A 93718-nucleotide genomic window follows, 5' to 3' on the forward strand; every position below is an offset into this window, starting at 1 on the left:
AGTCACCAAGCGCGCACGCGCACGTGAGGCAACAAACCACCCTTCGCGCGCATCTTGACGTGAGGCAACAAGCCGACACAAACTTTTTGGGCCGGCCGCGCCGCACGTCGCGAGGTGCTAGGCTGTCGGGCAGTCGACATCCTTTAACGATCCGTCCGGAGAGGCGGAGAAGGAGGTCAAGGTTTCGCATGAGTGCCGCGGGTGATTCCGCAACCGGTCGCGAATTGATGTCGGCGGCCGACGTCGGTCGAACCATTTCCCGTATCGCGCACCAGATCATCGAAAAAACCGCGCTCGACGGTGGCCCCGACGCGCCCCGGGTGGTGCTGCTGGGCATCCCGACCCGCGGCGTGATCCTGGCCTCCCGACTCGCCACCCACATCGGTGAATTCAGCGGCGTCCAGGTCGGCTATGGGGCACTCGACATCACCTTGTACCGCGACGACCTGAACATCAAACCGCCCCGCCCGCTGGAAGCCACGTCGATTCCCGCCGGCGGCATCGACGACGCGCTGGTGATCCTGGTCGACGACGTGCTGTATTCGGGCCGCTCGGTGCGATCCGCGCTGGACGCCCTGCGCGACGTGGGCCGTCCGCGGGCCGTGCAACTGGCCGTCCTCGTCGACCGTGGCCACCGTGAACTGCCGGTGCGCGCCGACTACGTCGGCAAGAACGTGCCGACCTCCCGCACCGAGAGCGTGCACGTCCTGCTGCGCGAGCACGACGACCGCGACGGAGTCGTCCTCGCACGGGATGGGGACTGATGACCAGACACCTGTTGACCGCCGCGGACCTCAGCCGTGACGACGCCACGGCGATTCTCGACGATGCCGACCGGTTCGCGCAGGCCCTGGTCGGCCGCGAGATCAAGAAGCTGCCCACGCTGCGCGGGCGCACCGTGGTCACGATGTTCTACGAGAACTCCACGCGCACCCGGGTGTCGTTCGAGGTGGCCGCGAAGTGGATGAGTGCCGACGTGGTGAACGTCAACGCCTCGGGATCCTCGGTGGGCAAGGGGGAGTCGCTGCGCGACACCGCGCTGACGCTGCACGCCGCCGGCGCCGACGCGCTGGTCATCCGGCACCCGGCCTCCGGCGCCGCGCATCTGCTGGCCGACTGGACCCGCGATGACGAGGCCGGCCCGTCGGTGATCAACGCCGGCGACGGAACCCATGAGCACCCGACCCAGGCGCTGCTGGACGCCCTGACCATCCGGCAGCGGCTCGGCGGCATCGAGGGCCGCCGCATCGTGATCGTCGGCGACATCCTGCACAGCCGGGTCGCCCGCTCCAACGTCACGCTGCTGGCCACCCTGGGCGCCGAGGTGGTGCTGGTGGCGCCACCGACGCTGTTGCCGGTCGGCGTGGACGGCTGGCCTGCCACCGTTTCCTATGACTTCGACGCCGAACTGCCCGCCGCCGACGCCGTGCTGATGCTGCGGGTGCAGGCCGAGCGGATGAACGGCGGCTTCTTTCCTTCGGTACGCGAATACTCGGTGCGCTACGGGCTGTCCGACCGCCGCCAGGCGCTACTGCCGGGACATGCCGTGGTGCTGCACCCGGGCCCGATGGTGCGGGGCATGGAAATTGCGTCGTCGGTGGCGGATTCCTCGCAATCCGCGGTGCTGCAACAGGTTTCCAACGGTGTGCACGTGCGGATGGCCGTGCTGTTCCACGTCCTGGTCGGAACGGACCCGGACGGGGCGGATGGAAAAGAGGGGGCCTCGTGACGGTGCTGCTTCGCGGCGTTCGGTTGTACGGCGAAGGCGAGCGGGTGGACGTCCGCATCGATGACGGGCAGATCGCCGAGATCGGCACCGGGCTGCGGCCACCTGACACCGCCGACGTCATCGACGCGACCGGTCAGGTGCTGTTGCCGGGGTTCGTCGACCTGCACACCCACCTGCGCGAACCTGGCCGCGAATACGCCGAGGACATCGAAACCGGTTCGGCCGCAGCCGCTTTGGGCGGGTTTACCGCTGTGTTCGCGATGGCCAACACCACGCCGGTGGCCGACAGTCCGGTAGTCACCGATCACGTCTGGCACCGCGGTCAGCAGGTCGGCCTGGTGGATGTGCATCCGGTCGGCGCGGTCACCGTCGGGCTGGCCGGCACCGAGCTCACCGAGATGGGCATGATGGCGGCCGGCGCCGCGCAGGTGCGCATGTTCTCCGACGACGGCACCTGCGTGCACGACCCGCTGATCATGCGCCGGGCCCTGGAGTACGCCACCGGGCTGGGCGTGCTGATCGCCCAGCACGCCGAGGAGCCGAGGCTGACCGTCGGCGCGGTGGCGCACGAGGGGCCGACGGCCTCCCGGCTGGGGCTTGCGGGCTGGCCGCGGGCCGCCGAGGAATCGATCGTCGCCCGCGACGCGCTCTTGGCCCGGGATGCCGGCGCCCGCGTGCACATCTGTCACGCCTCCACCGCGGGGACCGTCGAACTGCTGAAATGGGCTAAGGGCCAAGGCATTTCGATCACCGCCGAGGTGACACCGCACCATCTGTTGCTCGACGACACCAGGCTGGTCGACTACGACGGGGTCAACCGCGTCAACCCGCCGCTACGCGAAGCCGCCGACGCGGTTGCACTGCGCCGGGCGCTGGCCGACGGAATCATCGACTGTGTGGCCACCGATCACGCTCCGCATGCCGAGCACGAGAAATGCTGCGAATTCTCCGCCGCCCGGCCCGGCATGCTCGGGTTGCAGACGGCGCTGTCGGTGGTCGTGCAGACGATGGTCACACCCGGCCTGTTGACCTGGCGGGACGTCGCGCGAGTGATGAGCGAAAACCCCGCGCGTATCGTCGGATTGCCGGACCAGGGCCGTCCGCTCGAGGTGGGGGAGCCGGCCAACCTGACGGTCATCGACCCCGACGCGAGTTGGACGGTCACCGGGCCGGACCTGGCCAGCCGGTCGTCCAACACGCCGTTCGAGTCGATGACGTTGCCCGCCGTGGTGACCGCCACACTGCTGCGCGGGAAGATCACCGCCCGCGACGGGAAGAGTCCGGCATGAATTCGGGAACGCTGGTGGGGTCGTTGATTTTCGCGGCCGTGCTGGTGGTGGCGATCGCAGTGGTGATTCAGGTGATGATGCTCGGCTGGCGCCGCCGGGCGCAGCGCCAGCAGGAGCTGATCGGCACCCTGCCCCCGGTGCCCGACGAGGTCGGCACGGCGACCACCACGCTGCGCGGGGTGTATGTCGGCTCGACGATGGCGCCGGAACGCAACGAGCGCGTGACGGCCGGCGACCTCGGCTATCGCAGCAAGGCCGTGCTGAGCCGGTATCCCGAAGGGATTCTGCTGGAACGCGTCCGCGCCAACCCGATCTGGATCCCGCAAAGCGCGATCATCGAGGTGCGAACCGAACGCGTCATGGCCGGCAAGGTCGCGGCCCGCAGTGGGATACTGGCCATCCGCTGGCGACTCCCGTCCGGCGTCGAGATCGACACCGGATTCCGGGCAGGCAACCGCGACAACTACGACGGCTGGCTGGAGGACGCCGCGTGACGGGGACCACCGAGGCTCTGCTGGTACTCGAAGACGGGCGCGTCTTCACGGGCCGGCCATTCGGCAAGATCGGCGAAACCCTCGGGGAGGCAGTGTTCTCCACCGGGATGTCCGGCTACCAGGAGACGCTGACCGACCCCAGCTATCACCGCCAGATCGTGATCGCCACCGCCCCGCAGATCGGCAACACCGGCTGGAACGCCGAGGACGCCGAAAGCCGCGGCGACAAGATCTGGGTGGCCGGTTACGCCATCCGCGACCCCTCGCCGCGGCCCTCCAACTGGCGTGCCACGTCGACGCTCGAGGACGAGCTGATCCGTCAGGGCATCGTCGGGATCGCCGGTATCGACACCCGCGCCGTGGTGCGGCACCTGCGCAGCCGCGGCTCGATGAAGGCCGGCGTGTTCTCCGGTGCGGCGCTCGCCGAGCCCGCCGAACTGGTGGAGCGGGTGCGCAACCAGCAGTCGATGCTCGGCGCCGATCTCGCCGGCGAAGTCAGCACCCCCGAAACCTATATTGTGGAACCCGAAGGATCTCAACGGTTTACGGTCGCCGCACTCGACCTGGGCATCAAGACGAACACGCCGCGTAATTTTGCCCGTCGCGGCGTCCGCAGCCACGTGCTGCCGGCGTCGGCGTCCTTCGAGCAGATCGCCGAGATTCAACCGGACGGCGTGTTCTTGTCCAACGGGCCCGGAGACCCGGCGACCGCGGACCACACCGTCGCGCTGACCCGTCAGGTGCTCGACGCCGGAATCCCGTTGTTCGGCATCTGCTTCGGCAATCAGATCCTGGGCCGGGCGCTGGGCCTGTCCACCTACAAGATGGTGTTCGGACACCGCGGCATCAACATCCCGGTGATGGACCACGCCACCGGCCGGGTCGCCGTGACCGCCCAGAACCACGGCTTCGCGCTGGAGGGGGAGGCCGGTCAACGGTTCGACACCCCGTTCGGCGAGGCGATCGTCAGCCACACCTGCGCCAACGACGGGGTGGTCGAGGGCGTCAAACTCACCAGCGGGCGGGCGTTTTCGGTGCAGTACCATCCGGAGGCCGCCGCCGGCCCGCACGATGCGGAGTATCTGTTCGACCAGTTCATCGACCTGATGGCTGCCCAACAAAGCGCAAGGGGCCGCTAGTGCCACGCCGCACCGACCTCAACCACGTGCTGGTGATCGGATCCGGGCCGATCCTGATCGGGCAGGCCGCGGAGTTCGACTACTCCGGCACCCAGGCGTGCCGCGTGCTGCGCGCCGAGGGTCTGCAGGTCAGTCTGATCAACTCCAACCCGGCCACCATCATGACCGACCCCGAGTACGCCGACCATACCTACCTCGAGCCGATCACCCCGGCGTTCGTCGAGAAGGTGATCGCCCAGCAGGCCGAGCGCGGCAACAAGATCGACGCGGTGCTGGCCACCCTGGGCGGACAGACCGCGCTCAACACCGCGGTCGCACTGTACGAAAACGGCACCCTGCAGCGCTACGGCGTCGAAATGATCGGCGCCGACTTCGACGCCATCCAGCGCGGCGAGGACCGGCAGATGTTCAAGGACATCGTCGCCAAGGTCGGCGGTGAATCCGCGCGCAGCCGAGTGTGTTTCACCATGGACGAAGTCCGGGAGACGGTCGAGGAGGTCGGCCTGCCGGTGGTGGTGCGGCCCAGCTTCACGATGGGCGGGCTGGGCTCGGGCATGGCACGGTCCGTCGAGGAGGTCGACCGGATGGCCGGCGCCGGGCTGGCCGCCAGCCCGAGCGCCAACGTGCTGATCGAGGAATCCATCTACGGCTGGAAGGAATTCGAGCTCGAGCTGATGCGCGACCATCACGACAACGTGGTGGTGGTGTGCTCGATCGAGAACCTGGACCCGATGGGCGTGCACACCGGCGACTCCGTCACCGTCGCCCCCGCCATGACGCTCACCGACCGGGAATACCAGCGGATGCGCGATCTGGGCATCGCGATCCTGCGCGAGGTCGGCGTCGACACCGGCGGCTGCAACATCCAGTTCGCGATCAACCCGGCCGACGGCCGGCTGATCGTCATCGAGATGAATCCGCGCGTGTCCCGGTCCAGTGCACTGGCTTCCAAAGCCACCGGATTCCCGATCGCCAAAATCGCCGCCAAACTCGCCATCGGCTACACCCTCGACGAGATCGTCAACGACATCACCAAAGAGACACCGGCCTGCTTCGAGCCCACCCTGGATTACGTCGTGGTCAAGGCGCCGCGGTTCGCGTTCGAGAAATTCCCCGGCGCCGATCCCACCCTGACCACCACGATGAAATCCGTTGGCGAGGCGATGTCGTTGGGCCGCAACTTCATCGAGTCACTGGGCAAGGTAATGCGTTCGCTGGAGACCGACCGGGCCGGTTTCTGGACCGGGCCCGAACCCGACGGCGACCTCGAGGAGGTGCTGACCCGGCTGCAGACGCCGACCGACGGACGTCTCTACGACATCGAGTTCGCGCTGCGGCTGGGTGCGTCGGTGGAACAGGTCGCCCGGGCCAGCGGGGTGGACCCGTGGTTCGTCGCCCAGATCGGCGAGCTGGTGGCACTGCGCGCGGAGCTGACCGCGGCCCCCGTGCTCGACGCCGAACTGCTGCGCCGCGGCAAGCACAGCGGACTGTCCGACCGCCAGATCGCGGCGCTGCGACCGGAGTTGGCCGGCGAGGCCGGGGTCCGTTCGCTTCGGGCGCGCCTCGGCGTGCACCCGGTGTTCAAGACGGTGGACACCTGCGCGGCCGAGTTCGAAGCCAAGACGCCCTACCACTACAGCAGTTACGAACTAGATCCCGCCGCGGAGAGCGAGGTCGCGCCGCAGACCGAGAAGCCCAAGGTACTGATCCTGGGGTCCGGACCCAACCGGATCGGGCAGGGGATCGAGTTCGACTACAGCTGCGTGCACGCGGCAACCACTTTGAGCCAGGCCGGTTTTGAGACGGTGATGGTCAACTGCAACCCCGAGACGGTGTCCACCGACTACGACACCGCCGACCGGCTCTACTTCGAGCCCCTGACGTTCGAGGACGTCCTCGAGGTCTACCGGGCCGAGGCGCAATCGGCCGAGGGCGGGCCGGGGGTGGTCGGGGTCATCGTCCAGCTCGGCGGTCAGACCCCGCTGGGGCTGGCCCAGCGCCTCGCCGACGCCGGTGTTCCGATCGTCGGCACCCCGCCCGAGGCCATCGACCTGGCCGAGGACCGCGGCTCGTTCGGCGATGTGCTGACCACCGCGGGGCTGCCCGCGCCGAAGTACGGCACCGCAACGACTTTCGCGCAGGCACGGCGGATCGCCGACGAGATCGGCTACCCGGTGCTGGTCCGCCCTTCCTACGTGCTGGGCGGTCGCGGCATGGAGATCGTGTACGACGAGGAGACGCTGAAGAGCTACATCACCCGCGCCACCCAGCTCTCGCCGGAGCACCCGGTGCTGGTCGACCGGTTCCTCGAGGACGCCGTCGAGATCGATGTCGACGCGTTGTGTGACGGCTCCGAGGTTTACATCGGCGGCATCATGGAGCACATCGAGGAGGCCGGCATCCACTCCGGGGACTCGGCATGCGCGCTGCCGCCGGTGACGTTGGGCCGCAGCGACGTCGAGAAGGTGCGGCGCGCAACGGAGGCCATCGCGCACGGTATCGGTGTGGTGGGGCTGCTCAACGTGCAGTACGCCCTCAAGGACGACGTGCTCTACGTGCTGGAAGCCAACCCGCGGGCCAGCCGCACCGTCCCGTTCGTCTCCAAGGCCACCGCCGTCCCGCTCGCCAAGGCGTGCGCCCGGATCATGTTGGGCGCCGCCATTTCTGGGCTGCGCGACGAGGGCATGCTGGCTGCCTCCGGGGACGGGGCCCACGCGCCGCCGCACGCTCCGATCGCGGTCAAGGAGGCGGTGCTGCCGTTCCACCGGTTCCGGCGCGCCGACGGAGCGGCCATCGATTCGCTGCTCGGTCCGGAGATGAAATCCACCGGCGAGGTGATGGGCATCGATCGCGACTTCGGCACCGCCTTCGCCAAGAGCCAAACCGCCGCCTACGGTTCGCTGCCGGCCGAGGGCACCGTGTTCGTCTCGGTCGCCAACCGGGACAAACGATCGCTGGTATTCCCGGTCAAGCGGCTGGCCGATCTGGGCTTCCGCGTACTCGCCACCGAGGGGACCGCGGAAATGTTGCGCCGCAACGGAATCCCGTGTGACGAAGTTCGCAAGCATTTCGAGGCGCCGCAGCCCGGCCGTCCCGAGATATCCGCGGTCGAGGCGATCCGGGCCGGTGACGTCGACATGGTGATCAACACCCCGTACGGCAACTCCGGCCCCCGCATCGACGGCTACGAAATCCGTTCGGTCGCGGTGTCGGTCAACATCCCCTGCGTCACCACCGTGCAGGGCGCATCGGCCGCCGTGCAGGGCATCGAGGCCGGTATTCGCGGCGACATCGGGGTGCGGTCGCTGCAGGAGCTGCACAGCCTGATCGGGCCGGGCAGCAATCCGGAACGGGACCCGGCGTGACCGGGTTCGGGATCCGGCTGGCCGAAGCGAAGGCGAACCGCGGGCCGTTGTGCCTGGGCATCGACCCGCATCCGGAACTACTGCGGTCATGGCAGCTACCGGCCACCGCGGACGGGCTGGCCAAGTTCTGCGACATCTGCGTCGAGGCGTTCGCCGGCTTCGCCGTCGTCAAACCGCAGGTGGCGTTCTTCGAGTCCTATGGCGCCGCCGGTTTCGCGGTGCTGGAACACACCATCGCGGCGCTGCGCGACGTCGGTGTGCTGGTGCTGGCCGACGCCAAGCGCGGCGACATCGGGACGACGATGGCGGCCTACGCGCAGGCCTGGGCCGGCGACTCGCCGCTGGCCGCCGACGCGGTGACCGCCTCGCCCTATCTGGGCTTCGGTTCGTTGCGGCCGCTGCTGGAAACCGCCGTCGCACACGACCGGGGGGTATTCGTGCTGGCCGCGACCTCCAATCCGGAGGGCGGGACCGTGCAGCGCGCCACCTTCGACGGGCGCACTGTCGCCCAACTGGTCGTGGACCAGGCCGCGGTGGTCAACCGGTCCGCCCACCCGCCAGGGCCGGGCTACGTCGGGGTGGTGCTGGGCGCGACGGTCTTCGAGGCGCCCGACGTGAGCGCGCTGGGGGGACCGGTGCTGGTCCCGGGGGTGGGAGCGCAGGGCGGGCGTCCCGAGGCGCTTGGCGGGCTCGGTGGGGCCGCGCCGGACCAGCTGCTGCCCGCGGTGGCTCGCGAGGTGTTGCGGGCCGGCCCGAACGTGTCGGATCTGCGCGCCGCGGGCGAGCGGATGCGCGACGCCGTCTCCTACCTCGCCACCCGATAAGCCACGCGATGAGACACGCGATTGGCGCCCGATCACGGCGGCCGACGGTTGCCCGGTTAACCACACGCGCAGACACTTCCACCCGCATCGACGCGTAGACCTGCGCTTTGTCCGCGGCGCGACACGCGCGACACGCCGCGGCAAATCGTGATCCGGCGCACCGGCCTGCACGGCTACCTCCGAGAGGCTTGCGCCGGGCTTCGAGAGCCGCCGTCGCCTGCCCGGCAAACCGCCCTAAAAGTGCAGGTAGAAGCCGGATTGTCGGGCCGTTCGCGGGGGACGCCGCGACCGGGCGAGCACGGGATACAGCCGGTGCCAGCGATGCCCAGGCCCACCCCGGCCCGCACCCGGAGGCCGGGCACAAGCTGGGCATTTGACCTCATAACCTGGGGGTCGGGTTAGATTTCGTCAGGGACCGTGAGTACGGTCGTCTCCGCTGGGCTCAAGCGCCCGGCAGAGACAAAAGATTGATCAGATACGGAGGAATCGTGGCCCTTCCCCAGTTGACCGACGAGCAGCGCGCGGCCGCGTTGGAGAAGGCGGCTGCCGCACGTCGAGCCAGAGCAGAGCTGAAAGACCGCCTCAAGCGGGGCGGCACCAACCTCACCCAGGTTCTCAAGGACGCCGAGAGCGACGAGGTCCTGGGCAAGATGAAGGTGTCCGCGCTGCTGGAGGCGTTGCCGAAGGTGGGCAAGGTCAAGGCGCAGGAGATCATGACCGAGCTCGAGATCGCCCCGACCCGCCGCCTGCGTGGCCTCGGTGATCGCCAGCGCAAGGCCCTGCTGGAAAAGTTCGGCTCCGCCTAGCTTGCCGACAATGCAGGCCGCAGGGCCTGTGGGCGCGCCCGTCGAGGCGCGCCAGTGAGCGCCGATGGGGGACCGGACGTCGAGCATGTCGCGCGTCCTGAGCCAGCTGGCCAGGGTCGTGTGGTTGTGCTGTCCGGTCCCTCGGCGGTCGGCAAGTCGACCGTGGTTCGGTGCTTACGCGAGCGCATACCGAACCTGCATTTCAGCGTCTCGGCCACGACGCGGGCACCGCGTCCGGGAGAGGTCGACGGAGTCGATTACCACTTCGTGAGCCCCGCCCGCTTCCAAGAACTCATCGACGAGGGCGCTCTGCTGGAGTGGGCCGAAATCCACGGCGGACTGCAGCGGTCGGGCACCTTGGCTGCGCCGGTGCTGGCGGCGACCCGCGCGGGATTACCGGTACTCATCGAGGTGGATCTGGCCGGCGCCCGGGCGATCAAGAAGGCCATGCCCGAGGTCATCACCGTGTTCTTGGCCCCGCCGAGCTGGGAAGACTTGCAGGCCAGGCTCGCCGGGCGAGGCACCGAGACGCCGGAGGCGATGGCGCGCCGGTTGGAAACCGCTCGGGTGGAACTGGCCGCCCAGGATGACTTCGACCAGGTGGTGGTCAACAGGCAATTGGAGTCTGCCTGCGCAGAATTGGTATCCTTGCTGGTGGGCAACGCGCCTGGCCCGGCATGAGCCGACCGGCCAGGCGCGATCGAGAATCAAAGTTTTCGCTGTTTCAACCGCTCTTGAACAGATCAAGCGCCAGGAGAAAGTCTTCGTGAGCATGCCGCAGTCCGACACATCGCTGTCCGCCGTGGATCATTTCGATCCGTCCTCCGGCGTCCAGCACGCCTACGACACCCCGTTGGGCATCACCAATCCGCCCATCGACGAGTTGCTGGACCGCGTCTCGAGCAAGTACGCGCTGGTCATCTACGCCGCCAAGCGCGCCCGTCAGATCAACGACTACTACAACCAGCTCGGCGAGGGCATCCTCGAGTACGTCGGACCGCTGGTCGAGCCGGGACTGCAGGAAAAGCCGCTCTCGATCGCGATGCGCGAGATCCACGGCGACCTGCTTGAACACACCGAAGGCGAATAGCGGGTCGGGGCCGGGCGCGCCGTGATCGTCATGGGGAGCCGCTCCAGCGAGGAAGGGCCGGCATAGGTGGATCGCAAGCGGGTCATAGTCGGCGTCTCCGGGGGGATCGCCGCGTACAAGGCGTGCACGGTCGTGCGACAGCTCGCCGAGGCCGGCCATGAGGTCCGCGTCATCCCCACCGAATCCGCGTTGCGCTTCGTCGGGGCCGCCACCTTCGAGGCGCTCTCCGGCCAGCCGGTGCACACCGGCGTGTTCTCCGACGTGCCCGAGGTGCCGCACGTCCGGTTGGGGCAGCAGGCCGACCTGGTGGTGGTCGCCCCCGCCACGGCCGACCTGTTGGCCCGCGCCGTCCACGGCCGCGCCGATGACCTGCTGACCGCCACACTGCTCACGGCTCGCTGCCCGGTGCTGTTGGCGCCCGCCATGCACACCGAGATGTGGCTGCACCCGGCCACCGTCGACAACGTCGCCACGCTGCGCCGCCGCGGCGCCGTGGTGCTGGAACCGGCCTTCGGGCGGCTCACCGGCAGCGACAGCGGCAAGGGCAGACTGCCCGAGGCCGAGGAGATCACCACCCTGGCCCAGCTGCTGCTGGAACGTCCCGAGGCGCTGCCGTACGACCTCGCCGGGCGCAAGTTGCTGGTGACCGCCGGCGGCACCCGCGAGGCGATCGATCCGGTCCGCTTCATCGGCAACCGCAGCTCGGGCAAGCAGGGCTACGCCGTCGCTCGCGTCGCCGCCCAGCGTGGCGCCGAGGTCACGCTCATCGCCGGGCACACCGTCGGGCTGGTCGATCCGGCGGGCGTCGAGGTGGTGCACATCAGCTCGGCACAGCAGCTGGCCGACGCGGTGTCCAAGCACGCGCCCGCTGCCGACGTGCTGGTGATGGCCGCCGCGGTCGCCGACTTCCGGCCCGCGCAGGTTGCCGCCGCGAAGATCAAAAAGGGCCCGAACGACAAAGACGAACCGCCGACGATTCGGCTGGTGCGCAACGACGACGTGCTGGCTGGCGCGGTGCGTGCCCGGGCCCACGGCGAGTTGCCCAACATGCGGGCGATCGTGGGCTTCGCCGCCGAGACCGGCGACGCCAACGGCGACGTGTTGTTCCATGCTCGGGCGAAGTTGCGCCGCAAGGGATGTGACCTGTTGGTCGTCAATGCCGTCGGCGATGGCAGGGCATTCGAGGTGGACAACAACGACGGCTGGCTGCTGGCGTCCGACGGCACCGAATCGGCGCTGCAGCACGGGTCGAAGACGCTGATGGCCAGTCGCATCGTCGACGCGATCGTGACGTTTTTGCATGGGGACAGCGGATAGCGCTCGGTTGCAATCGCCCGGCTGAGCCGGTTGAGTTAAGGGCGCCTAAAATAATTTGCCTAACTAACATTAGTCAGTACGGAAGGATGACGCAGTGAGCGAAAAGGGTCGGCTGTTTACCAGTGAGTCGGTGACCGAGGGGCACCCCGACAAGATCTGCGACGCGATCAGCGACTCGGTCCTCGACGCCCTTCTGGCGCAGGACCCCCGCTCACGTGTCGCGGTGGAGACGCTGGTGACCACCGGGCAGGTGCACGTCGTCGGTGAGGTCACCACGACGGCCAAGGAGGCCTTCGCCGACATCACCAACACGGTGCGCGCGCGAATTCTGGACATCGGCTACGACTCGTCGGAGAAGGGCTTCGACGGCGCGTCCTGCGGGGTGAACATCGGCATCGGCGCGCAGTCGCCCGACATCGCCCAGGGCGTCGACACCGCCCACGAGGCCCGCGTCGAGGGCGCGGCCGACCCGCTGGACTCCCAGGGCGCCGGCGATCAGGGCCTGATGTTCGGCTACGCGATCGCCGACACCCCGGAGCTGATGCCGCTGCCGATCGCGCTGGCCCACCGGCTGTCCCGGAAGCTGACCGAGGTCCGCAAGGACGGGACGCTGGCGTATCTGCGCCCGGACGGCAAGACCCAGGTCACCATCGCTTACGAGGACGACGTCCCGGTCCGGCTGGACACCGTGGTGGTCTCCACCCAGCACGCCGACGGCATCGACCTGGAAAAGCAGCTCGACCCCGACATCCGCGAGCACGTGCTCAAGACCGTGCTCGACGAGCTGGCCCACGAAACCCTGGACTCGACGTCGACGCGGGTGCTGGTCAACCCGACCGGCAAGTTCGTGCTGGGTGGTCCGATGGGCGACGCCGGCCTGACCGGCCGCAAGATCATCGTCGACACCTACGGCGGCTGGGCGCGGCACGGCGGCGGTGCCTTCTCCGGCAAGGACCCGTCCAAGGTGGACCGGTCGGCGGCCTACGCGATGCGCTGGGTGGCCAAGAACATCGTCGCCGCCGGGCTCGCCGAGCGGGTCGAGGTGCAGGTGGCCTACGCGATCGGCAAGGCCGCCCCGGTGGGGCTGTTCATCGAGACGTTCGGCACCGCCACGGTTGACCCGGTCAAGATCGAGAAGATCGTGCCCGAGGTGTTCGATCTGCGGCCCGGCGCGATCATCCGCGACCTGGACCTGCTGCGCCCGATCTACGCGCAGACCGCCGCGTACGGTCACTTCGGCCGTACCGATGTCGACCTGCCGTGGGAGCAGTTGAACAAGGTCGACGACCTCAAGCGCGCCATCTAGCCCGGCAGCGGGTGATCCGGATCCAGCGCGGGTAGCCCGTCGATGCTGTGCTGGTTGCGCTTGACGGCTCGCACGTAGGTGTGCTCGTCCGCCTTGGCGTGATAGGTGTCGAGCACCGGCCGCTCGTCGACGAGTTCGTAGTAGGGCACCGCGAATCCGCACGCGTCGGCGATGCGTTCCACGTCGACGACGATCGCGGCGCGGACTCCGGCGTGCTGGCCGCCGAAATGCGCCAGCAGACCGGAGAATTCGGCATCGTCCGGGCGCACCACCCGCCCGGTACCGAACAGCCGCAGGATCCGCGAGTTGCGGCTGAACGAGCAGAACATCAGCGTGATCCGGCCGTTGTCGCGCAGATGGGCGATCGTCTCCACCCCGCTACCGAACAGGTCCAGGTAGGCGACGGTGTGGTCGTCGAGGACTGCGAAGGTGTCCCGATATCCCTTGGGGGACAGGTTGATTCGGCCGCCTTCGGTGGGTGCGGTGGCGACGAAGAACATGGCCTGGCCGTCGATGAAGTCGCGCAGCGATTCGTCCAGACGCGCAAATTCCTTGGCCATGCCTGCAGCTTAACGTCTGGTGAAACGGTAGTCGTCGAGGTCGAAACGGCGGCTGCGCCAATGCGCTTCGAGCGTGGTCGACGGACGGAGCGGGACGTCACCGTTCTTGTCGAAGTAGTAGCTGTTGGCCAGTTTGCAACTGTCCTGCCAGAAGATCTGCCGGTGCCGCTTGCGCATCATCTCGGCGAAATAGCGGTCGTTGGCCTGCCGGGTGATCTCGACGCGCGACGCGCCGAGCCGGCGGGCCCGCTTGATGCACCGCACCATGTGGTGGGTCTGCGTCTCGATCAGCGCGAAATACGACGAACCGACGTAGCCGTACGGCCCCATCACGCTGAACATGTTCGGAAAGCCCGGAACGCTGACACCCTCGTAGGCCTGCAGCCGGTGCCGGCTCCAGAATTCGGCGAGAGTCACACCGCCGGTCCCGGTGATCGCGAAGGTCGGCATGCTGTCGGGATCCATCACGTGGAAACCGGTGGCCAGGATCAGCACGTCGATCTCGTGATGCTCGCCGTCGGTGGTGGCCACCGATGCCGGGGTGAGCTTGTCGATCGGTTCGGTGACCAGCCGCACGTTGTCGCGGTTGTAGGTGGCCAGGTATTGGTTGTGGAAACCGGGCCGCTTGCAGCCCACCGCGTACTGCGGGGTGAGCCGCTCGCGCACGTCCGGATCGTCAACCTGCTGGGCCAGGTAGCGGCGACCGGCCTCGCCCATCCGTTTGGCCAGCGGGAACACCGTGAAATACTGCGCGGCGATGGTGAAGGTCAATTCGACGAAGGCCTGACTGAGCAGCCGCTGCACGGCCTGGCCGCCAGGAATCCGCATCGCCCAGCGCGCCGCCGCCGGCAGCGCAACGTCGAACTTGGGGAAGCACCAGATCGGCGTGCGCTGAAATACGGTCAGCCGGTTGGCAATCGGCGCGATCTGCGGGATCACCTGCACGGCCGACGCCCCGGTGCCGATGATGCCGACCCGCTTGCCGGTCAGATCCTGGCCGTGATCCCAGCGGGCGGTGTGCATGGTGACGCCCTCGAACGAGTCCACGCCGGCGATGTCTGGCATTTTCGGCACGGTGAGCACGCCGCTGGCCGAGATCAGAAATCGCGCCGTGATCTGTCCGCCCGGGTCGGTTTCCACGCGCCACAGCGCGAGTTCGTCGTCGAACTCGGCAGCAACGACCTTGGTGCTCAACCGGATTCGCGACCGCAGGCCGTACTTGTCGACGCAGTGTTCGGCGTAAGCCTTCAGCTCTCGGCCCGGCGCGTAGGTGCGTGACCAATGCCGGCTCTGCTCGAAGGAGAACTGGTAGGAAAACGACGGAATATCCACGGCGATACCGGGATAGGTGTTCCAATGCCAGGTGCCGCCGACTCCGTCGCCGGCTTCGATCACCAGGTAGTCATGCAGCCCGGCCTTATCGAGGTTGATCCCGGCGCCGATGCCGGAGAACCCGGCGCCCACGATCACTGTCTCGTAGTCGGGTTTCGACTGCGGGCTCATCGACGGCTCCGTTTCCCTAGGGGTGCAACGCCTTTCGTAGCGCCGTAAGGCCGCGTTCGGTTGCCGCGGCCGCGCTGGGAACCACGGGCGCGAAGCTGACATAGCCGTGCACCAGCGTCGGTTCGTTGCTCAGTTCGGCGGAAACGCCTGCAGCGGCCAGCATCTCGGCATAACGTGCCCCGTCGTCGCGCAGCGGGTCGTGCCCGGCCGTGCCGATGAAGGCCGGCGCCAGACCCGCCAGGCTGGCAGCGTTGGCCGGGGCGAGGGTGATCGGCAGCACCGTGGGGTCGCTGAAGTCGATCTCGGGTGGCAGATACCAGGACAGGAAGGCATCGATGACCTCCCGGTCCAGAATCGGCGCGAAGGCGTTCTCGGTGTGCGACGGCAGCGACAGATCACCCGTTGCGACGGGATACCACAGCAGCTGGAATGCCAGCTGCGGGCCGCCGTGGTCGCGGGCCAGCACCGCCATGACCGCGGCGAGGTTGGCGCCCGCGGAATCGCCGGCGACCGCGATCCGACTCGGGTCACCGCCCAGATCGGCCGCGTGCGCACCGACCCATTGCAGGGCGGCCCAGCAGTCGTTGACTCCGGCGGGATACCGGTGCTCCGGGGCGAGCCGATAGTCCACCGAGACCACGATCGCCTCGGCGCCGACGGCGTGGGCGCGCGCGACGTGGTCGTGGGTGTCCAGGTCGCCCAGACAGAAGCCGCCGCCGTGGTAAAACACCACGACGGGCGAACGGTCGGCGGCGGTGGGCGGCCAGTAGATGCGGGCCGGGATGTCGGTGAGGTCGCCGTGGCCGATCGTGTGCTGCTGGATTCGCAGATCCGGCAGCATCTCCGGCGGCACCTTGAGCAGCTTGAGCCGCTCGCGGGCGAGCTCGACACCGTCGTCGGCGCTGAAGGTCATCGGGAACGCGTCGAGCAACGCCTTGAACGTCGGATCGATCTCCGGTCGGGCGAGGGGGGACTCACTCATCAGTCCACGGTACAACCGGCGATGCTCGGTACAGCGCAGCGCGCAGCGCGCTCAGCCCGCGGTCCAATTCGGCGGTGGCGGCGGGCACCACACCGGCGTAACCGAGATATCCGTGCACCAGGGTTTCGGCGTTGTGCACCTCGGTGGGCACGCCGGCGGCGGCGAGCAGCTGACCGTACCGCAGGCCGTCGTCGCGCAGCGGGTCGTAGCCGGCGACCCCGATATAGGCCGGTGGCAGCCCGGCCAGGTGCGCCGCGCGCCCCGGCGCCATCCCCGCCGGCGGGTGGGACAGGTCCGCATCGCCGGCGTACCAGCGGGAGAACTGCGCGATCGCCTTCGTGTCGAGGATCGGCGCGTCGGCGTTTTCGGTGAACGAGGGCAGCGTCGCGTCCCAGGTCACCGACGGATACCACAGCAGCTGGAAGACCAGCGCCGGGCCGCCTTCGTCGCGGGCCTGCTGTGCGACCGCCGCGGCGATGGTTCCGCCCGCCGAGTCCCCGGCGACGGCGATGCGGGCGGGATCGGCACCGAGTTCGGCACCGTGCGCGGCCACCCACCGCGTCGCGGCCCACGCGTCCTGCACCGCAGCGGGATACGGGTGCTCGGGTGCCAGCCGGTACTCCACCGACACCACGACGGCCCCGGCGCCCACCGCGTGCTGGCGGGCGGTGCCGTCATGGGTGTCCAGGTCGCCGATGACGAACCCGCCGCCGTGGAAGTACACCACGATGGGCAGCGCCGCACCCTCGAGATCGGTTGGCGGCCAATAGATCCGGATGTTGAGGGGACTTGCTGGGCCCTCGATGGTGCGATCCTCGACGCGCAGTTCGGGATGCACCCGCCGGCGCGGCAGGTCGCGAAACCGCTGTCGTGCAGCGTCGATGCCGTCGTCGGTGGATAGCCGGAACGGAACCGCGTCGAGTACCTTCAGCAAGATGGGGTCGATAGGAGGTTTCTCGTCGGCTTTGTCGAAGCGGGGCATGGAGGTACCGTACGCACCCCGGGTGCTGGCGGGCGGCTGGGTGGCGGCCTGTTGGGCGGGCATCGCCTACGGCGTCTACCTGACCGTGGTCGCGGTGCAGTCCGCGCCGGGCACGGCGCTCACCGGACAGTGGGTTCTGCAGCCGCCGTTCAAGGCCTCGATGGCGTTGCTGCTGACGGTGGCCGCGTTCGCCCACCCCATCGTCAGCGAACGGCGCTGGCTGATGCCGGCGCTGTTGCTGTCGGCCACCGGTGACTGGCTGCTGGCCATCCCGTGGTGGACCATGTCGTTCGTGTTGGGGCTGGCGGCGTTCCTGTGCGCGCACCTGTGCTTCATCGGCGCGCTGTCGCCGCTGGTGGTCAGAGGCGTACTGTCGCGGGCCCGCATCGCGGTGATGGTGTTGCTGTCCGTGAGCGCGGTCGGGCTGCTGGTGTGGTTCTGGCCGCATCTGGGTCAGGATCATTTGACGCTTCCGGTGACGGTCTACGTCGTGGTGCTGACCGTGATGGCATGCACGGCGCTGGCGGCGCGGCTGCCGACGATCTGGGTGCCGGTGGGGGCGGTGTGCTTCATGGCATCCGACGCGATGATCGCGATCAGCCGGTTCATCCTGGGCCACGAAGCGTTGGCGGTGCCGATTTGGTGGCTGTACGCGGCGGCCCTGGTCTTGATCACCGCCGGGTTCTTCTTCGGCCGCGACGAGGCCCCCGCAGCGGCCACGACCCCCGCGCCGGCCGAGCGGCCCGCCTCCGGCGATGACGCCAAGCCGGTCGACGGCTGACCCGAGGGCGGCGTGAGCGCGCGTACACCCGTCGAGGTGGAGCCGATCGCCCGCGTGCTGCCGATGCTGTCGGTCCCGCACCTGGATCGCGAATTCGACTACCTGGTTTCGGCCGAGCAGTCCGACGACGCCCAGCCCGGCGTGCGGGTGCGGGTCCGGTTTCACGGCCGGCTGGTCGACGGGTTCGTGCTGGAACGCCGCAACCACACCGACCACGTCGGCCAGTTGGGCTGGTTGGACCGCGTTGTCTCGGCCGAGCCGGTGCTCACCCCGGAGATCCGCCGGCTCGTCGACGCGGTGGCCGCCCGCTACGCCGGCACCCGCCCGGATGTGCTGCGGCTGGCGATCCCGGCGCGGCACGCCAGGGTCGAGCGCGAGGTCGCCCCGGTTCGGTCCGCCGCGCCCGTCGGGCCCGTCGACCCGTGCGGTTGGGAGGCCTATGGCCGCGGTGGGCAGTTCCTGGCCGCGCTGGCCCAATCGCGCGCCGCGCGTGCCGTGTGGCAGGCACTGCCGGGGGAGCAGTGGGCGGACCGGTTCGCCGAGGCCGCCGCGGAAACCGTCCGCGCCGGCCGCGCCGTGCTGGCGATCGTGCCCGATCAGCGCGATCTGGACGCCCTGTGGCTGGCCGCGACCGCCCGGATCGACGCCGACAGCGTGGCGGCGTTGTCGGCGGGGCTGGGCCCGGCCGCCCGGTATCGGCGCTGGTTGTCGGCGCTACGCGGAACGGCGCGGATGGTGATCGGCACCCGCAGCGCGGTTTTCGCGCCGCTGACCGACCTCGGCCTGGTGATGGTGTGGTCGGATGCCGACGACAGCCTGGCCGAGCCGCGCGCGCCGTACCCGCACGCCCGCGAGGTGGCGATGCTGCGCGCGCACCAGGCCCGGTGCGCGGCGCTGATCGGCGGCTACGCCCGCACCGCCGAGGCGCACGCGCTGGTGCGCAGCGGTTGGGCGCACGACATCGTCGCCACCCGGCCGGTGGTGCGCGCCTGCACGCCGCGGGTGGTCGCGCTCGACGACACCGGGTACGCCGACGAACGCGACCCGGCCGCCCGGTCCGCTCGGATTCCGTCGATCGCGCTGCGCGCGGCCCGGTCCGCGCTGCAGGCCGGTGCGCCGGTGCTGGTGCAGGTGCCGCGCCGCGGTTACATCCCCTCGCTGGCATGCGCGCGCTGCCGGACGATCGCCCGCTGCCGGCACTGCACCGGGCCCCTCTCACTGGCCGAGTCGCAGCGGGACGGCGGACCGGGCGCCGTGTGCCGGTGGTGTGGCCGCGGCGAGCCGGTGCTGCGCTGCGCGCGATGCGGGTCGGAGGCGGTGCGCGCGGTGGTCGTGGGGGCCCGGCGCACCGCCGAAGAGCTGGGTCGTGCCTTCGCCGGGACACCCGTCGTCACCTCGGCCGGCGACGCGATCGTGGCCGAGGTCGCCGCCCGGCCCGCCCTGGTGGTCGCCACCCCGGGCGCCGAGCCCCGCGCCGACGGTGGCTACGGGGCGGCGCTGTTGCTGGACACCTGGGCGCTGCTGGGCCGCCAGGACCTGCGGGCCGCCGAGGACACGCTGTGGCGCTGGATGAGCGCCGCGGCGCTGGTGCGTGCCCGCGGTGACGGCGGGGTGGTGACGGTGATCGCCGACTCGGTCATCCCGACCGTGCAGTCGCTGATCCGGTGGGATCCGGTCGGTCACGCCGAGGCGGAGTTGACGGCGCGGGCCGAGGTCGGCCTGCCGCCCGCGGTGCACATGGCCACCATCGACGGGTCGGCCGGCGCGGTGGCCGCCCTGCTCGACGAGGCCCGGCTGCCGACCGGAGCCCAATTGCTCGGCCCCGTCGACCTGCCGCCGGGGGTGCGCCGCCCGCCCGGCACCCCGACCGGGGTGCCGGTGACCCGGATGCTGGTGCGGGTGCCCCGCGAGCAGGGCCTGGAATTGGCGACGAGCCTGCGCCGCGGCGTCGGCGTGGTGAGTGCCCGGCAGACGAATGAACCGGTTCGGGTGCAGATCGACCCGCTACAAATTGGTTAGCGGACCGGCAGTGGACAATCTGCCCCTTGGCCGCGCGGCCGGGCCGGTGCGGCGATAGTATGCATGAGAAATAGTCCCTCCCTACGTCATTCGTGGGCGGTGCACTTTGAACAGTTCAGCCCGTTGCGGGCACGGGAAAGGAACGCTGAATGACCACGGAGAACGCGACGGAAGTCGCCGACTCGCTGGATGTCATCACCGATGCGCTGCTCACCGCCTCCCGGCTGCTGGTCGGCATCTCCGCGCGATCGATTGCCCAGGTCGACGACACCATCACGATGGCGCAGTTTCGCACCCTGGTGATCCTGTCTCATCGGGGCCCAGTGAACCTGGCGACGCTGGCCAATCTGCTGGGGGTGCAGCCGTCGGCCACCGGGCGGATGGTCGATCGGCTGGTCGCCGCCGGCCTGATCGATCGCCTGCCTCACCCGACCTCACGGCGCGAGCTGATCGCCGCCCTGACCAAGCGGGGCCGCGAGGTGGTCCGTCGGGTCACCGCGTACCGGCGGGCCGAGATCGCCGCGATCGTGGAGAAGATGCCGGCGGCTGAGCGTCAGGGCCTGGTGCGGGCCCTGACGGCGTTCACCGCGGCCGGCGGAGAACCCGACGCCTCGATCGACATTGACCTTTAGGGACCTTTAGGGGATTCACCGCCGTTGCGCGGTGACCAACAGGTACTCCCAGCCCATGGTGCCGTCGGCGAGGTATTCCTCGGCGAGTTCGACGAGTTGGGCGTCGAGTTCGGCGGCCAGCACCGTGTCGTGGCCGATGTTTGCGTAGGCCTCGATCGTCGGTCCGTAGTGATTCTTGAAGTACTCGTGAACCGCTGTGGCGCAATCGAATCGGTCGACATTCAGGGTGCCGCGCACCGTCACGATGCTGTGCACCCGCTCGCCCAGCAGCCCGGCGACGTAGCGTTCGCGCCCCCACAGCGCCGCCGGCGGCACGGCCGGCGACAGGCTCGGCCGGTACGGCCGGATGGTGGCCAGCATCCGACCGAAGAATCCTTCCGGGGTCCAGCTGATCAGGCCGATCGTCCCGCCGGACCGGCAGACCCGCACCAGCTCGTCGGCCGCACGTCGGTGGTTCGGGGCAAATTGCACGCCGATCGCCGACATCACCACGTCGAAGGATCCATCGCCGAACGGCAGGGCGTGCGCGTTGGCCTCTCGATAGTCCAGCGTCAGATTCCGCCCGGCGGCCCGCGCCCGGGAGCGCTCCAGCAGCTCCGGTGTGAGGTCGGTGGAGACCACGGCGGCACCGCTCGCGGCCGCGGGCAGCGAGATGTTGCCCGAACCGGCGGCGACGTCGAGCACCCGGACGCCGGGCCCAATTCCGCTGGCGGACAGCAGGATCGGGCCCAATGGTGCCATCACTTCCTCGGCCATCAGGGCGTAGTCGCCCAGTGCCCACAGCGCCCGATGCATGGGTGCGAGCTCCTCGTGCGTGGTGGTGTCGAGCGTCATCAGACCTCCTGATTCGGGGGAGAGGGCACCGGCCAAACCGACCAACTATGCCCTTTAGAAATAGTATGTATCGACAACAATATATGTGGGTAACATTGGCGTGCGCTGATTGCCGGTTGAAAGCCCGCTGGGAACGCGGGCGCTGCGACAAATGATCGGCACTCGCGATGGATCTCATCGCCGTTTGCCCCTTTATCCAGTCGCCGTCCTGGCGCACCCTTGCTGTCGTCAAGCGGATCCCGCCAGGATCCCGCCAGGATCCCGCCAGAATCCCAGGAAGGATGCCAACCGATGAACGAGTCCCGCCCGCCGTTCCCGCCGTACGGCCTATCGACGGCGCTGGCAAAGGTGCAGGCTGCCGAGGATGCATGGAATACCTGCGATCCCCACCGGGTCAGTCTGGCCTACACTCCGGACAGCGTGTGGCGCAACCGCGATCAATTCATTGTCGGTCGGGATCAGATCGTCGACTTTCTCACCGGCAAGTGGAAAAGAGAACTCGACTACGCCCTGCGAAAGAGCTTGTGGGACTTCCGCGGCAACCGGATCGCGGTGCGTTTCCAATACGAGTGCCGCGACGCCGCCGGGCAGTGGTGGCGCAGTTACGGCAACGAGCTGTGGGAGTTCGACGAGAACGGGCTGATGCGCCGGCGCGAGGCGAGCATCAACGACGTAGCCATCGACGAATCCGAGCGCCGGTTTTTCGGACCGCGGCCCGACTGCGACCGTGACTTGAACTACGACATCCCGCTGTGGTGAAGCTGGCCCGGCAAAGGAGTAAGTTTGCCCGACAAGACGACGCGTCTTTACCGGCGAGATCGTGGCGGCAATGAAATCGCGGCGTAGGCAACACAATTCGAGGAGAGTGACGACATGACATCGCTGCAGCTGCCGGCCGGTGAGACAGCGGATTTCACCGAGGGCGACGTCTACTTCATCGGCAACGCCACCACCCTGATCCGCTTTGGCGGGCTGACGATTCTGACCGACCCGGCATTCCTGCACAAGGGCGAGCATGTGTACCTGGGGCACGGTATCTGGGCACGGCGCGAAGTCGAGCCCGCCTGTCAAATCGCTGACCTGCCGCCGATCGACCTGATTGTCCTATCGCACTACCACGGCGATCATTTCGACGACGTCGCTGCCCGGGAGCTCGACAACACGCTGCCCATCGTCTCGACGGCCGACGCGGTGGACAAGCTGAAGGTGCTCGGTTTCGACCGGGGTCATCCTCTCGACACCTGGGAGTCCTTGCAGGTGCATAAGGGCGAAATGACGCTGACCATCACGGCGATGCCGGCCAAGCATGCCGCCGAGGATGCGGTCGAGGAACTCCTCATGCCGGTCAACGGCCACCTGCTCGACTTCAGCAGGGACGGTGAGCTGTTGTACCGGCTGTACATCACGGGCGACACCATGCTCGTCGACAGCCTGGCGGACATCCCTCGCCGCTACCCCGACATCGACCTTGGCCTCATTCATACCGGCGGCACAACCTTTCTCGTCACGGTCGTCACGATGACGGGGGAGCAGGCGGTACGGGCGGTCGAGATTACCAAGCCCCGTACCGCGATCCCGATCCACTACAACGACTTCTCGGTGTTCTTGTCGGGGCTCGACGACTTCCAGAGGGCGGCCGAGGCATCCAGTGCCACAACCGATTTCGTTTACCTAGCGCACGGCGACAGTTACACGTTCAGGCCCTGCGGGTAAGCGCTACCCGTCCTGCAGCGTTGCGGTCAGCACTGGTGGCGCAGGTGGTCGGCCAGTGTCACCCAGCCCTCGGGCACGGCGGTCGTCAGCGCCAGGTGCACGAAACGGCCCACCGCCGCGTTGGCGGCTCGGCTGGGATTCCACTGCAACGTGTAGGGGATGACTTGGGCGGGACACACCGGACGCGTCGGAGTGGTCAATCCGATCGCGGCCATCGACGCGGTGGTCAGGATCCAATCGACCTCGCGCTGCGCCGGCCAGCACCGGGCGAACAAGTCGGTGTCCGCGAGCTCAACCATCGGCGGCGACACCCCCGCTGCTCGCAGGGCCTGCTGATGCGCCCGCGCCCACGCCGGAAAAAGCGCCGCACTGTGGATGCCGAGGCGTTCATCGGCGAGTTCGTCCAGCGCTACCGCATCCCGTCGTGCGTGGGGGTGATCGGGCCTCAGCGCCACCAGCAACGGTTCACCGCAGAACATCTCCCCGACGATCTCCCCCGCGATCTCCCCGAGCATGCCGGGCGGTTCCTCGAACGACCCGCAGGTTAATGCGACATCAACCGAACCATCGGCGATGGCCCGCGCGAGATCCGGTAGCCACAAACGTCGAGTGACCAGGTGCACGTCCGGCGCGGCCCGCTCCAGCGCGGTTGCGAGGTGGGGCGCCAACATGGGCGCCACCGGGGGAGTGATACCCAGGCGGACCGTACCGGCCTGACCGGCGGAGACGCGGTGCACCGCCGCGCAGGCCGATCCCACCTCGTCGAGAATGACCTTCGCCCGACCCAAGAGTTCGCTCCCGGCGCTGGTCAACGTCACCCGCCGGGTGGTACGGGTCATCAGCTGCGCGCCCACCTCGCGCTCCAACCGCCGAACCAGGTCGCTCACCGTCGGCTGGCCCATGTGCAGCTTGCGGGCGGCGCGCCCGAAGTGCAGCTCCGTCGCGACCGCCACGAAGGCTTCCAGCTGGCGCAGCTCCACGGCGATCCACCGTTCTCGTCGGCTCTACCTATCGATAGATAGCTACCCTGATTTACGGCCCGGCGCTAGGGTTGTCAAAACTTATCTACCGGTAGGGAGGGTGATGAAGGACACTGCCGACCGTTTGATGGATCTGGCCGAGGGGCACATCAGCAACGCCGGCTACAATGGCTACAGCTTCCGCGACTTGGCGGCCGAAGCCGGCATCAAAAGCTCCAGTGTTCACCACCACTTCCCCACGAAGGCGGCGCTGACGGTCGCGGTGATGCACCGGTACACCGACAATGTCCTCGCGGCAGTAGCCGCGGCAACGGACGAAGGGGCCGATGTCGTCTCGGCCTACCTTTCGGTGTTCCGAAACGTGTTGCGGACAACCGGACGGATGTGCATGGGCGGGGCGCTCGGCGCCGAAGCCGGCGGTCTCCCGCCGGAGGTTGCACAAGCATCACGCGACTTTTTCAAACGCGTGACCGATGACATCGCGGAACGGCTCACGGGATCGGACCGAAGCTCGCGGGCTTTTCAAATCGTCGCAACCTTGGAAGGTGCGATGATCCTTGTGCGCGCCCTTGGCGATGTCGACGTCTTCGACCAGGCGACCGCGTCGTTGGCTTGATGTCACGCCGGCAAGTCTTGCCCGCGTGACAATTCCAAGTCAACGGTCGCATTGATTCCATCCCTCGATGACAGCGATTGCGCATTGCTGCTTTTTCGCTTCTTGCGCAGACCGCAATATGTAGGCACGCGACCGACGCCTATCCGTGAGGGAACCATGACCGAATTCAGCACCCGCTATCACACTGTGTCCATCGACGGCCTCGACGTCTTCTATCGCGAAGCCGGCGACAGGTCTAAGCCCACATTGCTTCTGCTGCACGGCTTTCCGTCCAGCTCGCACATGTTCCGCAACCTGATCGACTCGCTCGCCGACGCTTTCCACCTGGTTGCGCCCGACCACATCGGTTTCGGTCGTTCCGCGATGCCCTCGGTCAACCAATTCACCTACAGCTTCGACCGGCTGACCGAGATCACCGAAAAGCTGATCACGCACCTGGGACTGGAACGCTTCGCCATCTACATCCATGACTACGGCGCACCGATCGGACTGCGTATCGCAAGCGCACACCCGCAACGCATCACCGCAATCATCACCCAGAGCGGCAACGCCTATATGGAAGGGTTCACGCCCTTTTGGGACAGGCTCTTCGCCCACGCCAAAGACCCTGCGGCCAACGAGGACTCGGTCCGCGAATACTTCACGCTCCACACGACGCACTGGCAATACACCCACGGCGTGCCGGCCGACCGGCTCGACCGCATCGCCCCGGAGACTTGGCTGCTCGACCAGGCGGGCCTGGACCGAAAAGGCGATGACGCCATCCAGTTACAGCTGTTCTGGGACTACCAGTTCAACCTCGACGGTTACCCCAAGTTCCAGGAGTACTTCCGCACTCACCAACCACCGCTGCTGGTGACGTGGGGCAAGAACGACGAAATATTCGGTGCCGCTGGGGCGGAAGCGTTCCGCCGTGACCTGCCCAACGGCGAATTCCACCTGCTCGGCGCCGGGCATTTCGCACTCGAGACCCACGGGGAAGAGATCAGCGGCTACATCCGCGACTTCCTCGGTCGGTTGTAGCTTCATGCACCGACTTTCGCGGGTGGACGGTGTGAGCCGACCACCGGCGAAAGCGGGGAAGTGTCTGCAATGGATTTTGCGGCGTTACCGCCGGAAGTCAACTCTGCCCGCATCTATTCCGGTCCCGGTGCAGGACCGATGCTTTCCGCTGTGACGGCCTGGGATGTGATTGCTGGCGAATTGTATTCCGCGGCAACTGATTACACGTCCGTCGTGACGAGTCTGACGGCGGGTCCGTGGCGCGGGCCGGCCGCGCAGTCGATGGCCGCCGCCGTCACGATCCACATCACGTGGCTCATCGCGACCGCCGGGCGCGCCGAGCGGACCGCGGGCCAAGCACGGGCAGCGGCAACGGCCTTCGGCACGGTTTTCGCGATGACGGTGCCGCCGCAGGTCGTTGCGGCCAACCGCAGTTTGTGGGTGTCCCTGGTCGCCGGCAATGTGCTCGGCCAAAATACGCCGGCGATCGCAACCACCGACGCGGAGTACGCCGAGATGTGGGCGCAGGATGTCACCGCAATGTACGAATATGCCGCGGCATCGGCGCGGGCAGCGACGTTGACACCGTTCGCGCGCTCGAACCGCCTGCCCGGAGATATCACCGCTACGCATTTCATCGGCTGAGCAGGAACCAAGGCGCGCTACCGGACACTGATGTCAGCAAGTGACCCACCCGATCAGCCCGACCGCTTCCAGTCGGGCTGGTATCGACGGCGGCGATCGCCGGACCCCTTTGGTCCGAGCGTGCCTGCTGAAGGGAGCGTTATTCTTCAGAAGGATTGCAGCATGGCGAAGCTGGTCTCGGTGAACGTGGCCAAGCCGAAGACGTTTCTTAGCAGGGACGCACGGTCCACACGGGGATCTGCAAGGCCCCGGTGGCCGGACCGCGCATGGTCCGCCGGCTCAACATCGACGGCGACGGCCAGGGTGACTTAGACGGCCATGGCGGAGAGAACCGCGCCGTGCTGGTGTATCAAGTCGCCTCCTACGACCACTGGGCTGCCGAACTCGGTCGCGACGACCTGAAACCGGGCGCGTTCGGGGAGAACTTCCCCGTCGACGGATTGCCCGACGACGAGGTGTGCATCGGGGATCGTTACCGCATCGGCGACGTGGTCGTCGAAGTCACCCAACCGCGGGTGACGTGTTATCGCGTCGGCATCCGGATCGGTGAACCCCGGATGCCGTCGCTGCTGGTTTCGCATCGGCGCCCCGGGTTCTATTGCCGCGTGCTCACCGAAGGCGAAGTCGAGGCCGGGCAGACCATCGAGAAGATCGCCGCGGGGCCCGAAGGGGTGACGGTCGCCGAAATCGATGCGCTGCTTTACCTGCCGGGCCATCCGCGCGACGCGCTGCAGCGCGCGCAGCGCATCCCGGCGCTGAGTCCCGGATGGAAGTGGTCGTTGCAGCAGCTGCCCGACCAGGGCCCGGGCACGGCCAATTCGACCGGCAACAGCGGCCTGACCGGCAGCAGCGCGCCGCCGCCGGCCTGGCCGGGCTTCCGGCCACTGCGGGTAACCGCCACGCACGACGAAAGCGCCAGCGTGCGCTCGGTGTCGCTGGGTGACACCGAAGGCGAGCCGCTACCGCAATGGTTGCCCGGCCAGTCGATCACGGTGCGCATCCCGGCCGGACCCGATGGGGGGCAACGTCCTGCTGTGCGTGTCCACGCCGGCAGAAAATGTTGTTCTCGATCTCTGAAAAACACAACGAGCGGGACGCGTATTCGTCGTCGACGGCGATCACAGTCATCGGAGATTGCCGCTTGTTCCGCGAGCGGATGTGGGTCAGTGCGGTGGCGACAGGGTACGCGGAAATCTCATTGCCATAAGGCGATTCGTGTAAGGCCGGGTGAGCCATAGGCCGCCGCCGACGGAGGAAGCGAGCAGCACATGCAACGCCGCGATCTAGACCGGTTCGTCTACTCGCAGACTCCCGGATATGTGGAGAGCGACGTGCGGAGGGCTTTCCACGATGCCGTGCCCTTGCGGACGGTGGTCACTTACTGTTACGACCCCCGTGCCGCCGAAATTCCGTTCCGCCTCGCGAAGTTCCTGACCGGCGAGGTCTATCCGGGGGAAGTGATCTACGACCGCGACGGCAAGAAGGCCGGTTCGACCTCGACGACTTTCCCGGTCGTGGTGGCGGGAGGCGGCGCCGTCGACGCCTTGAGATCCATCACCATCGCCCACCACTTGTTCGGCCTGGAGCGGGTGGTGGTCGTGCATCACACCAACTGCGGCACAAGCAGTTTCACCAGTCAGGGACTGCTGGATGCCTATCGGCAGGAGCAGGGTATTGACATCACCGGCGTGTACGAGACACAAAGCCTGGCCATCGATCACCTGATCTGCACGCTGCGCCATGACGTTCAGATCGTGCGGGACTCACCGGCCGTCCCGGCGTCGGTCGACGTGGTCGGCTACGTCTACGACATCGACGCCGACGCATTCGTCGGTGACGTTGCCGTCACGGCCGCAGGGGCGTGAGCGATCCGCTGTCGGGGCGCGCGACACCGTCCGGGCGTCGGAAGCCAGACGTTGCCGACACCGACGATCTCGTCCTTCCTAGACTGTCTGGGTGCGTCTAGTCTTCGCCGGAACCCCCGAGCCGGCGCTGCCCGCGTTGCGCCGCCTCATCGACTCGCCCCGCCACGACGTGGCTGCCGTGCTGACCCGGCCGGATGCCGCCTCCGGGCGGCGCGGCAAGCCCGAGCCGTCGCCGGTGGCCCGCGAGGCGCTCGACCGCGGCATCCCGGTGCTGCGGCCATCGCGGCCGAACTCGCCGGAGTTCGTCGCCGAGCTGGCCGAGTTCGCGCCGGACTGCTGCCCGGTGGTGGCCTACGGTGCGCTGCTGCGCGATGGGTTGCTCGCGGTGCCGCCGCACGGTTGGATCAACTTGCATTTCTCGCTGTTGCCGGCGTGGCGGGGGGCGGCGCCGGTCCAGGCCGCCATCGCCGCGGGCGACGCGATCACCGGGGCGACGACGTTTCGGATCGAGCCCAGCCTCGACTCCGGACCGGTCTACGGCGTCGTCACCGAGACCATCCAGGCCACCGACACCGCCGGCGATCTGCTTGAGCGACTTGCCGTTTCGGGCGCCGCACTGCTGTCGGCCACGCTGGATGGCATCGAGGACGGCACCCTGACGCCGCAACCGCAACCGGCCGACGGTGTCAGCATCGCGCCGAAGATCACCGTCGAGGAAGCCCGGGTGCGCTGGGACCTGCCGGCGCCGGCGGTGGAGCGGCGGATCCGCGCGGTCACCCCCAATCCCGGAGCGTGGACGATGATCGGGGAGCTGCGGGTCAAGGTGGGGCCGGTGCACATCGACACCGAGGCCCCGGAGTCGTTGCCACCCGGCGTCATTCAGGTCGATCGCAACTGCGTGCGCATCGGCACCGGGTCGGAACCGGTGCGGCTGAACAAGATTCAGCCGCCCGGCAAGAAACTCATGGACGCTGTCGACTGGGCGCGTGGGGCGCGCCTGGACGCAGACGCACGGGCATCATGAGCCCGGCTCCCAACCAGCGCCGGCCCGCCCGGCCGCGGCGGCGCAAGCCGCTGGATCCGGCCAGGGCCGCCACGTTCGAGGTGCTGCGCGCCGTCAGCGAGCGGGACGCGTACGCGAACCTCGCGCTGCCGGCGCTGCTGCGCGAGCGCGGCATCAGCGGGCGCGACGCGGCCTTCGCCACCGAGCTGACCTACGGCACCTGCCGTACCCGGGGGCTGCTCGACGCGGTCATCGGCGCTGCCGCCGGGCGGCCGCCGGAGTCGATCAACCCGGTGCTGCTCGACCTGCTCCGGATGGGGACCTACCAACTGCTGCGCACCCGCGTCGACGCGCACGCCGCGGTGTCCACCACCGTGGAACAGGCCGGGCTCGAATTCGATTCGGCGCGCGCGGGTTTCGTGAACGGCGTGCTGCGCACCATCGCCGGGCGGGACGAGAAATCCTGGTTGGACGAGCTGGCCCCCGACCCGGCGCGCGACCCGATCGGGCACGCCGCGTTCGTGCATGCCCACCCCCGCTGGATCGCCCAGGCCTTCGCCGACGCGCTGGGCGCGGACGCCGCCGACCTCGACGCCGTGCTGGCCAGCGACGACGAGCGGCCGCAGGTGCACCTGGCGGCCCGCCCGGGCGTGCTGAGTGCGGTGGGGCTCGCCGAGGCCGTCGGGGGCACCATCGGCCGCTACTCGCCGTACGCCGTGTACCTGCCGGGCGGTGATCCCGGCCGGCTGGCGCCCGTGCGCGACGGCCAGGCGTTGGTGCAGGACGAGGGCAGCCAGTTGGTGGCCCGCGCGCTCACCCTGGCGCCGGTCGACGGCGACACCGGGCGCTGGCTCGATTTGTGCGCCGGGCCGGGCGGGAAGACCGCGCTGCTGGCCGCGGTGGCCGCCGAGCGCGGTGCGCGGGTTACCGCGGTCGAACCGTCGCAGGGCCGCGCGGACCTGGTGACCGCGAACACCCGCGGGCTGGACGTCGACGTGCGCCGGGTCGACGGGCGGGCCAGCGGTCTCGAGCCCGGTTTCGACCGGGTGCTGGTCGACGTGCCGTGCACCGGGCTGGGGGCGCTGCGCCGGCGACCCGAGGCGCGCTGGCGCCGTCAGCCCTCCGACGTGCCGGCGTTGGCGAAGCTGCAGCGCGAGCTGCTGGCCGCCGCGATCGCGCTGACCCGGCCCGGCGGTGTGGTGCTGTATTCGACGTGCTCGCCGCATCTGGCGGAGACCATAGGGGTGGTGGCCGACGCGCAGCGCCGCCATCCGGTGTCCGCGTTGGATGCCCGGCCGCTCTTCGAGCCGGCGGAGTCCGGTGACGGGCCCCACGTGCAGCTGTGGCCTCACCGGCACGGCACCGATGCGATGTTCGGAGCGGCGCTGCGCCGTCTCGACGACCCTCAGTAGTCTGGCGCACATGGCTGGCAGCACCGGAGGACCCCTGATAGCGCCGTCGATCCTGGCCGCCGATTTCGCTCGGCTCGCCGACGAGGCGGCCGCCGTGCGGGGCGCCGATTGGCTGCACGTCGACGTCATGGACGGGCACTTCGTGCCCAATCTGACCATCGGTCTGCCGGTGGTGCAGGCCCTGCTGGCCGCCACGCGCATTCCGATGGACTGCCACTTGATGATCGACAACCCCGACCGCTGGGCGCCGCCCTACGCCGAGGCGGGCGCCTACAACGTCACGTTCCACGCCGAGGCAACCGACAACCCGGTCGGGGTGGCCCGCGACATCCGCGCTGCCGGCGCCAAGGCGGGCATCAGCGTCAAGCCGGGCACCCCGCTGGAGCCGTACCTGGAAATCCTGCCGCACTTCGACACCCTGCTGATCATGTCGGTCGAGCCCGGCTTCGGCGGCCAGAGTTTCATCCCGGAGGTGCTCAGCAAGGTCCGCACCGCCCGCAAGCTGGTCGACGCCGGGGAGTTGACCATCCTGGTCGAGATCGACGGCGGCATCAACGCGGACACCATCGAGCAGGCGGCCGAGGCCGGCGTCGACTGCTTCGTCGCGGGTTCCGCGGTCTACGGCGCCGAGAACCCCGAGGCGGCGGTGCAGGCACTCCGGCGCCAGGCCCGCGCCGCGTCGCCGCACCTGCGCCGGTGAGCGGTCAACCCGTCGAAAGTCTCGACGCCGCAATGCGTTTGGCGATCGAGCAGTCCAACTTGGTCAAGGGTCACACCTATCCGAACCCGCCGGTCGGGGCGGTGATCCTCGACGCCGGCGGCCAGGTCGTGGGCGTCGGCGGCACCGAGCCCGCCGGGGGAGACCACGCCGAGGTGCTGGCGCTGCGCCGCGCGGGAAGCCTGGCGGCCGGTGGGACCGCGGTGGTCACCCTCGAGCCGTGCAACCACTACGGCAAAACGCCGCCCTGTGTGGACGCGCTGCTCGCGGCCGGCGTCGCGACCGTCGTCTATGCCGTCACCGATCCGAACGAGATCGCGGCCGGCGGCGCGGCCCGGCTCGCCGCGGCGGGGGTGACCGTGCAGCCCGGCGTGCTGGCCGACGACGTCGCCGGCGGCCCGTTGCGGGAATGGCTGCACAAACAACGAACCGGCTCGCCGCACGTCACCTGGAAGTACGCCAGCAGCCTCGACGGCCGCAGCGCCGCCGCCGACGGCACCAGCCAGTGGATCTCCAGCGAGGCCTCCCGGCACGACCTGCACCGCCGCCGTGCCGCCGCCGACGCGATTATCGTCGGCACCGGCACCGTGCTGACCGACGATCCCGCGTTGACCGCCCGACTGCCCGACGGATCCCTGGCGGACAAGCAGCCACTGCGCGTAGTGGTCGGCACCCGTGAAATACCGCCCGAGGCAAAGGTTCTCAACGACGATTCGCGCACCATGGTGATCCGCACCCGCGACCCGATGGAGGTGCTCAAGGCGTTGTCGGACCGCACCGACATCCTGCTGGAGGGCGGTCCGACGCTGGCCAGTGCGTTCCTGCGGGAGGGCGCCATCGATCGGATCCTGACCTACGTCGCACCGATCCTGGTGGGCGGGCCCGTCACCGCCGTCGACGACGTCGGCGTGCCGACGATCGCGCGGGCACTGCGGTGGCGCTTCGACGGCGCCGACCGGATCGGCCCGGATCTGTTGCTGAGCCTGGTGCCGCAGAGCGGCTGACTATCGCTCGCCCAGCGCGACGGTCTCCTGCTCGGGCAAAGCGGGTTCCTCGGCGTGATGCTTGCGGCTGCCGAGCAGCAGGCCCAGCAGCGCGCCCACCACGCAGATCACGACGGTGGCCGCGAAGATGTCACCGTACATCATGGCGAACGCCTTCAGATACAGCGTGGCCTGGGCCGCGACCCGCTCGAACAGGGTGGCATCCGGCGAGATCTTCGCCGTCAGCCCCGCGATGATCTGGTTGAAGCGGTACAAGCCCCAGGCACTTAGCGCCGCAACACCGATCAGCATGCCCGTCATCCGGGCCACTACCACCGCCGCGGACGCGATGCCATGCTGAGCCGACGGAACCACCCGCAGGGCGGCCGAGGTCAGCGGCCCGATCACCAGGCCGAGTCCCAGGCCCGCCACCAGCAGATCGGTGTGGACCAGGGGCAGGCTGACGCCGAAAATGTCGTGATGCTGGCTCATCACGTCCATGCGCCAGTAGTGGATCAGCCAATAGCCGTATGCCGCGATCAGCAGCCCGATGAACGTCATCGCGCGGTCGCCGATGCGGGTCGCGATGAACCCGCCCAGCACCGCCCCGATCGGCAGCGCGATCAAAAACCACAGCAGCAACCCGGCCGCGGCCGTCTGGTCCATCTGCAGCACGCCCTGACCGAACAGCTCGACGTTGACCAGCGTCACCATCAGCGCCGCGCCCGCGCACACCGAGGCGCCCAGCGCAGACAAAAACGGCCGGAAGTGCACGCCGGTGGGGTCGATGAGCCGGGTGCGGGCGAAGCGCTCCCACAGGATGAACACCACGCCCACCACGACGGCACCGATCACCAGCGGCAGTCCGTAGCTCGGCAGGATCGTCTTGCCGTCGGGCTGCGGGTTGTACAGCCCGATGACCGCCAGCCCCAAAGCGATGGCCAGCAGCACGCCGCCGACGACGTCGACCCGTTCGGGTTCGTCGACCTGCTGGTGTGACGGCAGGCTGAACTGGATCGCCACCATGGCGATCAACGTCAGCGGAACGTTGATCCAGAACACGTACTGCCATTCGTGGAAAACCCAGACGATGAAAATTCCGTACAACGGACCCAGCACGCTGCCGAGCTCCTGGGCGGCACCGATGCCACCCAGCACGCTGGCGCGGTTGCGCTGCGCCCACAAGTCCGCGCCCAACGCCAACGTCACCGGCAGCAGTGCCCCGCTGGCGATGCCCTGCACGGTGCGCCCGGCGATCAGCAGATGGAAGTCGCCCCAATGTCCGGCCAGCGCGGTGATCACCGAGCCGATGATGAACAGCGCCAGGCTGACCTGCAGCACCAGTTTGCGGCCGAAGCGGTCGGACGCCCGGCCCAGCAGCGGCATCGCGGCGATGTAGCCCAGCAGGTACATCGTGATGATCCAGGTGATGCGCTGCAGCTGATTGATCGGGATGTGAACGTCGCTCATGATGTCGCGCATGATCGTCACGACGACATAAGCGTCCAGGGCGCCCAGCAGCACGGCGAGGCTGCCGGCGCTGATCGCGATTCCGCGTCCTGCTCGCATGCTCATCAGCTCACCGGGGGCTTGGTGACGGTGACCGGCTTGCCCCAGTCAGACAGCGTCACCTGAACCGAATTGCCTTGGCTCTTCTGCAGGTTGGCCTGGACCAGCTGGTGGTCACCGGTCTCTTGAATCCAGACCGTGGCGGGCAGGGGCTGCGTCGCGTTGAGCGACGGGATGATCTTGTTCACCGCGTCCGGGGCGACGTTCCCGCTGATCTTGATCGTGGTCTGGCCGTTGATCGTCTCGCGGTCCTCGGCCTTGGCGTTGGTGAAGTTCGCCAACACATTGGCCAGGCCGTTGTCGGGGCTCAGCAGCACGGACACGTCGTAGACGTCGGACGCCTTGCCGAAGTCGCTCCACTTGTTGGGCGTCAGCGTGGCGTACAGCACCGAGTCGTAGACGACGAAGTTGGCGTCGATGTCCGAACCCGCCATCGACAGCTGCGCGTTGCCCGAGGCGGCGGTGCTGGGCGTGGTGGTCAGGTCGCCGGTCAGCTTCTTGATCGGCAGCCCGGGAATCTTGCCCTCGGTCGACAGCACCAGATGCACGCTCTTGACGGTCTTGGTGGTGTCGGCGGATTGCTTGACCAGAGCCGTGGCGTCGGGCAAGGGGCCGCCGCTGTTCTTCGAACCCGACGAGCAACCGGCGATCAAAGCGGTGACAACGGTCAGGGAAGCGAGGACGGCCGTAAGTCGGCGGCGTGTCTGCATACCGTGCATCGTAGAGGGTCTTGTTGACCGGCCTCCGAAACGCCAGGGCTCGCCGGCCCCTCGCGGCGGCCCTCGGGTCGCGTAATCGTGGCCGCTCACCAGGCAAAGCGCCGGCGAATTAGCCTGGTGGAATGTTCACCGGAATTGTCGAGGAACTCGGAGAGGTGACCGGCCGGGATGTCCTCACCGATGCAGCGCGCCTGACCATCCGCGGGCCCGTCGTCACCGCCGACGCCGGCCATGGCGATTCGATCGCCGTCAACGGGGTGTGCCTGACGGTCGTCGAGCTACTCGCCGACGGCCAGTTCACCGCCGACGTGATGGCCGAAACCCTGGACCGGTCCAACTTGGGCGCGCTGGACGTCGGGAAGCGGGTCAACCTGGAGCGTGCCGCCGCGGTCAACAGCCGGCTCGGCGGCCACATCGTGCAGGGGCACGTGGACGGCACCGGGCACGTGGTGTCCCGTACCCCGTCGGAGCACTGGGAGGTGGTGCGCATCGAGATTCCGTCGTCGATCGCCCGCTATGTCGTCGAGAAGGGGTCGATCACGGTCGACGGGATTTCGCTGACGATCTCCGGCCTGGGCACCGAACCCCGGGACTGGTTCGAGGTCTCCCTGATCCCGACCACTCGGGAAGTGACCACGCTGGGGCACGCCCCGGTCGGTACCCGGGTGAACCTCGAAGTCGACGTGATCGCCAAATATGTCGAACGGCTGATGACCGCGCGGGGCCAATGAGGGTCACCGCGGTGCTCGTGGCCGGCGCCCTGACGGGGATCGCGGCGCTGGCCGGCTTCCTTTTCGTGGGTATCGCGGCCGCCGACGCCACCGAAGAGAAGGAAGCCTGCCAGCTGATGGACGATCCGGCGGGTCACGACGCGGGCTATCAACCCGCCGAGTACGCGTTCATGGTGCTGCGCGCAAAGATGTCGGCCGCCGACGCACGCAACGTGATCTCCCTGGCGGCGCAGGACTTTTGCCCGAATCACATCATCGATCTGCCGGCTAGCTGGCGGTAGCGGCCCCGAATCTCGCCCCGCGACCACCGCGCGCAAGATCACAGTTTCATAACGATAGTCACAATCGCACTACACCATGGCGACACGCCTGTTCTAAATCCCCACGCAGCCCTTCGCAGGTCCATACTCGATCCCAGAGGCCGGCCGCACCATTTCAGCGAAGGAGCAGCAGAAATGTCCGTCGAAAGGTTGGCCGAGGCTGTCTATGAAGACCTCGCATTCGAAGCGGTGGCGACACTTGCCGGCCGGAAGGCTGAAGCGCAATCACGGGCAGTGTGGAGCAAAGAAGTCAACGACACCACGCTGACGATCGTCGAGCACAGCGTGCGGGATCACACCAGTTACGAGTTGGTCGGCGAGGACGGCCGCGACGTATCGCTGGGGCGGTTTTCCTCATACCCCGCCGTCGCCGCCGCCGTCAGCCGGTGGACGCACTACATCGAGGCCGGCGGTTCGGTCGGCCGCTGGCTGGCCCACTATGCGGTCGACTGCGCGGGCGGGCAAGTCATCCCAATGCCGGTGCGCCGCATCGTCTGAGCATTTCCGACCACCCGTTCGGGTCAACGTCGTCGCGTCGCCGGACGGCCGCCTGAACTCAGACTCGCTGGTAACACTCGTCACAACTGCGCAGCGCTCGCCGAGCCGGCGGCGAACCCCTCCGCCATGATCAAAGGCCCTGGTGGCGGCGCACGATCAGCCCCCGATCGGCTCAGGTAGAGTCCCCGCCGCTACCCGGATCGACCCGGACAACGGGCGCTGCCATGAACGTCGCACCAATCGGCGACGTCGTCATCGACGTGGTGCCGAAAGCCGCGGCAATAACACCGCGCCCCGCGTGGTTCATACTTGATGCAATACGCGGGCTTCGCGTGTTGCACGGTACGACAGCAAGGCAGCGCAGATGACGAGGTTGGACTCCGTCGAGAGGGCTGTTGCCGACATTGCGGCCGGAAAGGCCGTGGTCGTCATCGATGACGAGGAACGAGAGAACGAGGGCGATCTCATCTTCGCCGCCGAGAAGGCGACGCCGGAGATGGTGGCCTTCATGGTGCGCTACACCTCCGGCTACCTCTGCGTTCCCCTCGACGGCGCGATCTGCGACCGGCTCGGCCTGCTGCCCATGTACGCGCTCAACCAGGACAAGCACGGGACCGCTTACACGGTCACCGTGGACGCGCGGCTCGGCGTGGGCACCGGGATCTCGGCCTCCGATCGCGCCACCACGATGCGGCTGTTGGCCGATCCGGCCAGCATCGCCACTGACTTCACCCGGCCCGGCCACGTGGTCCCGTTGCGCGCCAAAGACGGCGGGGTGCTGCGCCGCCCCGGTCACACCGAGGCCGCCGTCGACCTGGCCAGGATGGCCGGCCTGCAGCCCGCGGGCGCGATCTGCGAGATCGTCAGCCAAAAGGACGAGGGCGCGATGGCTCAGACCGACGAGCTGCGGGTGTTCGCCGACGAGCACGACCTCGCGTTGATCACCATCGCCGACATCATCGAATGGCGGCGCAAGCACGAAAAGCACATCGAGCGCATCGCCGAAGCGCGGATCCCGACCCGGCACGGCGAATTCCGGGCTATCGGCTACGCGAGCATTTACGAAGACGTCGAACACGTCGCGCTGGTTCGCGGCGACATCGCCGGACCGAACGGCGAAGGTGACGACGTGCTGGTGCGGGTGCACTCCGAATGCCTGACCGGAGACGTGTTCGGCTCACGGCGATGCGATTGCGGACCGCAGCTCGATGCGGCAATGGCGATGGTCGCCCGCGAGGGTCGCGGCGTGGTGCTCTACATGCGCGGCCACGAGGGCCGCGGGATCGGCTTGATGCACAAGCTGCAGGCCTACCAGCTGCAAGATGCCGGCGCGGACACGGTGGATGCCAACCTCAAGCTCGGATTACCTGCCGACGCAAGGGATTACGGGATCGGCGCCCAGATTCTGGTGGACCTGGGTGTGCGCTCGATGCGGCTGCTGACCAACAATCCCGCCAAGCGGGTGGGGTTGGACGGCTACGGGCTGCACATCATCGAGCGCGTGTCCCTGCCGGTGCGCGCCAATGCGGAGAACATCCGTTACCTGATGACCAAGCGGGATAGGATGGGGCACGATCTGGCCGGCCTGGATGATTTTCACGAATCTGTCCATTTGCCAGGCGAATTCGGTGGCGCTTTGTGATTGTGTCGCGCCGCGACGATGCAGAACGGCAAGTGATGAGGAGAAGCGGCGCAAGATGTCGCGCCGCGACGATGCAGAACGACAAGTGATGAGGAGAAGCGGCGCAAGATGACGCGCCGCGACGATGCAGAACGACAAGTGATGAGGAGACGCGGCGCAAGATGAGTGGCACCGGCATACCCGACCTGGGGCATCTCGACGCGTCCGGTTTGCGGCTCGGCATCGTCGCCAGCACCTGGCACAGCACGATCTGTGACGCGCTGCTGGCCGGTGCCCAGCGGGTGGTCGCGCGGTCGGGGATCGACAACCCCACCGTGGTGCGGGTGCACGGCGCGATCGAGATCCCGGTGGTAGCCCAGGAGCTCGCCCGCAATCACGACGCCGTCATCGCTTTGGGGGTCGTAATCCGTGGTGGGACACCGCATTTCGAGTATGTGTGTGACGCGGTGACGCAGGGTTTGACCCGGGTTTCGCTGGACGCCTCGACGCCGGTCGCCAATGGTGTGCTGACGACCAACACCGAAGAGCAGGCACTGGATCGAGCGGGGCTTCCGACGTCCGCGGAAGACAAGGGCGCGCAGGCCGCCGGCGCCGCGCTGACCGCCGCGCTGGCCCTGCGTGACCTGCGCGCCCGGTCGTGAGCCGGCCGTCGGCCGGTGCGGACTGGGATGCCGAATTGCGTCCGCATTGGACGCCGATATTCGCCTACGGGGCAGCACTTCTGATTGCGGGGGCGCACATCGCCGTCGGGGTGGTGCTCAAGATCAGCTCCAGCGGGGTGGTCTTCCAAACGGCGGATCAGGTGGCGATCGCCGTCCTGGGCCTGGTCATCGCTGGGGTGGTGCTGTTGTTCGCCCGCCCGCGGCTGCGCGTCGGCAAGCCTGGCCTTTCGGTTCGAAACCTGTTGGGGGACAAACTGATCCCTTGGTCGGAGATCGTCGGCGTATCGTTTCCCGCCGGCAGTCGCTGGGCGCACATCGACCTGCCCGACGACGAGTACATTCCGGTGATGGCGATTCAGGCCGTCGACAAGGACCGCGCCGTGGCCGCGATGGACACCGTCCGGTCGCTGTTTGCCCGCTATCGCCCCGACCTGGAATCGCGCTGACGCCGCGCGCGACGGCAGTGTCGTAGGATCGCCCGATGGCACGGCATTTGCGGGGGATGGCGGCATCGGTCTTGGTCCTGGCGGCGCTGTGCGGATGTACGACATCGGTGAGTGGCCGGGCCGTCCGCGCGCCCGGGCAATCCCCGCCCGGAAACCTCAGATCCGCTTCGCCGGTCTTCGCCCCGATTCCGGCGCGGGATTTGCTGCTGCAGAATGGGGACACCACGCCGCTCGGCCCGGCCACGGCCATGCCGGTCGGCGCCACGTACTTCACCAGTGTCACACCACCGGAGTGCGCGGCGGCACTGTTGTTCAAAGGGTCGCCGCTGCCGCCGCCCCGCGCCGCCGATCACGCCGAGTCGTCCTACCAGGTCGCCGGGCCCGCCCTGTACGCGGAATCCATCGACAATTACGACAAGAAGCTCAACCCGCACGATGTGGTGTGGAAGAGCTTTGGCGTGGTGTCGAAATGCCGCGGCGACGCCGTGGGCCACAGCCCGCAGGGCGACTTCCAACCGATGCGCCTGAGCCACTTCACCATCGCCTCCGACGGTGTGCTGGTGTGGACGATGACCCGTCCGGACTGGACGTGCGACTACGGGCTGGTGGTGCTGGCGCGGACGGTCTTGCTGGCCTCGGTGTGCGACGCCAAAAGCGGGTTCCCGATGAGCGAGTGGGCCGCCAAGCGGCGCGCCCAACTCGACAGCCGAACTACCTGAAGCGTGCTCAGTAGTTCTTGCAGCTGATCATCATCTGGCGAAATATCGGGAAGGCCTGGTCGGCGCCCGGGTTGTTCTGAATCGCCTTCAGCAGATTCAGCCGCTCATCCGGCGTCGAGGCCATGAACGTCCGCAGGAATTGCAGGTTGGGCGGCGACTGGTCGAGGTACTGCGCGGCCATCGGATTTTCCGCGTGCACGGCGCGCATCGCCTGGTCGTAGGTGCAGGTGGTGTTCACCATCGGGCCGACGTCGGGGGTTGCCGACGCTACCCCGGTACCGACGCTCAACGACAACGCCAAACAACCAACCCCCACGGCCAGCCCGGCCAACGGTCGTTTGTTCATGTGAAAGCTCCCTCCAGCTGTTGCACCCACTCTAGCGCCACAGCTAACACGGCTTAGCCCGAACCGACGCCTCCCAAACGGTGCGACGCGTTCGCGCGGAGTGAAAAGCGGCCGATTTCCGCCACGCGATCCCGGTTCGCCGGCGCCGGTTTTCCGGCTACTAGCCTGGATACGTGCCAGATCCCGCCACGTATCGTCCCGCTCCTGGATCCATTCCGGTCGAGCCCGGCGTCTACCGATTTCGGGATGCGCACGGCCGGGTGATCTACGTCGGAAAGGCCAAGAGCCTACGCAGCCGGCTCACGTCCTACTTCGCCGATGTCGCGAATCTGCATCCGCGCACCCGGCAGATGGTGACCACAGCGGCCAAGGTCGAGTGGACGGTGGTCAACACCGAAGTCGAGGCCTTGCAGCTGGAATACAACTGGATCAAGGAGTTCGACCCGCGGTTCAACGTCCGCTACCGCGACGACAAGTCCTACCCGGTGCTGGCCGTCACCCTCAACGAGGAGTTCCCCCGGCTGATGGTCTACCGAGGCCCGCGCCGCAAAGGTGTGCGGTATTTCGGTCCCTACTCGCACGCGTGGGCGATCCGGGAAACTTTGGACCTGCTCACCCGGGTATTCCCCGCGCGGACCTGCTCGCAGGGAGTGTTCAAGCGGCACAAGCAGATCGACCGGCCGTGTCTACTCGGCTACATCGACAAGTGCTCGGCGCCGTGTATCGGCCGGGTCAGCCCCGAGCAACATCGCCAGATCGTCGACGATTTCTGCGACTTCCTGTCCGGAAAGACCGATCGATTTGCCCGCGACCTGGAGCAGCAGATGCGTGCGGCGTCCGACGAGCTCGATTTCGAACGGGCCGCGCGCCTTCGCGACGACATCGGCGCGCTGAAGCGGGCGATGGAAAAGCAAGCGGTGGTGTTCGGCGACGGCACCGACGCCGACGTGGTGGCCTTTGCCGACGACGAACTCGAGGCCGCGGTGCAAGTGTTCCACGTCCGCGGTGGCCGAGTCCGTGGCCAGCGCGGCTGGATCGTCGAAAAGTCGGCCGATGCAGGCGATTCCGGTGAGGAGCAGCTGGTCGAGCAGTTCCTGACGCAGTTCTACGGCGACCAGGCCGAACTAGGTGGAGCGGCCGACGAGGCGGCTAATCCGGTGCCCCGCGAGGTGCTGGTGCCGTGCCTGCCGTCCAACGCCGACGAGTTGTCCAGCTGGCTGTCCGGTCTGCGCGGATCGCGGGTCGTGTTGCGGGTGCCGCGCCGCGGTGACAAGCGGGCGCTCGCCGAAACCGTACAGCGCAACGCGAAAGAGGCGCTGCAGCAACACAAGCTGAAACGCGCCGGCGACTTCAACGCCAGATCCGCTGCGCTGCAGAACATTCAGGACGCGCTCGGGCTGGCCGAGGCGCCGCTGCGGATCGAGTGCGTGGACATCAGCCACGTGCAGGGCACCGATGTGGTGGGATCGCTGGTGGTCTTCGAGGACGGTCTGCCGCGCAAGTCGGACTATCGGCACTTCGGGATCAAGGAAGCCGCCGGGCAGGGCCGCTCCGACGATGTCGCCTCCATCGCCGAGGTGACCCGCCGCCGCTTCGCGCGCCACCTCAGTGAGCAGAACGACCCCAATATGCTTTCCCCGGAAGGCAAATCACGCCGGTTCGCCTACCCGCCCAATCTGTACGTCGTCGACGGCGGGGCGCCGCAAGTCAACGCGGCCAGCGCCGTACTCGAGGAGCTGGGCATCACCGACGTCGCGGTGATCGGCCTGGCCAAACGGCTGGAAGAGGTCTGGGTGCCCGCCGAGCCGGATCCCGTCATCCTGCCGCGCAACAGCGAGGGGCTATACCTGCTGCAGCGCGTGCGTGACGAGGCGCACCGGTTCGCGATCACCTACCATCGCAGCAAGCGATCCAAGCGAATGACCGCCTCAGCGCTGGATGCGGTGCCAGGATTGGGAGAACACCGCCGCAAGGCGCTGGTCACCCACTTCGGATCGATAGCCCGCCTCAAGGAGGCCACCGTCGACCAGATCACCGCCGTTCCGGGTATCGGCGTGGCAACGGCCACGGCCGTCCTCGAGGCGCTGCGGCCCCAACCGGCCGAACAGCCCGAGTCGCCCGGGCACGCCCAACAATCCGGAACCCCGGCATGACGAGCCGGGTCGGGGACAGCGACCAGCGGCCGGGGCCGGTGGCGGGGATCGACGTCGTCCTGGTCACCGGGTTGTCGGGGGCCGGACGCGGGACGGCGGCCAAGGTGCTCGAGGACCTCGGCTGGTATGTCGCCGACAACCTGCCGCCCCAACTCATCACCCGGATGGTGGATTTCGGACTGGCCGCCGGGTCGCGGATCACCCAACTCGCCGTGGTCATGGACGTCCGGTCCCGCGGCTTCACCGGCGATCTCGACGAGGTGCGCAACGAACTGGCCACCCGCAACATCAACCCGCGCGTGGTGTTCATGGAAGCCTCCGACGACATGTTGGTCCGCCGCTACGAACAGAACCGGCGCAGCCACCCGCTGCAGGGCCGACAGACGCTGGCCGAGGGCATCGCCGCCGAACGCCGGATGCTGGCGCCGGTGCGCGCCACCGCCGACCTGATCATCGACACGTCCACGCTGTCGGTGCGGGGCCTGCGGGAAAGCATCGAGCGGGCGTTCGGTGGCGACACGGATCTGTCCACCAGCGTCACGGTCGAGTCGTTCGGCTTCAAGTACGGGCTGCCGATGGACGCCGACATGGTGATGGACGTGCGCTTCCTGCCGAACCCGCACTGGGTCGACGAGTTGCGCCCGCTCACCGGGCAAGACCCGGCGGTCGCCGATTACGTGCTCAGGCAACCCGGCGCGGCGGAATTCCTCGACGCTTACCATCGGTTGCTGGCCCTTGTTGTCGAGGGCTATCGCAGGGAGGGCAAGCGCTACATGACGATCGCGATCGGCTGCACCGGCGGCAAACACCGCAGCGTGGCGATCGCGGAGGCGCTGATGCGCCGGCTGCAGGCCCAGCAAACCGAGGCCCGACTGTCGGTGCGGGTGCTGCACCGGGATCTGGGCCGCGAATGAGCCCACCACACAGCGAGGGCATCGTCGCACTCGGCGGGGGACACGGCTTGTACGCGACGCTGTCGGCCGCTCGCCGGCTGACCCCCTACGTGACCGCGGTGGTGACCGTCGCCGACGACGGCGGTTCGTCGGGCCGGCTGCGCAGCGAACTGGATGTGGTGCCGCCCGGTGATCTGCGGATGGCGTTGGCGGCGTTGGCATCTGATAGCCCTTACGGTCAGTTGTGGGCAACCATCCTGCAGCACCGATTCGGTGGCAGCGGGGCGCTGGCCGGGCATCCGATCGGCAACCTGCTGCTGGCCGGCCTGTCCGAGGTGCTGGCCGACCCGGTCGCCGCCCTCGACGAGCTGGGCCGCATCCTCGGCGTCAAGGGGCGGGTGCTGCCGATGTGCCCCATCGCGTTGCAGATCGAGGCCGACGTGTCCGGGCTGGAGGCCGATCCCCGGATCTTCCGGTCCATCCGCGGCCAGGTCGCCATCGCGACCACGCCGGGCAAGGTGCGCCGGGTGCGGCTGCTGCCGCCGGATCCGCCGGCGACCCGGCAGGCCGTCGACGCGATCATGGCCGCGGACCTGGTGGTGCTGGGGCCCGGCTCGTGGTTCACCAGCGTGATCCCGCACGTGCTGGTCCCCGAGTTGGCCGCGGCGCTGCGGGCCACCGCGGCGCGCCGGGCGCTGGTGCTCAACCTGGTCGCCGAGCCGGGGGAGACGGCGGGGTTCTCGGTGGAACGGCACCTGCACGTGCTGGTCCAGCATGCGCCCGGGTTCACCGTGCACGACATCATCATCGACGCCGATCGGGTGCCCAGCGAGCGTGAGCGCGACCAACTGCGCCGCACCGCGACCCTGCTCAGGGCCGAGGTCCACTTCGCCGACGTGGCCCGACCTGGTACACCTTTACATGACCCGGGCAAGCTCGCGGCGGCCCTGGACGGGGTCCGCACGGGCCGCGCGGGTCCGGCAGCGCCTTCGGCGAAGGCCACCGCCGAGATTCGGGTCGACGGTGAGACTTCACCGACGGCCGTGAACGGACCGGCCGGCAGCGGACCAAGGGGTGACGACGCGTGGCGATGACGACCGAAGTCAAGGACGAGCTGAGCCGTCTGGTAGTGAAGTCGGTCAGTGCGCGCCGAGCGGAGGTCACCTCCCTGCTGCGGTTCGCTGGAGGCCTGCACATCGTGGGCGGCCGCGTGGTCGTCGAGGCCGAGGTGGACCTGGGCAACATCGCGCGCCGGCTGCGCAAGGACATTTTCGACCTGTACGGCTACAACGCCGTCGTGCATGTGTTGTCGGCCAGCGGTATTCGCAAAAGCACCCGCTATGTGCTGCGGGTGGCCAACGACGGCGAGGCGCTGGCCCGTCAGACCGGGTTGCTGGACATGCGCGGGCGGCCGGTGCGCGGCCTGCCGGCGCAGGTCGTCGGAGGCAGCATCGCCGACGCCGAAGCCGCCTGGCGCGGGGCTTTTTTGGCGCACGGGTCGCTGACCGAGCCGGGACGCTCCTCCGCGCTGGAAGTCAGCTGCCCCGGACCCGAGGCGGCCCTGGCGCTGGTCGGTGCCGCACGCCGGCTCGGGGTGAGCGCCAAGGCCCGCGAGGTGCGCGGCGCCGACCGCGTGGTGGTCCGCGACGGCGAGGCGATCGGTGCGCTGCTGACCCGGATGGGCGCCCAGGACACCCGGCTCATCTGGGAGGAACGCCGGATGCGTCGCGAAGTGCGGGCGACCGCCAACCGGCTGGCCAACTTCGACGACGCCAACCTGCGCCGCTCGGCCCGGGCCGCGGTGGCCGCGGCCGCCCGGGTGGAACGGGCGCTGGAAATCCTGGGCGACAGCGTTCCCGACCATCTGGCATCGGCCGGCAAGCTCCGCGTCGAGCACCGCCAGGCTTCGCTCGAGGAGCTGGGCCGGCTCGCCGACCCGCCGATGACGAAAGACGCTGTGGCGGGGCGTATCCGGCGTCTGCTGTCGATGGCCGACCGCAAGGCCAAGGTCGACGGCATTCCCGACACCGAATCCGCGGTGACGCCGGATTTGCTCGAAGACGCCTGAGGATTGTCGCAATCCCTCGACGCGGTTTGCTGACGGGGGCTACGGTCGTCGCATGAAGCGGCTTTCGAGTGTCGACGCGGCGTTTTGGTCTGCCGAGACCGCGGGTTGGCACATGCACGTGGGCGCGCTGGCGATCTGCGACCCCTCCGACGCGCCCGAGTACAGCTTTGCGCGGCTCCGCCAACTGCTGATCGAGCGCCTGCCCGAACTGCCGCAGTTGCGCTGGCGGGTCACCGGATCACCACTCGGGCTGGATCGGCCCTGGTTCGTCGAGGACGAGGACCTCGACGTCGACTTCCACATTCGTCGCATCGGCGTCCCCGCCCCGGGCGGGCGGCGCGAGGTCGACGAGCTCGTCGGCCGGTTGATGTCCTGCAAGCTGGACCGGTCCCGACCGCTGTGGGAGCTGTGGGTGATCGAGGGCGTCAAGGGCGGCCGCGTCGCCACTCTGACCAAAATGCACCACGCCATCGTCGACGGCGTCTCGGGCGCCGGGCTGGGCGAAATCCTGCTGGACGTCACGCCCGAGCCCCGGCCGGCGCAGCGGGAGACGGTCGGCTCGCTGGTGGGTCTCAAGCTGCCCGGCCTGCAGCGGCGGGCGATCGGGGCGCTGATCAACGTCGGGGTGATGACGCCGTTCCGCGTCGCACGGCTGGTGGAGCAGACGCTGCGCCAGCAGGTCGCCGCGCTGGGCGTCCGCAGCAGGCCGCCGCGCTATTTCGAGGCGCCCAAGACCCGGTTCAACGCCCCGGTCTCACCGCATCGCCGGATCACCGGCACCCGCGTGGAGTTGGCCCGCGCCAAGGCCGTCAAGGACGCATTCGGGGTCAAGCTCAACGATGTGGTGCTGGCTTTGGTCGCCGGGGCGGCCCGGGAGTATCTGCACAAGAGGGGCGAACTGCCGGCCAAGCCGCTGATCGCGCAGATCCCCGTGTCGACCCGCACCGACGGCTCGCAGTCCGACGTCGGCAACCAGATCAGCTCGATGACGGCCTCGCTGGCCACCGACATCGAGGACCCCGCCGAGCGACTGCTGGCGATCTACGAAAGTACGCAGAGCGCAAAGGAAATGGCCAAGGCGCTGTCGGCGCATCAGATCATGGGTCTGACCGAGACGACGCCGCCGGGGCTGTTGCAGCTGGCTGCCCGGGCCTACACGGCCACCGGTCTGTCGCGGAACCTGGCCCCGATCAACATGGTCGTGTCCAACGTTCCCGGGCCGGCCATGCCGCTGTACATGGCCGGTGCCAAAGTGGAATCGCTTGTGCCGCTTGGGCCTCCGGTGATGGACGTGGCCCTGAACATCACCTGCTTCTCCTACACCGAGTTCCTGGACTTCGGTTTCGTGACGACACCCGAGGTCGCCAACGACATCGAAGATATGGCCAAGGCCGTCGAACCTGCGCTGGTCGAGCTGGAAAAGGCCGCGGCCGAAGGCTGAGTCGTCAGTCGCGGCGCAGGTAGCTGGTCGCGTACACCCAGGACAAAAACCGCGCCACCGCCTCGGCCGACCGATGCGCCCGCGGGGAGCTGAAAATGTCGAATGCATGCTGGGCGCTGGGTAGTTCGGCATACGCGACGGGCGACTTGGACACCGCACGCAGTTCTTCGACGAACTCGCGGGCCTCGCCGACCGGGATGAGCGAATCGTCGTGGCCGTGCAGCACGAAGAACGGCGGCGCGTCGGCCCGCAGCCGCCGGATCGGTGAGGCATCGACGTAGACGTCGCGGTCGGTCGCGAATTCCCGTTTGACGACGAACTTTTCGAGCAATTCGACGAACTCGCGGCGACCGTCGCCCTCGGTGGAAAACCAGTCGTAGCGGCCGTACACGGGGACGGCGGCGACCACGGAGGTGTCGGCGTCTTCGAAGCCCGGCTGGAAGGCGGGGTCGTTCGGGGTCAGCGCGGCCAGCGAGGACAAGTGCCCCCCGGCCGATCCGCCGGTGATGGCGACGAAGTCCGGATCACCGCCGTACTGCGCGATGTTCTGCTTGACCCAGGCCAGCGCCCGCTTCACGTCGACGATGTGATCGGGCCAGGTGTGCACCGGCGAGACCCGATAGCCGATGGACACGCAGATCCAGCCGCGGGCCGCGAGATGACTCATCAGCGGGTAGGCCTGCGGCCGGCGCATCCCGATCACCCAGGCGCCGCCCGGGATCTGCACCAACACGGGCGCCTTGCCATCGCGGGGCAGGTCGCGGCGACGCCAGATGTCGGCGCGGTTGGCGCGGTGCGGCCCGTAGCTGACGACGTTGGTTTTGGCCACGTAACGGCGCCGGGCCACGGTGTTGCCCAGCGGCAGGTTGCGCCGGCCGCGCCGCCGCGGTGTGGTGGCTGGCAGATCGGCCAGGGCCTCGGCGTAATCGGGCCCCAGTTGTTCGCGCAACCCCGCCTCGAGTACCGGTCCCGGCGTGGTGACGCCGCGATAGCGGATCACCGCGAGGATCAGCCACGACGCGGCGGTCAGCGTCAGCGCCGCCTTGCCGCGGCGCCCGGCGAAGTCGCCGCGCCGGGCGCGGCGCAGCACGTCGAGCGCCGAAACGGAGAAGTACACGCCGGGAACTTCCGAGGTCGGCCAGCCGAACGCGAACACCAGAACGGTGCGGTAGCCCTTGCGCGCCAGGGGGCGTAAACCGTTGGCGGCGTTGAGGAATTCCGCGGCGGCGCGCAGCAGCGGCCTGGGCTTGGGTCGGCGCATCAGCCGCCCACCCGGGATTGCAGTTCGTTGCGCAGGATTTTGCCGGTGCTGCCGCGGGGAAGCTCGTCGACGATCGAAATCTCGCGTGGCACTTTGTAATTGGCTAAGTTGTCGCGGATGTGCTGGCGGAGTGTCTCGACGGTCGCGGTAGCCGCGGGGGTGAGCACCACGAACGCCGCCAGCCGCTGGCCGTACTGTTCGTCGGGCACGCCGATCACCGCGGCCTCGGCGACCTCGGGGTGCCCGGCAAGGGTGTTTTCCACCTCGATCGGATAGATGTTCTCTCCGCCGGAGACGATCATCTCGTCGTCGCGGCCGACTACGAAAAGCCGTTCGTTGGCGTCGAGATAGCCGACGTCACCCGAGGACATGAAGCCGTCGTGGAAATCCTTGCGGGCGCCCGAGGTGTACCCGTCGAATTGGGTGTCGTTGCGTACGTAGATGGTGCCGACCTCCCCGGCCGGCACCTCGTTGAATTCCGGGTCTAATATCCGGATTTCGGTTCCCCCCGCCGGTCTGCCGGCCGTGTCGGGCGCGGCGCGCAGGTCTGCGGGCGTAGCGGTGGCGATCATGCCCGCCTCGGTCGCGTTGTAGTTGTTGTAGATGACGTCGCCGAACTGGTCCATGAACGCGGTGACGACGTCGGGGCGCATCCGCGACCCTGAGGCCGCGGCGAAGCGCAGGGAGCGACAGCTGTAGCGGTTGCGCACGTGCTCGGGCAGTTCCGTGATTCGGTCGAACATCACCGGAACCACCGCCAAGCCGGTCGCTTGGTGGCGGTCGATGAGGTCGAGGGTGGCCTCCGGATCGAACTTGCGCCGGGTGACGATCGTGCAGGCCATCGACGCGGCGAAGATCAGCTGCGAGAAGCCCCACGCGTGAAACATCGGCGCCACGATCACGATCGTCTCCTCCGCGCGCCACGGGGTCCGGTCCAGAATCGCCTTGAGTGTGCCGATGCCGGCGCCCCCGCCGGATTGCTTGGCGCCCTTGGGACTTCCGGTGGTGCCCGACGTCAGCAGGATCATCTTGCCCTTGCGACCGGTCCGCCGCGGCTGCTCACCGGCATGCTCGCCGATCAGCTTCTCGACCGTGCGCTCTCGACAGTCCTGGTTCCAGGCCACGATGCGGACGGCATCGGGCTTGTCGGCCAGTGCGCGATCCACCGTCGCGGCGAACTCCTCGTCGTAGATCGCGGCGTCGACACCTTCGCGATTGAGCACCTCGGCCATCGCCGGCCCGGCGAACGAGGTGTTCAGCAGCACCACGTCGGAACCGATCCGGTTGGCGGCGACCAATGCCTCGACGAAACCGCGGTGGTTGCGGCACATGATCCCGATGACCCTCGGCTGGCCCGACGGCAGGCTCTGCAGCGCCGCGCTCAACGCGTTGATCCGCGCGTCGAGCTCTCGCCAGGTCAGCGTGCCGAGCTCGTCGATCAGGGCGGGACGATCGGGGCAGCGCTGCGCCGCGCCGGCGAATCCCACCGTCATGCCCATGCCTTCGCGGCGCATCGCCGCGGCCATTTTCAGATAGCGGTCGGGCCGCATCGGCGCGACCATGCCGGCCCGGCGCAGCGTCGCCACCACCCCGGCGACACCACGAAGTTGCTCCAGTATCGAGGCCATCACTCAACCCAGAATCGGGAAGCGCCGTTTGGCGGCCAGTGCGGTCAGGGCCTCTTGCATCACCGAGCGCACATGCTCGTCGACCTCGTCGATGTCCGGGTGCTCGCCGAACTGCTCGGTGAGGTGGATCGGCTCGAGCACCTGCGTGACGATCTTGGTGGGCAACGGCAGGTTGGGCGGGATCGCGGCGCTGAACCCGAACGGGAAGCCGAACGACAGCGGCAGGATCGCGCTACGCAGCAGTCGCTTGATGCCCAGCCGCTCGGCCAGCCAAGTGCCCCGGGTCAGGTAGAGCTGGGTTTCCTGCCCGCCGATGGACACCGCCGGAACGATCGGCACGCCGGCATCGATCGCCGTGCTCACGTATCCCTTACGGCCGTTGAAGTCGATGACGTTCTCGGCCAGCGTCGGGCGGTAGGCGTCGTAGTCACCACCGGGGAAGACGACGACCACACCGCCCGACCGCAACGCCTTGGCCGCGTTGTCCCGAGTGGCGCGGATGTAGCCGGTCCGGCGGAACAGGCTTCCGGTCACGCCGAGAAACAAGATGTCGTGGCTGAGCGTGTAGACCGGCCGGGCATAACCGAACTTTTCGTAGAAGTCGATGCTGAAGATGGGAACGTCCATGGGGAACATGCCGCCGGAGTGATTGCCCACCACCAGCGCGCCCCCGGGCGGAAAGGATTCCAGCCCGTGTACCTCGGAGCGGAAGTACGTCTTGACGATGGGGCGCAGCACGCCCATCAGGCGTTGGGTCAGCCCGGGGTCGAATTGGCCGATCTCGGCGTCGTCACCGTCGGTATCGCTCACTTCGCCCACCGGCGCCCCCTTGTGCCTGGTCGTGTGACTTCGTCTCGTGGCGGTCAGGATTTCCCGCGATTTCGCGCGCTGAATCTGTAGATGGTAGCGAGGGCCTCGTAGGCCAGGGCTAACAGGCACGACCGTGCCTGGACGGTCGGCCGGGTGCCCGTCGAGCGGGCGCCGCCGGCGACCCGCGCGGCGAACGGATTCGCGCGCCGTCTCGCCGCGGGCCCGACGGACCGTTACACCGCACGGTCGATCTGGCACGTGTCGAGGCGGCATTCCAGCCGGAATCAAATTGCCGAAACCCGTGATCCACGTTATACATTCGGTTAGCAGGCTGGCTGAGCCAGCCCAATCCGGCCAGCGCTCAACCGAATTGCCCTCGACACGAGGCCACGCGGCCCGCCCGCGATGGCACCGATGGAGGCTCCATGCTGATAGACAGAAACTCTCAGCGGCTGACCTGGGTACAACGCGGCAGAAGGGGACGAAAGTGTATGTAGTGTGAGAAAATGCGACATACGCAACTCCTCGAATCGTATGGCGTTGGCCACATTCCGGGAGTTATCGTTAGCCCGCTTACTCCAGAACCGTCGGCTGAGAGAGACTCAATGGACTTCGCTGGTTTGTCCGACGAACGGGATACACGTTCGGTTGCGACTGCAACGCACATGCCGAGTGGTACCCGGGACCGGCGCGGTTTTCCGCCGCCGAGCGCCGTGGTCCGTCCCCCCTTGGGGCACGTTCGCCCGACGAGTCCCCCGCCCGCACGGCTGACCGCGAACCGGCCCTCCACTGCATTGGATCGCCCGGCCGCCGCGGACACCGCGGATCAACGCCAGGCCGACTACTTTCTGCGGCTGCTCATCCAGAACCGCCGACTGATCGAACAGCGGATCGAGGGTTATTACAAGGCAATCGCGCTGGCCGAAGCCAAGAATGACGAGGAGACGGCATCCGTCTTCCGGCACACGGCACGCATTGAAGAAGAGGAACGCGAAACCCTCGATGCATTGATCGAGAACCTGCACCGCCGGTTCCCCATCCGGATGGCACCGGATGTCCCGGCCGCCCCGCGGGGACCGCGGGTGCTCGCCCGGTAGGGCCGCGCTACCCCCGTCGCCACCCCGCCCGGACCCGGGCGGGGTGCCCGCACGATTGCCGCGTCGCCGTTGGCACGCAGCCAGAGCCGCGCAGTGTACGGACGCGTCGAACCTCGCAGGTCCGGGACTTCTACCAGCCCCACGGCCGTTGTCAGCGCTGATCTAGGCTGAGGGCCAGGGGTTAACCAGGAGACCCAGGCGAAGGCGAGGGAGACACAAGTGACGGTCCGGGTAGGCATTAATGGTTTTGGTCGAATCGGACGGAATTTTTATCGTGCGTTGCTGGCTCAGCAGGAGCAGGGTGGTGCCGATATCGAGGTGGTGGCGGTCAATGACATCACCGACAACCACACGTTGGCGCATCTGTTGAAATTCGACTCGATCCTGGGTCGGTTGCCCCACGAGGTGAGTCTGCAGGGCGAGGACACCATCGTGGTGGGCCCGGCCAAGATCAAGGCGCTGGCGGTGCGCGAGGGTCCGGCGGCGCTGCCCTGGGGCGAGTTGGGTGTCGACGTGGTCGTGGAGTCCACCGGGTTGTTCACCGCCCGCGCCAAGGCGCAGGGCCACCTGGATGCGGGGGCCAAGAAGGTGATCATCTCCGCACCGGCCAGCGACGAGGACATCACCATCGTGCTGGGGGTCAACGACGACAAATACGACGGCAGCCAGAACATCATCTCCAACGCCTCGTGCACCACGAACTGCCTGGGCCCGCTGGCCAAGGTGCTGCACGACGAGTTCGGCATCGTCAAGGGCCTGATGACCACCATTCACGCCTACACCCAGGACCAGAACCTGCAAGACGGCCCGCACAAGGACCTGCGCCGGGCCCGCGCGGCCGGGCTGAACATCGTGCCGACTTCCACCGGCGCGGCCAAGGCCATCGGCCTGGTGCTGCCCGAGCTGCAGGGCAAACTCGACGGGTATGCGCTGCGGGTGCCGATCCCGACCGGCTCGGTCACCGACCTGACCGCCGAACTTCGCACGCCGGCTAGCGCCGAAGACATCAACGCCGCGTTCAAGGCCGCCGCCGAGGGCAAACTCAAAGGCATCCTGAAGTACTACGACGAACCGATCGTCTCCAGCGACATCGTCACCGACCCCCACAGCTCGATCTTCGACTCCGGCCTGACCAAAGTCATCGACAACCAAGCCAAAGTCGTCTCCTGGTACGACAACGAATGGGGCTACTCCAACCGCCTCGTCGACCTCGTCGCACTAGTCGGCAAGTCCCTCTAACCGTGGGCATTCCGAACCTCGAAGACCTTCTGTCCGAAGGCGTTTCGGGTCGCCCGGTATTGGTGCGGTCCGACCTCAACGTGCCACTCGACGAGTCGGGAGCAATCACCGACCCGGGCCGCATCACCGCATCGGTTCCGACGCTGCGCGCACTGTTGGACGGGGGCGCCAAGGTGGTGGTGACCGCGCATCTGGGCCGCCCCAAAAACGGGCCCGACCCGAAGTTGTCGCTGGCGCCCGTCGCCGCGGCGCTGAGCGAGCAGTTGGGCCGGCACGTGCAGCTGGCCGGTGATGTCGTGGGTACCGACGCCCTGGCCCGCTCGGAAGGGCTGACCGAGGGCGACATCCTGCTGTTGGAAAACATTCGCTTCGACTCCCGCGAAACCAGCAAGGACGACGGCGAGCGGCTGGCGCTGGCCCGGCAGCTGGCCGAATTAGTCTCGCCCGGAGGGGCTTTCGTCTCGGACGGCTTCGGGGTGGTGCACCGCAAGCAGGCGTCGGTCTACGACGTCGCCACGCTGCTGCCGCACTACGCGGGCACACTGGTGGCCGAGGAGATCCGGGTGCTCGAGCAGTTGACCAGCTCGACCGCCCGGCCCTACGCGGTGGTACTCGGCGGGTCGAAGGTGTCCGACAAGCTCGGCGTCATCGAGTCGCTGGCCACCAAGGCCGACAGCATCGTGATCGGCGGCGGAATGTGCTTTACTTTCCTTGCTGCTCAAGGGTTTTCAGTAGGAAAGTCGCTGCTCGAAGAAGAGATGGTGGACACCTGTCGGCGGCTGCTGGACACCTACGTCGACGTGCTGCGATTGCCGATGGACATCGTGGTGGGGGAGAAGTTCGCGGCCGATTCCCAGCCGCAGACCGTGACCGCCGACGCCATCCCGGACGACATGATGGGCCTGGACATCGGGCCGGAGTCGGTGAAACGCTTCGCCGCGTTGCTGTCCAACGCCCAAACAGTGTTCTGGAACGGGCCGATGGGCGTGTTCGAATTCCCCGCATTCGCCGCGGGCACCAGGGGGGTCGCCGAGGCGATCGTCGCGGCGACCGGCAAGGGAGCGTTCTCGGTGGTCGGCGGCGGCGACTCGGCGGCCGCCGTGCGTGCCCTGGGCATCCCCGAGGACGATTTCTCGCACATCTCCACCGGCGGTGGTGCATCGCTGGAATACCTTGAGGGCAAGACGCTGCCGGGCATCGAGGTGCTGGGTAGCCCGCAGCGCAGTGAAGGGGATTCATGAGCCGCAAGCCGTTGATCGCCGGCAACTGGAAAATGAACCTCAACCACTTCGAGGCCATCGCGCTGGTGCAGAAGATCGCATTCGCGCTGCCGGACAAGTACTACGACAAGGTCGACGTCACGGTGCTGCCGCCGTTCACCGACCTGCGCAGCGTACAAACGCTGGTCGACGGCGACAAACTGCGGCTGACCTACGGCGCCCAGGACCTGTCGCCGCACGAATCGGGCGCTTACACCGGCGACATCAGCGGCACCTTCCTGGCCAAGCTGGGCTGCAGCTTCGTCGTCGTCGGGCACTCGGAGCGGCGTACCTACCACCACGAGGACGACGCCCTGGTGGCCGCCAAGGCCGCCGCCGCGCTGCGCAACGAGCTGACGCCGATCGTGTGCGTGGGTGAGCACCTCGACATTCGCGAGGCCGGCCAGCACGTCAGTCACTGCGAGCGGCAGGTGCGCGAGTCGCTGGCCGGGCTGTCCGCCGAGCAGATCGCCAACACCGTCATCGCCTACGAGCCGGTGTGGGCCATCGGGACCGGACGGGTGGCCAGCGCCGCCGACGCCCAGGAGGTGTGCAAGGCCATCCGCGACCAGCTGGCCGAGCTGGCGTCGCGCCAGATCGCCGATACCGTGCGGGTGCTCTACGGCGGTTCGGTGAACGCCAAGAACGTCGGTGAGATCGTCGCTCAGGAGGATGTCGACGGCGGTTTGGTCGGCGGGGCGTCGCTGGACGGCGAGCAATTCGCGACCCTGGCGGCCATCGCCGCGGGCGGACCACTGCCCTAGCCGGCCCTAGCCGGCGCGAGCGTCGGTTAGGGCGCCAGCAACCGCATTAGGTAGGGTGGGCGCATGCAATTGGCCCTGCAAATCACCCTGGTGGTCACCAGCATCCTGGTGGTCCTGCTGGTGCTGCTGCACCGCGCCAAGGGCGGTGGCCTGTCCACCCTGTTCGGCGGTGGCGTGCAGTCGAGCCTGTCGGGGTCCACGGTGGTGGAGAAAAACCTGGACCGGCTGACCGTGTTCATCACGGGAATCTGGCTGGTGTGCATCATCGGCATCGCCCTGATGATCAAGTACCGCTGATCGCTCGGCTACCCCGCGCGTTCACAACGCGGCGGTGAGCCTCCACAGCGCTTCGCGGTCTACCGAGACGGAGCGGTCCAGGGGGCTGACGATAATGTCGGTGGCTCCAGCGTCGCGGTAGCGGCGCAACTGCCGTGCCACGGACTCCTCGGGACCGATCGCGGCAAGGTCGACGACACTGGCGAGGCCTTCTCGGGCAATCACGTTGCGATACGACGGGATAGCCTCGTAGAAGCTCAGCTGCTGGGCCGCGGCGGCGCGAGCGTCCTCGACATCGTCGGACAACAGCACGGGTACCGCGGCGATGACGCGCGGTGCCGGGCGGCCCGCCCGGGTGGCCGCCTTGCTGATTTCGGGCACGATGAATTCTTCGATCGTGCGGGGCCCGGCCAGATAGGGCAGCGTGCCGTCGGCCAGTTCACCGGTGACCCGCAGCGCCTTGGGACCCATCGCAGCCACATAGACAGGGATCGGGGTGCCGCCCGGCACCTGCACCGGCCAACTGGGACTGGCGCTGAGTTCGCTGCCGTGAAAGTCGACGCCGCCGGTATCGAACACCGACGCGAGGATCGTCAGGTGCTCGCGCAACCGGGTGATGGTGTTGGGCCAGTCGGTGCCGAACGCCGGGCGTTCCATCAGGCGGGCGCCCAGTCCCAGCCCCAAGCTGAAGTTGCCGTGCGCGGCGGCCTGCGCGGTTTGCGCCAACGACGCGACGATCAGCGGGTGGCGGGGGTTGATCGGCACAACCGAGGTGCCCACGCCCAGCCCGGGCACGGCGGCTCCGACGAGCGCGGCGAGCGCGATGGCGTCGTAATTCTGCTGCTGGGGCAGCCACACCTGGGTGACCCCGAGTTGGTGGGCCCGTTTGGCTTGGGCAATCACGTCATCGACCAGGTTGTCGGCATCGGGGCGGGCCATGAGAATGATTCCGGCGGACACGTCGGCAACCAACGCGCTTGATCGGCCCGTCATTCCCGCCGAAACGCGCCACGGCGATTGGCCGCCGCGGGCGCTCCCGACGGGCGGGTGCGGACATTCGCATCGATACTGGGTGCTATGGCTGAGGCATCCGAGGGCACCCTGGAACCGATCGGCGGCGTGCAGCGCACCCTAGTGGGTCGCGAGGCCACCGAACCGATGCGTGCCGACATCCGGATGCTCGGCAGCATTCTCGGCGACACCGTGCGCGAGCAGAACGGTGACGCCGTCTTCGATCTCGTCGAACGTGCGCGGGTGGAATCATTCCGGGTGCGTCGCTCCGAGATCGATCGCGCCGAGATCTCGCACATGTTCGACGGCATCGACATCCGGATGGCCATCCCGACCATCCGGGCGTTCAGCCACTTCGCGCTGCTGGCCAACGTCGCCGAAGACATCCACCGGGCACGGCGACGCAAGATCCACATCGACGCCGGCGAACCGCCGCAAGACAGCAGCCTGGCCGCCACCTACGCGAAACTGGACTCCGCGCAACTGGATTCGGCCACCGTGGCCGAGGCGCTGCACGGCGCGCTGGTTTCTCCGGTGATCACCGCCCACCCGACCGAGATTCGCCGCCGCACCGTGTTCGTCGCCCAGCACCGCATCACCGAGCTGATGCGGCTACACGCGCAGGGACACCGGGAGACCGCCGACGGCCGCAGCATCGAACGCGAGCTGCGCCGGCAGGTACTCACCCTGTGGCAGACCGCGCTGAACCGGGTGTCGCGGCTGCAGATCACCGACGAGATCGACGTCGGACTGCGGTATTACCCGGCCGCGTTGTTCGAGGTTATTCCGCAGGTCAACGCCGGGGTGCGGGACGCGCTGCGCGCCCGCTGGCCCGACGCCGACCTGCTGGCCGAACCCATCCTGCAACCGGGTTCGTGGATCGGCGGCGACCGCGACGGGAACCCCAACGTGACGGCCGCAGTGGTACGACGAGCCACCGGGAGCGCCGCCTACACCGCGTTGGCGCATCACCTGTCCGAACTCACCGAACTCGAGCAGGAGCTGTCAATGTCGGCGCGACTGGTCGCCGTCAGCCCCGAGCTGACCGCGCTGGAGCGAAGCTGCCCCGAACAAGCCCGGGCCGACGAACCGTACCGGCGGGCCGTGCGGGTAATCCGCGCCCGGCTCAGTGCGACGGCCACCGACATCCTCGATGCGCCACCGCAATACCTGCTCGACCTCGGCCTGGACGCCTACCGTACGCCCGCCGAACTGCGGGCCGACCTTGACGTCATCGACCGCTCGTTGCGCAGCCACGGCAGCGCGCTGCTCGCCGACGACCGGCTGCGCATATTGCGAGAAAGCGTGCACGTCTTCGGGTTTCACCTCAGCGGCCTGGACATGCGGCAAAACTCCGACGTACACGAGGAAGTGGTTGCCGAACTGCTGGCCTGGGCCGGGGTGCACGACGACTACCGCTGCCTGCCCGAAGACGAGCGGGTGCGGCTGCTGGTCGGCGAATTGAGCACCCGGCGCCCCCTGCTGTCCGACCGCGCCCAGCTGTCCGAACTGGCCCACCGGGAGTTGAGCGTGGTGGAGGCCGCCGCTGACGCCGTCAAGCGATACGGCCCGGCCGCGGTGCCCAACTACGTCATCTCGATGTGCCAATCGGTCTCCGACGTGCTGGAGGCCGCGATCCTGCTGAAGGAAACGGGACTGTTGGACGTCTCCGGACCCCAACCCTACTGTCCCGTCGGCATTTCTCCGTTGTTCGAGACGATCGACGATCTGCACAACGGCGCGACGATCCTGCAGGCGATGCTGGAGCAGCCGCTGTACCGCGCGGTCGTGGCGGCCCGCGGCGACAGCCAGGAAGTCATGCTCGGTTATTCCGACTCCAACAAGGACGGCGGATATCTGACCGCTAACTGGGCGGTGTACCGTGCCGAGCTGGCGCTGGTCGACGTGGCCCGCAAGAATCGAATCCGGTTGCGGCTCTTTCACGGCCGCGGCGGCACCGTCGGTCGCGGGGGCGGCCCGAGCTACCAAGCCATCCTCGCGCAGCCGCCGGGAGCGGTGAACGGGGCGCTGCGGCTCACCGAGCAGGGCGAGGTGATCGCGGCCAAGTACGCCGAACCGCAGCTGGCGCAACGGAATCTGGAGAGTCTGGTGGCGGCGACGCTGGAGTCGACGCTGCTGGACGTGGAGGGACTCGGTGACGATCCCGAGCCCGCCTACGCCGTGCTCGACGAGATCGCCGCGCTGGCCCGCCAGGCCTACTCCGAATTGGTGCATGACACACCGGGTTTCGTCGACTACTTCAAGGCCTCCACGCCGGTCAGCGAGATCGGGTCGCTCAACATCGGCAGCCGTCCGACCTCGCGCAAGCCGACGGAGTCGATTGCGGATCTGCGTGCCATCCCGTGGGTGCTGGCGTGGAGTCAGTCGCGCGTCATGCTGCCCGGCTGGTACGGCACCGGGTCGGCATTCCAGCGGTGGATCGGGGCGGGACCCGAAAGCGAGGACGTGCGCGTCGAAATCCTGCATGACCTCTATCAGCGCTGGCCGTTCTTCCGCAGCGTGCTGTCCAACATGGCCCAGGTGCTGGCCAAGAGCGACCTGGGGCTGGCGGCGCGCTACGCGGAGCTGGTCGACGACGAAGCGTTGCGGCGCAAAGTGTTCGACAAGATCGCCGACGAGCATCAGCGCACGATCGCGATGCACAAGCTGATCACCGGTCACGATGACCTGCTGGCCGACAACCCGGCGCTGGCGATCTCGGTGTTCAACCGCTTCCCGTACCTGGAGCCGTTGAATCACCTGCAGGTGGAGCTGTTGCGGCGGTACCGCTCGGGTGACGACGACGAGATGGTGAAACGCGGAATCCTATTGACGATGAACGGTTTGGCCAGCGCGTTACGCAACAGCGGATGACGGGCATAGGGCAGGGAGGTGCCCCAGCGGAGGTAGCATGCCCGATCCGATGTCATCCGGAAAGACCCCGGCTGGATTCCCGGCGCGGGTGGCCCAGCACCCGGTCTTCGAACGACTGGCCCGCGCCGGGTTCGTGGTGAGCGGCCTGCTGCATCTGGTCGTCGGCTACCTCGCCGCCCGGCTCGCATTCGGGGAGCGCGCCACCGCGGATCAAACCGGGGCGCTGGCCGCCTTGGCGGGCAAACCGGGCGGGCCGGTCGCGCTGTGGTTCGCCGCCGCCGCGCTGCTGCTGCTGGGCTTGTGGCGGCTGGTCGAGACCGTTCTCGGCCGCTCCAGCGACCACTCGTCGCGAGCGCTGGACCGGGCAAAGGCGTTTGCGCTCGCGGTGGTCTACATTGCGCTCGCGTACTCCGCGCTCGGGTTCGCCCGGGGCGCAGGCCGGTCGGCCGACCAACAGAATTCGACCATCAGCGCGCGCCTGATGCAGAGCACCCCCGGCACCGTCGCGTTGGTGCTGTGCGGGCTGCTCGTGGTCGCGGTGGGTGGCTATCACGTCTACAAGGGTGCTAGCCGCAACTTCGTGGACGATCTGAATGGCAACTCGGGCAGTCTGATTCGGCGGCTGGGTGTCGTCGGTTATATCGGCAAAGGGCTGGTGATCGCGGCTGCGGGTGCCCTGGTCGTGGTGGCTGCCGTGCACGCGGAACCGCAACGGGCGACCGGGCTGGACGGGGCCCTCAAAACGCTGGGCGCCCAGCCGTACGGACGGGTGCTGTTGCTCGCCGCCGCGCTGGGCATCATCACCTACGGCTTGTACAGCTTCGCGATGGCCCGGCTGACCAAGATGTAGCGGCCCCGGCGCTAGCGGGACGGCCGGTTCCGCAGCCGGTCCACCACACCGCGTACCGCGTGCTCGGTCATCGACAGCGGCGACATGACGGTTTCGCCCACGCTCACGATGTAGTCGATGCGCCCGACGATGGCCTCCACCGGGTCGATCAGCGCGATGAGTCGCTTGGCCAGTTCGTCGAGGTTTTCCAGGGTTCCTTCCAGATGGTCCAGGCCGCCCTCGAGGCGTTCGACGGTGCCATTCAACCGGGTCAGCGAGCTGTTCAGCTCGTTCATCGTCCTGCCCAGCCCGTCGAGCACGTCTTCGACCTGCTCGACCGTCTTGTCGGCGTTCAACGCCGCCTGGGTGAGGGTCTTGATCCGGTTGCGCTCGGGGGAGCTGCGCACCGTCTTGTCTGCCATGCCGGTAATTATGACCGCGGCGGAACCAAGGAAAACCCGGAAACCCCGAATTGATGGAGCGCGGCCCCCGCCGCGGCAGCGCTAGTCCGGCTGTCCGGAGTGGCCGGGCAGCTTGGCGGCGGCCTCCTGGTCGAGCAGCCAGCGCGTGGTCTCCAGGCCGACGGCCCCGGCCGCCGGTACCTCCACCGGCTGGGCGCCGCCGATCGCCGCCGCAGCGGCTTCGCCCTTGGCCGCCCCGGAAACCAGCAACCATACTTCGCGGGAACGACGAATTGCCGGGATCGTCAACGTGATTCGTTGCGGCGGGGGTTTGGGGGAGTCGTGCACGGAGACCACCATGCGGGTCGTCTCCAACACCGCCGGAGTGTCGGGGAACAGCGAGTTGATGTGGCCCTCGGGTCCCATGCCGAGCAGATGCACGTCGAAATTCGGCACCTGCTGGCCGGGTCCGGCGTTGGCGGCCAGCAGTTGCTCGTAGGCCAGCGCCGCGGCGGCCACATCGGCCCCGAATTCGCCGTCGCTGGCCGCCATCGGGTGCACGTTGCTCGACGGGATGTCGATGTGGTCGAGCAGCGCCTGCCGCGCCTGCTTCTCGTTGCGCTCGTCGTCGGCCAACGGCACGTAGCGCTCGTCGCCCCAGAACAGGTGCACCTTCGACCAATCGATCTGGTCGGCCTGGGCGCGCAGGTACTTCAACAGGCCGACGCCGTTGCCCCCGCCGGTCAACACGATCAGGGCGCGCCCCCGTGCCGCCACGGCGGCGCCAATGGTCTCGACGAGCCGCTGTCCGGCGGCCTGCACCAGGGCGTCGCCGTCGGGAAAGACTTCTACTACCGTGCTCACGCGTATTGCACCTTGTCGATTCCCTCCAGCGCGCTGAAGTAGACCTCGTCGGGGTCCAGGCGTCTCATGTCCTCGGCCAGGCATTCGCGGGTTTCCCTGCGCGCCAAGGGAACCAGAGCGTCCGGTCGACCGGTACGGCTCAACGTCGCCGTCGTGCCCTCCTGCGGCCGGCTCAGCGTGATGGTTTCGGTCTTGCGCACCAGTTCGACCTTGAGCTCGCCGACTTCGCGGCGCACCGGCCCGTCGATACGGCTGGCCAACCAGCCGGCCAGCACGTCGAGCGAGGGTTCGGTGCGCAGCCCCGACACCACGGCCGATTCGATCTCCTCGTGTGGTTTCTGGTCCACCGCGGAGGTCAGCAGCGCGCGCCAATAGGTGATCCGCGCCCAGGCCAGATCGGTGTCCCCGGCGGTGTAGCCGGGCAGGCGGCTCTTGATCGCCGCGAGCGGGTCGTCGGCGTTGGTCGCATCGGTGATGCGGCGAATCGCCAACTTGCCCAACGGATCGTGGGCCGGAACGGCGGGAGCCACATCCGGCCACCACACCACGACCGGGATGTCGGGAAGCAGGAACGGGATGACGACGCTGGCGGCGTGGCCGGACAGCGGGCCGGACAGTCGCAACACCACGACCTCACCGGCGCCGGCGTCGCCGCCGACGCGCACCTGGGCGTCCAGCCGTGCGTCGCGGCCGTCGGTGTCGCCCGCGGCCACGACCAACACCCGGCTCGGGTGTTCGTGGCTGGCGGCGTTGGCGGCCTCGATGGCTTCCTCGAGCAGAGTGTCGTTGTCCGACTTGATGATCAGCGTGCCGACACGCCCCATCATCACCACGCCGGCCTGCTCGCGAAGGCTGTCCAGCTTCTTGTTGACGGCGGTGGTGGTGGTGTCGAGCAGATCCACGATCATGACTGCCGCCCCTTCACATCGCTACGCCCCGGATGCTTGTCGCCGCGAATCACGGCCGCCGCCATTCCCGGCCGGTTCGGCGCAACATCTCGAACGAGGACGCGGGCCCCCAGGTGCCGGCCTCGTAGGGCTCCGGCTTTCCGTCGGCCTCCCAATGCTCGAGGACCGGATCGAGTATCTGCCAAGCCAATTCGACCTCTTCATTCACCGGGAACAAGGACGGCTCACCGAGCAGCACATCCAGGATCAGCCGTTCGTAGGCCTCGGGCGAATCTTCGGCGAACGCCGAGCCGTAGGAGAAGTCCATGTTGACATCCCGGACCTCCATCGCGCCGGGAACTTTCGACCCAAACCGCAGCGTGATGCCCTCGTCCGGCTGCACCCGAATAACCAGCGCGTTGGCGCCGAGCTCGTCGGTCATGGTCGCGTCGAACGGCAGGTGCGGCGCCCGTTTGAACACCAGCGCGATCTCGGTCACCCTGCGGCCCAAGCGTTTTCCGGTACGCAGATAGAACGGGACGCCGGCCCAACGCCGGGTGTCCACCTCGAGTGTGATCGCCGCGAAGGTCTCGGTCGGGGACTCCTTGGAGAACCCCTCCTCGTCGAGCAACCCGACCACCTGCTCGCCGCCCTGCCAGCCGGCCGTGTACTGACCACGGCTGGTGGTCTCGTCGAGTGGCTGCGCCAGCTGGGTGGCCGAAAGCACCTTGATCTTCTCGGCCTGCAGCGCACCCGGGGTGAAGCTGACCGGCTCTTCCATCGCGGTCAGCGCCAGCAGCTGCATCAAATGGTTCTGGATCACGTCACGGGCCGCGCCGATGCCGTCGTAGTACCCGGCCCGGCCGCCCAACCCGATGTCTTCGGCCATGGTGATCTGGACGTGGTCGACGTAGTGCGCATTCCAGATCGGGTCCCACAACTGGTTGGCGAACCGCAACGCCAGGATGTTCTGCACCGTCTCCTTGCCGAGATAGTGGTCGATGCGGAACACCGATTCTTCGGGAAATACCGAGTTCACCACGTGGTTGAGCTCGCACGCGCTCTTGAGGTCGTGGCCGAACGGCTTCTCGATGACGACGCGGCTCCATCGGTCTTCCTGCGGACGCGCCAGGCCCGAGGAGTGCAGCTGCTCGCATACCACCGGGAACGACTTCGGCGGGATCGCCAGGTAGAACGCGTGATTGCCACCGATGCCACGCTCGGCATCCAGCTTGTCGAGTGTCTCGGCGAGCCTGGCGAACGCGGCGTCATCGTCGAATTCGCCACGCACGAAACGCAATCCGTCGGCGAGCCGTTCCCAGATCGCTTGCCGGAACGGGGTGCGGCAGTACTGTTTGACGTCGTCGTGGATCACCTGGGCGAAGGCATCGTGGTCCCAGTCCCGCCGCCCGAAGCCGACCAGTGAGAACATCGGCGGCAACAAACCGCGGTTGGCCAGGTCGTAGACCGCCGGCACCACCTTCTTGTGGGCCAGGTCGCCGGTGACGCCGAACAGCACCATGGCGCACGGGCCGGCGATTCTCGGTAGCCGCTTGTCGTCCTTGTCTCGCAGTGGATTGCGCCACTGCCCGCTGTCAGCGCTGCGCGTCATTTGTCGCTGGAGCTCAGCTGTTTCTGCGTCTCGTCCAGCAATTCGGTCCAGGATTCGACGAACTTGTCCACGCCCTCGTTCTCGAGGACCACGAACACGTCGGTCACGTCGACCCCGACCGCCGACAGTTTGTCGAACACCGCCTGCGAAGCCTCGGCGGTGCCGGCAATGGTGTTGCCGGTGATGATGCCGTGGTCGGCAACGGCGTCAATCGTCTTCTCCGGCATGGTGTTCACCGTGAACGGCGCGACCAGCTCGGTGACGTAGAGCGTGTCGGAATAGTCCGGATTCTTGACGCCGGTCGACGCCCACAGTGGCCGCTGCACCCGCGCCCCGTCGGCCTTGAGCGCCTGGAAACGCGGACCGTCCTCGAACACCTCCTGGTAGGCGGCGTACGCCAGCCGGGCGTTGGCCACACCGGCCTGGCCGCGCAACGCGAGCGCGTCGGGCGTGCCGATCTTCTCCAGCCGCTTGTCGATCTCGGTATCCACTCGGGAGACGAAGAACGACGCCACCGAGTGGATCTTGGACAGGTCGTGTCCGGCTTCGCGGGCCTTCTCCAGCCCGGCCAGGTAGGCGTCCATCACCTCGCGGTGCCGTGCGACGGAGAAGATCAGCGTGACGTTGACCGAAATGCCTTCCGCCAGAACGGAAGTGATCGCGGGGATGCCGGCCTTCGTGGCCGGGATCTTGATGAACAGGTTCGGTCGGTCGACGATCTTCCAGAGCTCGACGGCCTGCGCGACGGTCTTGTCGGTCTCCGCGGCCAGCCGCGGGTCGACCTCGATGGACACCCGTCCGTCGACGCCGTCGGAGGCTTCCCACTCGCGCCTGAGCACGTCGCAGGCATCGCGCACGTCGTCGGTGGTCACCGTGCGAACAGTGGCGTCCACGTCGGCGCCCCGCTCGGCCAGTTCGGCGATCTGCTTGGAGTAGGAATCGCCGTCGGCGAACGCCTTCTGGAAGATCGACGGGTTGGTGGTGACGCCGACGACGCTCTTGGTGTCGATCAGCTCCTGCAGGTTGCCCGACTGCAGCCGCTGACGCGACAGGTCGTCCAGCCATACGGATACGCCCGCAGCGGACAGGGCCGCCAGATTGGGGTTCTGAGTGCTCATGGAATCACCTTTTCTCAGTTGTCGACTACTTCTTCCGCGGCAGCAGCGACGGCCTCCGCGGTGAAGCCGAACTCACGGAACAATGTCTTGGCGTCGGCGGATTCGCCGTAGTGCTCGATCGAGACGATCTTTCCGGTGTCGCCGACCAGCTTGTGCCAGGACTGGGCGATGCCCGCCTCGACGGCCACCCGGGCCGAGACCGACGGCGGCAGCACGCTGTCGCGGTACTCCGCCGGCTGGGACTCGAACCACTCCACACAGGGCATCGACACAACCCGAGCGACGATGTCCTTGTCCGCCAACAGCTTTGCCGCTTCCACCGCCAGCTGGACCTCGGAGCCGGTGGCGATCAGCACCACGTCGGGTTCGTCGTCTTCCTGGTTCTGCTCGCCGAGCACATAACCGCCGCGGGCGACACCCTCGAGGTTGGTGCCCTCCAGCACCGGCACACCCTGGCGGGTCAGGATCAATCCGACGGGGCCGCTGCCGTTTCCGCGGGCCAGGATCGTGCGCCACGCGTACGCGGTCTCGTTGGCGTCGGCCGGGCGCACCACCGACAACTTCGGGATGGCGCGCAACGCCGCGAGGTGCTCGATCGGCTGGTGGGTGGGCCCGTCTTCGCCCAGCCCAATGGAGTCGTGCGTCCACACGTAGATGGTGTCGATGTCCATCAACGACGCCAGTCGTACCGCCGGGCGCATGTAGTCGGAGAACTGTAGGAAGGTGCCGCCGTACGCCCGGGTCGGGCCGTGCAGCACGATGCCGGACAAGATGGCGCCCATGGCGTGTTCGCGGACCCCGAAGTGTAGGGTCCTGCCGTACCAGTCGGCCGTGTAGTCCTTCGTCGTAATCGACGGTGGCCCAAAGGATTTGACGCCGTCCATGGTGGTGTTGTTGCTGCCGGCCAGGTCTGCCGAACCACCCCACAACTCGGGCAGTTTGGGTCCCAGCGCCGAAAGCACCTTGCCGGAGGCGGCCCGGGTGGCCAGTTCCTTGGACCCCGGTTCCCAATGCGGCAGGTCGGCGTCCCAGCCGTCCGGCAACTCCTGCGCCGTCAGCCGGTCCAGCAGCGCCTTGCGCTCGGGTTCGCGCTGGGCCCAGGCGTCGAAGGTCGCTTGCCACTTCTCGTGTGCTTCCTTGCCCCGGGCCACCAGCTTGCGGGTGTAGGCAATGACGTCGTCACGGACCTCGAACGTCTTGTCAGGGTCGAAGCCCAGGATCTTCTTGACGGCGGCGACCTCCTCGTCGCCGAGGGCCGCGCCGTGCGCCTTGCCGGTGTTCATCAGGTTGGGTGCGGGATAACCGATGATCGTGCGCAGCTCGATGAACGACGGCCGGTCGGTGACGGCCTTGGCGTTGGCGATGGCCGCCTCGATGCCGACCACGTTCTCGCCGCCCTCGACCCGCTGCACGTGCCAGCCGTAGGCCTCGTACCGGGCGGCGGTGTCCTCGCACAGCGCGATGTTGGTGTCGTCCTCGATCGAGATCTGGTTGTGGTCGTAGAAGACGATCAGGTTGCCCAGCTGCTGCACGGCCGCCAGTGACGACGCTTCGGAGGTGACGCCCTCCTCGATGTCGCCGTCGGAGGCGATCACGAAAATGTAGTGGTCGAACGGGCTCTCGCCGGGCCCCGCGTCGGGGTCGAACAGGCCGCGTTCGTAACGCGCCGCCATCGCCATCCCGACCGAGGAGGCAAGGCCCTGGCCCAGCGGGCCGGTGGTGATCTCAACGCCCTTGGTGTGCCGAAACTCCGGGTGGCCGGGCGTCTTGGATCCCCAGGTGCGCAGCGACTCGATGTCGGACAGCTCCAGACCGAATCCGCCGAGGTAGAGCTGCAGGTACAGGGTCAGGCTGCTGTGCCCGGCGGACAGGATGAACCGGTCGCGGCCGAGCCAATGCGTGTCGCTGGGGTCGTGCACCATCGCGCGCTGAAACAGCGTGTAGGCCAGCGGGGCCAGGCTCATCGCCGTACCGGGGTGGCCATTGCCGACCTTTTGCACCGCATCGGCGGCGAGGACCCGCACCGTGTCGACGGCGGCCGTGTCGAGCTCGGTCCAGTCGTCCGGGTGGTGCGGTCGGGTCAGCGTGGAGATCTCTTCGAGTGTCGTCACAGGCGTCAGTCCTTGGGGTGGCCGAAATTCGTAGCGCCGATCAATCCTCACCCTAGTGCGGGAGTGCCGGCGTTTGCAGTGCGGGATCCGGGGTATTCCGCGCCCGCTTTGGCCGCGTACGCTCCGGCGGAACCAAGCTTGCGTTGCGGGTCGCCGCCGGGAAATTTTCGGTGAATAGACCCTGGTGACTGGCCGCGGTGGTAGCGCGGTCTACCATCGTGCGTAGTAGATCCTGCGCCCCGCTGCACCCCAAGGAGTCATTGCGTGAGCGTTCGCGGGCGCTTCGAGCCAACCCGAGCGCCGAGCCGAATACGCGGATCGGTGCTGGCTTACCTGGCGCTGACCAAGCCGCGTGTCATCGAGCTGCTGCTGGTCACCGCGATTCCCGCGATGCTGCTGGCGCACCGGGGCCAGGTGAACCCGCTGCTGATCCTCAACACCCTGATCGGCGGGATGCTGGCGGCCGGCGGGGCCAACACGCTGAACTGCGTGGCCGACGCCGACATCGACAAGATGATGAAGCGCACCGCGCGCCGGCCGTTGGCCCGGGAGGCGGTCCCGACACGAAACGCGCTGGTCATGGGGCTGGTGCTGACCGTGAGCTCGTTCGTCTGGCTGTGGTGGACGACGAATCTACTGTCCGGTCTGCTGGCCGTCGCGACGATCGCGTTCTACGTGTTCGTCTACACACTGCTGCTCAAACGCCGCACCTCGCAGAACGTGGTGTGGGGCGGTGCCGCGGGCTGCATGCCGGTGATGATCGGCTGGTCGGCCGTCACCGGCACCATCGGCTGGCCGGCGTTGGCGATGTTCGCAATCATCTTCTTCTGGACGCCGCCGCACACCTGGGCGCTGGCGATGCGCTACAAGGACGACTACAAGTCGGCGGGGGTGCCCATGCTGCCCGCCGTGGCGACCGAGCGTCAGGTCACCAAGCAGATTCTGATCTACACCTGGCTGACCGTGCTGGCGACCATGGTGTTGGCGCTGGCCGCCGGTTGGCTGTACACCGCCGTCGCCGTGGTCGCAGGGGTGTGGTTCTTGGCGATGGCCCACCAGCTTTACGCCGGGGTCCGCGCCGGCGAACCGGTCAAACCGCTGCGATTGTTCCTGCAGTCCAACAACTACCTGGCGGTGGTGTTCTGCGCGCTGGCCGTCGATTCGGTGATTGCCCTGCCCACCCTGCTCTGACCCGCTCGGCTGTTTCGGCCCCGGCCGGCGCGACTGTTTTTGGGATCGGTAGCCGGCCGTCGGCTCACACTGTGACCATGGCAAACCACCGCATCGTCAGCAAAGTACTCGCCGCGGCGCTGCTGTCGGGCGCACTGGTCGTGTCCAACGTCGGCCTCACGACGGGTATCGCCGCCGCTGCGCCTGGACCGCTGCCGTTGGACGCCTGGCCCGGCTGCCCGAATGATCACCCGCAGGGCCCCTGCCACTGGTGTCCCGGGCAACCGCTACCACCGACCGGCAACCACGTGACCAACCCCGTGGTTTGGGACAACAACATCTGCCACACCTACTACTACGTCTACTTCGGGCAGGGCAACGTCGCCCAAAACATCTGGGACGGCGACGATCCACCGCCGCCGCCCCCGCCACCGCCACCGGGCCTGATCAACCGGGACAACTGCCAGCAGATCCTCGGCATCTTCTGCCCCAAGGCGTGATCGAACCCGAATTGCTCACGGCAGCAAGACGATCGGGCCGATCGTTTTGCGTCCCTGCAGATCTTGATGCGCACGGGTGGCTTCGGCCAGCGGGTAGCGGCCCCCGACTTCGATGCTGATCGATCCGTTGCCGATCGCGTCGAACAGTTCCTCGGCGCGCCAACTGAACTCCCGGGGAGTACGCATGAAGTGCGCCAGCGTCGGCCGGGTCAAAAACACCGAACCCGCTGCGTTGAGCCGTTGCGGATCCACCGGCGGCACCGGGCCGCTGGCCGCGCCGAACAGCGCCAAGGTGCCGCGGACCGCCAGGCTGGCCAGGCTGGCGTCGAACGTGCTGGCGCCGACGCCGTCGTACACCGCCGCGACGCCGATCCCGCCGGTGAGTTCCCGGATCTGCTGGCCGAATTGCGCGGGGTCCTCGGGGTAGGAGAGCACCTCGTCGGCGCCGGCTTTGGTCGACAGCTCCGCTTTTTCCGGCGTCGACACGGTGGTGAAGACCCGGGCGCCGAGCAAGTGCGCCCACTGGGTCAGGATCAGCCCGACCCCACCGGCGCCGGCGTGCACCAGCACCGCGTCGCCGGCTTGCACCGGATAAACCGACTTCAGCAAATAGTGGGCGGTCAGTCCCTTCAACAACACCGAGGCCGCTACCTCGGAGCTGATACCGTCGGGTACCTGTGCTGTCAAATGTGCTGGCGCAACAGCAAATTCGGCGTAAGCTCCGGTCGCCGCCGCGGACACCACCCGGTCGCCGACCCCGAAACCTTCGTCGGCGCGGGGTCCCACCGCCGCGACGGTGCCGCACACCTCCGAGCCCAGGATGAACGGCAGCGGGCGCGGGTACTGCCCGGACCGGAAATAGGTATCAATGAAGTTGACACCGATGGCTTCTGCCTGGATCAGCAGCTCACCCTCGCCGGGTTCGGGTTGTTTGGCGTCGACATAACGCAGGACCTCGGGACCGCCCGTTTCACTGATTTCGATTGCGTGCATGCGGATATCATGCCCGGGCATGAAACTTGCCCGCCCGGATGTCTTCCATCCCCGTGTCGTGCTGGCCGGGTGCCCGCAGCGGCCCGCCGGTGACGCCGACGACGCGGGTCTGGTCGCGGCGCTGCGCCGCCGCGGTCTGCATTCACGCTGGATGTCCTGGGATTTCCGCGAAACTCTTCAGGCGGACCTGGTGATCCTGCGCGCCGCACAGGACTGGCGGGTGCGCCGTGAAGAGTTTCTGAAGTGGACCGGCCGGGTGAAAAACCTGTTGAATCCGCCGGCGGTCGTCATCTGGAATTCCGCTGCGCGCTACCTGGAGGACATCGAGACTGCCGGTGTGCCAACCCTGTTCGGGGACACGACGGTTGAGACGGTGTCGCTGATCTTCGTCGGCGGCCAGCAATCGCACGCGGTTACCGACACGCGCGCGGTGGAGCCCGAGTTCGAGTCCTGGGACGTCGGACACGCCGCCCTCGCGGTCGCGGCCGGCCGCGCGGGCATCCAGGGCAGCGAGCTGCTGTGCGCGCGGGTCGACGTGACCGCACGCGAACCGGTGCGCGTCGTGGACGTGAATGTGATTGCGCCGTGCCTGGGTTGGCGGCTGTTGGACAAGGACGCGCGGGAGAGGGCCCAGCGCTCGTTCGCGATCGCCGTGCAGTCAGCCTGCCGGCGGCTCGGCCTGGGCCCGCTCTCGCAGCGACGCCCATAGCGCCGCGGTGGCCGCCGTGCAGGCCGCGGCCCCCGCGACGTGCACGGCGACCAGGGCCGCCGGGACGCCGGTGAAGTACTGGGCGGTGCCGACGGCGGCCTGCGCGCATACCAGGGCCAGCAGCACCCCCAACCGCAGCAGGATTGGGCGCGCGGCGCCGACGGCCAGCAGCCCGAAGCCCAGCCCGACCAGCAGGGCGAGGTAGGCGACCAGCAGCGAGGAATGCAGGTGCACCAGCGTGGTGATCTCGATCTGCAGCCGCGGCACCGTCCGGCTCGGGCTGCGGTCACCGGCGTGCGGGCCGGCCGCGGTCACCAGCGTCCCGGTCACCAGCACCGCCGCCACGTTCGCCCCGGCGAGCGCCGTGAGCACGCGCAGCGGCCCGGGCACCCGCGGGCGTACGACGCCGTCGTCGGGCTCGCCGATCTTGACGTAGAGCAGCACCGACAGCCACACCATCGTCATCGAGACCAGCAGGTGAATGGCGACCGTCCACCACAGCAGGCCGGTGCGCACCGTGATGCCGCCGATCACCGCCTGCGCCACCGTCGACACCGGCATCAGCCAGGCATAGGCCAGCACCTCGCCCCGCCGCCGGGCGCGGGTCACCGCGAGCACCGCCAGCGCCGCGGTGATCACCACCGCGATGCTGAACAGCCGATTGCCGAACTCGATGGCCTGGTGCACCCGCGGTACCTCGGAGACCGTCACCGGGACGAAGCTGCCCGGGAAACACCGCGGCCAGGTAGGGCAGCCCAGGCCCGACGCGGTGACGCGCACGATCGAGCCGGTCACGGCAATGCCGCCCTGGGACACGATCACGGTCGCGGCGATGATCCGCTGGACGCGCGGGCCGGGGTCGGGGAGCAGGTCTACCACCCGCATCAGCATTCGTCCGACGGCCATCGCCCGATCGTAGGCCACCAGTGGCGGCCGAAACTACAGCCTGTAGTATCGCGCGCTTACCTCGAGACTTAACTCACCGACAACCGCGCCGGCGTGTCGTGTGCGTGGGTTAAGTGTCGCGGCGCGGGGCCAGAAGTCGGGCCACCGTCAGGTGAAGCGGAACCAGCGCAGCGCGCCCAGGGCCGCCACCGCACCCCACGCCGCCAGCACGACGACGCCGAACCAGTCGACGGACAACGTCATCGCCTGCGACAGCGCCTCGGTGAGTGCGCCGGACGGGGTGAGCCGCGCCGCCCATTTGACCGCCGTCGGGATCATGTCGGTCTCCAGGGTCAGGGCGCCCAGGCCGGCGAAGACGAACCACAGCAGGTTCGCCAACGCCAGCACGATCTCGGCGCGCAGCGTGCCGCCGAGCAGCAGGCCCAGGGCCGCGAAGCCGGCGGTGCCCAGCGCGATCACCGCCGCGCCCAGCGCGAGCGCCGCCGGGGCGGGCCGCCAGCCCAGCGCGAACCCGATGGCCCCCAAAATGATCGACTGCAGAAACACCGTGGTGATGACGGCCAGCGATTTGCCGGCGATGATGCCCCAGACCGGTAGCGGCGTGGCACCGAGCCGCTTCAGCGCCCCGTACCTGCGGTCGAACGCCACCGCGATCGCCTGCCCGGTGAACGCCGTCGAGATCACCGCCAGCGCCATGATCACGGGGGTGAAGGTCGCGGCGCGGTTGTGCCCGAACGACCCGAACGGCAACAGCGTCAGCCCGACCAGCAGCGTGATCGGGATGAACATGGTCAGCAGCAGTTGTTCGCCGTTGCGCAGCAACAACTTCAGCTCCAGCCCGTATTGTGCGGCCAGCATTTTCGGCACCGCATTGGGACGCGGGTCCGGGGCGAAGGTGCCCGCCGGGAACAGCGGGGCGTTGCTGTCGGTCACGGTCGCAACTTCCTGCCTGTCAGGTCCAAGAACACATCCTCGAGGCTGCGTTGCTCGACGCGCAGATCCGTTGCCAGCACGTCGATCTGGGCACACCAGGCCGTCACCGTCGCCAGCACCTGCGGGTCGACCGGGCCCTCGACCAGGTACTCGCCGGGGGTCACCTCGGTGGTCTTGTAGTCCTCGGGCAGGGCCGACGACAGCAGCGAGAGGTCCAGCCGCGGCGGTGCGGTGAAGCGCACCTGGTCTTTGGCGCCGGAGCGCATGAGTTCCGCCGGGGTGCCCGCCGCGACGGTCACACCGCGGTCGATGATGACGATCCGGTCGGCGAGCTCCTCGGCCTCCTTGAGCTGGTGGGTGGTCAGCACCACCGTCACCCCGTCGCGGCGTAGGGCATCGATCAGCTCCCACACCAGCAGCCGGGCGTGCGCGTCCATGCCGGCGGTAGGTTCGTCGAGGAACACCAGTTCGGGCCGCCCGACCAGCGCGCAGGCCAGGGCGAGGCGTTGCTGCTGGCCGCCCGAGAGCCGCCGGTAGGTGGTGCGTGCGGCGTCGGTCAGACCCAGGGTGGCCAGCAACCAGTCCGGATCGAGCGGGTCGGCGGCGTACGAGGCGACCAGCGCGAGCATCTCCCCGGCGCGCGCCGCGGGGTAACCGCCGCCACCCTGCAGCATCACCCCGATGCGGGCGCGCAGCCGCGCGTTGTCGGCGACCGGATCCAGCCCGAGCACCTCGATCGTTCCGGCGTCGGGGCGTACGAAGCCCTCGCACATCTCGACCGTCGTCGTCTTGCCGGCGCCGTTGGGGCCCAACAGGGCCAGCACCTCGGCGGCGTGTACGTCCAGATCGAGGCCGCAAACGGCCGTCGTAGAGCCATAGTGCTTGCTCACCCCGCGCAGCCGCACCACCGTTGCGCGGGCCGGGGTTGTCGAGGGGCCCGAACTCACGTCGAGTCAGCGTAGGCGCCGGGTGCCGACTCGGGTCGAGGGGTGGCCCGCGGGCTCGGCGTGGGCTGGGCATCGGCCGGCGTCTCGGCGGCTTCGGCCTGCAGCGGTGTGGGCAGCAGCGGCCGCCACGGCAGGCGGGTGTAGGTCAACGCGATCAGCACGGCCACGACGGCGGCGCTGGCCAGCGTGGCGTCCAGGATCTGGAACAGCGCGAACCGGTCGCCGTTGGCGGTGGGGCCGAAGATGCCGACGACCAGGGTGATCACGATGACGGCGACCCGGAAGCCGGGCCGGGTCGCCCAGCAGGCCAGCGGAATGATGGGCCACAGCAAATACCAGGGCTGTACCACCGGAAACAGCAGCACGCAGATGCCCAATGCGACGCCCAGGCCGCCGATCGGGTGCAGGCGGCCGCGGAAGACGGCCAGCAGCAGCCAGGTGACCAGCACCATGATGATCAGCACGCCGATAAAGCGGGTCAGCGCCAGCACGGCGGTGGTGTGATCGCCCAGGCCCAGCAGAATGCCGGCCTGGCCGGTGGCCAGCGCCAGCAGGGTGGGCGGCGACATCCAGCTGCGCACGACGTTGGCGGTCCCCAGGGTGAACACCCAGCCGAACCCGAGCCCGCTGGCCCAGCCCACCAGCCCCATCACGGCCAGCGACAGCGTTCCCATGCCGCAGCCGGCCAGCAGAAATGCCCGCAGGTTGGCCCCGCACCGGTAGGCCAACGCCATCGTGACGAACCCCAGCGCCAGCAGCGAGGGCAGCTTCACCTGCGAGGACAGGGTGATCAGGATGGAGCCGGCGAGCAGCAGGCCCAGCGGCTCCCAGTCGGGGCCCAGCCGGCGCCACGAGGTGGGCCACAGCCGTGGCGCCTCGATGCCGCGCAGCGCGATCTCGGCGCCGATCAGCATCAGCCCGAGCATCAGCGCCTCGTTGTGGATGCCCGCCACCAGGTGCATCAGCAGCAGCGGGTTGGCCACGCCCAGCCACAGCGCGCTGACCTCGGCGACCCCGCAGCGGCGGGCCAGCCGCGGCGTCGCCCAGACGATCATCGCCACACCGGCTAGCACCACCAGGCGGTGGCAGAGCACCGCGGCGACGATGTTTTCGCCGGTCAGGGCCGAGATGCCGCGGCCGATCCAGAGGAACAGGGGGCCGTAGGGCGCCGGCGTCTCCCGCCAGACGCTGGGCACCGAGAGGGTGAACACGTGGCCGAGGCCGAGGCCGGACGCCGGACCGACCTTGTACGGGTCGAGGCCCTCGAGCGAGATCTGGCTTTGCGCCAGATAGGAGTAGACGTCCTTGCTGTACATCGGCGGCGCGATCAGCAGCGGCAGCATCCACAGCAGCAGGGTGCGATCCAGCTCGCCGCGCGACATCTGCCGCTTGCCCAGCGCGAAGCGGCCCAGCATCAGCCAGGCCAGCGTCATCATGACGGCCCCGACGGTCGTCATCGTCAACGACACCGTCTGGATGCGCGACGGCAGGTTCAACAGCCGGACGCCGAACGTGGGGTCCTGCACGACGGGCCGGGCCCCGGCTCCCAGTGCGCCGATCCCCATCAGGACCGTTCCGGTCGCGCCGAACAAACGGGTGCGCGCAAGAGCGGTGAGTTCCGTCTCATTCAGCGGGGAACCCACCGCCTGCTCGTCACCATGCAAACTGGCGATCGACGAGCTCAGCGTGTGCTGGCGCGCTGCCATCACTGCAGCGTAGCGGCACGCCCCTCGGCGGCGGCCCCGCACTGCAATCTGCCCGCGACGCGCTCGGGCCGAATGCAATTGCCCTGCAAAGCGATGCCACTTCAATGCTCGACATCGACGCCCTCGCCGACCGAGCGAACGCCGAATTCGGCAGTATCGACCTGCTGTTCGTCAACGCCGGTTCGACCCATTTCGTGCCGTTTCAAGATATGAGCGAGGCGGTCTACGACGATTTGTTGACGCTCAACACCAAGGCGCCGTATTTCACCGTGCAGAGATTCGTCCCGCTCATGGCCGAGGGCGGCGCGGTAGTGCTGACCACCTCGGTCGTGAACGTGATGGGGCTACCACTGCTCAGCGCCTACTCGGCCAGCAAGGCGGCGCTGCGCTCGATGGCGCGCACCCTGGCCATCGAACTGCTCCCGCGCGGCATCCGCGTCAACGCGGTGAGCCCCGGTCCGATCGACACCACGATTCTCGCCAAAGCGATGCCCGAAGAGGACGCCGAGCAGACGAAATGCCAAATGGCGCAGGATAATCCGATGAAACGCCTCGGCCATCCCGACGAGGTGGCCAAGGCGGTGGCCTTCCTCGCGTTTGAAGCGACGTACACCACCGGAGCCGAACTCGCGGTCGACGGAGGGGTATCCCAATTGTGAAACCGGCATCAGCATTTTTGATGCGGGCCGGCTCAGCGCTGGCCGCAGCGCTCGCAATCACCTGCACCGCATCGGCGAACGCGCAGCCGGCAGCCAAGCAGCTCAAATATGTCGCCCTGGGTGACTCCTATGCGGCGGCGCCATCGGTTCCTGAGCCCGCCCCGCCGCTGGGTTGCGGCAAGTCGACCAACGACTACCCATCGGTTCTGGCGCGCCGGCTGGCACCAAGCGAATTCACCGACGTAACCTGTGGCGGCGCAACCACGAACGACATCCTGCACCAGGCAGAGCACACACCGGCGGGTCCGGTGCCGTTGCAGATCGACGCGGTGAGCGGTGACACCGCACTGATCACGGTCAGCATTGGCGGTGCCGATATCGGATTGTGGCCGATTGTCATGCACTGCAGGGCATCCTCGCCCGATGCCGCGCCGTGCACCGATCAATACCGTGGCGGAGGCGATCGGCTTTCGGCAAGGATTGCCGCCCAGGTGCCGGCATGGGCTGCGATGATTGATGCCCTGAAAGTTAAGGCGCCCAATGCGCGCATCGTGGTCGTCGGTTACGGAACGTATATGCGCCCGGGAGGGTGCTTTCCCGAGCAGCCCATTCTCCCACAGGACGGCGCCCACCTTCAGTCAAAGATCGACGAGATCGACGACCGGCAAAGGGAACTCGCGGCCGACAAGAAAATCGAGTACTTCGACACCCGGCCCCTCACCATCGGCCACGACGTGTGCGCGCCGCCGGCTGACCGATACATAGAGGGCTACACCGTGACGCATCCGGCGCTGCCACTGCACCCGAACGCATTGGGCGAAGCCGCAATGGGAAACGCGCTGGCTGACTACCTTCGGTAGTAACCGACCGCAACGGGCCATTTGTGCGCGACCTCGCTCGCCTCGAAGGTGCCCGGCCGCCGTGAGGCACGGTGACCGGATGATGGAGGCCGAAGTCACAAAATGAAATCTTGTGACATAGCTGCTGGAAACCGCGGGTATCGGCGAGCGCGGTGCGCAGGTGAGGGCACCCTTGCTGGACCGATTTCCGGAATTGCGTCACACTGGTGTTGTGAAAATCCCGACCTCCCAGGACGGCGCCGCGCCCACGATCGGTGCGGCGGCTGCGGCTGCAGTCCCGGATGGTCACACCCGCCGCGCGATCGTGCGGCTGCTGCTGGAATCCGGCTCGATCACGGTCAGCGAGATCTGCGACCGGCTAGGCCTGGCCGCCGCCGGTGTGCGCCGCCACCTCGACGCGCTGGTCGACGCCGGTGACGCCGAGTCCGCACCTGCCGCGGCGTGGCAGCAGGCCGGCCGGGGACGGCCCGCCAAGCGCTTCCGGCTGACGCCGGCCGGGCGGGCCAAGCTCGACCACGCCTACGACGATCTGGCCGCCGCGGCCATGCGCCAGCTGCGAGAAATCGGGGGACAAGGCGCGCTGCAGGCGTTCGCGCGACGCCGCATCGACACGATTTTGGCCGACGTGCAGCCCGCCGGCAGTGCCGGTGACGCCGACGTCGAGGCGGCCGCCGAGCGGGTGGCCGGCGCGCTGACCAAGGCCGGCTACGTGGCCACGACGACGCGGGTGGGTCCGCCGCTGCACGGTGTGCAGATCTGCCAGCACCACTGCCCGGTGTCGCATGTCGCCGAGGAATTCCCGGAGTTGTGCGAGGCCGAGCGGGAGGCCATGGCCGAGGTCCTGGGCACCCACGTGCAGCGATTGGCGACCATCGTCAACGGCGATTGCGCCTGCACCACCCACGTCCCGCTGACCCAGGCGGCGGGCAAGGCAGCAAGCAAGACCTAGCATCAAGCGGCGCCCAGCCCGCGCCCGCACCATACGAGCATCAAAGGAGCGTCCGTATGACCCTCACACCCGAGGCCACCACACCGGCTTCTGAGCACCTGACTCAGGAGCAGGCGATCGCATCCCTGGGCAAGTACGGCTACGGCTGGGCGGACTCCGACGTCGCGGGCGCCAGCGCCCAGCGCGGGCTGTCCGAGGCGGTGGTCCGCGACATCTCGGCAAAGAAGAACGAGCCGGACTGGATGCTGCAGGCCCGGCTCAAGGCGTTGCGCACGTTCGAGAAGAAGCCGATGCCGAACTGGGGTTCCAACCTCGAGGGCATCGACTTCGACAACATCAAGTACTTCGTGCGCTCGACCGAGAAGCAGGCCGCCAGCTGGGAGGACCTGCCCGAGGACATCCGCAACACCTACGACAAGCTGGGCATCCCCGAGGCGGAGAAGCAGCGCCTGGTTGCCGGCGTCGCCGCGCAGTACGAGTCCGAGGTGGTCTACCACCAGATCCGCGAAGACCTGGAGAGCCAGGGCGTCATCTTCCTGGACACCGACAGCGGACTGCGCGAGCACCCGGACATCTTCAAGCAGTACTTCGGCAGCGTGATCCCGGCCGGGGACAACAAGTTCTCCGCGCTGAACACCGCGGTGTGGTCGGGTGGCTCGTTCATCTACGTGCCGCCGGGCGTGCACGTCGACATTCCGCTGCAGGCGTACTTCCGGATCAACACCGAGAACATGGGCCAGTTCGAGCGGACGTTGATCATCGTCGACGAGGGTGCCTACGTGCACTACGTCGAGGGCTGTACCGCACCGATCTACAAGAGCGATTCGCTGCACTCCGCGGTGGTCGAGATCATCGTCAAGCCGGGCGGGCGTTGCCGCTACACGACCATTCAGAACTGGTCGAACAACGTCTACAACCTGGTCACCAAGCGGGCCCGCGCCGAGGCCGGCGCCACCATGGAGTGGGTCGACGGCAACATCGGCTCGAAGGTCACGATGAAGTACCCGGCGGTCTGGATGACCGGTGAGTACGCCAAGGGTGAGGTGCTCTCGGTGGCGTTCGCCGGCGAGGGGCAACACCAGGACACCGGCGCCAAGATGCTGCACCTGGCGCCCAACACGTCGAGCAACATCGTCTCCAAGTCGGTGGCCCGCGGCGGTGGCCGCGCGTCCTACCGCGGCCTGGTGCAGGTGAACAAGGGTGCTCACGGATCCCGGTCCAGCGTGAAATGCGATGCGCTGCTTGTTGATACGGTCAGCCGCAGCGACACCTACCCCTACGTCGACATCCGCGAGGACGACGTCACGATGGGGCACGAGGCCACCGTGTCCAAGGTCAGCGAGAACCAGCTCTTCTACCTGATGAGTCGCGGGCTGACCGAGGACGAGGCGATGGCGATGGTGGTGCGCGGCTTCGTCGAGCCGATCGCCAAGGAACTTCCGATGGAATACGCCCTGGAGCTCAACCGGTTGATCGAGCTGCAGATGGAAGGTGCGGTCGGCTAGTGGGCAACCTGACTGAGGCGGTGCAGGGTTCGGCCCTCACCGCCGTCAACAAGGGCGAATTGTTCGCGTCCTTCGACGTCGAAGCGTTCGAGGTTCCGCATGGCCGCGACGAGTTGTGGCGGTTCACGCCGTTGAAGCGGTTGCGTGGCCTGCACGACGGGTCGGCCCGCGCCACCGGTAAGGCCCAGATCACCGTCGGCGAGCAACCCGGGGTGACGACCGAGACCGTGCGCCGCGGCGACGAGCGGCTCGGGCAGGGCGGCGCCCCCACCGATCGTGTTGCTGCGCAAGCCTTTTCGTCATTCAACTCCGCGACGGTGGTGACCGTGGCCCGCGACACCGAGGTGGCCGAGCCCATCGAGATCGTGATCACGGGACCCGGCGAAGGGGCCGTCGCCTACGGGCACCTGCAGATTCGGGTGGAAGAGCTCGCCCGGGCCATCGTCGTCGTCGACCTGCGCGGTAGCGGCACCTACGCCGACAACGTCGAGATCATCGTCGGCGACTCCGCCGGCGTCGGAGTGATCTGGATCGCCGATTGGGCCGACGACGCCGTCCACGTCAGCGCGCATCACGCACGGCTGGGCAAGGATTCGGTGCTCGGGCACGTCAACGTGACGTTGGGCGGCGACCTGGTGCGCACGTCGACAACGGTGCGGTTTACTGCGCCCGGCGGCGACGCGCAGCTGCTCGGCACCTATTTCGCCGACGACGGCCAGCACTTCGAATCCCGGTTGCTCGTCGACCACGCGCACCCCAACTGCCGTTCGGACGTGTTGTACAAGGGTGCGCTACAAGGCGATCCGGACTCCGACCGGCCCGACGCGCACACGGTGTGGATCGGCGACGTGCTGATCCGGGCCGAGGCCACCGGCACCGACACCTATGAGGCGAACCGCAACCTGGTGCTCACCGACGGCGCCCGCGCCGACTCGGTGCCCAACCTCGAGATCGAGACGGGCGAGATCGTCGGCGCCGGACACGCCAGCGCCACGGGACGATTCGACGACGAACAGCTGTTCTATCTGCGTGCCCGCGGCATCCCGGAAGACCAGGCCCGCCGGCTGATCGTGCGTGGTTTCTTCGGCGAGATCATCCAGAAGATCGCCGTCCCCGCCGTGCGGGACCGGCTCACCGAGGCCATCGAGCACGAACTTGAGTTGACCGAAGGAAGCAAGAACCAATGACCACGCTGGAAATCAAGGATCTGCACGTCAGCGTCGCCCGCACCGACGACGCCGATGCCATCGGAATCCTCAAGGGTGTCGACCTCACCGTGTCCTCTGGGGAGACGCACGCGTTGATGGGCCCCAACGGGTCGGGCAAGTCCACCCTGTCCTACGCCATCGCCGGGCATCCCAAGTACGAGGTGACGTCGGGCTCGATCACGCTGGACGGCCAGGACGTGCTGGCAATGAGCGTCGACGAGCGCGCCCGCGCCGGGTTGTTCCTGGCGATGCAGTACCCGATCGAGGTGCCCGGCGTATCGATGTCGAACTTCCTGCGCACCGCGGCCACGGCCGTGCGCGGCGAGGCACCCAAGCTGCGGCACTGGGTCAAGGAGGTCAAGGGCGCGATGGACGATCTCGGCATCGACCCGTCCTTCTCCGAACGCAGTGTCAACGAAGGCTTTTCCGGCGGCGAGAAGAAGCGGCACGAGATCTTGCAGCTGTCGTTGCTCAAGCCCAAGATCGCGATCCTGGACGAGACCGACTCCGGGCTGGACGTCGACGCCCTCCGGGTGGTCAGCGAGGGCGTGAACCGCTACGCCGAGGCCGAGCAGGGCGGCGTCCTGCTGATCACGCACTACACCCGGATTCTGCGCTACATCCAGCCGCAGTTCGTGCACGTGTTCGTCGGCGGTCGCATCGTCGAGTCCGCCGGCCCGGAACTCGCCGACGAACTCGAAGAGCACGGTTACGAGCGCTTCACCTCGGCGGCCGCGGGAGCGTAACGATGACGGCCTCCGTGAATCGACTGGATCTCGCGGCGATCCGTGCCGATTTCCCCATCCTCAAGCGCGTGCTGCGCAGCGGAAATCAGTTGGCGTACCTGGATTCGGGTGCCACGTCGCAACGCCCGCTGCAGGTGCTGGACGCCGAGCGCGAATTCCTCGTCACGTCCAACGGCGCCGTGCACCGGGGTGCCCACCAGTTGATGGAGGAAGCCACCGACGCCTACGAGCAGGGCAGGGCCGACATCGCCGCGTTCGTCGGTGCCGGCGTCGACGAGCTGGTCTTCACCAAGAACGCCACCGAGTCCCTCAACCTGGTGTCGTATGTGTTGGGCGACAAACGGTTTGACGGCGCCGTCGGCGAGGGCGACGTCATCGTCGTCACCGAACTCGAGCATCACGCCAACATCGTTCCCTGGCATGAACTGGCCCGGCGGACCGGGGCCACGGTGCGCTGGTACGGCGTCACCGACGATGGCCGCATCGACCTGGACTCGCTACAACTGGACGAGCGCGTCAAAGTTGTTGCCTTCAGCCATCATTCGAACGTGACCGGCGCCGTCGCGCCGGTGGCTGAGCTGGTGTCCCGGGCCAAGGCCGTGGGCGCGCTCACCGTGCTGGATGCCTGCCAGTCGGTGCCGCACCAGCCGGTCGACTTCGCCGCCTTGGGCGTCGACTTCGGCGCGTTTTCCGGACACAAGATGCTGGGGCCCAACGGAATCGGCGTGCTCTACGGCCGTCGCGAGCTGCTGGAGGCGCTGCCGCCGTTTTTGACCGGCGGATCGATGATCGAGACGGTCACGATGGAGGCCACCACATACGCCCGCCCGCCGCAGCGGTTCGAGGCCGGCACCCCGATGACCTCGCAGGTGGTCGGATTGGCCGCGGCTGTCCGGTATCTCGCCGCCCTCGGCATGGACGCCGTCGAGGCCCACGAGCGCGACCTGGTTGCCCAGGCCATCGACGGCCTGTCCGGCATCGACGCCGTGCGCATCATCGGGCCGACGTCGATGCAAGACCGCGGCTCGCCGGTGGCGTTCGTGGTCGACGGCGTGCACGCCCACGACGTGGGCCAGGTGCTCGACGACGAGGGCGTCGCGGTGCGGGTCGGCCACCACTGCGCAATGCCGCTGCACCGCCGCTTCGGGGTGGCCGCCACGGCGCGGGCCTCGTTCGCGGTTTACAACACCCCCGACGAGGTCGATCGACTGGTGGCCGGCGTGCGCCGGTCCGTGGACTTTTTCGGCGGAGCGTGAGCCGTGCGCCTGGAGCAGATGTATCAGGACGTGATCCTCGACCACTACAAGCACCCACAACACCGCGGGCTGCGCGAGCCGTTCGGCGCGCAGGTGTCGCACGTCAACCCGATCTGCGGTGACGAGGTCACGCTGCGGGTCACGCTGTCCGACGACGGGCAGACGGTGCTCGACGTCTCCTACGACGGGCAGGGTTGTTCGATCAGCCAGGCGTCCACCTCGGTGCTCACCCAGCAGGTGATCGGCCAGAGCGTGGGGGAATCGTTGAAGACCGTGACCGCCTTCACCGAGATGGTGTCCTCGCGGGGAACGATCGAGGGCGACGAGGATGTGCTGGGCGACGGCATCGCGTTCGCCGGAGTCGCCAAATACCCGGCCCGGGTGAAATGCGCCCTGCTGGGCTGGATGGCGTTCAAAGATGCGCTGGCCCAGGCCAGCCATGCTTTCGAGGAGGACCAGCGATGAGCGAAACCGCCGCGGCCAGCGAGGAATTCCTCGCCGACGTCGAGGAGGCGATGCGTGACGTCGTCGACCCGGAGCTGGGGATCAACGTGGTCGATCTGGGATTGGTGTACGGCCTCAACGTCGAAGAGGGCGATGAGGGCACGGTCGCGACCATCGACATGACGTTGACGTCGGCGGCCTGCCCGCTGACCGATGTGATCGAAGACCAGTCACGCACCGCGCTGGTCGGCAGCGGGCTGGTTGACGATCTGCGGATCAACTGGGTGTGGAACCCGCCGTGGGGCCCGGACAAGATCACCGAGGACGGCCGCGAACAATTGCGGGCGCTCGGCTTCACCGTCTAACCTGGCCGCGGGTCGGCGCTCGGCGCGATTGGTGGTCCCCAAAAGCGGGTATGAACCCTCATCCCAACTGTTGGGTGTCGGCGCGTACGGGGGATGAAGTGATCGGCGATGTTCGGGTGGCTGGATAGAGTGCAGCGACGCAACCGCGGAGTCAGTGTCGCGGTCGCGGTCATCTACAAGTATCTCGATGATCAAGGCGGCTACCTGGCCGCGCTGATCACCTATTACGGTTTCGTGTCGTTGTTTCCGTTGCTGTTGCTGCTGACCACCGGACTCGGGGTGGTGCTCGCCGGGCGGCCCGATCTGCACCAGCAGGTCATGCACAGCGCGCTGAGCCAGTTCCCGGTCATCGGCAGCCAGCTGCACCAGCCGGAGGCGCTCAGCGGCGGGGCGACCGCGGTCGTCGTCGGAATTCTGGGTGCGCTGTACGGCGGGCTGGGCGTGGGTCAGGCGCTACAGAATGCCATGGATTCGGTGTGGGCCGTACCAAAGAACAACCGCCCCAACGTCTTTCAGTCGCGGCTGCGCAGTCTGCTGCTGCTGTTGGTGCTCGGCTCGGTGGCGTTGGCGGGCACCGTGTTGTCGGGGATCGGTCAGACCACCGGGGTATTCGGTATTTTCGGCAAGATCTGCGTTGCCCTGGCGGCCATCACGATCAACGCGGTGATCTGCCTGGTGGCCTTCCGTGTGACCACCGCGCGTGACCTCACCTATCGGCAGGTGCTTCCCGGAGCCGTTGCGGCCGCGATCATTTGGCAGATTTTGCAGTGGTTCGGCACCGGTTATATCCAGCACACGGTCAAGACGTCCAGCGCCACCAACAGCGTGTTCGCGTTGGTCCTGGGCATGCTGGCCTTCCTGTACCTGGTGTCCATGACGCTGGTGTTGTGCGCCGAGCTCAACGTCGTCCTGGTCGAGCGGCTCTACCCGCGCGCGTTGCTCAGCGCCTTCAGCGACGATGCCGAACTCACTCGGGCGGACCGCCGGACCTACGCGAAACGGGCCAAGGCCGAACGGGTCAAACCACTTCAGCGGGTCAGCGTGCGCTTCGACGAGATGCACCCGCCGGTCGCTCCGTGACCGATCAGAAGGCGTCTTCGGAGAGGCGCATCACGTCGTCGTCGAGGGATTCGATGACACGGCGCAGCGCGGTCAACCGCGGCAGCATGTTCTTGGCGAAGAACGCCGACGTGGCGATCTTGCCCCGATAGAACGCCTCGTCACTGGGCGACGCAGCGCCGGCCAGCGCGGCGCGTGCGACGCCGGCGTGCACCAGCAGCTGCCACCCGATGAGCAAATCGCCGACCGCGAGCAGGTAGCGCACCGACCCGAGTCCCACCTTGTAGATCTCGGTGGGATGCCGACTGGCCGACATCAAAAAACCGGTCAACGCGCCCGTCATGGCCGTCACCTCGTCGAGCGCGGTTTGCAGCAGCTGCGCCTGCGATTTCAGCGCGTCGTCACAGTTGTCGATGGTCTTGCTGATCTGCGCGATCACGAATTGCAGTGCTTGGCCGTGGTCGCGGACGATCTTGCGGAAGAAGAAGTCCAGCGCCTGGATCGCGGTGGTGCCCTCGTAGAGCGAGTCGATCTTGGAGTCGCGGATGTATTGCTCCAGCGGATAGTCCTGCAGGAAGCCCGACCCGCCCAGGGTCTGCAGCGACTCGGTCAGTACCTCGTAGGCCCGCTCGGAACTCACCCCCTTGACGATGGGCAGCAGCAGGTCGTCAATGCGGTGGGCCAGATCGTGATCGGCGCCCGAAACCTGTTGCGCCAGCGCATCATCCTGATGTGCGGCGGCGTACATGTACAGTGCCCGCAGCCCCTCGGCGTAGGCCTTCTGGGTCATCAGGCTGCGGCGCACATCCGGGTGGTGCATGATCGTGACCCGCGGTGCGGTCTTGTCGGTCATCTGCGTCATGTCCGCACCCTGCACCCGCTCCTTGGCGTACGCCAACGCGTTGAGGTAACCGGTGGACAACGTGCCGGCGGCCTTGACCCCGATCGTCATGCGCGCATGCTCGATCACGGTGAACATCTGCGCGATCCCGTTGTGCACGCCGCCGACCAGATAGCCCACGGCGGGCACATCGGTGGCGCCGAACGTCACCTCGCAGGTGGGGGAGGACTTGATCCCCATCTTGTGTTCCAGCCCCGTGACGAAAACCCCGTTGCGCGAGCCGAGTTCGAAGGTGTCGGGGTCGAACAGGTAGTTGGGCACATAGAACAGGCTCAGCCCCTTGGTGCCGGGCCCGGCACCCTCTGGGCGGGCCAGCACGAGATGAAAGACGTTGTCGGCGGTGGTGCCGACGTCGCCGCCGGAGATGAACCGCTTGACGCCCTCGATGTGCCAGGTACCGTCGGGTTGCTCGATCGCCTTGCTGCGGCCCGCGCCGACGTCGGACCCGGCATCGGGTTCGGTGAGCACCATGGTGGCCGCCCAGCCGCGCTCCACGCCCTCGGCCGCCCACCGCTTCTGCTCCTCGTTGCCCTCGGCGTAAAGGGCTTGTGCCATAAAGGGTCCCAGGCAGAAGAAGCTGGCCGACGGGTTGGCGCAGAAGATCATTTCGTTGACCGCCCAGGCCAGCGGCGGCGGCGCCGGCATGCCGCCGATCTCTTCGGCCAAGCCGAGGCGCCACCATCCCGCGTCCTTGATCGCCTGCACCGTCTTGGCCAACTCCGGTGGCACGGAAATGCTGTGCGTCTCGGGGTCGAAGACCGGCGGGTTGCGGTCGGCGAAGGCGAAGGTCTCGGCGACCGGGCCTTCCGCCAGGCGAGCGGCCTCGGCCAGGATGGTCCGCACCGTGTCGGCGTCGAGATCGGCGTATTCGCCGGCGCCCAGCACGGCGCCGACATCGAGAACTTCGAAGATGTTGAATTCGAGATCACGGACGTTCGGGATGTAGTGGCCCAAGACATCTCCCCTGACTGGCCCGCCGGCGGCGGATCACAAGCCCTAAGTGTGTCTGAGCAGGGAAAACCTCCGCAACCGTAACCTCACGGGGAGTCCCCGGCCGGGCGCTGCGCTGGCCATTCGCCGCCGGCCGGAGCAGGATGGGGGGTTCGCGCGGGAACATGCCGGTGGTCGACATTCGCGCGGGGAACATCCGGCTACGACGTGGCGTTAGGCGAAATGTGACAACGCTGGACCTTACTGCTGAGCAGTTCAATACGACGATCGAGAACAACGACATCGTCCTGGTCGATTTCTGGGCTTCCTGGTGCGGACCGTGCCGCCAGTTCGGGCCGACCTTTCAGGCTTCCTCGGAGAAGCACCCCGACATCGTGCACGCCAAGGTCGACACCGAGGCCGAGCAGCAGCTGGCGGCGGCCGCCCAGATTCGCTCGATCCCGACGCTGATGGCGTTCAAGAAGGGCAAACTGCTGTTCAACCAGCCCGGCGCATTGCCGCCGGCGGCGCTGGAGGACCTGGTACAGCAGATTCGCGACTTCGACGTCGAGGCGGCCGAGGCGCAAAAGAGCTGAGACTTGGCCGCCGGCCCGCCGCCGAATAGGTCGTCAGCAACCGCCCGCGCTACCGTTCACGGGTGAGTTTGGTACTGCTGGAGCACCCGCGCCCGGGCGTCGCGCTGATCACGCTCAACCGGCCCGAGCGGATGAATTCGATGGCGTTCGACGTCATGGTGCCGCTGAAAAAGGCCCTCGACGAGGTGACCTACGACAACGCCGTGCGGGTCGTGGTGCTGACCGGGGCGGGCCGGGGCTTTTCCTCGGGTGCCGATCACAAGTCCGCGGGATCGGTGCCCAACGTCGACGGGCTTACCCGCCCGACCTATGCGCTGCGGTCGATGGAGGTGCTCGACGAGGTCATCTTGGCGCTGCGCCGCCTGCACCAGCCGGTCATCGCCGCGGTGAACGGCGCCGCGATCGGCGGCGGGCTGTGCCTGGCCCTGGCCGCCGACATCCGCGTCGCCGCCACGAGCGCGTATTTTCGCGCGGCGGGCATCAACAACGGGTTGACCGCCAGCGAGTTGGGGCTGTCGTACCTGCTGCCCCGGGCCATCGGCGCCTCGCGCGCGTTCGAAATCATGCTGACCGGCCGCGACGTCACCGCCGAGGAGGCTGAGCGCATCGGGCTGGTGTCCTGCCAGGTGCCGGACGGGCAGTTGCTGGACACCTGTTATGCGATCGCCGCCCGCATTGCCGCGTTCTCCCGGCCCGGGGTCGAATTGACCAAACGCACACTGTGGAGTGGACTGGACGCCGGTAGCCTGGAAGGGCACATGCAAGCCGAAGGCTTGGGACAGCTTTTCGTCCGTCTGCTCACTGCCAACTTCGAAGAAGCGGTTGCTGCACGCGCAGAGCGCCGGCCGCCGGTGTTCACCGACGACAAGTAGCGGCCCGGGTGCCGGGCGAATAGCAGCGTTAAGCGAGGAGAGCGATCGTGATCACGGCTACGGGCCTTGAGGTCCGCGCTGGTGCGCGCATTCTGCTCTCACCCGACGGTCCCGATCTGCGCATCCAGCCCGGCGACCGGATCGGGCTGGTCGGCCGCAACGGCGCCGGCAAGACGACCACCCTGCGCATTCTGGCCGGCGAGAGTGAACCGTACGCCGGCACGGTCACCCGCGCCGGCGAAATCGGTTACCTGCCACAGGATCCCAGAGAGGGCGATCTCGACGTGCTGGCACGCGACCGGGTGCTGTCCGCCCGCGGGTTGGACGTCCTGCTGACCGATCTGGAGAAGCAGCAGGCGCTGATGGCCGAGGTGGCCGACGACGACGCCCGCGACCGCGCCATCCGCCGCTATGGCCAGCTGGAGGAGCGATTCGTCGCGCTGGGCGGCTACGGCGCCGAGAGCGAGGCCGGGCGCATCTGCGCGAGTCTTGGTCTGCCGGAACGGGTGATGACCCAGCAGCTGCGCACGCTGTCCGGCGGTCAACGTCGCCGGGTGGAGCTGGCCCGCATCCTGTTCGCCGCTGCGGAAGGTGGGGCCGCCGGTTCGGGTTCGTCGACCACACTGCTGCTCGACGAGCCGACCAACCACCTCGATGCGGATTCGATCGGCTGGTTGCGGGATTTCCTGCGGTCGCACACCGGCGGGCTGGTGGTCATCAGCCACAACGTCGAGTTGCTCGCCGACGTCGTCAACCGGGTGTGGTTCCTCGACGCCGTGCGCGGCGAGGCCGACGTCTACAACATGACCTGGCAGAAGTACTTGGACGCCCGCGCCACCGACGAGCAGCGTCGCCGCCGCGAGCGCGCCAACGCCGAACGCAAGGCCACCGCGCTGCGCTCCCAAGCCGCCAAGCTGGGTGCGAAAGCCACCAAAGCCGTTGCGGCACAGAACATGTTGCGTCGCGCCGACCGCATGATGGCGGCGCTGGACGAGGAGCGGGTCGCCGACAGGGTCGCCCGGATCAAGTTCCCCACCCCGGCCGCGTGCGGGCGAACCCCGCTGGTGGCCAAGGGGTTGAGCAAGTCCTACGGCTCGCTGGAGGTGTTCACCGGGGTTGATCTGGCCATCGACCGCGGCTCGCGAGTGGTGGTGCTGGGGCTCAACGGTGCCGGCAAGACCACGCTGCTGCGTCTGTTGGCCGGCGCCGAAATCCCCGACACCGGCGGCATCGAGCCCGGGCACGGTTTGCGCCTGGGCTATTTCGCGCAGGAGCACGACACCATCGACAACGATGCGAGCGTGTGGGAGAACATCCGGCACGCCGCGCCCGCGTCCGGCGAACAGGAGCTGCGCGGCCTGCTCGGCGCGTTCATGTTCAGCGGACCGCAGCTCGACCAGCCGGCCGGCACCCTGTCCGGTGGCGAGAAGACCCGGCTCGCGTTGGCCGGCCTGGTGGCCTCGACGGCCAACGTGCTGCTGCTCGATGAGCCGACCAACAACCTTGACCCCGCCTCGCGCGAACAGGTCCTCGACGCGCTGCGCAGCTATCAGGGCGCGGTGGTGCTGGTGACACACGACCCCGGCGCCGCCGAGGCGCTGGACCCGCAGCGGGTCGTGCTGCTGCCCGACGGCACCGAGGACTATTGGTCCGAGGAATACCGGGATCTCATCGAGCTGGCCTGAGCCCGGCAAGTCCCGGCCGGCGAATTCGGTGAAATCGACACGCGCAGGACATCGGCTTCTTACTCTTGGGGCTTGGATTTGAGTTTCAAGCGTGGAGGGGTCAGTGCCAACGTCGAAAGAACTGCGTGCCGAATTGCTGCACGAACTGCGCAACGCCTACGAGGGCGGTGCCAGCATTCGGACACTCGTCGCCAGCACCGGCAGATCGTACGGGTCGATTCACAGCATGCTGCGTGAATCGGGAACCACGATGCGCAGCCGGGGCGGCCCCAACCATACCCGTCACCGCTAGCCGCGGCCGTCCGCTGGGGTCGTTGAGGGCTGCCCAGAGTCGTTGCGGCGCACCGAGTTTTCCACCAGATCCAGCACGGCGGACAGCCGCTGGGGATCCTCGCCGGACGCCAGCCGGGCCACCAATCCGTCCAGGACCAGTTCCAGGTAGCACTGCAACACGTCACCGGGTACGTCGTCGCGCACCCGCTGTGCCTGCTTCTGTCGTTGCAACCGATCGTGGGTTGCGGCCGCCAATTCCGCGGAGCGTTCCGACCAGCCCCGGCTGAAGGCGGGGTCGTTGCGCAGCTTGCGCGCAATCTCCAGCCGGGTGGCCAGCCAGTCGAACTGCTCTGGGGCGGCCAGCATGTCGCGCATCACCTGGATCAGTCCCTCGCGCGAGGCGACGTCGGCCATCCGCTCCGCGTCTTCGTGGGCGAGGGCGAAAAACAGCGCGTCCTTGTCCCGGAAATGGTGAAAGATCGCGCCGCGCGACATCCCGATCGACTGTTCCAGCCGCCGAACCGTGGCTCGGTCATAGCCGTGTTCGGCGAAACACCGTCGGGCACCGTCAAGGATCTGGCGGCGGCGAGCCGCCAAATGGTCCTCGCTGACTTTGGGCATGGGCCGGGTGGCTCGGCTCGGACTAGCCGGACTTCAGCATGTTGCGCAGCACGTACTGCAGGATGCCGCCGTTGCGGTAGTAGTCGGCTTCACCGGGGGTGTCGATGCGCACCACCGCGTCGAATTCGATCGGGTCCCCGGAGTCCTTGGTCGCCTTGACGCGCACCGTCTTCGGCGTTTTGCCCTCGTTGAGCGCGTCGATGCCGGTGATGTCGAACACCTCGGTGCCGTCCAGCCCCAGTTCCTGAGCCGTCTTACCCTCGGGGAACTGCAGCGGGATCACGCCCATGCCGATCAGGTTGGAACGGTGGATCCGCTCGAACGACTCCGCGATCACCGCCCGCACACCCAGCAGCCGGGTTCCCTTGGCCGCCCAGTCCCGCGAAGAGCCCGACCCGTACTCCTTACCGCCGAGCACCACCAGCGGGATGTTCTGTGCCGCATAGTTTTGCGCCGCGTCGTAGATGAAGGCCTGCGGGCCGCCCTCCTGGGTGAAGTCGCGGGTGTATCCCCCGGACACGTCGTCGAGCAGCAGGTTGCGCAGCCGGATGTTGGCGAACGTGCCGCGGATCATCACCTCGTGGTTGCCGCGCCGTGAGCCGAAGGAGTTGTAATCCTTGCGCTCGACACCGTGTTCGTCGAGGTACTGGGCGGCCGGGGTGCCCGGCTTGATGCTGCTGGCGGGCGAGATGTGGTCGGTCGTCACCGAATCACCCAGCAGCGCCAGCACTCTCGCGCCGGTGATGTCGGCGACCAGCTCGGGCTCGGCGGGCATGCCCTCGAAGTACGGGGGCTTGCGCACATACGTCGAATCCGGGTTCCACTCGAAGGTGTTGCCGCTCGGGGTCGGCAGGTTGCGCCACCGCTCGTCACCCTTGAACACGTCGGCGTAGTTCTTGGTGAACATTTCGGAGTTGATCGCCGAGGCGATGGTGTCCGAGACGTCCTGCTGCGACGGCCAAATGTCTTTGAGGTAGACGTCATTGCCGTCCTTGTCGGTGCCTAGCGGCTGGGACTCAAAGTCGAAGTCCATCGTGCCGGCCAGCGCGTAGGCCACCACCAGCGGCGGGGAGGCCAGGTAGTTCATCTTCACGTCCGGGTTGATGCGGCCCTCGAAGTTGCGATTGCCGGACAGCACCGCGGTGACCGAAAGGTCGTTGTCGTTAATGGCTTTCGAGATCTCGTCGGGCAGCGGGCCGGAGTTGCCGATGCATGTGGTGCACCCGTAGCCGACCAGATAGAAGCCGAGCTTCTCCAGGTAGGGCCATAGGCCGGCCTTGTCGTAGTAGTCGTTGACCACCTGCGAGCCGGGAGCCATGGTGGTCTTCACCCACGGCTTGGACGCCAATCCCTTTTCGACGGCGTTGCGGGCCAGCAGCGCGGCGCCCAGCATCACCTCGGGGTTGGAGGTGTTGGTGCACGAGGTGACCGCGGCGATCACCACGGCGCCATGATCGAGGACGAATTCGCCGCGCCCATCGGACTTGACCGTCACCGGGTCGCTGGGGCGGCCCTTGGCATGCGCGGCTGCCGAATGCACCTCGGGAACGTCGTCGGCGTGGCCGTTGGACACCGCGCCGGGGTCGCTGGCCGGGAAGGTCTCCTCGACGGCCTCGTCCAGCTTCGAGTAACCCTGCTTGCCGTCCTCGTCGCCGTCGACGTAACTGAGAATCTGCTCCCGGAACGTCGCCTTGGCGGCCGACAGCGCGATGCGGTCCTGCGGGCGCTTGGGTCCGGCGATGGACGGCTCCACCGTGGACAGGTCGAGCTCGAGGTACTCGGAGAAGGTCGGCTCGCGGTCGGGGTCGTGCCACAGGCCCTGCTCTTTGGCGTAGGTCTGCACCAGTGCCAGCTGCTCCTCGGTGCGGCCGGTGAACTTGAGGTAGGAGATGGTCTCCTCGTCGATCGGGAAAATGGCTGCGGTGGAACCGAATTCGGGGCTCATGTTGCCCAGCGTGGCGCGGTTGGCCAGCGGTACTTCGGACACACCCTTGCCGTAGAACTCGACGAACTTGCCGACCACGCCGTGCTTGCGCAGCATCTCGGTGACCGTGAGCACGACGTCGGTGGCCGTGACGCCCGGTTGGATCTCGCCGGTCAACTTGAAGCCGACGACGCGGGGGATCAGCATCGAGACCGGCTGGCCCAGCATAGCGGCCTCGGCCTCGATACCGCCGACGCCCCAACCCAACACGCCCAGGCCGTTGACCATCGTGGTGTGCGAGTCGGTGCCCACACAGGTGTCCGGGTAGGCCAACCCGTCGCGGGTCATGACGACGCTGGCCAGATATTCGATGTTGACCTGGTGCACGATGCCGGTGCCCGGCGGCACGACCTTGAAGTCGTCGAAGGCGCCCTGACCCCAGCGCAGGAACTGGTAGCGCTCGCCGTTGCGCTGGTACTCGATTTCGACGTTGCGCTCGAACGCGTCGGCGGTGCCGAACAGGTCGGCGATCACGGAGTGGTCGATCACCAGGTCGGCCGGCGCCAGCGGATTGACCTTGTCGGGCTTGCCGCCGAGGTCGGCGATCGCCTCGCGCATGGTGGCCAGGTCGACGATGCACGGCACCCCGGTGAAGTCCTGCATCACCACGCGAGCGGGGGTGTACTGGATCTCAATGCTGGGCTCCGCGTTGGGATCCCAGTTCGCGATCGCTTCGATGTGGTCCTTGGTGATGTTGGCGCCGTCTTCGTTGCGCAGCAGATTCTCGGCGAGGACCTTGAGGCTGTAGGGGAGTTTCTCGGTGTTGGGTACGGCGTCCAGACGGTAGATCTGGTAGCTCTTGTCGCCGACCTTCAGGGTGTCGCGGGCTCCGAACGAGTTCACAGAATCTTGGTTGGTCACATCAACTCCCTGGGATTAAGTTCTTCCGCCGGCGGGGCTGTGCCGGGCGGTGCTCCGGACGATCATGCCAACCTTAACAGTACGCTTGTCCTGCAATGCATCGGCACGTCAATTTCAGTCTTCTCGGGTCGGGGCCGGGTTGAAACCTTTTTCTTTGACCCGTCGCGTACGGTTCGTGTAGCGCAGGCGCTATCGCGGGCAGGAGGCACATCGTGACCGGGCAGGGTTCGTTCGTCCCATCACCTCAGACCACCTACTTCTTGCATCCGGTCCTGCCCGCCTACATTCCCCAAGACGTCGACATGACGGCGATCAAGGCCGCGGTCGCGGCCTCGAACGTCAGCGCGCCGCCAGAGACGGCGCCGGCCCTGCTCGAGGTGGTCAACCAGGCGCACGCCGCCGGTATCAATCTCAAAATCGTGCTGCTCGACCACAATCCGCCAAACGACACACCGTTGCGCGACATCTCCACCGTCGTCGGTGCCGACTATCACGACGCCACCGTCTTGACCCTGAGCCCCAGTTACGTCGGCACCTACAGCACCCAGTTCCCCCGAGTCACCCTCGAGGCCGGCGAGGACATCGCCAAAACGGGCAATCCCGTCGTCTCCGCGCAGCATTTTTTGCATGAGCTGGAAACCCCCGAGTTCCCGTGGACCGGGCTGACCATTTTCCTGCTCATCGCCGTCCTTGCCGCGGCCGTCGGTGCGCGGTTGCTGCAGTTGCGTGCGCGGCGGTCAGCAACCTCGCGCGGCGCCGCGCCGCCCGCCGCCGGACAGCCGAGCGAAGGCGTCTAGTTGTATGAGGCCATGACATTGGTGACGCCGGTGGCGAGTCGTGATGCTGGTGGCTGGCCTGCGGCGGCAGAGTGTGGTCGATGGTAGTTGAAGTGGATGTTCCAGACTTTGAGTGCTTCGGCGCGTTGGGTTTCTGAGGTCCATGTCCTGGCGTAGAGGAACTCTTCGGCCAGGATGCGGTTGTAGCGCTCGACTTTGCCGTTGTGGCGCGGGGTGTAGGGCGTGATGAATTGGTGGCGTGCGCCGTGGAGCACGTGGGCGAAGTCTTTGGCCCGGTAGCAGGCGCCGTTGTCGGTGACGATCCGCTGGATGCGGTCGATGCCATGGACGGCGAACCATACCTGGGCGCGGTGCATGAATCCGATTGCGGTGACGGCTTTTTCGTTGTCAAGGGCTTCGGTGTAGGACAGTCGGGAGAACCCGTCGACGGCCGAATGCAGGTACAC

89 protein-coding genes and 2 pseudogenes are annotated in these 93718 nt (G+C 67.8%); 63 read left to right on the top strand and 28 right to left on the bottom strand.

Going from position 1 to position 93718, the window contains the following annotated elements:
* Positions 1-188: 188 nt before the first annotated feature.
* The 12 genes from pyrR (at position 189) to metK (ending at position 13359) form a co-directional block, all read left to right on the top strand.
* A complete protein-coding gene (gene pyrR, locus AWC25_RS24615) occupies positions 189-764 on the top strand; it encodes a bifunctional pyr operon transcriptional regulator/uracil phosphoribosyltransferase PyrR (RefSeq protein ID WP_069402174.1) in 576 nt (191 codons plus the stop codon).
* A complete protein-coding gene (locus tag AWC25_RS24620) occupies positions 761-1729 on the top strand; it encodes an aspartate carbamoyltransferase catalytic subunit (protein ID WP_142279043.1) in 969 nt (322 codons plus the stop codon). The genes pyrR and AWC25_RS24620 overlap by 4 nt, the downstream gene beginning before the upstream one ends.
* Complete coding sequence (locus AWC25_RS24625; protein WP_069402172.1) at positions 1726-3018, top strand: dihydroorotase; 1293 nt, start codon at positions 1726-1728, stop codon at positions 3016-3018. The genes AWC25_RS24620 and AWC25_RS24625 overlap by 4 nt, the downstream gene beginning before the upstream one ends.
* Entirely contained in the window at positions 3015-3512 is a 498-nt protein-coding gene (locus AWC25_RS24630) for a PH-like domain-containing protein (protein WP_069402171.1), read from the top strand. The genes AWC25_RS24625 and AWC25_RS24630 overlap by 4 nt, the downstream gene beginning before the upstream one ends.
* Positions 3509-4651 carry a glutamine-hydrolyzing carbamoyl-phosphate synthase small subunit gene (gene carA / locus AWC25_RS24635; RefSeq protein ID WP_142279044.1) on the top strand — a complete coding sequence of 381 codons (1143 nt, stop codon included), beginning with the start codon at positions 3509-3511 and terminating at the stop codon, positions 4649-4651. The genes AWC25_RS24630 and carA overlap by 4 nt, the downstream gene beginning before the upstream one ends.
* Positions 4651-8016 carry a carbamoyl-phosphate synthase large subunit gene (gene carB, locus AWC25_RS24640; protein ID WP_069402170.1) on the top strand — a complete coding sequence of 1122 codons (3366 nt, stop codon included), beginning with the start codon at positions 4651-4653 and terminating at the stop codon, positions 8014-8016. Before carA ends, carB begins: the two co-directional genes overlap by 1 nt.
* The gene (pyrF, locus tag AWC25_RS24645; protein ID WP_069402169.1) at positions 8013-8840 is read left to right on the top strand and encodes an orotidine-5'-phosphate decarboxylase; all 828 of its coding nucleotides are present in this window, start codon (positions 8013-8015) and stop codon (positions 8838-8840) included. The genes carB and pyrF overlap by 4 nt, the downstream gene beginning before the upstream one ends.
* Before the next feature lie 488 nt (positions 8841-9328).
* Positions 9329-9646 (top strand): integration host factor, actinobacterial type, encoded by a 318-nt coding sequence (gene mihF, locus AWC25_RS24650; protein WP_003407240.1) that lies wholly within the window; start codon positions 9329-9331, stop codon positions 9644-9646.
* 54 nt (positions 9647-9700) lie between these two features.
* Positions 9701-10327, top strand: a complete 627-nt coding sequence (gmk, locus tag AWC25_RS24655) for a guanylate kinase (protein ID WP_084229500.1) — start codon at positions 9701-9703, stop codon at positions 10325-10327.
* An 85-nt stretch (positions 10328-10412) separates the two neighbouring features.
* The gene (gene rpoZ / locus AWC25_RS24660) at positions 10413-10736 is read left to right on the top strand and encodes a DNA-directed RNA polymerase subunit omega (protein ID WP_069402167.1); all 324 of its coding nucleotides are present in this window, start codon (positions 10413-10415) and stop codon (positions 10734-10736) included.
* A 66-nt stretch (positions 10737-10802) separates the two neighbouring features.
* Positions 10803-12053 (top strand): bifunctional phosphopantothenoylcysteine decarboxylase/phosphopantothenate--cysteine ligase CoaBC, encoded by a 1251-nt coding sequence (gene coaBC / locus AWC25_RS24665; RefSeq protein ID WP_069402166.1) that lies wholly within the window; start codon positions 10803-10805, stop codon positions 12051-12053.
* Between the two features lie 94 nt (positions 12054-12147).
* Positions 12148-13359 carry a methionine adenosyltransferase gene (gene metK, locus AWC25_RS24670; protein ID WP_069402165.1) on the top strand — a complete coding sequence of 404 codons (1212 nt, stop codon included), beginning with the start codon at positions 12148-12150 and terminating at the stop codon, positions 13357-13359.
* On the opposite strand, the gene AWC25_RS24675 is transcribed toward metK, so the two are convergent.
* The 4 genes from AWC25_RS24675 to AWC25_RS24690 are packed head-to-tail and all read right to left on the bottom strand — an operon-like array spanning position 13356 to position 17386.
* Positions 13356-13919: a pyridoxamine 5'-phosphate oxidase family protein gene (locus AWC25_RS24675; RefSeq protein ID WP_069402164.1), complete on the bottom strand. Its 564-nt coding sequence runs from the start codon at positions 13917-13919 to the stop codon at positions 13356-13358. The genes metK and AWC25_RS24675 overlap by 4 nt on opposite strands.
* Positions 13920-13928: 9 nt before the next feature.
* Entirely contained in the window at positions 13929-15422 is a 1494-nt protein-coding gene (locus AWC25_RS24680) for a flavin-containing monooxygenase (RefSeq protein WP_069402163.1), read from the bottom strand.
* Between the two features lie 16 nt (positions 15423-15438).
* The gene (locus AWC25_RS24685) at positions 15439-16404 is read right to left on the bottom strand and encodes an alpha/beta hydrolase (RefSeq protein ID WP_069402162.1); all 966 of its coding nucleotides are present in this window, start codon (positions 16402-16404) and stop codon (positions 15439-15441) included.
* On the bottom strand, positions 16397-17386 hold the full coding sequence (locus AWC25_RS24690) for an alpha/beta hydrolase (protein ID WP_069402161.1): 990 nt from the start codon (positions 17384-17386) through the stop codon (positions 16397-16399). Before AWC25_RS24690 ends, AWC25_RS24685 begins: the two co-directional genes overlap by 8 nt.
* Here AWC25_RS24690 and AWC25_RS24695 point away from each other — a divergent pair.
* From AWC25_RS24695 to AWC25_RS24705, 3 genes are all read left to right on the top strand, one after another.
* Positions 17385-18167 (top strand): lysoplasmalogenase, encoded by a 783-nt coding sequence (locus AWC25_RS24695; RefSeq protein WP_069402160.1) that lies wholly within the window; start codon positions 17385-17387, stop codon positions 18165-18167. The two genes, AWC25_RS24690 and AWC25_RS24695, sit on opposite strands and share 2 nt — an antisense overlap.
* Before the next feature lie 63 nt (positions 18168-18230).
* Positions 18231-20186, top strand: a complete 1956-nt coding sequence (locus AWC25_RS24700) for a primosomal protein N' (RefSeq protein WP_069402179.1) — start codon at positions 18231-18233, stop codon at positions 20184-20186.
* A gap of 149 nt (positions 20187-20335) precedes the next feature.
* Positions 20336-20818: a MarR family winged helix-turn-helix transcriptional regulator gene (locus AWC25_RS24705; RefSeq protein ID WP_069402159.1), complete on the top strand. Its 483-nt coding sequence runs from the start codon at positions 20336-20338 to the stop codon at positions 20816-20818.
* Between the two features lie 15 nt (positions 20819-20833).
* Here AWC25_RS24705 and AWC25_RS24710 read toward each other — a convergent pair whose 3' ends face one another.
* The gene (locus tag AWC25_RS24710) at positions 20834-21652 is read right to left on the bottom strand and encodes a class I SAM-dependent methyltransferase (RefSeq protein ID WP_069402158.1); all 819 of its coding nucleotides are present in this window, start codon (positions 21650-21652) and stop codon (positions 20834-20836) included.
* Between the two features lie 291 nt (positions 21653-21943).
* Between AWC25_RS24710 and AWC25_RS24715 the strand changes: the two genes are divergently transcribed.
* Positions 21944-22411, top strand: a complete 468-nt coding sequence (locus AWC25_RS24715) for a nuclear transport factor 2 family protein (protein ID WP_069402157.1) — start codon at positions 21944-21946, stop codon at positions 22409-22411.
* A gap of 114 nt (positions 22412-22525) precedes the next feature.
* Positions 22526-23365 (top strand): MBL fold metallo-hydrolase, encoded by an 840-nt coding sequence (locus tag AWC25_RS24720; RefSeq protein ID WP_069402156.1) that lies wholly within the window; start codon positions 22526-22528, stop codon positions 23363-23365.
* 26 nt (positions 23366-23391) lie between these two features.
* Here the strand turns inward: AWC25_RS24720 and AWC25_RS24725 are convergent, their stop codons facing one another.
* A complete protein-coding gene (locus AWC25_RS24725) occupies positions 23392-24345 on the bottom strand; it encodes a LysR family transcriptional regulator (RefSeq protein ID WP_069402155.1) in 954 nt (317 codons plus the stop codon).
* Between the two features lie 127 nt (positions 24346-24472).
* Between AWC25_RS24725 and AWC25_RS24730 the strand changes: the two genes are divergently transcribed.
* The 9 genes and pseudogenes from AWC25_RS24730 (at position 24473) to ribD (ending at position 32610) form a co-directional block, all read left to right on the top strand.
* On the top strand, positions 24473-24961 hold the full coding sequence (locus AWC25_RS24730; RefSeq protein WP_158089786.1) for a TetR/AcrR family transcriptional regulator: 489 nt from the start codon (positions 24473-24475) through the stop codon (positions 24959-24961).
* A gap of 156 nt (positions 24962-25117) precedes the next feature.
* A complete protein-coding gene (locus AWC25_RS24735) occupies positions 25118-25984 on the top strand; it encodes an alpha/beta fold hydrolase (protein WP_085168042.1) in 867 nt (288 codons plus the stop codon).
* A 69-nt stretch (positions 25985-26053) separates the two neighbouring features.
* Positions 26054-26557: pseudogene (locus AWC25_RS24740) on the top strand (PPE family protein); the annotation flags it as partial.
* A gap of 302 nt (positions 26558-26859) precedes the next feature.
* The gene (locus AWC25_RS24745) at positions 26860-27846 is read left to right on the top strand and encodes an MOSC domain-containing protein (protein ID WP_308204754.1); all 987 of its coding nucleotides are present in this window, start codon (positions 26860-26862) and stop codon (positions 27844-27846) included.
* A gap of 30 nt (positions 27847-27876) precedes the next feature.
* Entirely contained in the window at positions 27877-28473 is a 597-nt protein-coding gene (locus AWC25_RS24750; protein ID WP_085168044.1) for a carbonic anhydrase, read from the top strand.
* 91 nt (positions 28474-28564) lie between these two features.
* A complete protein-coding gene (gene fmt / locus AWC25_RS24755; protein ID WP_069402150.1) occupies positions 28565-29497 on the top strand; it encodes a methionyl-tRNA formyltransferase in 933 nt (310 codons plus the stop codon).
* Positions 29494-30888, top strand: a complete 1395-nt coding sequence (locus AWC25_RS24760) for an RsmB/NOP family class I SAM-dependent RNA methyltransferase (protein ID WP_069402149.1) — start codon at positions 29494-29496, stop codon at positions 30886-30888. Before fmt ends, AWC25_RS24760 begins: the two co-directional genes overlap by 4 nt.
* Before the next feature lie 10 nt (positions 30889-30898).
* Positions 30899-31588 (top strand): ribulose-phosphate 3-epimerase, encoded by a 690-nt coding sequence (gene rpe, locus AWC25_RS24765; RefSeq protein ID WP_069402148.1) that lies wholly within the window; start codon positions 30899-30901, stop codon positions 31586-31588.
* A 32-nt stretch (positions 31589-31620) separates the two neighbouring features.
* A complete protein-coding gene (ribD, locus tag AWC25_RS24770) occupies positions 31621-32610 on the top strand; it encodes a bifunctional diaminohydroxyphosphoribosylaminopyrimidine deaminase/5-amino-6-(5-phosphoribosylamino)uracil reductase RibD (protein ID WP_276048941.1) in 990 nt (329 codons plus the stop codon).
* Here the strand turns inward: ribD and AWC25_RS24775 are convergent, their stop codons facing one another.
* Positions 32611-34158, bottom strand: a complete 1548-nt coding sequence (locus AWC25_RS24775) for an MFS transporter (protein ID WP_142279051.1) — start codon at positions 34156-34158, stop codon at positions 32611-32613.
* A 5-nt stretch (positions 34159-34163) separates the two neighbouring features.
* Positions 34164-34868: an LppX_LprAFG lipoprotein gene (locus AWC25_RS24780; protein ID WP_069402145.1), complete on the bottom strand. Its 705-nt coding sequence runs from the start codon at positions 34866-34868 to the stop codon at positions 34164-34166.
* Between the two features lie 131 nt (positions 34869-34999).
* On the opposite strand from AWC25_RS24780, the gene AWC25_RS24785 reads away from it, so the two are divergent.
* The 7 genes from AWC25_RS24785 (at position 35000) to AWC25_RS24815 (ending at position 39895) form a co-directional block, all read left to right on the top strand.
* Complete coding sequence (locus AWC25_RS24785) at positions 35000-35608, top strand: riboflavin synthase (protein ID WP_085168046.1); 609 nt, start codon at positions 35000-35002, stop codon at positions 35606-35608.
* Positions 35605-35889: a hypothetical protein gene (locus AWC25_RS24790; protein ID WP_069402143.1), complete on the top strand. Its 285-nt coding sequence runs from the start codon at positions 35605-35607 to the stop codon at positions 35887-35889. Before AWC25_RS24785 ends, AWC25_RS24790 begins: the two co-directional genes overlap by 4 nt.
* Positions 35890-36063: 174 nt before the next feature.
* Positions 36064-36426 (top strand): hypothetical protein, encoded by a 363-nt coding sequence (locus tag AWC25_RS24795; protein WP_069402142.1) that lies wholly within the window; start codon positions 36064-36066, stop codon positions 36424-36426.
* 364 nt (positions 36427-36790) lie between these two features.
* Positions 36791-38068: a bifunctional 3,4-dihydroxy-2-butanone-4-phosphate synthase/GTP cyclohydrolase II gene (locus tag AWC25_RS24800; RefSeq protein ID WP_044511362.1), complete on the top strand. Its 1278-nt coding sequence runs from the start codon at positions 36791-36793 to the stop codon at positions 38066-38068.
* A gap of 161 nt (positions 38069-38229) precedes the next feature.
* On the top strand, positions 38230-38709 hold the full coding sequence (gene ribH / locus AWC25_RS24805) for a 6,7-dimethyl-8-ribityllumazine synthase (protein WP_085168048.1): 480 nt from the start codon (positions 38230-38232) through the stop codon (positions 38707-38709).
* Positions 38706-39176, top strand: a complete 471-nt coding sequence (locus AWC25_RS24810; protein ID WP_069402140.1) for a PH domain-containing protein — start codon at positions 38706-38708, stop codon at positions 39174-39176. The genes ribH and AWC25_RS24810 overlap by 4 nt, the downstream gene beginning before the upstream one ends.
* 35 nt (positions 39177-39211) lie before the next feature.
* The gene (locus tag AWC25_RS24815; protein WP_069402139.1) at positions 39212-39895 is read left to right on the top strand and encodes a hypothetical protein; all 684 of its coding nucleotides are present in this window, start codon (positions 39212-39214) and stop codon (positions 39893-39895) included.
* Positions 39896-39902: 7 nt separating this feature from the next.
* Here the strand turns inward: AWC25_RS24815 and AWC25_RS24820 are convergent, their stop codons facing one another.
* Positions 39903-40241, bottom strand: coding sequence for a hemophore-related protein (locus AWC25_RS24820; protein ID WP_069402138.1), 339 nt, complete (start codon positions 40239-40241; stop codon positions 39903-39905).
* Between the two features lie 173 nt (positions 40242-40414).
* Between AWC25_RS24820 and uvrC the strand changes: the two genes are divergently transcribed.
* From uvrC to AWC25_RS24845, 5 genes are read left to right on the top strand one after another with little or no spacing between them, the layout of a single operon-like run.
* Positions 40415-42394, top strand: coding sequence for an excinuclease ABC subunit UvrC (gene uvrC, locus AWC25_RS24825; RefSeq protein ID WP_069402137.1), 1980 nt, complete (start codon positions 40415-40417; stop codon positions 42392-42394).
* Positions 42391-43308, top strand: coding sequence for an RNase adapter RapZ (rapZ, locus tag AWC25_RS24830; protein WP_069402136.1), 918 nt, complete (start codon positions 42391-42393; stop codon positions 43306-43308). The genes uvrC and rapZ overlap by 4 nt, the downstream gene beginning before the upstream one ends.
* The gene (gene yvcK / locus AWC25_RS24835; protein WP_069402135.1) at positions 43305-44381 is read left to right on the top strand and encodes a uridine diphosphate-N-acetylglucosamine-binding protein YvcK; all 1077 of its coding nucleotides are present in this window, start codon (positions 43305-43307) and stop codon (positions 44379-44381) included. The genes rapZ and yvcK overlap by 4 nt, the downstream gene beginning before the upstream one ends.
* Complete coding sequence (gene whiA, locus AWC25_RS24840) at positions 44378-45355, top strand: DNA-binding protein WhiA (protein ID WP_069402178.1); 978 nt, start codon at positions 44378-44380, stop codon at positions 45353-45355. Before yvcK ends, whiA begins: the two co-directional genes overlap by 4 nt.
* 52 nt (positions 45356-45407) lie before the next feature.
* Positions 45408-46796 carry a WS/DGAT/MGAT family O-acyltransferase gene (locus AWC25_RS24845; protein WP_085168050.1) on the top strand — a complete coding sequence of 463 codons (1389 nt, stop codon included), beginning with the start codon at positions 45408-45410 and terminating at the stop codon, positions 46794-46796.
* 4 nt (positions 46797-46800) lie between these two features.
* On the opposite strand, the gene AWC25_RS24850 is transcribed toward AWC25_RS24845, so the two are convergent.
* From AWC25_RS24850 to AWC25_RS24860, 3 genes are read right to left on the bottom strand one after another with little or no spacing between them, the layout of a single operon-like run.
* Positions 46801-48057 carry an alpha/beta hydrolase gene (locus AWC25_RS24850; protein WP_069402133.1) on the bottom strand — a complete coding sequence of 419 codons (1257 nt, stop codon included), beginning with the start codon at positions 48055-48057 and terminating at the stop codon, positions 46801-46803.
* Positions 48057-49685: an acyl-CoA ligase FadD12 gene (fadD12, locus tag AWC25_RS24855; RefSeq protein WP_085168064.1), complete on the bottom strand. Its 1629-nt coding sequence runs from the start codon at positions 49683-49685 to the stop codon at positions 48057-48059. Before fadD12 ends, AWC25_RS24850 begins: the two co-directional genes overlap by 1 nt.
* A gap of 3 nt (positions 49686-49688) precedes the next feature.
* Positions 49689-50429, bottom strand: a complete 741-nt coding sequence (locus AWC25_RS24860) for a 1-acyl-sn-glycerol-3-phosphate acyltransferase (RefSeq protein WP_276048939.1) — start codon at positions 50427-50429, stop codon at positions 49689-49691.
* Between the two features lie 860 nt (positions 50430-51289).
* Here AWC25_RS24860 and AWC25_RS27610 point away from each other — a divergent pair.
* From AWC25_RS27610 to secG, 5 genes are all read left to right on the top strand, one after another.
* Positions 51290-51592 (top strand): hypothetical protein, encoded by a 303-nt coding sequence (locus tag AWC25_RS27610; protein WP_069402132.1) that lies wholly within the window; start codon positions 51290-51292, stop codon positions 51590-51592.
* Positions 51593-51811: 219 nt separating this feature from the next.
* On the top strand, positions 51812-52831 hold the full coding sequence (gap, locus tag AWC25_RS24870; RefSeq protein WP_085168052.1) for a type I glyceraldehyde-3-phosphate dehydrogenase: 1020 nt from the start codon (positions 51812-51814) through the stop codon (positions 52829-52831).
* 2 nt (positions 52832-52833) lie between these two features.
* Positions 52834-54072, top strand: coding sequence for a phosphoglycerate kinase (locus tag AWC25_RS24875; protein WP_069401225.1), 1239 nt, complete (start codon positions 52834-52836; stop codon positions 54070-54072).
* The gene (gene tpiA / locus AWC25_RS24880; protein WP_069401224.1) at positions 54069-54854 is read left to right on the top strand and encodes a triose-phosphate isomerase; all 786 of its coding nucleotides are present in this window, start codon (positions 54069-54071) and stop codon (positions 54852-54854) included. The genes AWC25_RS24875 and tpiA overlap by 4 nt, the downstream gene beginning before the upstream one ends.
* A 63-nt stretch (positions 54855-54917) precedes the next feature.
* A complete protein-coding gene (gene secG, locus AWC25_RS24885) occupies positions 54918-55151 on the top strand; it encodes a preprotein translocase subunit SecG (RefSeq protein WP_069401223.1) in 234 nt (77 codons plus the stop codon).
* Positions 55152-55172: 21 nt separating this feature from the next.
* On the opposite strand, the gene AWC25_RS24890 is transcribed toward secG, so the two are convergent.
* The gene (locus tag AWC25_RS24890) at positions 55173-56090 is read right to left on the bottom strand and encodes an LLM class F420-dependent oxidoreductase (protein WP_069401234.1); all 918 of its coding nucleotides are present in this window, start codon (positions 56088-56090) and stop codon (positions 55173-55175) included.
* 117 nt (positions 56091-56207) lie between these two features.
* On the opposite strand from AWC25_RS24890, the gene ppc reads away from it, so the two are divergent.
* Both ppc and AWC25_RS24900 read left to right on the top strand, forming a co-directional pair.
* The gene (gene ppc / locus AWC25_RS24895; protein ID WP_085168054.1) at positions 56208-59015 is read left to right on the top strand and encodes a phosphoenolpyruvate carboxylase; all 2808 of its coding nucleotides are present in this window, start codon (positions 56208-56210) and stop codon (positions 59013-59015) included.
* A gap of 37 nt (positions 59016-59052) precedes the next feature.
* On the top strand, positions 59053-59865 hold the full coding sequence (locus tag AWC25_RS24900; RefSeq protein WP_069401221.1) for a DUF1206 domain-containing protein: 813 nt from the start codon (positions 59053-59055) through the stop codon (positions 59863-59865).
* An 11-nt stretch (positions 59866-59876) separates the two neighbouring features.
* Here AWC25_RS24900 and AWC25_RS24905 read toward each other — a convergent pair whose 3' ends face one another.
* The 6 genes from AWC25_RS24905 to tkt all read right to left on the bottom strand — a co-directional run bounded on the left by AWC25_RS24905 (position 59877) and on the right by tkt (position 66837).
* A complete protein-coding gene (locus AWC25_RS24905; RefSeq protein ID WP_069401220.1) occupies positions 59877-60275 on the bottom strand; it encodes an ATPase in 399 nt (132 codons plus the stop codon).
* A 72-nt stretch (positions 60276-60347) separates the two neighbouring features.
* Positions 60348-61109: a 6-phosphogluconolactonase gene (gene pgl, locus AWC25_RS24910; RefSeq protein ID WP_069401219.1), complete on the bottom strand. Its 762-nt coding sequence runs from the start codon at positions 61107-61109 to the stop codon at positions 60348-60350.
* Complete coding sequence (gene opcA / locus AWC25_RS24915; protein WP_069401218.1) at positions 61106-62017, bottom strand: glucose-6-phosphate dehydrogenase assembly protein OpcA; 912 nt, start codon at positions 62015-62017, stop codon at positions 61106-61108. The genes pgl and opcA overlap by 4 nt, the downstream gene beginning before the upstream one ends.
* Before the next feature lie 49 nt (positions 62018-62066).
* On the bottom strand, positions 62067-63608 hold the full coding sequence (zwf, locus tag AWC25_RS24920) for a glucose-6-phosphate dehydrogenase (protein WP_069401217.1): 1542 nt from the start codon (positions 63606-63608) through the stop codon (positions 62067-62069).
* Positions 63605-64726 (bottom strand): transaldolase, encoded by a 1122-nt coding sequence (gene tal, locus AWC25_RS24925; RefSeq protein WP_069401216.1) that lies wholly within the window; start codon positions 64724-64726, stop codon positions 63605-63607. The genes zwf and tal overlap by 4 nt, the downstream gene beginning before the upstream one ends.
* A gap of 14 nt (positions 64727-64740) precedes the next feature.
* On the bottom strand, positions 64741-66837 hold the full coding sequence (tkt, locus tag AWC25_RS24930; RefSeq protein ID WP_085168056.1) for a transketolase: 2097 nt from the start codon (positions 66835-66837) through the stop codon (positions 64741-64743).
* Positions 66838-67101: 264 nt separating this feature from the next.
* Here tkt and AWC25_RS24935 point away from each other — a divergent pair, with 264 nt between their 5' ends.
* Together AWC25_RS24935 and AWC25_RS24940 are read left to right on the top strand one after the other, a co-directional pair.
* Positions 67102-68028, top strand: coding sequence for a heme o synthase (locus tag AWC25_RS24935; protein ID WP_069401214.1), 927 nt, complete (start codon positions 67102-67104; stop codon positions 68026-68028).
* Between the two features lie 77 nt (positions 68029-68105).
* Positions 68106-68507 (top strand): hypothetical protein, encoded by a 402-nt coding sequence (locus AWC25_RS24940; RefSeq protein ID WP_069401213.1) that lies wholly within the window; start codon positions 68106-68108, stop codon positions 68505-68507.
* A gap of 15 nt (positions 68508-68522) precedes the next feature.
* Here the strand turns inward: AWC25_RS24940 and AWC25_RS24945 are convergent, their stop codons facing one another.
* Entirely contained in the window at positions 68523-69500 is a 978-nt protein-coding gene (locus AWC25_RS24945) for a quinone oxidoreductase family protein (RefSeq protein WP_085168066.1), read from the bottom strand.
* Positions 69501-69519: 19 nt separating this feature from the next.
* Here AWC25_RS24945 and AWC25_RS24950 point away from each other — a divergent pair, with 19 nt between their 5' ends.
* On the top strand, positions 69520-70209 hold the full coding sequence (locus AWC25_RS24950) for a hypothetical protein (RefSeq protein ID WP_069401212.1): 690 nt from the start codon (positions 69520-69522) through the stop codon (positions 70207-70209).
* Here the strand turns inward: AWC25_RS24950 and AWC25_RS24955 are convergent.
* The 4 genes from AWC25_RS24955 to mptB all read right to left on the bottom strand — a co-directional run bounded on the left by AWC25_RS24955 (position 70159) and on the right by mptB (position 74701).
* Positions 70159-71094, bottom strand: coding sequence for a COX15/CtaA family protein (locus AWC25_RS24955; protein ID WP_211281077.1), 936 nt, complete (start codon positions 71092-71094; stop codon positions 70159-70161). The two genes, AWC25_RS24950 and AWC25_RS24955, sit on opposite strands and share 51 nt — an antisense overlap.
* Before the next feature lie 168 nt (positions 71095-71262).
* Positions 71263-72048, bottom strand: a complete 786-nt coding sequence (locus AWC25_RS24960; RefSeq protein ID WP_069401211.1) for an ABC transporter permease — start codon at positions 72046-72048, stop codon at positions 71263-71265.
* On the bottom strand, positions 72045-72956 hold the full coding sequence (locus AWC25_RS24965) for an ABC transporter ATP-binding protein (protein WP_142279053.1): 912 nt from the start codon (positions 72954-72956) through the stop codon (positions 72045-72047). The genes AWC25_RS24960 and AWC25_RS24965 overlap by 4 nt, the downstream gene beginning before the upstream one ends.
* 35 nt (positions 72957-72991) lie before the next feature.
* On the bottom strand, positions 72992-74701 hold the full coding sequence (gene mptB / locus AWC25_RS24970) for a polyprenol phosphomannose-dependent alpha 1,6 mannosyltransferase MptB (protein ID WP_069401209.1): 1710 nt from the start codon (positions 74699-74701) through the stop codon (positions 72992-72994).
* A 41-nt stretch (positions 74702-74742) separates the two neighbouring features.
* Between mptB and AWC25_RS24975 the strand changes: the two genes are divergently transcribed.
* The 10 genes and pseudogenes from AWC25_RS24975 (at position 74743) to AWC25_RS25020 (ending at position 83773) form a co-directional block, all read left to right on the top strand.
* On the top strand, positions 74743-75360 hold the full coding sequence (locus AWC25_RS24975; protein ID WP_085168058.1) for an SDR family oxidoreductase: 618 nt from the start codon (positions 74743-74745) through the stop codon (positions 75358-75360).
* A gap of 20 nt (positions 75361-75380) precedes the next feature.
* The gene (locus AWC25_RS24980) at positions 75381-76220 is read left to right on the top strand and encodes an SGNH/GDSL hydrolase family protein (protein WP_069401208.1); all 840 of its coding nucleotides are present in this window, start codon (positions 75381-75383) and stop codon (positions 76218-76220) included.
* A gap of 160 nt (positions 76221-76380) precedes the next feature.
* Positions 76381-77169, top strand: coding sequence for a helix-turn-helix transcriptional regulator (locus AWC25_RS24985; RefSeq protein ID WP_232327114.1), 789 nt, complete (start codon positions 76381-76383; stop codon positions 77167-77169).
* A 56-nt stretch (positions 77170-77225) separates the two neighbouring features.
* Positions 77226-78674 (top strand): Fe-S cluster assembly protein SufB, encoded by a 1449-nt coding sequence (gene sufB, locus AWC25_RS24990; protein ID WP_069401206.1) that lies wholly within the window; start codon positions 77226-77228, stop codon positions 78672-78674.
* Positions 78674-79861, top strand: coding sequence for a Fe-S cluster assembly protein SufD (gene sufD / locus AWC25_RS24995; RefSeq protein WP_069401205.1), 1188 nt, complete (start codon positions 78674-78676; stop codon positions 79859-79861). Before sufB ends, sufD begins: the two co-directional genes overlap by 1 nt.
* Positions 79858-80628, top strand: a complete 771-nt coding sequence (sufC, locus tag AWC25_RS25000) for a Fe-S cluster assembly ATPase SufC (protein ID WP_069401204.1) — start codon at positions 79858-79860, stop codon at positions 80626-80628. The genes sufD and sufC overlap by 4 nt, the downstream gene beginning before the upstream one ends.
* 2 nt (positions 80629-80630) lie before the next feature.
* Positions 80631-81884, top strand: coding sequence for a cysteine desulfurase (locus AWC25_RS25005; RefSeq protein ID WP_069401203.1), 1254 nt, complete (start codon positions 80631-80633; stop codon positions 81882-81884).
* 18 nt (positions 81885-81902) lie between these two features.
* A pseudogene (sufU, locus tag AWC25_RS25010) lies at positions 81903-82407 on the top strand (Fe-S cluster assembly sulfur transfer protein SufU).
* Positions 82346-82693, top strand: a complete 348-nt coding sequence (locus tag AWC25_RS25015) for a metal-sulfur cluster assembly factor (RefSeq protein ID WP_069401201.1) — start codon at positions 82346-82348, stop codon at positions 82691-82693. The pseudogene sufU and the gene AWC25_RS25015 overlap by 62 nt, the downstream one beginning before the upstream one ends.
* Positions 82694-82801: 108 nt before the next feature.
* A complete protein-coding gene (locus tag AWC25_RS25020) occupies positions 82802-83773 on the top strand; it encodes a YihY/virulence factor BrkB family protein (RefSeq protein WP_069401200.1) in 972 nt (323 codons plus the stop codon).
* A gap of 4 nt (positions 83774-83777) precedes the next feature.
* Here AWC25_RS25020 and AWC25_RS25025 read toward each other — a convergent pair whose 3' ends face one another.
* Positions 83778-85607 carry an acyl-CoA dehydrogenase gene (locus AWC25_RS25025; protein WP_069401199.1) on the bottom strand — a complete coding sequence of 610 codons (1830 nt, stop codon included), beginning with the start codon at positions 85605-85607 and terminating at the stop codon, positions 83778-83780.
* A 221-nt stretch (positions 85608-85828) separates the two neighbouring features.
* Between AWC25_RS25025 and trxA the strand changes: the two genes are divergently transcribed.
* The 4 genes from trxA to AWC25_RS25045 all read left to right on the top strand — a co-directional run bounded on the left by trxA (position 85829) and on the right by AWC25_RS25045 (position 89028).
* Complete coding sequence (trxA, locus tag AWC25_RS25030; protein WP_069401198.1) at positions 85829-86179, top strand: thioredoxin; 351 nt, start codon at positions 85829-85831, stop codon at positions 86177-86179.
* A gap of 62 nt (positions 86180-86241) precedes the next feature.
* Positions 86242-87051 carry an enoyl-CoA hydratase gene (locus tag AWC25_RS25035; protein ID WP_069401197.1) on the top strand — a complete coding sequence of 270 codons (810 nt, stop codon included), beginning with the start codon at positions 86242-86244 and terminating at the stop codon, positions 87049-87051.
* Between the two features lie 47 nt (positions 87052-87098).
* Positions 87099-88736 carry an ABC-F family ATP-binding cassette domain-containing protein gene (locus AWC25_RS25040; RefSeq protein WP_069401196.1) on the top strand — a complete coding sequence of 546 codons (1638 nt, stop codon included), beginning with the start codon at positions 87099-87101 and terminating at the stop codon, positions 88734-88736.
* A 103-nt stretch (positions 88737-88839) separates the two neighbouring features.
* The gene (locus AWC25_RS25045; RefSeq protein ID WP_044511429.1) at positions 88840-89028 is read left to right on the top strand and encodes a helix-turn-helix domain-containing protein; all 189 of its coding nucleotides are present in this window, start codon (positions 88840-88842) and stop codon (positions 89026-89028) included.
* Here AWC25_RS25045 and AWC25_RS25050 read toward each other — a convergent pair.
* Positions 89025-89630 (bottom strand): TetR/AcrR family transcriptional regulator, encoded by a 606-nt coding sequence (locus AWC25_RS25050; RefSeq protein WP_069401195.1) that lies wholly within the window; start codon positions 89628-89630, stop codon positions 89025-89027. The two genes, AWC25_RS25045 and AWC25_RS25050, sit on opposite strands and share 4 nt — an antisense overlap.
* A 22-nt stretch (positions 89631-89652) precedes the next feature.
* Positions 89653-92475, bottom strand: a complete 2823-nt coding sequence (locus AWC25_RS25055) for an aconitate hydratase (RefSeq protein ID WP_169717167.1) — start codon at positions 92473-92475, stop codon at positions 89653-89655.
* Positions 92476-92687: 212 nt separating this feature from the next.
* Between AWC25_RS25055 and AWC25_RS25060 the strand changes: the two genes are divergently transcribed.
* Positions 92688-93272 (top strand): Rv1476 family membrane protein, encoded by a 585-nt coding sequence (locus tag AWC25_RS25060; protein WP_069401194.1) that lies wholly within the window; start codon positions 92688-92690, stop codon positions 93270-93272.
* Here AWC25_RS25060 and AWC25_RS25065 read toward each other — a convergent pair.
* The coding region (locus AWC25_RS25065; protein ID WP_142278637.1) for an integrase core domain-containing protein at positions 93269-93718 on the bottom strand (450 nt) is incomplete at its 5' end. The genes AWC25_RS25060 and AWC25_RS25065 overlap by 4 nt on opposite strands.

The organism is Mycobacterium sherrisii, from assembly GCF_002102355.1.
Lineage (GTDB): Bacteria > Actinomycetota > Actinomycetes > Mycobacteriales > Mycobacteriaceae > Mycobacterium > Mycobacterium sherrisii.

Bases quoted from the DNA above. Each gene is read 5' to 3' on its own strand.
- pyrR (WP_069402174.1), top strand. From the start codon at position 189: ATGAGTGCCGCGGGTGATTCCGCAACCGGTCGCGAATTGATGTCGGCG.
- AWC25_RS24630 (WP_069402171.1), top strand. From the start codon at position 3,015: ATGAATTCGGGAACGCTGGTGGGGTCGTTGATTTTCGCGGCCGTGCTG.
- AWC25_RS24675 (WP_069402164.1), bottom strand. From the start codon at position 13,919: ATGGCCAAGGAATTTGCGCGTCTGGACGAATCGCTGCGCGACTTCATC.
- AWC25_RS24680 (WP_069402163.1), bottom strand. From the start codon at position 15,422: ATGAGCCCGCAGTCGAAACCCGACTACGAGACAGTGATCGTGGGCGCC.
- AWC25_RS24685 (WP_069402162.1), bottom strand. From the start codon at position 16,404: ATGAGTGAGTCCCCCCTCGCCCGACCGGAGATCGATCCGACGTTCAAG.
- AWC25_RS24695 (WP_069402160.1), top strand. From the start codon at position 17,385: ATGGAGGTACCGTACGCACCCCGGGTGCTGGCGGGCGGCTGGGTGGCG.
- AWC25_RS24690 (WP_069402161.1), bottom strand. From the start codon at position 17,386: ATGCCCCGCTTCGACAAAGCCGACGAGAAACCTCCTATCGACCCCATC.
- AWC25_RS24700 (WP_069402179.1), top strand. From the start codon at position 18,231: ATGCTGTCGGTCCCGCACCTGGATCGCGAATTCGACTACCTGGTTTCG.
- AWC25_RS24705 (WP_069402159.1), top strand. From the start codon at position 20,336: ATGACCACGGAGAACGCGACGGAAGTCGCCGACTCGCTGGATGTCATC.
- AWC25_RS24710 (WP_069402158.1), bottom strand. From the start codon at position 21,652: ATGACGCTCGACACCACCACGCACGAGGAGCTCGCACCCATGCATCGG.
- AWC25_RS24715 (WP_069402157.1), top strand. From the start codon at position 21,944: ATGAACGAGTCCCGCCCGCCGTTCCCGCCGTACGGCCTATCGACGGCG.
- AWC25_RS24720 (WP_069402156.1), top strand. From the start codon at position 22,526: ATGACATCGCTGCAGCTGCCGGCCGGTGAGACAGCGGATTTCACCGAG.
- AWC25_RS24730 (WP_158089786.1), top strand. From the start codon at position 24,473: ATGGATCTGGCCGAGGGGCACATCAGCAACGCCGGCTACAATGGCTAC.
- AWC25_RS24735 (WP_085168042.1), top strand. From the start codon at position 25,118: ATGACCGAATTCAGCACCCGCTATCACACTGTGTCCATCGACGGCCTC.
- AWC25_RS24750 (WP_085168044.1), top strand. From the start codon at position 27,877: ATGCAACGCCGCGATCTAGACCGGTTCGTCTACTCGCAGACTCCCGGA.
- AWC25_RS24760 (WP_069402149.1), top strand. From the start codon at position 29,494: ATGAGCCCGGCTCCCAACCAGCGCCGGCCCGCCCGGCCGCGGCGGCGC.
- rpe (WP_069402148.1), top strand. From the start codon at position 30,899: ATGGCTGGCAGCACCGGAGGACCCCTGATAGCGCCGTCGATCCTGGCC.
- ribD (WP_276048941.1), top strand. From the start codon at position 31,621: ATGCGTTTGGCGATCGAGCAGTCCAACTTGGTCAAGGGTCACACCTAT.
- AWC25_RS24775 (WP_142279051.1), bottom strand. From the start codon at position 34,158: ATGCGAGCAGGACGCGGAATCGCGATCAGCGCCGGCAGCCTCGCCGTG.
- AWC25_RS24780 (WP_069402145.1), bottom strand. From the start codon at position 34,868: ATGCAGACACGCCGCCGACTTACGGCCGTCCTCGCTTCCCTGACCGTT.
- AWC25_RS24785 (WP_085168046.1), top strand. From the start codon at position 35,000: ATGTTCACCGGAATTGTCGAGGAACTCGGAGAGGTGACCGGCCGGGAT.
- AWC25_RS24790 (WP_069402143.1), top strand. From the start codon at position 35,605: ATGAGGGTCACCGCGGTGCTCGTGGCCGGCGCCCTGACGGGGATCGCG.
- AWC25_RS24795 (WP_069402142.1), top strand. From the start codon at position 36,064: ATGTCCGTCGAAAGGTTGGCCGAGGCTGTCTATGAAGACCTCGCATTC.
- AWC25_RS24800 (WP_044511362.1), top strand. From the start codon at position 36,791: ATGACGAGGTTGGACTCCGTCGAGAGGGCTGTTGCCGACATTGCGGCC.
- ribH (WP_085168048.1), top strand. From the start codon at position 38,230: ATGAGTGGCACCGGCATACCCGACCTGGGGCATCTCGACGCGTCCGGT.
- AWC25_RS24815 (WP_069402139.1), top strand. From the start codon at position 39,212: ATGGCACGGCATTTGCGGGGGATGGCGGCATCGGTCTTGGTCCTGGCG.
- AWC25_RS24820 (WP_069402138.1), bottom strand. From the start codon at position 40,241: ATGAACAAACGACCGTTGGCCGGGCTGGCCGTGGGGGTTGGTTGTTTG.
- rapZ (WP_069402136.1), top strand. From the start codon at position 42,391: ATGACGAGCCGGGTCGGGGACAGCGACCAGCGGCCGGGGCCGGTGGCG.
- yvcK (WP_069402135.1), top strand. From the start codon at position 43,305: ATGAGCCCACCACACAGCGAGGGCATCGTCGCACTCGGCGGGGGACAC.
- whiA (WP_069402178.1), top strand. From the start codon at position 44,378: ATGACGACCGAAGTCAAGGACGAGCTGAGCCGTCTGGTAGTGAAGTCG.
- AWC25_RS24845 (WP_085168050.1), top strand. From the start codon at position 45,408: ATGAAGCGGCTTTCGAGTGTCGACGCGGCGTTTTGGTCTGCCGAGACC.
- AWC25_RS24850 (WP_069402133.1), bottom strand. From the start codon at position 48,057: ATGCGCCGACCCAAGCCCAGGCCGCTGCTGCGCGCCGCCGCGGAATTC.
- fadD12 (WP_085168064.1), bottom strand. From the start codon at position 49,685: ATGGCCTCGATACTGGAGCAACTTCGTGGTGTCGCCGGGGTGGTGGCG.
- AWC25_RS24860 (WP_276048939.1), bottom strand. From the start codon at position 50,429: ATGGGCGTGCTGCGCCCCATCGTCAAGACGTACTTCCGCTCCGAGGTA.
- tpiA (WP_069401224.1), top strand. From the start codon at position 54,069: ATGAGCCGCAAGCCGTTGATCGCCGGCAACTGGAAAATGAACCTCAAC.
- secG (WP_069401223.1), top strand. From the start codon at position 54,918: ATGCAATTGGCCCTGCAAATCACCCTGGTGGTCACCAGCATCCTGGTG.
- ppc (WP_085168054.1), top strand. From the start codon at position 56,208: ATGGCTGAGGCATCCGAGGGCACCCTGGAACCGATCGGCGGCGTGCAG.
- AWC25_RS24900 (WP_069401221.1), top strand. From the start codon at position 59,053: ATGCCCGATCCGATGTCATCCGGAAAGACCCCGGCTGGATTCCCGGCG.
- opcA (WP_069401218.1), bottom strand. From the start codon at position 62,017: ATGATCGTGGATCTGCTCGACACCACCACCACCGCCGTCAACAAGAAG.
- zwf (WP_069401217.1), bottom strand. From the start codon at position 63,608: ATGACGCGCAGCGCTGACAGCGGGCAGTGGCGCAATCCACTGCGAGAC.
- tal (WP_069401216.1), bottom strand. From the start codon at position 64,726: ATGAGCACTCAGAACCCCAATCTGGCGGCCCTGTCCGCTGCGGGCGTA.
- AWC25_RS24940 (WP_069401213.1), top strand. From the start codon at position 68,106: ATGGCAAACCACCGCATCGTCAGCAAAGTACTCGCCGCGGCGCTGCTG.
- AWC25_RS24945 (WP_085168066.1), bottom strand. From the start codon at position 69,500: ATGCACGCAATCGAAATCAGTGAAACGGGCGGTCCCGAGGTCCTGCGT.
- AWC25_RS24950 (WP_069401212.1), top strand. From the start codon at position 69,520: ATGAAACTTGCCCGCCCGGATGTCTTCCATCCCCGTGTCGTGCTGGCC.
- AWC25_RS24955 (WP_211281077.1), bottom strand. From the start codon at position 71,094: ATGCGGGTGGTAGACCTGCTCCCCGACCCCGGCCCGCGCGTCCAGCGG.
- mptB (WP_069401209.1), bottom strand. From the start codon at position 74,701: ATGGCAGCGCGCCAGCACACGCTGAGCTCGTCGATCGCCAGTTTGCAT.
- AWC25_RS24980 (WP_069401208.1), top strand. From the start codon at position 75,381: ATGCGGGCCGGCTCAGCGCTGGCCGCAGCGCTCGCAATCACCTGCACC.
- sufB (WP_069401206.1), top strand. From the start codon at position 77,226: ATGACCCTCACACCCGAGGCCACCACACCGGCTTCTGAGCACCTGACT.
- sufC (WP_069401204.1), top strand. From the start codon at position 79,858: ATGACCACGCTGGAAATCAAGGATCTGCACGTCAGCGTCGCCCGCACC.
- AWC25_RS25005 (WP_069401203.1), top strand. From the start codon at position 80,631: ATGACGGCCTCCGTGAATCGACTGGATCTCGCGGCGATCCGTGCCGAT.
- AWC25_RS25015 (WP_069401201.1), top strand. From the start codon at position 82,346: ATGAGCGAAACCGCCGCGGCCAGCGAGGAATTCCTCGCCGACGTCGAG.
- AWC25_RS25020 (WP_069401200.1), top strand. From the start codon at position 82,802: ATGTTCGGGTGGCTGGATAGAGTGCAGCGACGCAACCGCGGAGTCAGT.
- AWC25_RS25050 (WP_069401195.1), bottom strand. From the start codon at position 89,630: ATGCCCAAAGTCAGCGAGGACCATTTGGCGGCTCGCCGCCGCCAGATC.